Source organism: Streptomyces sp. NPDC047706 (genome assembly GCF_043204795.1).
GTDB lineage: Bacteria > Actinomycetota > Actinomycetes > Streptomycetales > Streptomycetaceae > Streptomyces.
On the sequence record NZ_JBIDCW010000010.1, the window covers coordinates 144,902 to 233,764 of the forward strand.

Here is an 88,863-nt window from a genome sequence, read left to right on the forward strand (position 1 = left end):
CCGTTCGAGACGGACGACTGGCTGAGCGCCTGGTACCTCCAGATGCGCCGCGCCGGGGCGGACGTGGAGATCTACCGCTACGCCGGGGCCGGGCACCTGTACACCGACCCCGAACTGCCGGACCACGACGCGGAGGCCGCCGAGGCCACCTGGCGGGTGGCGCTCGGCTTCCTCGGCAGTCTCTGACGCGGCTGCCGGCGGCTTACACCGGGTCGTACGTGCGCTCCACCTTCTGCGTGCCGCTGCGCGTCCGGTACGAACGGCTCCAGGAGGCCTTCGTGCCGGCCTTGGTGCGGTCGGCGAGGACGTAGTAGTCCATCTGCGCGCGCTCGGCGGTGATGTCCAGGACGCCGTAGCCGTGGCGGTCGGTGTCGACCCAGTGGACGTGCCGGTTGGCCGCCCGGATCAGCGGCGAGGCCAGGGCGGAGACGGTGCCCTCGGGGACCTTCACGAGGTCGTCGAGGTTGTCGGACGTGACCGAGGTGACGACGAACTCCGTGGCGGCGGACGCCGACAGCGGGTACGTGCCGGCGTTCACCGGCACGTCGTTGGCCCACGCCATGTGGATGTCGCCGGTGAGGAAGACCGTGTTGCGGATCGCGTTCGAGCGCAGGTGGGCGAGGACCTCGTGGCGGTCGTCGGTGTAGCCGTCCCACTGGTCGGTGTTGACGGCCAGGCCCTCCTGCGGCAGGCCCAGCAGCTTGGCCAGCGGCTTGAGCAGCTCGGCGGAGAGCGACCCGACGGCGAACGGCGAGATCATCACCGAGTTGCCGACCAGACGCCAGGTGGTGTCGGAGGACTTCAGGCCCGCCTTCAGCCAGTCGAGCTGGGCGCGCCCGGTGAGCGTGCGGTCCGGGTCGTCGACGTCGCCGTTGCCGAGGGCGACCTGCTGGGAGCGGAAGGAGCGCAGGTCGAGCAGGGAGAGATCGGCGAGCTTGCCGAAGCGCAGCCGGCGGTAGGTGGTGCCGGCGATGGCCGGGCGGACCGGCATCCACTCGAAGTACGCCTGCTTGGCGGCGGCCTGGCGGGCGGCCCAGGTGCCCTCGGCGCCCTCGGTGTGGTTCTCGGCGCCGCCGGACCAGGCGTCGTTGGCGATCTCGTGGTCGTCCCAGATGGCCACCACCGGGGCTGCCGCGTGCAGCGCCTGGAGGTCCGGGTCCGTCTTGTAACGGCCGTGGCGTATGCGGTAGTCGGCGAGGGTGGTGATCTCGTGCGCGGGGGCGTGCGAGCGCACGGAGGTGCCCCGGGTGCCGTACTCGCCCGCCGGGTACTCGTAGATGTAGTCGCCGAGGTGCAGCCAGGCGTCCAGGTCGCCGCGGACGGCGAGGTGGCGGTAGGCGGCGAAGTAGCCGGCCTCCCAGTTGGCGCAGGAGACCACGCCGAAGCGGAGGTTCGCGACCGCCGCGTCGGTGGCGGGGGCGGTGCGGGCGCGGCCGGCGGGGGAGTCGGTGCCGCCGGCCGAGAAGCGGAACCAGTAGTCGGTGGCGGGGGCGAGACCGCGGATGTCGGCCTTGACCGTGTGGTCGGAGGCGGCGGTCGCGGTGATGGCGCCCTTGGCGACGATGTTCGTGAACGCCTTGTCCGTGGCCACGGTCCAGCTGACCGGGGTGTCCGGACCGAGTCCGGAGCCGGGTGTCGCCTCGGCGGTGGGCGTCACCCGGGTCCACAGCAGGATGCCGTCCGGGAGCGGGTCGCCGGAGGCGACGCCGTGCAGGAAGGCGGGGGTCCCGGCGGCCGCGAGGGCCGGCAGGGCGCCGGCGAGCGGGGCGGCGAGAGCGGCTCCGGCGGCGGCCGCCTTGACGACCGTACGGCGGCGCGGAGCGGGGGAGTTGAGGCCCGTGGTGGGTCTGTTTCGACTGGTCACGGGTGATCAGATTACTGATCGGTAGCGCTTTCGGTAAGGCACGGGTGTACGAAGAGCGGGCGAACCCGCAAGAGTTCGCCCGCTCGTTCTTCGCTCTTCCGTACGGCGTTACCGCCTGACGGGGTGTTACGGGTGCTACTTGGTGACGCCCGCGTCCTTGAGTGCCTGCTCCCACTCGGCGACGGAGCTCGGGTTCTCGATCACCTTGTCGTTGATCTTGATGGTCGGCGTCGACTTGACGTCCTTCGTGTTGTCGAAGGAGTCGCTCATCTTCACGGCCCAGGCGTCGTAGGTGCCCTTCTCCACGGCGTCCTGGAACTTCTTGTTGTTCTTCAGCGCGTCCACCGTGTCCGCCACCTTGATCAGGTAGTCGTCCTTGGCGAACTCGTCGCTGCTCTCCTCGGGGTGGTACTCCGCCGAGTACAGCGCGGCCTTGTAGTCCAGGAACGCCTCGGGGCTGACGTTCAGCGCGGCACCGAGCGCGCTGAGGGCGTTCTTGGAGCCCTCGCCGCCGAGGTTGCCGTCGAGGAAGGTGCCGAGGGTGAGGGAGAGCTTGTAGTCGCCGTCCTCCATGCCCTTGTTGACGGTCTCGCCGACGGTCTGCTCGAAGGAGGCACAGGCCGGGCAGCGCGGGTCCTCGTAGAGGTGGACCACGTTGTCGGACGTGGAGTCGCCGACGAGGACCGTGGTGCCGTCCTTGCCGGAGGTGTTGGCCGGGGCCACGACCTTGGCGTCGGCGGCCGCCTCCCACTTGCCCGGCTGGTTGGTCTGGACGACGGCGTAGCCGATGCCGCCGGCCACGGCGAGGACGCCGACGACCGAGCAGGCGACGATGATCTGCCGCCTGACCTTGGCGCGCTTGGCCTCGCGCTCGCGCTCGGCGCGCAGCCGCTCGCGGGCCGCCGTCTTCGCCGCCTGGCTGTTCCGCTTGCTCATGGTGATCTCCGTGTGGGACGCGCACATGTCGTACGCGGGATACGTGTGAGGGGTGTGGATCGTGCTCGGGGCGCCGCCCTTGAGGCGGCGATCGGCGCCGGACCGCTCAGGCGGCCGGCGTGAGGGAGCACGGCGGGCCACGCCGTCCCAGGGAGTGGGTGAGGAGCAGGTCGCGCGCGGGGGCCGTACGGCGCGCGGGTCGGGGGAACCGGGGTGCCGGTGCCGCGGGCCGCACCGTGCGGGCGGCGGCCGCCAGCAGCAGCGGCCGGAACGTGGTCGCGGCCATCGCGCCCAGCAGCTGGGCCAGGGCCCGCTCGCCGCGACGCAGCCAGGCCGCCGCCAGCAGGCCGACGCCCACATGGGCGCCGAGCAGCAGCCAGGCCGTCTCCGGGTGCGCGTGCGCCAGGACGGAGGCGACCCGCTCGGTGCCGCTGGTGCCGGCCATCCGGGCCAGTGGCGAGCCCACCTCCCCGCCGCCGCACAGCAGGTCCAGGCCGACCGAGCGCAGCGGTCCCGCGACCGGGCCGCCCGCCCGGCCGTAACAGGCGTGCTGGCCCGCGGTGAACACCGTGTCGGCGGCCAGCTCCAGCGGGATCAGCAGCGCGGCGATCCGGCCGAAGCCGCGCTCCCGGCCGGCCAGGGCGTACGCGAGGACGAACACGGTGGCGGCGATCGCCGCCACCGTGCCCAGCGGCAGGGGGGCCCGGGACAGCAGCACGTGCGACGCGGCGCTGAGCGTCACGACGATCGCCGTGAACAGCGCCGCGCGTACGGCTCTGAGGTGTGTCCCGGATATGTCCATAGCGGGGAGAGTGTGTCACGGACTCCGGTAAGGGACTCCTAAAGGGTCCCTGTGAAGCCCTGGTGTCGTCGGTGTGCTCGGTGTGGTCGCTGTCGTCGGTGCGGTCGGTGCGGTCGGTGCGGTCGGTGCGGTCGGTGCGGTCGGTGCGGTCGGTGTGCGGTCAGAGGCCGGGGATCCGGCCGTTGCGGAAGAGGTCGACGAAGATCTGGTGGTCGGCACGCGCGCGTGCGCCGTAGGTGTGCGCGAAGTCGACCAGGAGAGGCGCGAGGCCGCCCTCGTCGCCCGCGAGGGCCGCGTCGATGGCCCGCTCCGTGGAGAACGGCACCAGGTCGGAGTGGCCGGATTCGTCGTCGGCCGCGGAGTGCATGCTGGCCGTGGCCCGGCCCAGGTCGGCGACGACCGCGGCGATCTCCTCCGGGTCGTCGATGTCGCCCCAGTCCAGGTCGACGGCGTACGGCGACACCTCGGCGACCAGCTGGCCCGCCCGGTCCAGCTCGGTCCAGCCGAGCCACGGGTCGGCGTGCGCCTGGAGGGCACGCTGGGAGATCACCGTGCGGTGGCCCTCGTGCTGGAAGTACTCGCGGATCGCCGGGTCCGTGACGTGCCGGGAGACGGCCGGGGTCTGGGCCTGCTTGACGTAGATCACCACGTCGTTCTCCAGGGCGTCGCTGTTGCCCTCCAGCAGGATGTTGTACGACGGCAGGCCGGCCGAGCCGATGCCGATGCCGCGGCGTCCGACGACGTCCTTGACCCGGTAGGAGTCCGGGCGGGCCAGTGAGGACTCCGGGAGCGTCTCCAGATAGCCGTCGAAGGCGGCCAGCACCTTGTAGCGGGTGGCCGCGTCCAGCTCGATGGAGCCGCCGCCAGGGGCGAACCGGCGTTCGAAGTCGCGGATCTCGGTCATCGAGTCCAGCAGCCCGAACCGGGTCAGCGAACGGGCGACACGCAACGCGTCCAGCAGCGGGCCCTCGGCGGTGTCCAGGGTGAACGGCGGCACCTCGTCGCTCTTGGCGCCGGTGGCCAGCGCGCGCACGCGCTCGCGGTAGGCGGACGCGTAGATCGTCACCAGCTCGGTGATCTGCTCGTCGCTGAGCGCCTTCGCGTAGCCGATGAGGGCGATGGAGGCGGCGAAGCGCTTCAGGTCCCAGGTGAAGGGCCCGACGTACGCCTCGTCGAAGTCGTTGACGTTGAAGATCAGCCGGCCGTTCGAGTCCATGTACGTGCCGAAGTTCTCCGCGTGCAGGTCGCCGTGGATCCACACGCGCGAGGTGCGCTCGTCCAGGAAGGGGCCGCCGCGCTTCTCCGTGTCCAGGTCGTGGTAGAAGAGGCACGCCGTGCCCCGGTAGAAGGCGAAGGCCGAGGCGGCCATCTTGCGGAACTTCACGCGGAACGCGGCCGGGTCGGCGGCGAGCAGCTCGCCGAAGGCGGTGTCGAAGACGGCGAGGATCTCCTCGCCGCGTTGCTCGTCGTCGAGCTGCGGGAACGACATCGCTGGGTGCCTCCTGGTGCGGGTCGTGCGTGACCTGTGGGACGGATGATGCGTGCCCGTGGCGCGGGGCGTCCGTCACCTTCCAACGTTCGAAGGTACGCGGGAGTGCCCGCCCGTCGCCCGACCACCACCCCTCATCGGGGCGCTTCGCGCCACAGTATCCATCCGGTGTCAGTCCCGGGGCATAGACTTCGACGCTGTCCCTCAGACTGTCCGCAGCCTGTCGGACCCCCTTAGTCGTACGTCTTCCTTGGAGGCCGAAACCGTGTCGAAGCCGCCGTTCACGCACCTGCACGTCCACACCCAGTACTCGCTGCTGGACGGTGCCGCGCGGCTCAAGGACATGTTCAACGCCTGCAACGAGATGGGCATGACGCACATCGCCATGTCCGACCACGGCAACCTGCACGGGGCGTACGACTTCTTCCACAGCGCGAAGAAGGCGGGCGTCACGCCCATCATCGGCATCGAGGCGTACGTCGCCCCCGAGTCCCGGCGCAACAAGCGAAAGATCCAGTGGGGCCAGCCGCACCAGAAGCGGGACGACGTCTCCGGTTCGGGTGGTTACACCCACAAGACGATGTGGGCGGTGAACAGCACCGGTCTGCACAACCTCTTCCGGCTCTCCTCGGACGCCTACGCCGAGGGCTGGCTGCAGAAGTGGCCCCGGATGGACAAGGAGACCATCTCCCAGTGGTCGGAGGGGATCGTCGCCTCCACCGGCTGCCCGTCCGGCGAGCTGCAGACCCGGCTGCGCCTGGGCCAGTTCGACGAGGCCCTGAAGGCGGCCGCCGAGTACCAGGACATCTTCGGCAAGGACCGGTACTTCCTGGAGCTGATGGACCACGGCATCGAGATCGAGCACCGGGTCCGCGACGGACTGCTGGAGATCGGCCGGAAGCTCGGCATCCCCCCGCTGGTCACCAACGACTCGCACTACACGTACGCGCACGAGGCCGGCGCCCACGACGCGCTGCTGTGCATCCAGACCGGCAAGAACCTCTCCGACCCCGACCGCTTCAAGTTCGACGGCACCGGCTACTACCTGAAGTCCACGGACGAGATGTACGCCATCGACTCCTCGGACGCCTGGCAGGAGGGCTGCGCCAACACGCTTCTGGTGGCCGAGATGGTCGACACCACGGGCATGTTCGAAAAGCGCGACCTGATGCCCAAGTTCGACATCCCCGAGGGCTACACCGAGGTCACCTGGTTCAAGGAGGAGGTGCGCCGGGGCATGGAGCGCCGCTTCCCCGGCGGCATCCCCGAGGACCGCCAGAGGCAGGCCGACTACGAGATGGACGTCATCATCTCGATGGGCTTCCCCGGCTACTTCCTGGTGGTCGCCGACTTCATCATGTGGGCCAAGAAGAACGGCATCGCGGTCGGCCCCGGCCGCGGCTCCGCGGCCGGTTCGATCGTCGCCTACGCCATGGGCATCACCGACCTCGACCCGATCCCGCACGGCCTGATCTTCGAGCGGTTCCTCAACCCGGAGCGCGTCTCGATGCCCGACGTCGACATCGACTTCGACGAGCGCAGGCGCGTCGAGGTGATCAGGTACGTGACGGAGAAGTACGGCGCCGACAAGGTCGCCATGATCGGCACGTACGGCACCATCAAGGCGAAGAACGCCATCAAGGACTCCGCGCGCGTCCTGGGCTACCCGTACGCGATGGGCGACCGGCTCACCAAGGCCATGCCGCCGGACGTCCTCGGCAAGGGCATCCCGCTCTCCGGCATCACCGACTCAGCCCACCCGCGCTACTCGGAGGCCGGCGAGATCCGGGCGATGTACGAGAACGAGCCGGACGTCAAGAAGGTCATCGACACCGCCAAGGGCGTCGAGGGCCTGGTCCGGCAGATGGGTGTGCACGCGGCCGGCGTGATCATGTCCAGCGAGACCATCACCGACCACGTCCCGGTCTGGGTGCGGCACACCGACGGCGTGACCATCACGCAGTGGGACTACCCGAGCTGCGAGTCGCTCGGCCTGCTGAAGATGGACTTCCTGGGCCTGCGCAACCTCACGATCATGGACGACGCCGTCAAGATGGTGAAGTCCAACAAGGGCATCGACATCGACCTGCTGTCGCTGCCGCTGGACGACCCCACGACGTTCGAGCTGCTGCAGCGCGGCGACACCCTCGGTGTCTTCCAGTTCGACGGCGGTCCGATGCGCTCGCTGCTGCGGCTGATGAAGCCGGACAACTTCGAAGACATCTCCGCCGTCTCGGCCCTGTACCGCCCGGGCCCGATGGGCATGAACTCCCACACCAACTACGCGCTGCGCAAGAACGGCCAGCAGGAGATCACGCCGATCCACAAGGAGCTCGAAGAGCCCCTCAAGGAGGTCCTGGACGTCACCTACGGCCTGATCGTCTATCAGGAGCAGGTGCAGAAGGCCGCCCAGATCATCGCGGGCTACTCGCTCGGCGAGGCCGACATCCTCCGCCGGGTGATGGGCAAGAAGAAGCCCGAGGAGCTGGAGAAGAACTTCGTCATCTTCCAGGGCGGCGCGCGCAAGAACGGATACAGCGACGAGGCGATCCAGGCCCTGTGGGACGTGCTGGTCCCCTTCGCCGGCTACGCCTTCAACAAGGCGCACTCGGCGGCGTACGGACTGGTCTCCTACTGGACCGCGTACCTGAAGGCCAACCACCCCGCCGAGTACATGGCCGCGCTGCTCACCTCGGTCAAGGACGACAAGGACAAGTCGGCCGTCTACCTCAACGAGTGCCGCCGTATGGGCATCCGGGTGCTCCCGCCGAACGTCAACGAGTCCGAGTCGAACTTCGCCGCCCAGGGCGACGACGTGATCCTGTTCGGCCTGTCCGCCGTGCGCAACGTCGGTACCAACGTGGTCGAGTCGATCATCAAGTGCCGCAAGACGAAGGGGAAGTACGCCTCCTTCCCCGACTACCTCGACAAGGTCGACGCGGTCGTCTGCAACAAGCGGACCACGGAGTCGCTGATCAAGGCGGGCGCGTTCGACACCATGGGCCACACCCGCAAGGGCCTGACGGCGCAGTACGAACCGATGATCGACAACGTGGTCGCGGTCAAGCGCAAGGAGGCGGAGGGGCAGTTCGACCTCTTCGGCGGCATGGGCGACGAGGCGAGCAGCGAGCCGGGCTTCGGCCTGGACGTGGAGTTCTCGCCGGAGGAGTGGGACAAGACCTATCTGCTCGCCCAGGAGCGCGAGATGCTCGGTCTGTACGTCTCCGACCACCCGCTCTTCGGCCTCGAGCACGTGCTGTCGGACAAGGCCGACGCGGGCATCGCCCAGCTCACCGGGGGTGACTTCGGCGACGGCGCGGTCGTCACCATCGGCGGCATCATCTCGGGCCTCCAGCGCAAGATGACCAAGCAGGGCAACGCCTGGGCCATCGCCACCGTCGAGGACCTCGCCGGTTCCATCGAGTGCATGTTCTTCCCGGCGACGTACCAGCTGGTGTCGACCCAACTGGTCGAGGACGCCGTGGTGTTCGTCAAGGGCCGCCTGGACAAGCGTGAGGACGTGCCGCGGCTGGTCGCGATGGAGCTGATGGTCCCCGACCTGTCCAACGCGGGCACCAACGCGCCCGTGGTGCTCACCATCCCGGCGGTGAAGGTCACCCCGCCCATGATCAGCCGGCTCGGTGAGATCCTCACCCATCACAAGGGCGACAGCGAGGTGCGGATCAAGCTCCAGGGGCCGACGAAGACGACCGTCCTGCGGCTGGACCGGCACCGGGTGAAGCCCGACCCGGCCCTGTTCGGCGATCTGAAGGTGCTGCTCGGGCCGTCCTGCCTGGCGGGCTGACGCAGACCGGCTTCCCGACGTGAGCGAGGGGCGCGTCCGCCGATGGACGCGCCCCTCGTCATGTGCCGGGTTCGACCACGACCCGCTGTGCGGATGTCAGTTGTGGCCGAAGCGCTTCTGCCGGCCCTTGCGGGCCGTGTCTATCGGCGAAGGCTGCGCGGCCTGCTGCTCCGACATCGGCTCCGCCGACGACTGCTCCTGCTGACGCGGGGCACGGCTGGTCTGCTGCTGCTTACGGTCACGGTTCTTGTTCTTGGCCATGGTGATCTGCCTCCTGAGGGGGATCTAGGGGCCAGGGCCGGGACCAGATTCACATACGCCGATAACGCTCGCATGTCGGACAATTACCCTGTGTGACAGGGCTCGTCGGCGTGAGGGAGGAGCGCGAATCCCCGAAACGCCACGCCGAAGATCGAGTTCGGGCCGTTAACCCCCGCGTGGTCGGGCAGACTCGAAGGAAGCCCGAAGCAAACCTCCCGGGAAGAGGGTGAGTCGCGTGGACCGCTGCGTCGTCCTGGTGGACGCCGGGTATCTGCTGGGGGCCGCCGCGAGCCTCCTCGCCGGGGAGCCCTCACGGTCCCGTATCACCGTCGATCACGCCGCCCTGATCCAGGGGCTGCGCGAACGCGCCGAGTCCGACACGGAACGGCCGCTGCTGCGCATCTACTGGTTCGACGGCGCCCCCGACCGCGTACCGCAACCCGAGCACCGCCGACTGCGCGTGATGCCCCGGGTCACGGTCCGCCTGGGTGCCCTCACCCGCAGTGACGGGCGGTGGAACCAGAAGGGCGTCGACGCCGCGATGCACGCCGAGCTCACCGAGCTGGCCCGCAACCGCGCCTGCTCCGACATCGTCCTGGTGACCGGCGACGGCGATCTGCTGCCCGGCATGATGGCCGCCAAGGAGCACGGGGTCGCCGTCCACCTGTGGGCGGTGCAGGCCGCCGACGGCGACTACAACCAGTCCGAGGACCTGGTGGCCGAGGCCGACGAGCGGCGGGTGCTGGACCGGGCGTGGATCACCAAGGCCGTCCGCGCCAAGGATCTGGGCGGCGTCTGCGCGCCGCCGCCCGTGCCCCGTCCGGAGATCGCCGCGATCCTGTCCGCGCCGCTGCCCGACTCCACGCTCGCCCCGGCCTCCGCGCGGCCCGCCGAGGAGCCGCCGCGCACCGCCCCGGCCGCCGCGCGCAACGGCGCCGAGGAGCGGGTCCCGGCCGCCAAGGGCGTCCCCACACCCAAGGACCTGGCCGCGCTCCGCGCGCACGGCCCGCAGCCCCCGCAACCCGCCACCGCGACGCTGCGCTGGTCCTCGGACAAGGGCTGGGTGGACCGCCCCGGCGTCGCCGCGGAGCCGCCCGAGGTCGCCTCGATGCCGACGCTGGCGCAGCTCACCACGGCCGAGCAGCGCTGGGCGGACCGGGAGGAGGACATCACGACCGTCGGCGGGGACCCGTACGAGGTCGGACAGGTGTTCGCACGCCGGTGGATGTCCCGGCTCGGTGACCCAAACCATCTCCAGAAGCTGTCCGGGATGTACCCGCGTGTCCCGCACCGGATCGACGGGGAGCTGCTGCGCTACGCCGCCCGCTTCGGGCTGCTCGCCCACAAGGACGACCAGATCGACGAGCACGACCGGTACGCGATCCGGGCCGGGTTCTGGCGGGAGATCGACGTCCGGACGGCGGCCGAACCCGCTCCTGCCGCGGAGCAGTGAGCGGCGCGCGGGGACCGGCAGCGCCCTGCGCCCCCGTGGCCGTGCGCCGTTGCGGTGGATTCATGCGCGGAGGCGGTTTTCGTGGCGTAGGCCGACCCGGGAGCGTGCCGGGGGCGCGGACCCCGTAGGCTCGTCCCTTGTGAGTACGCGCGCGGCAGGGGCCTTCCGGGACAGTGGCGGGGTCGTGTGTGCGGTGCGCGGGCTGACCAAGACCTATCCGGCGGTACGGGGCAGGCGCGGGGCACCCGGGACTCCCGAGGTCCGGGCCACCGACGACGTACGGCTGGAAGTGCGCCAGGGTGAGATCTTCGGGCTGCTCGGGCCGAACGGCGCCGGCAAGTCCACCCTCGTGCGTCAGCTGACCGGGCTGATGCGGCCCGACAAGGGCAGCGTCGAGATCCTCGGGCACGACATCGTGCGCCACCCCGAGCGGGCGTCGCGGATCCTCGCCTATCTCGGGCAGGAGTCCACCGCCCTCGACGAACTGACCGTGGCGCTCGCCGCGGAGACGACCGGGCGGCTGCGCGGACTGGACGCCCGGCAGGCGCGGGGCGAGCGGGACGCCGTACTGGACGAGCTGGGGCTCTCCGGGATCGCCGGGCGGCCGCTGAAGAAGCTGTCCGGTGGGCAGCGGCGACTGGCCTGTCTCGCCGCGGCGCTGGTCGGGGAGCGGCCGCTGCTGGTGCTGGACGAGCCGACCGCCGCCATGGACCCCGTGGCGCGGCGGGCCGTGTGGTCGGCCGTGGACCGGCGCCGGGCCGAGCGCGGCACGACCGTCGTGCTGGTCACCCACAACGTCATCGAGGCCGAGACCGTGCTCGACCGCGTGGCCGTGCTGGAGCGGGGACGCGTGATCGCCTGCGACACGCCCTCCGGGCTGAAGGAGCAGGTCGCCGGGGAGGTGCGCGTCGACCTGGTGTGGCGGGAACGGGCACCGCTGGACGTGCCCGAGGTGGCGGCGCTGCGGGACCGGGTCGTGGAGTCCGGGCGGCGCTGGACGCTTCGGCTGGCACCGGAGGAGGCCCGGGCGGTCGTCTCGACGGTCACCGGCGGGGCCGCCTTCGCCGCGCTCGACGACTTCACCCTGACCACGCCGAGCCTGGAGGACGTGTACATGGCGCTCGGCGGGGCGGCGCGGCAGGGGCTGGTCAAGGCATGAGCCCGGGTCGCCGCATGAACGTGAGTGGTCGAGCCGCCACATCCGTACGGAACGGGGGAAACGCCGGAGTGACACCGGGGAAGGGGAGCAGCGCCACGTGAGTGTCGTACCCGCAGAAGTGCTGCCGGGCAGTGTCCTGGCCGCCGACGGAGCGGCCCGGGACGCGGCCGAGCTCGCGCCGCCCGCGCGGCTGTGGCCCTCGCTCGCGGCCGTGTACCGGGCGCAGCTGTCCCGGGCGCGGGTGGCGCGGATTCCGCTGCTGTTCGTGGCGACCTTCCAGTCCGTCGGCATCATGATCATGATGCGGGGCGTGGTGGACGGCGGTGGCCAGGCGCAGTTCGTGGTCGCCGGTTCCTCGATCGTGGTCGTGGCGTTCGTCGCGCTGAACCTGCTCGCGCAGTACTTCGGCCAGCTGAGGGCCACCGGCGGGCTCGACCACTACGCCACCCTGCCGGTGCCCCCTGCCGCGGTGGTGCTGGGAGCGGCGGGGGCGTACGCGTCCTTCACCGTGCCGGGGACGCTGGTGACCGCCGTCTTCGGGTGTGTGCTGTTCGGCCTGCCGCTGGCCAACCTGTGGGTGCTGCTGGTGGTGATCCCGCTGGCCGGGGCCGCGCTGGCCGGCCTCGGGGCCGCCCTGGGGCTGCTCGCGCCGCGGCCGGAGCTGGCCACGCTGCTCGGCCAGCTCGGGATGTCGGCGGCGCTGCTGCTGGGCGTGCTGCCGCCGGACCGGATGCCGCAGATCGTGCGGTTCGCCCGGGATCTGCTGCCGTCGACCTACGGGGTGGAGGCGTACGCGCGGACCTTCGCGGCGCATCCCGACTGGGCCCGGGTGGCCGCGGACCTCGCGGTCTGCGCCGGGGTCGGGGTGATCTCGCTGGCGGTCGCCACCTGGGCGTACCGGCGGGCCGCCGTCCGGTGACGCGCGCCACGGACGGGCCTGGCACGATGTCAGGGTGACAGCACCGTTGACGCCACCTCCGCCGCCGCATGAGCAGTCCTCGCACCGTGCGTGGCCCCCGGCCGGGCACCTGGCGGGCGCGCATGATCACACCGTCGCCCACGGCAGCGCGTACGTGGGCACTCGGGGGAGCACGAACGAGGACGGGCCCGGGATGAAGACCGAGGTGCGGGAGGCCGCCGTCGTCACGGTGACCCTGACGCTGTGCGGGGTGCTGCTCGGGGTGCTGTGGAACTGGCTGGCGCCACGGGTGCCGCTGGTCGGGGACGTGGTGAGCGGGACGTGGGTCGTCTACCTCAAGGACACCGAGGGCGAGCAGTCGATCGGGGTCGAGGGAACGTTCACTCTGCTCGCGCTGGCGTTCGGTGCGGTGAGCGCCTTCGTGGTGTTCCTGGTGCGGCGGCGCGGGGGTGTGCCGCTCGTCGTCGCGCTCGGCCTCGGAGGGCTGCTCGGGTCGCTTCTCGCCTGGCGGGTGGGGGTGTGGCTCGGGCCCGCGCCCGATGTCCTGGCACACGCGAAGGAGGTCGGCAAGGGGGTGACGTTCCCGGCGCCGCTGGAGCTGGCGGCGAAGGGGGTGTTGCTGGCCTGGTCGTTCTCGGGACTGCTGGTGCACCTGGGGCTGACGGCGCTGTTCGGGCCCAGGGATCCCGAGCCGGTGGGGCAGGGGCCGCACGGAGAGGCCCGCTAGCTTTCGCCCCAGCACGGCCCTCAGACCGCCGAGAGGTCAGGCGCGGCCCACGGGGGCCAGGGTCGCCGCGGTGAGCGCGGCCAGATCCTGCGGGGACAGCTCCACCTCCAGCCCACGCCGGCCCGCCGAGACGCAGATCGTGGCGTGGTCGGCGGCCGTGGTGTCCAGGACGGTGGGCAGTCTCCTGCGCTGGCCCAGAGGGGAGATGCCGCCCCTGACGTAGCCCGTGGTGCGTTCGGCCAGGGCCGGGTCCGCCATCGCCGCCTTCTTGCCGCCCACCGCCGACGCCAGCGCCTTCAGGTCCAGCGTGCCCGCCACCGGGACCACCGCCACCGTCAGGGTGCCGTCGACGTCCGCCACGAGCGTCTTGAAGACGCGCTCCGGTGAGACGCCCATCGCCTGCGCCGCCTCCTCCCCGAAGGAGGGGTGGGCCGGGTCGTGGTCGTAGGAGTGGATCGTGAAGTCCACGCCCGCCGCCGTCAGGGCCACCGTCGCGGGTGTGCCGCCGGACTGCTGGTTCTTCTTGGGCTTCTTCGCCATCCGGACTGTTCCCCAGGTTGTTCGAGCGGTCAGTTCAGGCTTGTCGGTGCCCGCGTCAGTTCCGACGCCGGCAGTGACGGCAGCGTACGGATGATGGCCGTCTCGGAGCGAAGGAGTTTCAGTTCGTCACGCAGCCGGGACGCGGTGTCCGGCGCCTGGAGCAGCCGCTGCCTGGTGGGGGTGTCCAGCATCATCGCCGCCGCCACCAGATACGACACCACCGACGGCTCGTCCGGCAGGTCGCCGCCCGTCGACAGCGACCGCTCCCGCGCTCCCGCCAGCCGCTTCTGGTACTGCCGGAACGCGCGCAGCACCCCCTCGGCCAGCGCCCCCGCCTCGTCGCCCGGCTCCTCGGGCAGTTCCTCCAGCTCGCCCACGAGGAACGGCCCCGAGGTGTCCACCGAGAGCAGCCGCACCCGGGTGGTCCCGGTGGCCAGCACCTCGAACGTGCCGTCGGCCCGCTCCCGGACCGTCGCCGCGTCGGCCACACAGCCGACGCCGTGGAACGCCTTGGCCGGATCGGCGCCGAAGCCGGCCGCCGGACCCCGCTCGGGCACCGCCGTGGGGTCGGGCATGCCGGGCGCACTGGGGGCGACCTCGTGGCCGTCGCGGATCGCCACGACGGCGAAGCGGCGCGGTTCGTCCTCGGGAGTCTTCACAAGCGTGCGCATCATGGCGCGGTAGCGCTCCTCGAAGACGTTCAAGGGGAGCACGAGCCCCGGGAACAGCACCGTGTTCAGGGGGAAGAGCGGCAGCCGGACGGTGGTCACGTCGCAAGAGCCTAATGGTCGCCGCACCGTCCCCGTCCGCCCCGCCCACTCCCCGGGCGGCACCCGGCCCTTCCGCGGGCGCAGGTTGCGCGCCCCAGGCCCTAGTTGCGCCGCAGCACCCGGGTGGCCCCCGCCGCGACCGTCGTGGCGAGGATCCAGCCGAGCAGGACCAGCGCGGCGGCGAGCCACTGCCAGCCGCCGTCCAGGCGCCAGAACCCCATCTGGCCCAGGTCGATCACCGGCAGCAGCAGGTCGAGCGCGTAGAGCGCCGGGTTCCAGGGCGGCTCGCCCGCGCCGGACCCGGTCCGGGGCCGCCCGGCGGACGCGAAGGCCAGCGAGCCCGCCGCCCACAGCACCGCCATCCACACCGCGGCCCGCCCCGGCCGGTACCCGTAGGCCACCGTCAGGTCCTGCGCGTACCCCCAGAGCTTGCCGGTCGGCGGCAGGGTCTCGCGGCGGCGCCGCTGCTTGGCCAGCAGCACCTCGCGCGCGTCCTCGTCCTCCCCGCTCGCGCGCAGTACCGCCGCGAGCCGCTCGTAGGGCTCCGGGTGGTACTCGGCGGTCGCAGCGGCCACCCAGGCCAGCCGCTCGGCCAGCGGGAACGACCCCTGCGGCACCACGTTCTCGTAGACGAAGCCCCGCATCGCCAGGTTGCCGACGCCCGGCCAGCTGCTCGCCCGGTCGACCAGGTTGACGGTCCGCGCGCCGGACAGCACCACCTTGCCGCGGCGCGGCCGCTCCCCGAGGAAGCGCAGCTCGGGCGCCTGCACCCGGCGCAGCGACAGTTCCTGGTCGTCGGTGAAGGTGAACCGGGCCCCCTCCAGGTCGACCGCGTCCCCGAACCGGCCGTCGTCGAGGCGCACCCCTCCCTGGCACTGGAAGTGCTGGATCCGGGTCCCGCGCGCGGGAGTGCGCCCGGCGAGCTGCGGGCCGCCCACACCCGCCGGGGAGAGGTACAGGGTGCGCCCCACGGTCAGCTGCGGGGCGTTCAGCGCGTGCCGCGTGTACGGGTTGCGCAGCCGGGCCCCGCGCAGGCTCAGCGAGACCCCCACGTTCGCGCTGCGCAGGCTCAGCTCGCCGTGCGACTCCAGCATCTCGGCCTGGAGGTCCTGGCCGACGGTGATCCCGTCCGCGGACAGGGAGCGGCCGGCCCGGTCCCGGTGCACGACGGCCTGGTTCAGCAGAAGGTCGGTGCCGATGTGCGCGTCGGTCAGCCGGACGCCGCCGGGGAACCTGCAGCGCGGCAGATGAAGATCGCCCTCGGTGTGCACCCGGGCCGCCTCCAGCCGTGGCACCGAGCAGCCCACGAGCCGTACGGTCCTGAACCGGGCCTCCGGCATCAGGATCTCCCGCTCGAAGCGGCAGCCGCGCAGCTCGACGTACGGCTCCACCGCGCCGCCCGCCAGGTCGAGGCTGCCGCTGATGTGCACGCCGGTCAGCTTCAGCGCGGACACCCGGCCCGCGAGCGCCGGCGGGCCGTCCAGGAGCAGCCAGCACACGATGCGCGCCCGCACGGTACGCCCGGGCCCCCACGGATGCCCGCCGTGCGGATCGTCGACGACCGCGTCGCCGCTGCTGAGGTCGTAGACGCTGCCGTTGCGGAAGGCCTGCCACATCCCGGCCTCGGCGGCGGTCAGATCGTCCGGCAGGTCCCCGTCGCGGATGCCGGCCCCCTCGGTCACGTCGTTCCCTTCCTCCCCGGCTGCTCATCGGTTTCGTCCTGCCGTTGATGCCCGCTGGGTGACCGCCCGAACGCTTGCCGTGAAGCCGGTCCTCCGGGTCCGCTCCCGGGACGTGAGCGGGGTCTCGTATCAGCCACTGATACGTGCGGACGGCGTCCCGTCCGGGTCTGCGAGAATTGGGTGCGTGATCTCCCGAATCGATCTGCGCGGCGACGCCCTCCCGGAGGGTCCCGCCCTGCGCGACCTGCTGCCCCGAGCCGACTTCGACGTGACGGCCGCCCTGGAGAAGGTGCGTCCGATCTGCGAGGCCGTGCATCATCGGGGCGACGCGGCGCTGATCGACTTCGCCGAGAGGTTCGACGGCGTCACCCTCGACCAGGTGCGGGTCCCCCCGGCGGCCCTCACCCGCGCGCTGGAGGAGCTCGACCCGGCCGTGCGCGCGGCCCTGGAGGAGTCCGTCCGGCGTGCCCGCCTCGTCCACCGCGCGCAGCGCCGCTCCACCCACACCACCCAGGTCGTGCCCGGCGGCAGGGTCACCGAGAAGTGGGTGCCGGTCGACCGTGTCGGCCTGTACGCGCCCGGTGGCCGCTCGGTCTACCCGTCGTCCGTGGTCATGAACGTCGTGCCCGCGCAGGAGGCGGGCGTCGAGTCGATCGCCCTCGCCTCACCCGCGCAGGCCGAGTTCGGCGGCCTGCCGCACCCGACGATCCTCGCCGCGTGCGCCCTGCTCGGCGTCGACGAGGTCTACGCCGCCGGCGGCGCGACGGCCGTGGCGATGTTCGCGTACGGCACCGAGTCCTGCCCGCCCGCCAACATGGTCACCGGCCCCGGCAACATCTGGGTCGCCGCCGCCAAGCGCTACTTCACCGGCAAGATCGGCATCGACGCCGAGGCCGGCCCGACCGAGATCGCGATCCTCGCCGACTCCACCGCGGACCCGGTGCACGTCGCCTCCGACCTGATCAGCCAGGCCGAGCACGACCCGCTGGCGGCGGCGGTGCTGGTCACCGACTCCGCCGAGCTGGCCGACGCGGTGGAGCGGGAGCTGGAGCCGCAGGTGGCGGCCACCAAGCACATCGACGACCGGATCGTCCCGGCCCTCAAGGGCAGGCAGTCCGCGATCGTCCTCGTCGACGGCGTCGAGGAGGGCCTGCGGGTGGTCGACGCGTACGGCGCAGAGCACCTGGAGATCCAGACCGCCGACGCCGCCGCGGTGGCCGACCGGGTCCGCAACGCCGGCGCGGTCTTCATCGGCCCCTGGGCCCCGGTCTCGCTGGGCGACTACGCGGCCGGGTCCAACCACGTCCTGCCCACCGGCGGCTGCGCCTGCCACTCCTCGGGCCTGTCCGTGCAGTCCTTCCTGCGCGGCATCCACATCGTCGACTACACACGGGACGCGCTGGCCGAGGTCGCGCACCACGTGGTGACGCTGGCGGAGGCGGAGGACCTGCCGGCGCACGGCGCGGCGATCAAGGCACGGTTCGGCTGGAAGGTACCGGAGAGCAAGTGACTGGCATCGACGATCTCCCCGTGAGGGACGAGCTGCGCGGCAAGTCCCCCTACGGCGCGCCCCAGCTGGACGTCCCCGTACGGCTCAACACCAACGAGAACCCCTACCCCCTGCCCGAGCCGCTGGTCGAGCGGATCGCCGAGCGGGTGCGCGAGGCGGCCCGGAATCTCAACCGCTACCCGGACCGCGACGCGGTCGAGCTGCGCACCAGGCTCGCCGAGTACCTGACCAGGACCTCCGGCTACGAGGTCGGACCGGCCGGCGTCTGGGCGGCCAACGGCTCCAACGAGGTCATCCAGCAGCTGCTGCAGACCTTCGGCGGGCCGGGCCGCACCGCCATCGGCTTCGAGCCGTCGTACTCGATGCACGGGCTCATCGCGCGCGGGACGGGCACCGGCTGGATCTCCGGCCCCCGGCGGGAGGACTTCTCCATCGACCTCGCCGCCGCCGGGCAGGCGATCACCGAGCACCGGCCGGACGTCGTCTTCGTGACCACGCCCAACAACCCCACCGGCAACGCCACCTCGCGCGAGACGGTGGTGGCGCTCTACGAGACCGCGCAGGCGGCGAAGCCGTCGATGGTGGTGGTGGACGAGGCGTACGTCGAGTTCAGCCACGGCGACTCGCTGCTGCCCCTGCTGGCGGGCCGCCCGAACCTGGTGATCTCCAGGACCATGTCCAAGGCCTTCGGCGCGGCCGGCCTGCGCCTGGGCTATCTCGCCGCGGACCCGGCCGTCGTCGACGCCGTCCAGCTCGTCCGGCTGCCCTACCACCTGTCGGCGGTCACCCAGGCGACCGCCCTGGCCGCCCTGGAGCACACCGGCACGCTGCTCGGATACGTCGAGCAGCTGAAGGCCGAGCGGGACCGGCTGGTCGCCGAACTGCGCGCGATCGGCTACGACGTCACCGAGTCGGACGCCAACTTCGTGCAGTTCGGCCGGTTCGCCGACACCCACGAGGCCTGGCGGCAGATCCTCGACCTGGGCGTCCTGGTCCGGGACAACGGCGTACCGGGGTGGCTGCGGGTCACCGCCGGGACGCCGGACGAGAACGACGCGTTCCTCGACGCGGTCCGAGAGTTGAAGAAGGAGCAGAGTTCATGAGCCGCGTGGGACGCGTGCAGCGCACGACCAAGGAGACATCGGTCCTCGTCGAGATCGACCTCGACGGCACCGGCAAGGTCGACGTGTCGACCGGGGTCGGTTTCTACGACCACATGCTCGACCAGCTCGGCCGGCACGGTCTGTTCGACCTGACCGTGAAGACCGAGGGCGACCTGCACATCGACTCGCACCACACCATCGAGGACACCGCCCTCGCGCTGGGCGCCGCGTTCAAGCAGGCGCTCGGCGACAAGGTGGGGATCTACCGCTTCGGCAACTGCACGGTCCCGCTGGACGAGTCCCTCGCCCAGGTCACCGTCGACCTGTCCGGCCGCCCCTACCTCGTGCACACCGAGCCCGAGAAGATGGCGCCGATGATCGGCGAGTACGACACGACGATGACCCGGCACATCCTGGAGTCCTTCGTGGCGCAGGCGCAGATCGCGCTCCACGTGCACGTGCCGTACGGGCGTAACGCCCACCACATCGTGGAGTGCCAGTTCAAGGCGCTGGCCCGGGCCCTGCGCTACGCCTGCGAGCGCGACCCGCGCGCGGCCGGCATCCTCCCCTCGACGAAGGGCGCGCTGTGACCGGCACGTCGACCCTGCTGATCGTCGTCGGCCTGTTCCTGGTCGGCGGCATCATCTCGTTCGCCAAGCAGCAGATGCCCAAGGGCCTGATCGTGCTGCTCTCCATCGGCGCCGCGATGTGCCTGGTCGCGGGCGTCCTGCGACTGGAGGTGTGGAATTGAGCGCCCCCAAGAACGTCGTGGTCTTCGACTACGGCTTCGGCAACGTGAGGTCGGCCGAACGCGCCCTCGCGCGCGTGGGAGCCGACGTCGAGATAACCCGCGACTTCGACAAGGCCATGGACGCGGACGGCCTGCTGGTGCCCGGCGTCGGCGCGTTCGCCGCCTGCATGACCGGCCTGCGTGAGGCCCGCGGCGACTGGATCGTCGACCGGCGGCTGGCCGGCGGGCGCCCCGTGATGGGCATCTGCGTCGGCATGCAGATCCTGTTCGCCCGGGGCATCGAGCACGGCGTCGAGACCGAGGGCCTCGACGAGTGGCCCGGCGCGGTCGAGCCGCTGCAGGCCGAGATCGTGCCGCACATGGGCTGGAACACCGTCGAGGCGCCGGACGGCTCCGAGCTGTTCGCCGGCCTGGACGCGGACGCCCGCTTCTATTTCGTGCACTCCTACGCCGTCCACGACTGGACCCTGGAAACCGCGAACCCGACGATGCGCGCGCCGCTCGTCACCTGGTCCACGCACGGCAAGCCCTTCGTGGCCGCCGTGGAGAACGGCGCCCTGTGGGCCACGCAGTTCCACCCCGAGAAGTCCGGCGACGCCGGCGCGCAGCTGCTCACCAACTGGATCGGAACCCTGTAGAGACATGGCCAAGCTCGAACTCCTCCCCGCCGTCGACGTCCGTGACGGCCAGGCCGTGCGCCTCGTGCATGGCGAGTCCGGCACGGAGACCTCGTACGGCTCCCCCCTGGAGGCCGCCCTCGCCTGGCAGCGGGCGGGCGCCGAGTGGCTGCACCTGGTCGACCTGGACGCCGCCTTCGGCACCGGCGACAACCGCGCGCTGATCGCCGAGGTGACCAGGGCGATGGAGATCAAGGTGGAGCTGTCCGGCGGCATCCGCGACGACGGCACCCTCGCCGCCGCCCTCGCCACCGGCTGCACCCGCGTGAACCTCGGCACGGCCGCCCTGGAGACCCCCGAGTGGGTGGCCAGGGTCATCGCCGAGCACGGCGACAAGATCGCGGTCGGCCTCGACGTCCGCGGCACGACGCTGCGCGGTCGCGGCTGGACCCGGGACGGCGGCGACCTCTACGAGACGCTGGAGCGCCTCGACAAGGAGGGCTGCGCGCGCTACGTCGTCACCGACATCGCCAAGGACGGCGCGCTCCAGGGCCCCAACCTGGACCTGCTGAGGAACGTCTGCGCGGCGACCGACCGCCCGGTCGTGGCCTCCGGCGGCGTGTCCTCGCTGCAGGACCTGAGGGCGATCGCCGAGCTCGTGCCGCTCGGTGTCGAGGGCTCCATCGTGGGCAAGGCGCTGTACGCCAAGGCGTTCACCCTGGAAGAGGCCCTGGAGGCTGTGGCGTCATGACATCCGATGCCGTGCGGCGGGTGCAGAGCGGAAGTCCCTGGGAGGAGTCCTTCGGTTTCGCACGCGCCGTCGCGGTGGGCGACCGTGTGCTGGTGGGCGGCACGACGTCCTTCAAGGGCAGCGTGCTCTACGGCGAGGGCGACCCGTACGAGCAGGCCAAGGTGGCCTTCACCGGCGCGATCGAGGCGCTCGGCGAGTTCGGGCTCGGTGTCGGGTCCGTGGTCCGCACCCGCATGTACCTGTCGCATCAGCGGGACGTGGACGAGGTGGGCCGCGCCCACCAGGAACTCTTCGCATCGGTGCGGCCGGTGTCCACCCTCCTCGTGGTGGAGGGATTCGTGGACCCGCGCATCCTGGTCGAAGTCGAAGTAGAGGCATTCAGAGGAGCCGAGCAGTCATGACCCTGGCGGTCCGAGTCATCCCCTGCCTGGACGTGGACGGCGGCCGGGTCGTCAAGGGCGTCAACTTCCAGAACCTGCGCGACGCGGGCGACCCCGTCGAGATGGCGAAGGTGTACGACGCCGAGGGCGCCGACGAGCTGACGTTCCTGGACATCACCGCGTCCTCGGGCAACCGGGAGACCACGTACGACGTGGTGCGCCGCACCGCAGAGCAGGTCTTCATCCCGCTCACGGTCGGCGGCGGCGTGCGCACCGCCGAGGACGTCGACAGGCTGCTGCGGGCGGGCGCCGACAAGGTGGGCGTCAACACCGCGGCCATCGCGCGGCCGGACCTGATCCGCGAGATCGCCGAGCGCTTCGGCCGCCAGGTGCTGGTCCTGTCGGTCGACGCCCGCCGCACCGGGTCGGGCTCCTTCGAGGTCACCACGCACGGCGGGCGCAAGGGCACCGGCATCGACGCCGTCGAGTGGGCGCACCGAGCCGCGGAACTGGGCGCGGGCGAGATCCTGCTGAACTCGATGGACGCGGACGGCACCAAGGACGGCTACGACCTGGAGATGATCGCCGCGGTCCGCAAGCACGTGACCGTGCCGGTGATCGCCTCCGGCGGCGCGGGCAGGCTGGCCGACTTCCCGCCGGCTGTCACCGCGGGCGCGGACGCCGTCCTCGCGGCCTCCGTCTTCCACTTCGGCGACCTGCGGATCGGCGAGGTGAAGGAGACGCTGCGGACGGCGGGCCACCCCGTACGGTGAGGCCGGCCGCCGCCGGTCCAGCGGTTCAGATGCCGAGCTGTCTGCCCTCCTCCAGCTTCGCGATCGCGTCCGCGTCGCCGTCGATGTCCACCTTGGCGGCGCTCTGCCTGCCGTAGAGGAACAGCAGCAGCTCCGACGGCTCACCCGTCACCGTGACGACCGGGGTGCCGCGGTGGGCGACCGCCGTCTGGCCGTCGGGGCGGCGCAGCACCAGGCCCGTGGGGACACCGCGGCCCATCAGACGGGCGGTGCGCTCCAGACGGGACCACAGGGCGTCCTGGAAGACCGGGTCGAGCTCGCGGGAGGTCCAGTCGGGCTGGGCGCGGCGGACGTCCTCGGTGTGGACGTAGAACTCGATCGTGTTCGACATCTCGTCGATCTGCTTGAGCTGGAAGGGTGAGAAGCGCGGCGGGCCGCTGCGGATGAGCTGGATCAGCTCCGCGTACGGCTTGTCCGCGTACTCCTCCATCACCTTCTCCAGGCGAGGCGCGAGCTGCTTGATCACGATGCCGCCCGCGGCGTCCGGGCGGCGCTCGCGCACGACCACGTGCGCGGCCAGATCGCGGGTCAGCCAGCCCTCGCACAGGGTCTCGGCGTCCGGACCGGCGGTCTCCAAGAGGTCGGCGAGGAGAAGCCGTTCACGCTTGGCAAAGGTCGACATGGAGTCAGCCTACGACCGGGTATCCGTACCGCACAGTGGGACGGCGCCCGGGGCTGTCGGTGCGGCGCGGCACAATGGCACCCATGACCAGTACGCCGCCGCCCAGCAGCCTCGCCCCCGAGATCGCCGCGCGCCTCAAGCGCAGCGCCGACGGGCTCCTGCCCGCCATCGCCCAGCAGTACGACACCGGTGAGGTGCTGATGCTGGGCTGGATGGACGACGAGGCCCTGCACCGCACGCTGACGACGGGCCGCTGCACCTACTGGTCGCGCAGCCGCGGGGCGTACTGGGTGAAGGGCGACACCTCCGGTCACTTCCAGTGGGTGAAGTCCGTCGCCCTCGACTGCGACGCCGACACCGTGCTCGTCAAGGTCGACCAGGTCGGCGCCGCCTGTCACACCGGCGCACGCACCTGCTTCGACGCCGACGTCCTGCTGAAGGACGCCGATCACGGCGTACCCGCCCGGGATCAGTAAGGTCAGCCGCCATGGACCTCGAGACGTTCCGCAAGCTGGCCACCGACCGCCGCGTCATCCCCGTCACCCGCAAGCTCCTCGCCGACGGCGACACCCCGGTCGGGCTGTACCGCAAGCTCGCCGCCGAGCGCCCCGGCACCTTCCTGCTGGAGTCCGCGGAGAACGGCCGCTCCTGGTCCCGCTACTCGTTCGTGGGCGTCCGCAGCGCCGCCACCCTCACCGCGCTGGACGGCAGGGCGCACTGGCTGGGCGAGCCCCCGGTGGGCGTGCCCGTCGACGGCGACCCGCTGGCCGCCCTGCGCGCCACCGTCGAGACCCTGCACACGCCCCACCAGGAGGGCCTGCCGCCCTTCACCGGAGGCATGGTCGGCTACCTGGGCTACGACATCGTCCGCCGCCTGGAGAAGATCGGCCCCGGCGAGCGGGACGACCTGCGGCTGCCCGAGCTGACCATGCTGCTGACCAGCGACCTCGCGGTGATGGACCACTGGGAGGGCTCGGTCCTGCTGATCGCCAACGCGATCAACCACAACGACCTCGACACCGGGGTCGACGAGGCCTACGCGGACGCCGTGGCCCGCCTCGACGCCATGGAGGCGGACCTCACGCGCGCGGTCGCCCAGCCACCGGCCGTGCTGCCGCCGTCGGAGCTGCCCGAGTACAGCGCGCTGTGGGGCGGCGCCGACTTCCAGGAGGCCGTCGAGGACATCAAGGAGCGCATCCGGGCCGGCGAGGCCTTCCAGGTCGTGCCGTCGCAGCGGTTCGAGACGCCGTGCACGGCGAGCGCGCTGGACGTCTACCGGGTGCTCCGGGCGACGAACCCCTCGCCGTACATGTACCTGCTCCGCTTCGAGGGCTTCGACGTCGTCGGCTCCTCGCCCGAGGCGCTGGTCAAGGTCGAGGACGGGCAGGCGCTGCTGCACCCCATCGCCGGCACCCGGCCCCGGGGCGCCACCCCGCAGGAGGACCAGACACTGGCGGAGGAGCTGCTCGCCGACCCCAAGGAGCGCGCCGAGCACCTCATGCTGGTCGACCTCGGGCGCAACGACCTCGGCCGGGTCTGCGAGCCCGGCTCGGTGGAGGTCGTCGACTTCATGTCCGTCGAGCGGTACTCGCACGTGATGCACATCGTCTCCACCGTGACCGGCCGGGTCGCGGCGGGCCGCACCGCCTTCGACGTGCTGACGGCCTGCTTCCCCGCGGGCACCCTCTCCGGCGCGCCCAAGCCGCGCGCGATGCAGATCATCGACGAACTGGAGCCGTCCCGGCGCGGGCTGTACGGCGGCTGTGTCGGATACCTCGACTTCGCCGGCGACTCCGACACGGCCATCGCCATCCGCACGGCCCTGCTGCGCGACGGCACCGCGTACGTCCAGGCGGGCGCGGGCATCGTCGCGGACTCCGATCCCGTCGCCGAGGACACGGAGTGCCGCAACAAGGCGGCGGCCGTCCTGCGCGCGGTCCACACGGCGAACCGGCTCGCACAATAGGGCGCTTCTCACGTGAACCCCGGGTGACGGTTCACGGCCGGGGCAGGCGATAGTGGAGTACGTGACTGCTGTTCCTCACCCCCGTTCCGAAGCCCCCACAGCCGCGCGCGCCGGGCGCCGGAGTCTTGCCCTGGCCCTGCTGTGCGGTGCGCTCGGCGCGGCCGTGGCGCTGCTGGCCACCCGTCAGCAGTGGTCGCAGGGCACCGCGACGGTGGCCGGCGGCGCCTTCCCGCTGACCGCCCGGGGCAGTGACGTCACCGGCGTCCCGGCGGCCCTCGCCATAGTGGGCCTGGCCGCGCTGGTCGCCGTCTTCGCCGTCCGCAGGTCCGGCCGCCTGCTGGTGGCCGGGCTGCTCGCGCTGTGCGGGGCGGGCACCGTGGCCGCCGCCCTGTACGGCGCCTCCGACAGCTCCGCGCTCGACGAGAAGGCCGCGCAGGCCTCCGGCGACACCTCCGCCACCGTGGAGGCCCTCACCCACACCGCGTGGCCGTACGCCGCGGCCGTGGGCGGTGCCCTGATCCTGCTCGCCGGCCTCCTCGCCCTGCGCTACGGCCGTCTGTGGCCCGCGATGTCCGGCCGCTACGAGCGTGACGGTGCCCCCGGCGCGCGCCGGGGCGCCACGGCCGCCGACCCCGACCGGCCCGAGGACCTCTGGAAGGCCCTCGACCGCGGCGAGGACCCGACCGGCACCGGACCCGCGTAGCGGCCGGGTGCCCCGCCCGGTGTGGCGAATCAGACGCCGCCGGGACCGGCCCCGCCCGCACGGCACGCGCAGGCGTGCGGGACAATGAACGTCGAGCGTCAGGCTCACACACGCATACGGCAACGAGGAGCAAGCAATGGCGGACAGCAGCCACGGGCACGGTCACACCCCCGCCGCCTGGACCGGTGTCATCATCGCCTTCATCGGTTTCTGTGTCGCGGGAGCCTTCATGGTGATGGACAACCCGCTCGGCTTCTGGGGCGGCATGGTGGTCATCGTCCTGGGCGGCGTCGTCGGCGGGATCATGCGCGCGATGGGCCTGGGCGCGCCCAAGGCGCAGCCCCTGAGGATGACGTCCGGCGCGACGCAGCCCGCGCGCACCGTGACCACCCGCGAGCCGGTCGCCGCCGAGAGCTGATCCTTCCCGCACGGCCCACTTCCGCCGCGACCTCGTCGAGGGGCGGCCCGGCAGGACGCCGGGCCGCCCCTTCGCGCACCCGCGCGCCCCGGCCGGGCACAATGCGGGCATGAACGCCGGCAGCCGCAGCACCCGCACAGCACGGCTCGCCGTCCCCGTCGGCGTGCTGGCGGCCGTCGCCGCGGCCTTCGCCTACGTGGGCGCCGTGGACCCCGGCGAACCCGGCCACTACCCCGTCTGCCCGCTGCTGCGCGTCACGGGCCTGTACTGCCCCGGCTGCGGCGGTCTGCGCAGCGCGCACGCCTTCGTGCACGGCGACCTCCCGGCGGCGCTGCAGGCCAACGCCCTGGCCGTCGCCGGCTATCTGCTCTTCGCCGCGCTGTGGACCGTCTGGGTGGTCCGCGCGGTGCGCGGGCGGCCGCCGCGCCTCGATCCGCGCCCCGCCGTCATGTGGGGCGTGGGCGCGTTGCTGCTGCTCTTCACCGTTGTCCGGAACCTGCCCTTCGGTGGCTGGCTACACCCTTGATCAACTGGCATATGTCCAGGTACTGGGACCGGCGTCAACCGGATGTGAGGCCTTCGCCCGGCTCCGGATACCATCGCAGTGACCACCGGTTTTCCTCTTCGGTGCCGCTTCGACAGTCAACCGTCAGGAAGGGGGCCACTCGCGTGAGTGTGCTCGACGAGATCATCGACGGAGTCCGTGCCGACCTCGCGGAGCGGCAGGCGCGCGTGAGCCTCGACGAGCTCAAGGAGCGCGCGGCGAAGGCCCCCGCGGCCAAGGACGGACTGGCCGCCCTGCGCGGCGACGGCGTCAAGGTCATCTGCGAGGTCAAGCGCTCCAGCCCCTCCAAGGGCGCGCTGGCGGCGATCGCCGACCCGGCCGGCCTCGCGGCGGACTACGAGGCGGGCGGCGCGGCCGTCATCTCCGTCCTGACCGAACAGCGCCGCTTCGGCGGCTCCCTCGCCGACCTGGAGGCCGTCCGGGCGCGCGTGGACATCCCGGTCCTGCGCAAGGACTTCATCGTCACGTCGTACCAGCTGTGGGAGGCCCGCGCGTACGGCGCCGACCTCGCGCTGCTCATCGTCGCGGCCCTCGACCAGCCCGCGCTGGAGTCCCTGATCGAGCGGGCGGTGTCCATCGGGCTCACCCCGCTCGTCGAGGTGCACGACGAGGACGAGGTCGACCGCGCGGTCGACGCGGGCGCCAAGCTCATCGGCGTCAACGCGCGCAACCTCAAGACCCTGGAGGTCGACCGCGGCACCTTCGAGCGGGTCGCCCCGGAGATCCCGGAGGGCCTCGTCAAGATCGCCGAGTCCGGCATCCGCGGCCCGCACGACCTCATCGCCTACGCCAACGCGGGCGCCGACGCCGTCCTCGTGGGCGAGTCCCTCGTCACCGGCAAGGACCCGAGGACCGCGGTGTCCGACCTGGTCGCGGCGGGCGCCCACCCCGCGCTGCGGCACGGCCGGGGCTGACCCACCGGTAGGCTTGGCCGCGATGACGACCACTACGACGACCCAGGACCGGCACGCCCGCCTCGCGCGCGGCTGCCGCCCGCGAGGCTGCCGTGCCCCCGCCCGCCGGGTGCACGGCCGCCGGGTCCGTTACGTGATCGGTGACGAACCTGGGCAGGTCAACGGCCGCCGATGGCAGCGCCCCGTTTCCAGGGGCGCGGGGCTCTGTCCGGTGTGCGGCTGCCGCCGCGCGGGCGCGACACGTCACGGCCGGCCGTCGGCCGACTGACAAAGCCCCGCCCCCACGGCGATCAGTGTCATTCCACACACTCACCGTGAGGCTCAAGCATGCCCAGCAACTTCTTCGTCCCCGACCCGGAGGGGCGGGTACCCAGCCCCGAAGGCTACTTCGGGGCATTCGGCGGCAAGTACATCCCGGAGGCCCTCGTCGCCGCCGTGGACGAGGTCGCCGTCGAGTACGACAAGGCCAAGGCCGACCACGAGTTCGCCCGCGAACTGGACGACCTGCTCGTCCACTACACGGGCCGCCCCTCGGCGCTCACCGAGGTCCCTCGTTTCGCCGCGGAAGCGGGTGGCGCCCGGGTCTTCCTCAAGCGCGAGGATCTGAACCACACCGGTTCCCACAAGATCAACAACGTTCTCGGCCAGGCCCTGCTCACCCGGAGGATGGGCAAGACCCGCGTCATCGCCGAGACCGGCGCGGGCCAGCACGGCGTCGCCACCGCCACCGCCTGCGCCCTCTTCGGCCTCGACTGCACGATCTACATGGGCGAGATCGACACCCGGCGCCAGGCCCTCAACGTGGCGCGCATGCGGATGCTCGGCGCCGAGGTCATCGCCGTGAGGTCGGGCAGCCGCACGCTGAAGGACGCCATCAACGAGGCCTTCCGCGACTGGGTCGCCAACGTCGACCACACCCACTACCTGTTCGGCACCGTCGCCGGACCGCACCCCTTCCCGGCCATGGTCCGCGACTTCCACCGCGTGATCGGCGTCGAGACGCGCCGCCAGCTGCTGGAGCGCGCCGGCCGTCTCCCCGACGCCGCCGTCGCCTGTGTCGGGGGCGGCTCCAACGCCATCGGCCTCTTCCACGCCTTCATCCCCGACACCGGCGTCCGCCTCATCGGCTGCGAGCCCGCCGGGCACGGAGTGGAGACCGGTGAGCACGCGGCCACCCTGACCGCGGGTGAGCCCGGCATCCTGCACGGTTCCCGGTCCTACGTCCTGCAGGACGACGAGGGCCAGATCACCGAGCCGTACTCGATCTCGGCCGGCCTCGACTACCCCGGCATCGGTCCCGAGCACTCCTACCTCAAGGACACCGGGCGCGGTGAGTACCGCGCGGTCACCGACGACGCCGCGATGCAGGCCCTGCGGCTGCTCTCGCGGACCGAGGGGATCATCCCGGCCATCGAGAGCGCGCACGCGCTCGCCGGTGCCCTGGAGGTCGGCCGCGAACTCGGCGAGGACGGGCTGATCGTGGTCAACCTCTCCGGCCGCGGTGACAAGGACATGGACACCGCCGCCCGCTACTTCGGGCTGTACGACACCGACGCCGAGGTCGCAGAGGACGCCTCCGGCACCGCCGAGATCGAGGGGGACGCCAAGTGAGCGGGAACATCCAGCTGCTGAGCGACACCCTCGCCGCCGCCAGGTCCGAGGGGCGTGCCGCCCTGATCGCCTATCTCCCGGCCGGGTTCCCCACCGTGGACGGCGGCATCCAGGCCGTCAAGGCGGTCCTCGACGGCGGCGCCGACGTCGTGGAGGTCGGGCTGCCGCACAGCGACCCCGTGCTCGACGGCCCGGTGATCCAGACCGCCGACGACATCGCCCTGCGCGGCGGCGTCAGGATCGCCGACGTCATGCGCACGGTCCGTGAGGCGTACCGGGCCACCGGCAAGCCCGTCCTCGTCATGACCTACTGGAACCCCATCGACCGCTACGGCGTCGAGCGCTTCACCGCCGAGCTGGCCGAAGCGGGCGGCGCTGGGTGCATCCTGCCCGACCTGCCGGTGCAGGAGTCGGCGCTGTGGCGCGAGCACGCCGAGAAGCACGGCCTGGCGACGGTCTTCGTGGTCGCGCCGAGCAGCAGGGACGAGCGGCTCGCGTGGATCACCGCGGCCGGCAGCGGCTTCGTGTACGCCGCCTCGCTGATGGGTGTCACGGGCACCCGGGAGTCCGTGGGCGCGCAGGCCGAGGATTTGGTCCGGCGCACCCGGGCCACCGGCACCGGCCTGCCCGTCTGCGTCGGGCTCGGCGTCTCCGACGCGGCGCAGGCCGCCGAGGTGGCCGGCTTCGCCGACGGGGTGATCGTCGGCTCGGCCTTCGTCAAGCGGATGCTGGACGCGCCCGACGACGCGGCCGGCGTCGAGGCGGTCCGCGCGCTCGCGGGCGACCTGGCGAAGGGCGTGCGCGGGCAGGCCTGACGGCCCCGGAATGTCATACGGGCACATGACGGCACGTCATACGGGTCCCTCGTACGGGTGGACCTGTGACCGGGGAGGCGCGGTGCGCCTCCCCGGTTCGTTCTGCGGGGTGTGAGCGAGAAGAACCATGACGGAAAGCGCACCGCCCGGGAACGGCTGGCGGTCGAGCGTGAGAAGCAGAAGGCCGCGGACAAGCGCAGGCGGGCGCTGATCGTCGGCGCGGCGGTCGTCGGCGTCCTGGGCCTGGCCGCGGTGATCGGCGTGGTCGCCGCCAACGCCGGCAAGGACACCGGCGACAGCGCGGGCCCGGTCGTGGCCCCCTCGGGGGCGAACGGCGAGGACAACCTCGCCATCCCGGTCGGCAAGGAGGACGCGCCGTCGACGCTCACGGTCTGGGAGGACTTCCGCTGCCCGGCCTGCCAGACCTTCGAGCAGACCTACCGCTCGACGATCCACGAGCTGACGGAGACCGGCCAGCTGAGAGTGGACTACCGGCTGGCCACGATCATCGACGGCAACATGGGCGGCAGCGGCTCCCGCAACGCGGCCAACGCCGCGGCCTGCGCGCAGGACGCGGGGCACTTCACGGCGTACCACGACGTGCTCTACGACAACCAGCCGCCGGAGACCGACGACGCCTTCGCGAACGACGCGAAGCTGATCGAGCTGGCCGGGAAGGTCGAGGGCCTGGACACGCCGGCCTTCCGCGAGTGCGTCAAGGACGGCAGGCACAACAGCTGGGTCGACAAGTCCGCCGAGGCGTTCACCAAGGGCGGCTTCAGCGGCACGCCCACCGTCCTGCTCAACGGCAAGAACATCTATCAGGACCAGACGATGACGCCCGACAAGCTGAAGCAGCAGGTGCAGGAGGCCGCGCGCGGCTGAGGCCGCGGGCCTGGCCTGTTATGGAGCCGTAGCCGGGCCGCCCGACACCGGGCCCGCCCGGCACGGTAGCGTCGACCCTGCCATGGAACTTGCCTACATCCCCAGCCCGTCGCGCGGAGTGCTGTACCTCGGCCCCATCCCGCTGCGCGGTTACGCGTTCTGCATCATCCTCGGCGTCTTCGTGGCCGTGTGGTACGGCAACAAGCGCTGGATCGCCCGCGGCGGGCGCTCCGGCACTGTGGCCGACATCGCGGTCTGGGCGGTGCCGTTCGGCCTGGTCGGCGGCCGCCTCTACCACGTGATCACGGACTACCAGCTGTACTTCAGCGAGGGCCGCGACTGGGTGGACGCCTTCAAGATCTGGGAGGGCGGCCTCGGCATCTGGGGCGCGATCGCGTTCGGCGCGGTCGGCGCGTGGATCGGCTGCCGCCGGCGGGGGATCCCGCTGCCCGCCTACGCCGACGCCGTCGCCCCCGGGATCGCGCTCGCGCAGGCCATCGGGCGCTGGGGCAACTGGTTCAACCAGGAGCTGTACGGGCGGGAGACCGACCTGCCCTGGGCGCTGCACATCACCTCCACGGCGGACGGGCGGGTGCCGGGGTACTACCACCCCACGTTCCTCTACGAGTCCCTGTGGTGCATCGGTGTCGCGGTCCTGGTGATCTGGGCCGACCGCCGCTTCAGCCTGGGCCACGGCCGGGCGTTCGCCCTGTACGTCGCCTCGTACTGCGCCGGCCGCTTCTGGATCGAGTACATGCGCGTCGACGACGCCCACCACATCCTGGGTCTGCGGCTGAACAACTGGACCGCCCTGCTGGTCTTCCTGCTGGCCGTGGCCTACATCGTGGTCTCGGCGAGGAAGCGGCCGGGCCGCGAGACCGTGGTGGAGCCGGACGCCGCCGCCCTCGACGGCGATGGCAAGCCGGACGGTGGCGACGAGGCCGAAGATGGCGACGAGGCCGGCGAGGCAGCCGGTGGTGAGAAGGCCGACGGTGAGGGTGCGTCCGGGGAGGCCAGGTCCGAAGCGGTCGAGGACGAGCTCGGGTCGGCGACGAAGAAGACCTGACAGCCGGTAGCACACAGGCGAGGGCGCCCGGAGGTTTCCGGGCGCCCTCGCCTGTGTGCGGGGGAGTCAGTCGCGGCGGGCCAGGGTCAGGGTGCGCCTCGCTTCACCGACCACCGCCGCGTCGATGAACGTGCCGTCGGGGAGTGCCTGGGCGGAGCCGTTGGTGGCCGCCGCCCTGACGATGGTCTCGGCCTTCTCGATCTCCTCCGGGGTGGGGCGGTAGGCCCGTTCGATGATCGGGAGCTGGCGCGGGTGGATGGCGGCCCGGCCCACAAAGCCCAGGGCCCGGCCGTGGGCGCAGGTCGCCGCGAGGCCGTCGAGGTCACGGACGTCCGGGTGGACCGACTGGGGCGGCGGGGCGAGGGCCGCCGCCCGGGCGGCGTTGACGATGCGGGAGCGCGGCCAGTCGAGTCCGGCGTCGCACCGCACACCGAGGTCTGCCCGCAGGTCCGCCTCGCCCAGGGAGATGCCGCGCAGGGCCGGGTGCGCGCGGGCGATGGCGTAGGCGTGCTCGATGGCCAGGGCGGATTCCAGGAGCGCGTACAGGGGTGGCCCGCCGTCGCCGGTGTCCGTCCTTTCCACCGCGTCCGTGATGTCGCGGGGGGAGGCCACCTTCGGCAGGCGCAGACCCGACACGCCGGGGAGGGCGGCCAGTGTCTTCAGGTCCGTGTCTGCCCAGGGGGTGTCCAGAGCGTTGACGCGGACGTGGACCGGGGTGGGGTGGTGGGGCTCGCGGAGCAGTTCCGCGGTGGCCGAGCGGGCGTAGTCCTTGCGCTCGGGGGCGACCGCGTCCTCCAGGTCGACCACGACGACGTCGGCGCCCGCGGCCAAGGCCCTGCCGACCACGTCGGGGCGGTCGCCGGGGGCGTAGAGCCAGGTCAGCGGGGCGGTCACAGGGCGCCCTCCGCGCGCAGGGCGGTCAGTTCCTCGGGGGTGAGGCCCAGTTCGGTGAGGACCTCGTCGGTGTCCGCGCCGTGCGGGCGGCCCGCCCAGCGGATGGAACCCGGGGTGGCGGACAGGCGGAACAGGACGTTCTGCATACGCAGCGGACCCAGCTCGGGGTCGTCGACCGTGGTGACGGTGTCCAGGGCCGCGTACTGGGGATCGGTCATCACGTCGCGTACGTCCTGGACCGGGGCCACCGCCGCCTGTGCCTTCTCGAAGGCCGCGAGCACCTCGTCGCGGGGGCGCTCGGCGATCCAGCCGCCGACCGCCTCGTCGAGGACGTCCGCGTGCCGGGCGCGGTCGGCGCCGGTGGCGAACCAGGGCTCGTCGATCAGGTCGGGGCGTCCGACCAGGCGCATCACGCGCTCGGCGATGGACTGGGCCGACGTCGAGACCGCGACCCAGCTGCCGTCGGCCGTGCGGTAGGTGTTGCGCGGCGCGTTGTTCTGGGAGCGGTTGCCGGTGCGGGGCTGGACGTGGCCGAGCTGGTCGTACCACAGGGGGTGCGGGCCGAGGACCGTGAGGATCGGTTCGATGATCGCCATGTCGACGACCTGGCCCTCGCCGGTGCGCTCGCGGGCGGCGAGGGCGGCCATCACCGCGTACGCCGTGGCGAGGCCGGCGATGGAGTCGGCGAGACCGAAGGGCGGCAGTGTCGGGGGTGCGTCCGGTTCGCCGGTGATCGCGGCGAAGCCGCTCATGGCCTCGGCGAGGGTGCCGAAGCCCGGGCGGTGGGCGTAGGGGCCGAACTGGCCGAAGGCGGTGACGCGCGCGAGGACCAGGCGGGGGTTGACCGCGGACAGTTCGGGCCAGCCGAGATCCCACTTCTCCAGGGTGCCCGGGCGGAAGTTCTCGATGACGACGTCCGCCCCGGCGGCCAGGCGGCGCAGGGTGGCCTGGCCGCCGGGCTTGGAGAGGTCGAGGGTGATGGTGCGCTTGTTGCGGCCGAGGTGCTTCCACCACAGGCCGACGCCGTCCTTGGCGGGGCCGTGGCCGCGGGAGGGGTCCGGTTTCCTGGGGTGCTCGATCTTGACCACCTCCGCGCCGAAGTCGCCGAGGAGGGTGGCGGCGAGCGGCCCGGCGAAGAGGGTGGCCATGTCGAGGACGCGGAGGCCGCCCAGGGGCGGGGTGTGCGCGGTCATGTCGTGCGCTCGCTACGGGTCATGGGCGGGTCGCCTCCAGGAGGGTGAGGTGGGCCAGCGTGTCGAAGCCGGTGCCGTCGAAGTCCGCGATGGAGGTGGCGAGACGGTTCTTGAGGGGGGCCGTCCAATGATCCGGAAGGGCGGTGGGGGCGCCGGCGAGGAGGGCGGCGATGCTGCCGGCCGTGGCCCCGTTGGAATCGGTGTCCCAGCCGCCGGAGACCGTGCGGCAGATGGCGCCCGGGAAGTCGCCGTCCGCGTGGGTGAGGGCGGCGGCGATCAGCGCCGTGTTGGGGATGGCGTGCACCCAGTGGTAGGCGGCGTGCCGGTCGTGGAGTTCGTCCACGACCGTCTCGAAGTCCTCGTGGTGGCGGGCCAGTCGGATCGCGTCGCGGACGGCCTCGGCCAGCCGGGAGCCGGGCGGGACCACGGTGAGCCCGGTGCGCAGGCTGGTGTGGACGTCGGCGGTGCCGGTGGCCGCGGCGGCGATGGTGGCGGCCGTGAACATCGCCGCGTAGACGCCGTTCGCGGTGTGGCTGAGGATGGCGTCCCGGTGGGCCTGTTCGGCCGCGGCGGCGGGGTCGCCGGGGCGGGTCCAGCCGTGCAGGTCGGCGCGGATGAGGGCGCCGATCCATTCGCGGAAGGGGTTGCGGTGGCGGGCTGTGTGCGGGGGCTCGATGCCGGTGAGCAGGTTGCGGTAGGCGACGCGTTCCGCGGTGAAGGCACGGCCGGCGGGGAGCTCGTCGAGCCAGAGTCCGGCCACGTCCGCGGTGGTGAACTCCTTGGTGCGGCGCTGGAGCAGGAGAAGGTTGAGAAGGGGGTAGTTGAGGTCGTCGTCCTCGGGCATGCCGTCGATGTTCTCGGCGAGCGACGTGCCGGCCGAGCGGCGGTTCCACGGGTGGGTGTCGAGGAGGGACTGGGGGACACCCCGGGCGGTGAAGTAGGCGGCCACCGGCCAGTTGCCGGCGGCGCGGGCGAGCCGGCGGATACCGGTGAGGGGGAGCTTCTCGACCGGCTTGCCCAGCAGACAGCCGACGGCCCGGCCCAGCCAGGCCGCGTGGAGGCGGGACTCCAGATCTGCCGGGGGGGCCGGCCGGCCGCCCGGCGCCGGCCAGTCGGGGCACAAGGACTTGATCCTCGCCAGGTCCGTCGGCTCCCGGTCCCGGAGCCGGCTCGGCAGGTCCGCCAGCTCGTCCAGCAGGTCCTCCGCCAGCTGGCGCAGGTAGCGGGAGGCCGGTCGCGGGGAGGCGCCGGCCCGGGGCGGTGCGTCGGGGCCGCCGGCCGCGTTCCAGCGTCGTTCGACGGCGGTCGGCCGGCGGCCGTCCTGGTGGGCCTGGCGGAGCTCGTGGCCGATCAGGTCCTCGGGCTGGACCCACGTCAGTCGGAGCACGGAAGGCCTCCCAACGCGGTGAACCACTCCTCGTGGGTACGGCGCCGGCTCACGTCCCGCCGGAAGATCTCGGCCGTGACCTCGGTGAGCGTGCGCGCCGGTTCCCACAGGTCGAGGCGGCTGGCCTCCGCCACCGTCTTCGACCACTCGTCCGGGACCGGGGAGCCCAGGGCCCCGGCCAGCGCGCCCGCCATCGTGGCGGTCGAGTCGCAGTCGCGGCCGTAGTTCACCGAGCCCAGGACCGCCTGCCGGTAGTCGCCGCCCGCGACCAGCAACATGCCGAGCGCGACGGGGAGTTCCTCGATGGAGTGCAGACGGGAGGGGCGGCGGGCGCCGAGGGAGGGGGTGCGGTAGTCGGGGCCCACCGTGTCGTAGGGCGCCACCGCCTCGCGCAGCGGAACCAGCGCCGACTCGAAGTCCGAGTATCCGGACGCCACTTCGCACACCGCCTCGATCGCCGCCCGGGTGCCGTCCTTCGCGTGCTCCAGGCACGCCGCCACCACCGACTCCGGTGTCGCCCCGGGGACACAGGCCGCCGCCACGGCCGCCGCGAAGACGCCCGCCGCCTCGCGGCCGTACGACGACTGGTGGGCGCCCGCGACGTCCAGGGCCTCGGCGTAGGCGCCCGCGGGGTTGGCCGCGTTGACCAGGCCGACCGGTGCCATGTACATCGCGGCACCGCAGTTGACGATGTTGCCGACGCCGGCCTCCCGGGGGTCGGCATGGCCGTAGTGGAGCCGGGCCACCAGCCACTTCTCCGCCAGGAAGATCCGGTGCAGGGGGAGGGCCTGCTCCTCCAGCTCCGGGATCCAGCGCGGGGTGGTGATCAGGTCCGGGACCAGGTGGTCGGCGACGGCGTAGGCGTCGAGGTGGTCGCGGACCTCGGCGTAGACCCGCACCAGCGCGTGGGTCATCAAGGTGTCGTCGGTGACGTGGCCGTCGCCCTTGTGGTACGGCGCGATCGGGCGGGCGGTGCGCCAGGCGGCGCCGTTCCAGGGGCCGACGACGCCGTGGACGCGGCCGCCGTGGCGCTCGGCGATCTGGTCGGGGGAGTAGCCCTCGACGGGGCCGCCGAGGGCGTCGCCGACGGCCGCGCCGACGAGAGCGCCGGTGATCCGGTCGCTGAGGGAGTCTGCTCGGCTTTCTTCTCCTTTGGGGGTCATGAGCCGAATCATCCCCCCGGCGGGGCCGGTTGCGCGGCTTCCAGGAGTTCGGCGAGTTCCACGAGGTCGGTTCCGGTGAGGCGGGGGAGTGCGCAGCCGGAGAGGTGCCGGCAGGTGTCCCGCCAGGACGCGGGGAGCGCAGGGCCGCCGCCGAGCGCGCCGGTCAGGGCGCCCGCGAGGGCCGGGGCCGAATCCGCGACGCGGGAGAGGCAGGCCGCCGCGGGTACCGCCTCCGCGATCCGGCCCTTCGAGGCGACGGTGAGGGCGAGGGCGACAGGGACCGTCTCGGCGGCGGCGATGCCGTAGCTGTAGACGTGGTCCACGATCTGGTGTTCCAGGAGGGGGATCAGCGCGAAGGCGCTGACGGCGTCCGCGGCGAGCTTCAGGGCGTGGCGGGTGTTGCGCCCGATCTCCGTCTCCTCGGGCAGTTCGGCGAGCGCCGCGGTCACGCAGGCGTGCGGGGTCGCGCCGGTGAGCGCGAGGGAGACGGCGGCGGCCATGGCCCGTGCGCCGTGCACGCCGTCGCCGTCCTGGGTGTAGCGGGCGTCGAACTCGGCGAGGGACGCGGCGAGCGCGGGGTCGCCGGGGTGGGCGACGGCCAGGACGCAGGCCCGGACACAGGCCGCGTCGTCGAAGAAGTGCGGGTTGTCGTGGCCCGTGGCGGGCGGGCGCAGACCGGCCGCGAGGTTGCCGAGGCCGGCCCGGACGGAGATGCGGGCGCGCAGCGGGAGGACGGCGGACTCGACCTCGGGAGCGCGTTCGGCTGCCGCGGCGACCTCACTGGCCACGGAGTTCCAGGTCAGGTCGATGGCCGCGCGGACCCGGCGTTCCCGGCTGAGGTCGCCCAGGACAGTGTCGTCGCCGGCGCGCAGCACCGCCTCCGCGGCGAACGCCGCCCACTCGGCGTCGTCGGAAGGGCCGAGGCGGAGGGGTTCGGGGGGCTGGTTGAGGGCGATGGGGACGGGGAGCGTGGTGGTCGCGTTGTGCTCGGCGAAGGTGTCGAGTTCGCGGGTGAGGCGGCGGGTCCACTCGGGCATCCGGGCGGCTCGGTGACGGGCGGCGGGCCATCCGGCGGCGTCGCCCGCGGCCAGGCCCAGCAGCAGGCCTTCGATCCGGGAACGGGCGGTGTCGTGGGTGGCGGCCTCGGCTTCGCCTCCGGCCGGGTGCGTCCCGGCCGTACTGCCCGTACCGCCCGTACCGCCCGTGCGGCTCTCGTCGCCGGGTGCGGGTGGCCCCTGCGGGGAGTTGTCGCCGTCGGTGGGTGTGGGTGCGGGTGCGGGTGCGGGGTCGTGGCCTGGGAGGTTCTCCGCGTCCGAGGGGGTGGGGCCGGCGGTCAGGGCCTGGTCGAGGTCCGCCGACGCCGGGGCGGCGTTGAGGGTCAGGGGGTTTGTCCCGTCCCAGGGGGCGGGGGGCCTCATCGGGCGTCCTCAGGGGTCAGCAGGTCCGCCACGTCCAGTACGTGGTGACCGGCCATCGACGGCAGGCAGCTGCCCCGCGCCGGCCCGATCGCCGCCGCCCACTCCGGCGGGATCGCGGCCTCCCCCTGCGTCGCACCCGCCAGGGCGCCCGCGACCGCGGCCGTGGTGTCGGCGTCGCGGCCCATGTTGACGGCCGTGAGGACCGCCTCCTTGAAGTCGCCGTCGGCCGCCGCGTACGCGCCGAAGGCCAGGGCGACCGCCTCGGGGGCGAGGTCGGTCCACGGATAGCCGCCGATGACCACGGCGGAGCGGACCGCGCGTTCGCCGCGGTGGGCGACGACCACGGCACGGCGCAGGGAACGCGCGGTCCAGGAGTCGTCCGGTACGACGGCGAGGGCGGAGGCGACCACGGCGGTGGGCGGGGCGCCCGCCGTCGCCGCCGCGACACCGGCCGCGACCGCCTGGCCACCGTAGATGCCCTCGCCGTCGTGGCTGACGGAGCCGTCGATCGCGACCAGGCGGGCGGCCTCGGCAGGCCGGCCCGCGGCGAACACGCCGAACGGCGCGGCGCGCATGGCGAGGCCGTCGCTCCAGGCGTGCCGGTGCTGGGCGGAGATGGGTGCGGCGAGGCCGCGGCGGAGGTTCTCCAGGGTGCCGCGTTCGCTGAAGCCCGCGCCCCGGAACTGGCCCTCGCCGCGGTCGGCGATCCAGGCGTGCCAGGCCGCCTCCGCATGCGCGGGCGTGAGGGCGGAGCCGTGCCGGGCGAGCAGCAGACCCGAGAAGATCGCGTACTCGGTGTCGTCCGTACCTGCGGGGCGGTCGGCGACGAAGCCGGTGACCCGGCCCCAGCGGGCACGGATCTCGGACGGCCTCATGTTCTCGGCGGGTGCGCCCAGGGCGTCGCCGACGGCGAGGCCGAGCAGGGCGCCGCGGGCCCGGGAACGGAGGTCGGCGGCGTCCCCGGCGGCCGGGACCGAGGGAACGCGGGCGATCGATGGCATCGCGGCCTCTCCTCTCAGGGCTCTCGGCAGAAAGCGCCCGGGGCCTGTCGATCGAGGCACCTCTCAGGGCGCGGAACCCTTTGCGGAACTGTCCCCGGTGCGGTGCGTCGCGCAGCCTCACGAGCCGCAGAGTCACCCGGTCGACATTTGAGCGGCGACCAATTCGAATGAGCAAAGAAGGGTAAAACCGCAGGTTAGCCCAGCCTTTCCTTGCTGGCGGGGGCGGAATGCGCGACGTAATCTGGGCGTTGTCGAAAAGTGGAACGCGTCCAAATCAGCTTCTGGGGGACCCGGTATGGCCATCATCGAGACCGAGGCGGCGCTGCACGAGGCGCATCGCGACAACCACACCCACCGCGACGTCAACGGCGGCTGGCTGCGCCCCGCCGTCTTCGGCGCGATGGACGGGCTGGTCTCCAACCTCGCGCTGATGACCGGTGTCGCGGGCGGCTCGGTAGGTCAGCAGACCATTGTGCTGACCGGGCTCGCGGGCCTGGCCGCCGGTGCCTTCTCCATGGCCGCCGGTGAGTACACCTCGGTCGCCTCCCAGCGTGAGCTGGTCGAGGCGGAACTGGACGTCGAGCGCCGTGAGCTGCGCAAGCATCCGAAGGACGAGGAGGCCGAGCTGGCCCGGCTCTACGAGGCGCGCGGCGTCGAGGCGGGGCTGGCGCGGGAGGTGGCCCGGCAACTGTCGAAGGACCCCGAGCAGGCGCTGGAGATACACGCCCGTGAGGAGCTCGGCATCGACCCCGGCGATCTTCCTTCGCCGCTGGTCGCCGCGGTGTCGAGCTTCGGCTCCTTCGCTCTGGGCGCCCTGCTGCCCGTACTGCCGTATCTGCTCGGTGCGACCGCGCTCTGGCCGGCGGTGCTGCTCGCGCTGCTCGGGCTGTTCGGCTGTGGCGCCGTGGTGGCCAAGGTGACCGCGCGTACCTGGTGGTTCAGCGGGCTGCGGCAGCTCGCTCTCGGTGCCGCGGCGGCCGGTGTGACCTATGCCCTGGGCAGCCTGTTCGGAACGGCCCTAGGATAGGGCGGCCAGGGCCCATGCGCAGAGCCGCACGTTACCCCCGGGTTTCGAGTGCGTAATCGCCGGGCATGAGCCGTAAGCGCTGTGGGCAAAGAGGCCTTTCGGCGCACTCGCGGGGCGAGCGACGCTGCCCGCCCTCCACGGGGCCGACGGACATGGTTCTGTCCTCCCCGGCCCCCCATGAATCTGCTGGATCTCCGCCGCCGAGCCGCGGTGTCTTCGACGCACACCCCTGCGAGAAGTCCGCATGTTGGAATGGTCTATCCAGTTCCCGAGAGCCACCCCATCATGTAACCTGCACGAAATTTTGATCTCACGCGAGGGCCAGCGTCGTCCCTCGGCACTTGAACATGCCACTTGACGACGGGAGAGCCGATGCGTACACCGCGCCAGCCGTCCCAGCATTCCGCGAATGGCCAGAACTGGTCGTTCATGGATGCTCGCCCTGCTGCGCAGGGTATGTACGACCCCCGCAACGAGCACGACGCCTGTGGCGTCGGCTTCGTGGCCACCCTCACCGGTGAGGCGAGCCATGCGCTGGTCGAACAGGCGCTCACGGTGCTGCGCAACCTGGAGCACCGCGGGGCCACCGGCTCCGAGCCGGACTCCGGTGACGGCGCGGGCATTCTGGCCCAGGTACCGGACGCCTTCCTCCGTGAGGTGGCCGGATTCGAGCTGCCGCAGGCCGGCGGCTACGCCGTCGGCATCGCCTTCCTGCCGGAGGACGGCACCGCCGAAGCCGTCTCACTCATTGAGACGATCGCGGCCGACGAGGGCCTGACCGTCCTCGGCTGGCGCGAGGTCCCCGTCGCGCCCGAGCTGCTCGGTGCCACCGCCCGCTCGACGATGCCCGCCTTCCGGCAGATCTTCGTCACCGACGGCGCCTCGGAGGGCATCGCGCTCGACCGCAAGGCCTTCGTGCTGCGCAAGCGCGCCGAGCGCGAGGCCGGCGTCTACTTCCCGTCGCTGTCCGCGCGGACGATCGTCTACAAGGGCATGCTGACCACGGGCCAGCTGGAGCCGTTCTTCCCGGACCTGTCCGACCGCCGGTTCGCCTCCGCGATCGCGCTCGTGCACTCCCGGTTCTCCACCAACACCTTCCCGTCGTGGCCGCTGGCGCACCCGTACCGCTTCGTCGCGCACAACGGTGAGATCAACACCGTCAAGGGCAACCGCAACTGGATGCGGGCCCGCGAGTCCCAGCTGCGCTCCGGACTGTTCGGCTCCCCGGAGAAGCTGGAGCAGGTCTTCCCGATCTGCACGCCCGACGCCTCCGACTCGGCGTCCTTCGACGAGGTGCTCGAACTGCTGCACCTCGGCGGGCGTTCGCTGCCGCACTCGGTGCTGATGATGATCCCGGAGGCGTGGGAGAACCACGACTCCATGGACCCGGCCCGGCGGGCGTTCTACCAGTACCACTCCACGATGATGGAGCCCTGGGACGGCCCGGCCTGTGTCACCTTCACCGACGGCACCCAGGTCGGCGCCGTTCTCGACCGCAACGGCCTGCGTCCCGGCCGCTACTGGGTCACCGACGACGGCCTCGTCGTCCTGGGCTCCGAGGTCGGCGTCCTCGACATCGCCCCTTCGAAGGTCGTCCGCAAGGGCCGCCTCCAGCCCGGCCGGATGTTCCTCGTGGACACCGCCGAGCACCGCATCATCGAGGACGACGAGATCAAGGCCCAGCTCGCCGCCGAGCAGCCCTACGGGGAGTGGCTGGAGGCCGGCGAGATCGAGCTGGGCGACCTGCCCGAGCGCGAGCACATCGTGCACACGCACGCCTCCGTCACCCGCCGCCAGCAGACCTTCGGGTACACCGAGGAGGAGCTGCGCGTCATCCTCGCGCCGATGGCCAAGGCCGGCGGCGAGCCGATCGGCTCCATGGGCACCGACTCGCCGATCGCGGCGCTGTCCGACCGCCCGCGCCTGCTCTTCGACTACTTCACGCAGCTGTTCGCGCAGGTCACCAACCCTCCGCTGGACGCGATCCGCGAGGAGCTGGTCACCTCGCTGCGCAGCTCGCTGGGCCCGCAGGGCAACCTCCTGGAGCCGACGGCCGCCTCGTGCCGCAGCGTCGTGCTGCCCTTCCCGGTGATCGACAACGACGAGCTGGCCAAGCTCATCCACATCAACGCCGACGGCGACATGCCCGGCATGAAGGCCGCCACGCTCTCGGGCCTGTACCGCGTCGGCGGGGGCGGTGACTCCCTCGCGGCGCGGATCGAGGAGATCTGCGCCGAGGCCGACGCCGCGATCGAGAACGGCGCCCGGCTGATCGTGCTCTCCGACCGGCACTCGGACGCCGAGCACGCGCCGATCCCGTCGCTGCTGCTCACCGCGGCCGTCCACCACCACCTCATCCGCACCAAGCAGCGCACCCACGTGGGTCTGCTGGTCGAGGCCGGAGACGTTCGCGAGGTCCACCACGTCGCCCTGCTCATCGGCTACGGCGCCGCCGCCGTCAACCCGTACCTGGCCATGGAGTCGGTCGAGGACCTGGTCCGCGCGGGCACCTTCCTGACGGGCATCGAGGCCGAGAAGGCCATCCGCAACCTGATCCACGCGCTCGGCAAGGGCGTGCTGAAGGTCATGTCCAAGATGGGCATCTCCACCGTCGCCTCCTACCGCGGCGCCCAGGTCTTCGAGGCGGTCGGCCTGGACGAGGCCTTCGTGGAGAAGTACTTCAACGGCACCGCCACCAAGATCGGCGGCGTCGGCATCGACGTCGTCGCCAAGGAGGTCGCCGCCCGGCACGCCAAGGCGTACCCCGCCTCCGGCATCGCCCCGGCGCACCGCGCGCTGGAGATAGGCGGCGAGTACCAGTGGCGCCGCGAGGGCGAGCCGCACCTGTTCGACCCGGAGACGGTCTTCCGCCTCCAGCACTCCACGCGCACCGGCCGCTACGACATCTTCAAGAAGTACACCGAGCGCGTGAACGAGCAGTCCGAGCGCCTGATGACCCTGCGCGGCCTGTTCGGCTTCAAGTCCGGCCGGCAGCCGATCCCCGTCGACGAGGTCGAGCCCGCCAGTGAGATCGTCAAGCGGTTCTCCACCGGCGCCATGTCGTACGGCTCGATCTCGCGCGAGGCGCACGAGACGCTCGCCATCGCCATGAACCAGCTGGGCGGCAAGTCCAACACCGGCGAAGGCGGCGAGGACCCCGAGCGCCTGTACGACCCGGCCCGCCGCTCGTCGATCAAGCAGGTGGCGTCCGGCCGCTTCGGTGTGACCAGCGAGTACCTGGTCAACTCGGACGACATCCAGATCAAGATGGCCCAGGGCGCCAAGCCGGGCGAGGGCGGTCAGCTGCCCGGTCACAAGGTGTACCCCTGGGTGGCGAAGACCCGGCACTCCACGCCGGGCGTCGGGCTCATCTCCCCGCCGCCGCACCACGACATCTACTCCATCGAGGACCTCGCCCAGCTGATCCACGACCTGAAGAACGCCAACCCCCAGGCGCGTATCCACGTCAAGCTGGTCTCCGAGGTCGGCGTCGGCACGGTCGCCGCCGGTGTGTCCAAGGCGCACGCGGACGTGGTGCTCATCTCCGGTCACGACGGAGGCACCGGCGCCTCGCCGCTGACCTCGCTGAAGCACGCCGGCGGTCCCTGGGAGCTCGGCCTCGCCGAGACCCAGCAGACGCTGCTGCTCAACGGCCTGCGCGACCGGATCGTCGTCCAGACCGACGGCCAGCTCAAGACCGGCCGCGACGTCGTCATCGCCGCGCTGCTCGGCGCCGAGGAGTTCGGTTTCGCGACCGCGCCGCTCGTCGTCTCCGGCTGCGTCATGATGCGCGTCTGCCACCTGGACACCTGCCCGGTCGGCATCGCCACCCAGAACCCGACGCTGCGCGAGCGCTTCACCGGCAAGGCCGAGCACGTGGTGAACTTCTTCCGGTTCATCGCCGAGGAGGTCCGCGAACTGCTGGCCGAGCTTGGCTTCCGCTCCGTCGAGGAGGCCGTCGGCCACGCCGAGGCCCTGGACGTCACGCGGGCCGTCGACCACTGGAAGGCGCAGGGCCTGGAGCTCGAGCCGCTGTTCCACGTGCCCGACCTGCCCGAGGGCGCGGTGCGCCACCAGGTGGTCGCGCAGGACCACGGCCTGGAGAAGGCGCTCGACAACGAGCTGATCAAGCTCGCCGCCGACGCGCTCTCCGCCGCCGGCGCCACCGACGCCCAGCCGGTGCGCGCGCAGGTCGCCATCCGCAACATCAACCGCACGGTCGGCACCATGCTCGGCCACGAGGTGACGAAGAAGTTCGGCGGCGCGGGCCTGCCCGACGACACCATCGACATCACCTTCACCGGCTCGGCCGGCCAGTCCTTCGGCGCCTTCGTCCCGCGCGGTGTCACGCTGCGCCTGGAGGGCGACGCCAACGACTACGTCGGCAAGGGCCTGTCCGGCGGCCGTGTGATCGTCCGCCCGGACCGGGGCGCGGACCACCTCGCCGAGTACAGCGTCATCGCGGGCAACACCCTCGCGTACGGCGCGACCGGCGGCGAGATGTTCCTGCGAGGCAAGGTCGGCGAGCGCTTCTGCGTCCGCAACTCCGGCGCGCTGGTGGTCTCCGAGGGCGTGGGCGACCACGGCTGCGAGTACATGACCGGCGGTCACGCGGTGGTGCTCGGTGAGACGGGACGCAACTTCGCGGCCGGTATGTCCGGTGGCGTCGCGTACGTCATCGACCTCGACCGCGACAACGTCAACATCGGCAACGTGCGGGCCGTGGAGGCGCTCGACGACGCCGACAAGCAGTGGCTGCACGACGTGGTGCGCCGGCACCAGGAGGAGACCGGCTCCACGGTCGCCGAGAAGCTCCTGGCCGAGTGGGACACCGCGGCCGACCGCTTCAGCAAGATCATCCCCAGCACGTACAAGGCAGTGCTCGCCGCCAAGGACGCCGCCGAGCGAGACGGTCTGACCGAGTCCGAGATCACCGAGAAGATGATGGAGGCGGCGATCAATGGCTGACCCGAAGGGCTTTTTGAACCACGGCCGTGAGGTCGCCAGGTCCCGTCCCGTCGAGGAGCGCAAGAAGGACTGGAACGAGGTCTACGTCCCCGGCTCGCTGCTGCCGATCATCAGCAAGCAGGCCAGCCGGTGCATGGACTGCGGCATCCCCTTCTGCCACAACGGCTGTCCGCTGGGGAACCTGATCCCCGAGTGGAACGACTACGCCTACCGCGAGGACTGGGGCGCCGCCTCCGAGCGTCTGCACGCCACGAACAACTTCCCGGAGTTCACGGGCCGTCTGTGCCCGGCCCCGTGCGAGTCGGCGTGTGTGCTCGGCATCAACCAGCAGCCGGTCACCATCAAGAACGTCGAGGTCTCGATCATCGACAAGGCGTGGGAGACCGGCGAGGTCGCCCCGCAGATCCCGGAGCGCCTGTCGGGCAAGACGGTCGCGGTGATCGGTTCCGGCCCGGCGGGCCTGGCGGCGGCCCAGCAGCTGACCCGCGCCGGCCACACCGTGGCGGTGTACGAGCGGGCGGACCGCGTCGGCGGCCTCCTCCGTTACGGCATCCCCGAGTTCAAGATGGAGAAGCGGCACATCAACCGCCGTATCGAGCAGATGCGCGCGGAGGGCACCCGCTTCCGCACCGGGGTCGAGATCGGCCGCGACCTGAAGGCGACGGACCTGAGGAAGCGGTACGACGCGGTCGTCATCGCCGCCGGGGCCACGACCGCCCGTGACCTCGCGGTCCCGGGCCGCGAACTCCAGGGCATCCACCAGGCGATGGACTACCTGCCGCTGGCCAACAAGGTCCAGGAGGGCGACTACGTCACCACTCCGATCTCGGCGCAGGGCAAGCACGTCGTCGTCATCGGCGGCGGCGACACCGGCGCCGACTGCGTGGGCACCGCCCACCGCCAGGGCGCGGCCTCCGTGACGCAGCTGGAGATCATGCCCCGTCCGGGCGAGGAGCGGGACGCGGCGCGGCAGCCGTGGCCGACCTTCCCGATGCTCTACAAGGTCACCTCCGCGCACGAGGAGGGCGGCGAGCGGGTCTACGCCGTCTCGACCACCCACTTCGAGGGCGACGAGGACGGCAACGTCCAGTGGCTGCACCTGGTCGAGGTCGAGTTCGTCGACGGCAAGCTGACCCCGCAGCCGGGCACGGAGCGCAGGATCCCGGCCCAACTGGTCACGCTGGCGATGGGTTTCACCGGCACCGACCGCGACAACGGCCTGGTCGACCAGTTCGGCCTGGAGCTCGACGAGCGCGGCAACATCGCCCGCGACGCCGACTTCCAGACCAATGTGCCGGGTGTGTACGTCGCCGGTGACGCCGGCCGCGGCCAGTCCCTCATCGTGTGGGCGATCGCGGAGGGCCGCTCGGCCGCCCGCGGCGTCGACCGGTTCCTCACGGGCGCCAGCGACCTCCCGGCCCCGATCCGCCCGACGGACCGTGCGCTGACGGCCTGACGGCCCGACCACGAAGACGTCCCGTACAAAGGCGTACGGAACACCGACGGCGCCTGCCCGCCAGTCCCCGACCGGACGACTGGGCAGGCGCCGTCACTTGTGCCGTACCCTCGCCGCGTGGCAGCCATCAGTCTCACCAAGGTCGAACAGAGCGCGCCGGCGCTCGTGAACCTCTACAAGAGCGCCGCGGTCTCGCTCACCAAGCACGGCCTGGACGGGCAGCGGGCCGCCGTGTACCTCGTGGTCGACTACTCGGGGTCGATGAAGCCGTACTACAGGGACGGCAGTGTCCAGGCGCTGGCCGACCGCGTGCTGGGGCTGTCGGCGCATCTCGACGACGACGGCAGGGTGCCGGTGGTGTTCTTCTCGACGGACGTCGACGCCGTCACCGACATCGCTCTCGCCGACCACGAGGGGCGGATCGAGCGGATCGTGGCCGGCCTCGGGCACATGGGCAGGACCAGCTACCACCTGGCCATGGACGCCGTCATCGACCACTACGTCGACAGCGGCTCCCGGGAGCCCGCCCTCGTCGTCTTCCAGACCGACGGCGGTCCCGTCAACAAGCTCGCCGCCGAGAAGTTCCTGTGCAAGGCGGCGACCCTCCCCCTGTTCTGGCAGTTCGTCGGCTTCGGTGACCCGGACAGCAAGCAGTTCGACTTCCTGCGCAGGCTCGACGAGCTGCCCGTGCCGGATCGGCGGGTGGTCGACAACGCCGGGTTCTTCCACGCCGGACAGGACCCGCGGCAGGTGTCCGACGCCGAGCTGTACGACCGTCTCGTGAGCGAGTTCCCCCAGTGGCTGGCGGCCGCGCGGGAGCGGGGGATCGTACGGACCGGCTGAGCCGCCCCAGGCTGGCTGAGACCGCCTGCCGACCGCCCGCGACCCTCCGCGACCGACCCCAGAGCGCCTGAGACCGCCCGGCACAGCCTGAGACCGGATTGGACCGGCTGGGACCGGCTGGGATCTTTCGCGCACCTTTAATTCGAGGGCTTCACCGTGGCACCCTGAGGCTGATCCGGTCCGACGGGGAGGACGGCGCAGATGGACGGCGCACGATCGGTGAACACGGCCACGGGCAGGGCGAGTTCCGCGGCCAGGGGCGAGAAGCTGGCCGACTGGGCCGACGGGCGTCTCGGGCTCTACGCGCTCGCCAAGGCCAACATGCGCAAGGTCTTCCCGGACCACTGGTCGTTCATGCTGGGCGAGGTCTGTCTCTACAGCTTCCTGGTCCTCATCCTCACCGGGGTCTACCTCACGCTGTTCTTCGAGCCGAGCAGCGCCGAGGTGGTGTACGAGGGGTCCTACACGCCGCTCAACGGCATCGTGATGACCCGCGCGTTCGAGTCCACCCTGGAGATCAGCTTCGACGTGCGCGGCGGTCTGCTGATCCGGCAGATCCACCACTGGGCGGCGCTGGTCTTCGTCGCCGGAATGCTCGTCCACATGATGCGGGTGTTCTTCACCGGCGCCTACCGCAAGCCCCGCGAGATCAACTGGGTGTTCGGCTGGACCCTGCTGATGCTCGGCATCATCACCGGCCTCACCGGCTACTCCCTCCCCGACGACCTGCTCTCCGGCACCGGCCTGCGCTTCGCCCAGGGCGCCATCCTGTCCATCCCGATCGTGGGCACCTATGTGTCGTTCTTCCTGTTCGGCGGGGAGTTCCCGGGGGACGACATCATCTCGCGGCTGTTCCCGGTCCATGTGCTGCTGCTGCCGGGGATCATGCTCGGCCTGGTGGTGGCCCATCTGATCCTGGTCGTCCACCACAAGCACACCCAGTACCCCGGCCCCGGCCGGGAGGAGAAGTCCGTGATCGGCATGCCCTTCCTGCCGGTCTACATGGCCAAGGCCGGCGGCTTCTTCTTCCTGGTCTTCGGCGCCCTCGCGCTGATGGGCGGACTCGCGCAGGTCAACCCCGTCTGGGCCTTCGGCCCCTACCGCGCCGACCTCGTCACCACCGGTGCCCAGCCCGACTGGTACCTCGGCTTCTCCGAGGGCCTGATCCGGGTGATGCCGGGATGGGAGATCGACCTCGGCGGTCATACGCTCGTCCTCGGCGTCTTCATCCCCTTCGCGCTCTTCCCGCTGATCCTGGCCGCCATCGGCGTCTACCCCTTCGTCGAGGCCTGGATCACCGGCGACAGACGCGAGCACCACCTCCTGGAACGGCCGCGCAACGCCCCCGTCCGCACCGGCCTCGGCGTCGCCTGGCTCACGCTGTACGTGGTCTGCCTGATCGGCGGCGGCAACGACATCGTCGCCACCCATCTGCATCTGTCGATCAACGCCATCACCTGGTTCGTCCGGATCGCCTTCTTCGTCGCGCCGGTGCTGGCGTTCGTCGTCACCAAGCGGATCTGCCTGGGCCTGCAACGCCGCGACCGCGAGAAGGTGCTGCACGGCCGGGAGACCGGCACCATCAAGCGGCTGCCGCACGGCGAGTACATCGAGGTCCACGAACCCCTCGGCCGGGCCGACCGGTACGCCCTCACCCAGCACGAGCAGCCGCGGCCCTACGAGATCGGCCCGCGGGTCGACGCGAACGGCGTCCGGCGGCGCGTCACTGTCTCCCGGCGGGTGCGCGCGAGGCTGGCCCGGGCCATGTTCGGGCCCGGCAGCCACATCCCGAAGCCGACGCCGGAGGAGTACCGGGAGATCACGCGCGGGCACTGAGAACGACGTCCCGGCACTCGTCCGGCCCGCCCCAGGCACCCCGCAGGGCGCGCGCCTTGGTCAGCCACAGGGACAGGTCGTACTCCGCCGTGTAGCCGATGGCCCCGTGCAGCTGAAGTGCCGTACGGGCCGTGGTGTACGCCGCCTCGCAGGCCGTGACCTTGGCGGCGGCCACGTCGGCGGGACGCAGGGTCAGCGCCGCGCCGTACACCAGCGGGCGCGCGAAGTCGAGGGCGATCCGCGCGTCGGCCAGCCGGTGCTTGACCGCCTGGAAGGACCCGACGGCCACACCGAACTGGGTGCGCTGCCTGACGTGCGCGACGGTCTGGCCGAGCAGCGCGAGTCCGACGCCGAGAGCCTGGGCGGCGGTGGCGAGGCGCGCCCAGGTGAGGGCCTGTTCCACGGGTGGGGCGGGGGAGAGCAGCTCGCCGCCGGGGAGCAGGGGGGTGAGACGGCGGGCCGGGTCCAGGGAGGGACGGGCCGGGGCGGCGGGACCGGGGGAGAGGCGCAGGCCGTCGGGGGTGAGGGACAGGTGGGTGGTGGCCGTGTCGCCGTCCAGGGCGTACGGGGAGTCCACGGGGGTCAGCGTGGCCATGGTCGTGCCCGCCGCCAGGGACGAAAGGAAACGCTCGGCGAGGGCCGGCTCCGCGAGCAGCGCGGCAGCCGCGACCGTCTCCGCCAGCGGGCCCGGGACGGCGTGCCGGCCCAACTCGACGAACGCGACCGCCAGTTCCACGGGACGCAGGCCCAGTCCGTCGTACTCCTCCGGTACCGCCAGAGCGAAGACGCCCGCCTCGGCGATACGGGACCACAGCGCGCGTCCGGGCGCGGGGTCCCCGCGGCTCCAGTCCCGGATCACGGCGGGCGTGTCCGCGGAGGTGAGCCGGGCGTCGAGGGAGGCGGCGAAGGCGCGCTGGTCGGGGTCGAGCAGGAAGCGCATCAGCGGCGTCCCGGTGCGGACGGCTCGCGACCTCAGCGACGCGAGGTCGGAGCCCGCCTCCGGCTCCGACCAGGCCTGCGCCCAGACGGTGCGGCCCGAGGCCATGGGGGGCAGGACGCGGGCGCGCTGCTCCCGCGTGCCGTGGGCGAAGAGGGTGGGGGCGAGGAGGTGGATGCCGTTCTGGCCGACGCGGGCCGGAGCGCCGGCCGCGTAGTACTCCTCCTCGAAGATCAGCCATCGCACGAGCCCGCTGCCCCGGCCGCCGTACGCCGCCGGCCAGTCGACCACCGACCACCGGTCCGCGGCCAGCTCCGCCTCCCACGCGCGGTGCGCCGCGAAGCCCTCGGCGGTCTCCGGCGACGGCAGGGGCGTGCGCGGGAGATGGGCGTCGAGCCAGGCGCGGGCGGTGGCGCGGAATGCCTCGTCGGCGGCGGAATGGGTCAGGTCCACGGTCGCCGTCCCTCCCCGGGTTCACCGGTCTCCGGATCCTTCCCTATCAAGTGTTTGGTAGGTTGGCGTGGTCCCATGACAGACGTCGAGGGCCCCGCGTACCAGTCCGGGCACGGGCTGCTCCGCGGGCGCAGCGCCGTCATCACCGCGGCGGCGGGCGCCGGGATCGGAGGCGCGACCGCGCGCAGGTTCCTGGAGGAGGGCGCGCGTGTGCTGATCAGCGACGCCCACGCCCGCCGCCTGAAGGAGCACCGGGCCGCGCTGGCCGGGGAGTTCGGCGCGGCGTCGGTCTCCGCGCTGGCCTGCGACGTCACCGACGAGAGCCAGGTGCGGGCGCTGTTCGACGCCGCCGTGGCCGAGTACGGGCGGCTGGACGTCGTGGTCAACAACGCGGGACTCGGTGGCACGCCGGCGCTCGTCGACATGACCGACGAGCAGTGGTCCCGCGTCCTCGACGTGACGCTGAACGGCACGTTCCGGTGCACCCGGGCCGCCCTGCGCTCGATGCGGACGACCGGCGGCGGGGTGATCGTCAACAACGCCTCGGTCGTCGGCTGGCGCGCCCAGGCCGGGCAGGCCCACTACGCCGCCGCGAAGGCCGGCGTCATGGCACTGACCCGGTGCGCGGCCGTCGAGGCCGCGGAGTACGGAGTGCGCGTCAACGCGGTCGCGCCCAGCCTCGCCATGCATTCGCACCTGGCGAAGGTGACCACCCCCGGGCTGCTCGCGGAACTGACCGCGCGCGAGGCCTTCGGGCGGTACGCGCAGCCCTGGGAGGTGGCCAACGTGATCGTGTTCCTGGCCTCGGGATACTCCTCGTACCTGACCGGGGAGGTCGTCTCCGTCAGCAGCCAGCATCCGTAGGACCACAATGGATGCCGTGCCGACCAAGAAGAGCCCCCAGGTGAGCGTCTCCGCACCGGCGCGCCGCCACGAACTCCTGCGCACCGCCGCCGAGGTGTTCGCCGAGCAGGGGTACAACGCCACGACCGTCCGGACCATCGCCGACCACGCCGGCATGCTCGCCGGCAGCCTCTACTACCACTTCGACTCCAAGGAGTCGATGCTGGAGGAGATCCTGCGCACCTTCCTCGACGAGCTCTGGGACGGCTACGACACCGTCCTGGACGCCGGGCTCGGGGCGCGGGAGACCCTTCAGGCGCTGGTCACCGAGTCGTTCCGGGAGATCGACCGGCACCGCGCGGCCGTCGCGATCTACCAGAAGGAGTCCAGGCAACTGGCGGCGCAGGAACGGTTCGCGTTCCTCGCCGAGTCGCAGCGCAAGTTCGAGAAGGCGTGGTTGGCCACGCTGGAGCGCGGGGTCGCCGACCGGGTCTTCCGGGACGACCTCGACGTCCGCCTCACCTACCGGTTCGTGCGGGACACCGTGTGGGTCGCCGCGTCCTGGTACCGGCCGGGCGGACAGCACAGTGCGGAGGAGATCGCCCGGCAGTACCTGTCGATGGTGCTGGACGGGATCGCCGTACGCACATGAACCGGGTCGCACACCACTCGCTGGGGAGTCGTCATGGCCGAGGCCTACATCGTCGAAGCGGTCCGCACGCCCGTCGGGCGGCGCGGGGGAGGGCTCGGCGGGGTCCACCCGGCCGACCTGGGCGCGCACGTGCTCAAGGAACTGGTCGCGCGGTCCGGCGTGGATCCGGCGGCCGTCGAGGACGTCGTCCTCGGCTGCCTGGACACGGTGGGGCCGCAGGCCGGGGACATCGCGCGGACCTGCTGGCTGGCGGCCGGACTGCCCGAGGAGGTGCCGGGGGTCACCGTCGACCGGCAGTGCGGGTCCTCCCAGCAGGCCGTGCACTTCGCCGCGCAGGCCGTGCTGTCGGGGACGCAGGACCTGGTGGTCGCCGGGGGCGTGCAGAACATGTCGCAGATCCCCATCGCCTACGCCACCCGGCAGGCCGCCGAACCGCTGGGCCTCACCCGGGGGCCGTTCGCGGGCAGCGAGGGCTGGCGGGCGCGGTACGGGGACCGGCCGGTGAACCAGTTCGCCGGGGCCGAGATGATCGCCGCGAAGTGGGGGATCAGCCGGCCGGACCAGGAGGAGTTCGCCCTGCGCTCCCACCGGCGGGCGGTGCGGGCGATCGACGAGGGGCGCTTCGCCCGCGAGACCGTGCCGTACGGGGACGTGACCGTCGACGAGGGCCCGCGCCGGGACACCTCGCCGGAGAAGATGGCCGCGCTGAAACCGGTCATCGACGGCGGCACCGTGACCGCCGCCTGCTCGTCCCAGGTCTCCGACGGCGCGGCGGCGCTGCTGCTCGCCTCGGAGCGGGCGGTACGCGAACACGGGCTGACGCCGCGCGCCCGCGTCCATCACCTCTCGGTGCGCGGCGAGGACCCGATCCGCATGCTGACCGCGCCGATCCCGGCCACCGCCCACGCCCTGGAGAAGACCGGCCTCACCCTGGACGGCATCGACCTCGTCGAGATCAACGAGGCGTTCGCGCCGGTCGTCCTGGCCTGGCTGAAGGAGACGGGCGCCGACCCCGGCAAGGTCAACGTCAACGGCGGCGCGATAGCGCTCGGGCACCCGCTCGGCGCCACCGGCGCCAAGCTGATGACGACGCTGCTGCACGAACTGGAGCGCACCGGCGGTCGGTTCGGCCTCCAGACGATGTGCGAGGGCGGCGGACAGGCCAACGTGACGATCATCGAGCGGGTCTGAGCCCGTCCAGCAACCTCAGCACCGCCTCCGCCTCCCCGGCGATCCGCTCCACCAGCTCCGCGCACGACGGCAGGTCGTCGATGACCCCGGCGACCTGGCCGGAGGCCATGACCCCGAGATCCGTCCGGCCGTCCACCATGGACGCCTTCAGCAGCATGGGCGTGTTCGCCGCCAGCAGGACCTGGCCCCAGGTCAGGTCCTTGCCGTGCCTCATGGCGAGGCCTTCCCGAACCATGCGGCGCCAGGTGAGGCCGGAGAGCCGCCGGAAACCGGCCGCCCGGTGGACGGCCCGCAGGAGGCTGCCGGCCCGCCCGGATCTCTCCAGGGCGTCGACCAGATCGGTGCGCAGCACGCGGTGGGGCAGGCCGTCGGGCGCGGTCGTGACCACGACGTCCCCGGCCGAGGCCGCCAGATACCTCGCCTTCACCGCGTCCGGCACCGTCGAGTCCGACGTCAGCAGGAACCGCGTCCCCATCGCCACGCCCGCCGCCCCCGTACGCCAGCGCCGCCACCAGTCCCCGCCCGTCGAAGAAGCCGCCCGCCGCCACCACCGGGATGTCCACGGCGTCCACCACCTGCGGCAGCAGCACCGACGTCGCGACCTCGTCGGTGTGCCCGCCGCCTTCGCCGCCCTGCACGATCACCGCGTCCGCGCCCCAGGCCGCGACCTTCTCGGCATGGCGCCGCGCGCCGACGGACGGGATGACGACCACGCCCGACTCCTTCAGCGTGGCGATCAGGCGGGGAGAGGGTGCCAGGGCGAAGGACGCGACCCGGACCCCCTCCTCGATCATGATCTGTACGCGGTCGGCCGCGTCCCGCGCGTCCGCGCGCAGGTTGACCCCGAACGGCGCCGTCGTGCGCGTCCCGACCTCCCGTATCGCCTCGCGCAGCCGGTCGGGCGTCATCGTGGCGGACGCCAGGATGCCCAGCGCGCCCGCGTTCGCCGTCGCCGCGACCAGGCGGGGGCCCGCCACCCAGCCCATCCCGGTCTGCACGACCGGGTGGCGCACGCCGGCCAGCCTGGTGAGTGCCGTCTCCATCAGGACCGCACCTCCCGCTCCCGGCTGCCCGCCGGGTCGAGCACCTCGCGGATCAGGCGCAGTTCCCCGAGGTCGGGGGCGCGGGTCTGCGGTACGCCGGCCGGGATCGTGAGCGCGAATCCGGTCGCCTCCCCGACCTCCTCCACGGTCACCCCGGGGTGCAGGGAGGCGAGCCGCATGGAGTGGTCCGGCGTCGCGAAGTCGAAGACACCGAGGTTCGAGACGACCCGGGCCAGGTGGTGGAAGCGGGCCGTCGCCGGATGCCGGGCGGCACGGTCGTGGCCGACGCCGCACACCATGTCGACGCGCTCCACGAACACCCGGCGGGAGTGCCGGGGGATCCAGTAACTCGTCGGGCTGTTCAGCGTGTTGACCGGCGCTCCGCGCACGCCGAGCAGCTGCCGGGACGGCTTGGCCCACTCACCGATGCAGGAGATGTTCTGGTTGCCGTAGCGGTCGATCTGGCCGGTGCCCATCATCACGTGCCGCCGGCCGCCGGTGACGAGGGCGAGGTGCCGGCGGTACGGCAGCCAGCCCTCGGGGTTGCCGTCGGCGTCCACCAGCGTCGCCTCACCGTCGGTGAGCAGCAGGCCGGGGGCGAAGGTGTGCCGGGCGAGCCGGGCGCCCAGGGAGGGGATCAGGCCCATCGGGCTGGCGAGGATCTCGCCGGCGCCGCGCCAGGCCTCGGCGCAGGCGATGACGCAGTACTCGGCGCGGGTGGGTGCGGGTGCCGTGGGGGTCATGACCGCTCCTCGTGCTCCGGGCCCGCGCCGTACTCCTCGTGCCAGGCGCGGACGGCGGACCGGTACGCGTCCTCGTCCCCGGTGAGGAACCGCGCGGCGAACCGGGACCAGGGCGTGGTCGCGTAGTGCCTCTGGAAGGCCTCGTCCCGCCCGTAGTCCGGTGCGCACGACGTGAAGTGGGCGCCGTCGGGGGCCTCGACGACACCTGTGACCGTGTGCCGTGGGACGAGCAGTGTCTGGGGAGCGGCATCCTTCGTCAGCTCGGCCGTGTCCACGATCCGCTCGCAGGAGACGAACGCCGTGCCGGCCGCCGCGCAGAACAGGTCGTCGAAGTACGGGTCGGGGCCCAGATACTGCCCGTTTCCCCTCCGGTCGGCGCGGTTCACATGGACCAGTGCCGCGTCCAGGCGCAGGGCGGGCATGGCGACGAACGTCTCCCCGTCGTCGTAGGGCGACGTGACCGTGCGCAGACCGGGGTTGACCCGCATGACGTCGGAGCCGATCCCGGCCCGAACCGGCAGGAAGGGCAGCCGGTTCGCCGCAGCCTGCAGTCCCCACAGGAACATCGCCTCGTCGATCTCCGTCAGCTCCAAGGCCCCGCGTTCGCGTGCCGCGCGGTAGTGCGGTTCGAGCGGGACGGAGTCGAGGGTGGTGAAGGCGGCGACCAGCTTCCGGATCCGGCCGGCCGCGGCGAGCATGCCGACGTCCGGACCGCCGTACGAGACCACGGTGAGATCGGTGATTCCGGTGCGGAGCAGTGCTCTCACCAGGGCCATCGGCTTCCGCCGCGAGCCCCAGCCGCCGATGCCCAGGGTCATGCCGCTCTCCAGCCGGCCCACGGCCTCGTCGGCACTCATCGTCTTGTCGGCCGCTGTCTCGTCGGCTGCTGTGGTCCCGGGAGTTGTCGTCCCGGGCCCTCTCGTCCCTGACCCTCTCGTCCCGGGCCCTGTCGTCCCGGGCCCTGTCGTCCCGGCAGTCGTCATCTCGGCCGCCGTCGGGGCGGTGACCGCGCCGGTCGTGGTCTGCGCTGTCACTGCGGTCCCTCCTTCCCGGCCGCCGCGAAGGTGCTCCGCAGCCGGTCCGCGGCCCCGCTGAGATTGGCCTCGAAGGTGAAGCCCTGCTCGAAGCGGTAGCTGCGGCGCACATCGACGGGGTCGATGCCGTTGATCGCCGCCTTGGCCAGGCGCAGCAGCCCGCCGTCCTTGGCGGCGATCTCGCGGGCCAGCTGAAGGGCCGCACCGCGCAGTTCCTCGCGTGGCACCACCCGCCACACCGAACCGTGTGCGTGCAGCTCCGCCGCGCTCGCCGTGCGGGAGGTGTAGTACAGCGCGCGCATGAGGTGCTGCGGGACCAGGCGGGCCAGGTGCGTGGCCGCGCCGAGGGCGCCCCGGTCCAGCTCCGGCAGGCCGAAGGTGGCGTCCTCGCTCGCCACGACGGCGTCCGCGTTGCCGACCAGCCCGATGCCGCCGCCGAGGCAGAAGCCCCCCACGGCCGCCACGACGGGGACCTCGCACTCGTACACCGCCGCGAAGGCCTCCGCGCAGCCGGAGTTGGCGCCGAGCAGCGCGCCGGGGCCCCGCGCCTGTATCTCCTTGATGTCCACCCCCGCGTTGAACCCGCGTCCTTCGGCGGTCAGTACGACACAGCGGACGCCGGGGTCCCGCCCGGCCGCGCGCACCGCGTCCGCCAGGGCGTACCAGCCGTGCACCGGCAGCGCGTTCACCGGTGGGAAGTCGACCGTGACGACGCAGATGCCCTTTCCGGGGACGAGGTGGAGACACCCATGGCCGCATCAGCTACCTTTCCACCAAACATTTGTTAGGTGTTCGAGGCTTCGAAGCTAGCAGCCGCCGATCCAGCGTGGGAGCCCCTGTGGACAACGCAGCCCTTGTGGACAACTCGTGGTCGCCACGGCTGGACGGCCGGACCGTCGTCGTCACCGGCGGCACCCGAGGGGTCGGGGCCGGGATCGCCCGGGCCTTCGCCGAGGCCGGCGCCGAGGTCGTGACCTGTGCGCGACGGCCGCCCGAAGTCCCCGTCCCCGGCGCCCGGTTCGTGCCCCTCGATCTCAGGGAGCCCGCCGCGGTGGGGGACTTCTTCGGCGCACTGCCCAGGCTGGACGTCCTCGTCAACAACGCCGGAGGCACGCCGTACCGGCTGCTGACCGAGGCCGGCGCCGAGCGGCACGCCCGGGTGGTCGAGCTGAACCTGGTGGCGCCGCTGACCGCGTCGCTCGCCGCGTACGAGCGGTTGCGGCGGGCGCGGGGATGCGTGGTGATGATCGGCAGTGTCAGCGGCGGGCGGCCGTCACCCGGGTCGGCCGCGTACGGCGCCGCCAAGGCCGGCCTGGAGAGCCTCGCCCGCTCGATGGCGGTGGAGTGGGCGCCGGACGTGCGGGTGAACACCCTCGTCGTCGGCATGGTCCACACCGAGCTGTCGGCCGCGCACTACGGCGGTGAGGACGGCGTCACCGCCGTCTCCCGCACGGTCCCGCTCGGGCGGCTCGCCGAACCGGCCGACGTCGGGGCCGCCGCCGTGTTCCTCGCGTCCGGCGCGGCCTCGTACATCAGCGGCGCCAGCCTGCATGTGCACGGCGGCGGCGAGCGCCCCGCGTTCCTGGCCGCGGCCGCTGCCGCGGCTACCACCGCAGTCGCCGCCACCGACCGCACGCCCCGTCAGGAGGGATGAGATGAGCGTGAGCCGCAGTTGCGAAGGGCGCGTCGTGGTCGTCACCGGGGCCGGACGGGGGCTCGGGCGGGCGCACGCGCTCGCCTTCGCCGCCGAGGGGGCACAGCTCGTCGTCAACGACCTGGGCGTCGGGTCGGACGGACGGCCCGCTGCCGGCGACCCGGCCGCACAGGTGGCCGACGAGATCCGCGCGGCGGGCGGCGAAGCCGTCGTGCACGCCGGTGACATCGCCACCACCGAGGGCGCCGCCTCCCTGATCAGGGCCGCCCTGGACACCTATGGCCGGCTCGACACGCTGGTCAACAACGCCGGCTTCCTGCGCGACCGCATGCTGGTCAACCTCGACGAGGACGACTGGGACGCCGTCCTGCGCGTCCACCTCAAGGGCCACTTCCTGCCCCTGCGGCGGGCCGCCGCGCACTGGCGGGACGAGGCCAGGGCGGGCCGGCCGCCCGACGCCCGGATCGTCAACACCAGCAGCGGAGCCGGACTGCTGGGCTCGGTCGGGCAGGGCAACTACAGCGCCGCCAAGGCCGGGATCGTCGGGCTGACCCTGGTCGCGGCGGCCGAACTGGGCCGGTACGGCGTCCAGGTCAACGCCGTCGCCCCGGCGGCGCGTACCCGCATGACGGAGCGGACGTTCGCCGAGACCATGGCGGCGCCGGCCGGCGGTTTCGACGCCATGGCTCCGGAGAACGTGTCCCCGCTGGTCGTCTGGCTCGGGTCCGCCGCCAGCGCGGGCGTCACCGGCCGGGTGTTCGAGGCAGAGGGCGGTCGTGTCACGGTGATGGAGGGGTGGCGGGCCGGGCCCACCGCGGACAAGGGGGGCGGTGGGACGTGGCCGGCCTGGACGAGGTGGTACGAGGACTGCTGGCCGCCTCCCGGACGCCGGCGCCGGCGTCCGGCAGCCGGCGGTGAACGTCACGCGGAGCGCGTGAGGCCCTTCGCCCGGACCTCGGCCGTGCACGGCAGACCCCGTGCACAGCGCTCCAGTTCGTCCGGTGCCGCCCGGGCCACCACTTTGCCTACGTGTCGCACTCCAGCACCGTCCGGCACAGCGCACACCGCGCCCGCACCCGGCCCCGTACCGGCACCCGGATCCGCTGGTGACAGGTGGGACAGGGGAACGACACCCGCAGCGGGCCGCCGGCGCCGGGGGAGAAGGCGTACGGCGTACCCGGCGCGCCGGGACGGGCATGCTCGCCCTGGGCGCGGCGGCGGTCGCGGGCATAGCGGCGGCGGCCCGCCCAGCCCGCGGCGGTGAGAGGCGGCTGCTGCTCGTCGTGCCGGGCCAGGGTCATGCCCTTGACGTACGCCGTGTACGCCTGCGGGCTGGTGAACCACGTCGACGGGTCCTCCCCGAACACCAGGGCGCGCTTGGCGAGGACGTACCCGAACTCCTCGGGGGTCAGATAGCCGAGCTTCTGACTGGACGCCGCGTCCTCCCGGTAGGCGTCGAGCAGCAGCCAGCCGGCGCCCAGATACGTCGTCGCGGTGTCCGTGAGGATCTCGTTGTCGCGCGTGCCGGGGAACGACAGGTCCAGGCGGTGCAGACAGACGTGCATGATCTCGTGCGCGAGCGCCGCGCCGATGTCCCGGCGATGGGCGCGGAAGCGGTCGTTCAGTTCCACGAAGTACTCGGGTCCCGCGGTCAGTTCGACGTTCGCCGCGTGGTGCATCTCGCGGAAGCTGACGATCAGCCGGGCGTCCGGCAGCCGGTAGTGCCGGACGAGTTCCCGGGCCACGCGCTGGGCGCCCAGATAGAGGTCGTCGGTGTCGCAGAACGCCACGTCGGCCGGGGGCACGCTGGTCGCGAACGTCTGGATCGTGTCGTACGTCAGCCGCTTGTAGAGCGCCGTGACGGCGGCCCGCACCGTCTCCAGATGCGGGAAGCCGTGCTCGACCGGTCCGTCGTTCGCCACGCCCGTACCCCCAAGACGCCGTGAACCCGATTCCACTGTACGAGGGAGAGAGCGGAATTTCGCTCGGCGGGTTGCGCTGCGCCGGCGTGAGATCAGTCCTTGTCAGGCAAGCCGACCGATCCTCATACTGGCGAGCCGCTCAATCCGCCACGAAGGGAAGTACGTTGACCTATAACGCGACGACGAGAAACGGTCAGACCCTGGCCAGGAGAGCCGCGGCGGCCGGTGCCGTCGCCCTCGCGGTCGCCAGCCTCCAGCCCGTCGGCGCACAAGCCGCGGACACGCGCATCATCGGAGGCAAGCCCGCCGCGCAGAACGAGTTCCCGTTCGTGGTCCACCTCTCGATGGGCTGCGGCGGTGCGCTCTACAAGAAGGACGTCGTCCTGACCGCCGCCCACTGCATGCCCGGCTCCGGCAACAACACCCGCATCACGGTCACCGCGGGCGTCGCCGACCTGAACTCCTCCGCCGCGATCAAGGTCAAGTCGACCAAGGTCAAGATGGCCCCGGGCTACAACGGCGTCGGCAAGGACTGGGCGCTGATCAAGCTCGCCCGCCCCATCGACAAGCCCACGCTGAAGATCGCCACCACCAACCGCTACAACCGCGGCACCTTCACCATCGCCGGCTGGGGCGACACCCGCGAGGGCGCGAACACCGGCACCACCAAGCTCCAGAAGGCCGCGGTGCCCTTCGTCACCGACCGCGCCTGCAAGTGGCACTACGGCAACCGGCTGGTGACCAAGGAAGAGCTGTGCGCCGGCTACCAGAGCGGCGGAGTCGACACCTGCCAGGGTGACTCCGGCGGCCCCATGTTCCGCAAGGACGACGCCGGCAAGTGGATCCAGGTCGGCATCGTCAGCTGGGGCGACGGCTGCGCCCGCAGCGGAGTTCCCGGCGTGTACACCGAGGTCAGCCACTTCGCCAAGGACATAGCCCGGGCCGCGAACGCGCTGTAGGACAGCGGTTCGGCGGCGGTGGCGGCCCGATCCGGGGTGCCCGCGGGCGCCGGGAGACCGGTCGCAGGCGGGCGGGCACCCTGGCAGAATCCGGGACGTGACGACCGAACAGCACTCCGCCGGCGCGTCCCTCCAGGTCGGCGGCAAGGACGACGACCTGGAGCAGCGCCTCGACGAGGAGCTCACCGCGTACAACACGGCGGCGACCGGCACCGGCCGGCCCGAGGAGATCAGCGTCCGGGTCACCGCCCGTGACGGCGAACTCCTCGGCGGACTGACCGGGTGGATCTGGGGCGGCCTGTGCGGCGTGGAGATGCTGTGGGTCGGCGCGGACCGACGGCACGCGGGATGGGGCAGCAAGCTGATGCGGGCAGCCGAGGACGAAGCGGTACGGCGCGGCTGCACCGACATGATCGTCTCCTCGTACACCTTCCAGGCCCCGGAGTTCTACCGGAAGCTCGGCTTCCGCGAGGCGGGGCGGCTGCCCGGCGTTCCCGGCGGACACGAGGACGTGTATCTGCACAAGGCCATCGGGTCCTGAGACCCGGGCCCGAACGGATGCCCGCCGCGTAGGGTGGGCGCCCATGACCACCAGCAACACCGCCCCCGGTGACGTCGACCCGGGCGTCCGCGAGGAGCTCTCCCGGCTGCGCGACAGCATCGACAACATCGACGCGGCCGTCGTCCACATGCTCGCCGAGCGTTTCAAGTGCACCCAGCAGGTCGGCCGGCTCAAGGCCCTGCACCGGCTGCCGCCCGCCGATCCGGCCCGCGAGGCCCGGCAGATCGACCGCCTGCGGGCCCTCGCCGAGAGCGCCAAGCTGGACCCGGGATTCGCCGAGAAATTTCTCAACTTCATCATCGGCGAAGTGATCAGGCACCACGAGCGCATCGCCGAGGACACCGCGAACTCCGCGGCCCCCGTGGCCGATTGACCTCGCCGACACGGCCCGCCCGGCCGGCGCGCGGCCCGGGCGGGCCGTGCCGCACCGTGCACCGATCGTCAACCTCCGGCCACTCCCCGTCAGCACCTCGCATACTCTGGTGCCGACGCCGCAGGGAGTTCGGGCATGAGGTCGGACACCAAGATCCGCATCGTCGACGAGCACGAGGACACGCTGCACGGGCTGGAGAGCGCCCTGGCCCCGCTCGGCCCGACCCGGGCCGTGCCACCAGCGGCGTCGGCGCCCTGAAACAGGTGCTCCGCGGCCACGTCGGCCTGCTGCTCCTCGACGTCCGCGGGCCCGGCGCCGGCGGCCTGGACGTCGTCCGGTACCTGCGCCGCCTCGAACTTCGTGAACTCCGCCCCCGGACGGCGCCGCGGGCGCGCAGGGAAGCCCCGGCGGACCCGAACGGACCCGGCGCGCGCCTGCCCGCGCGGCGAGACCGGCGCGAGCAGGCACCGGCACGGGACCACACCTGGCGTCGCGGACGGCGTCCCAGGACCCCGCGCACACCGGCACGCCGAACCGCCCGCAGGCCCACGACACCGCCCACCCCTGTCCCGCTGTCACCGCCATCAGGCAGCATGTGATCCATGTCCGTACTCACGCGCGACGAAGCGCAGACCCGTGCCCGGCTCATCGACGTCCGCCACTACAGGATCGACCTCGACCTGACCACCGGCGACGACACCTTCGACTCGCATACGGTGATCGGGTTCACCACGCGCGCGGACGCGGACACCTTCGTCGAGCTGAAGCCGGCCGCACTGCGCTCGGTGACTCTGGACGGACAGCCCCTGGACCCCGAGACCCTCGACGGCAACCGGCTGCCCCTGAAGAACCTCACCGCGGGCGACCACGAACTGCGCGTCGACGCCGCGATGCGCTACTCCCGCACCGGCGAGGGCATGCACCGATTCACCGACCCCACCGACGGCGAGACGTACGTCTACACCCAGCTGTTCCTCGACGACGTGCAGCGCGTCTTCGCCGCCTTCGACCAGCCCGACCTGAAGGCCGTCTTCGAGCTGTCGGTGAAGGCCCCCGAGGGCTGGAGCGTCCTCGCCAACGGCATCACCGAACACACCGGCGACGTCTGGAAGGCCGCGCCGACCCCGCCGATCTCCACCTACCTGGTCGCCGTCGCCGCCGGCCCCTGGCACTCGGTGCGCACCGAACACCGCGGGCTGCCCTTCGCCATCCACTGCCGCCGCAGCCTTGCACCCCACCTCGACGCGGACGCCGGCGAGATCCTCGACGTCACCCGCGCGTGCTTCGACCGCTACCACGAGAAGTTCGAGGAGCCCTACCCCTTCGACTCCTACGACCAGGCGTTCGTCCCCGAGTTCAACGCCGGTGCCATGGAGAACCCGGGCCTTGTCACGTTCCGCGACGAGTTCGTCTACCGCTCCGCCGTCACCGACACCGAACGCCAGACCCGCGCCATGGTCATCGCCCACGAGATGGCCCACATGTGGTTCGGCGACCTCGTCACCCTCACCTGGTGGGACGACATCTGGCTGAACGAGTCCTTCGCCGAGTACATGGGCTACCAGACCCTCGGCGAAGCCACCCGCTTCTCCGGCGCCTGGACCGAGTTCGGCGTCGTCCGCAAGGGCTGGGGCTACGACGCCGACCAGCGCCCCTCCACCCACCCCGTCGCCCCCGACTCCGTCGCCGACACCGCCTCCGCCCTGCTCAACTTCGACGGCATCTCCTACGCCAAGGGCGCCTCCGCCCTGCGCCAGCTCGTCACCTGGCTCGGCGAGAAGGACTTCCTCGCCGGCATCAACACCCACTTCGCCCGGCACCGGTTCGGCAACGCCACCCTCGCCGACTTCATCGACTCCCTGGCCGCCGCCACCGACCGCGACGTGCACGCCTGGGCCGAGGCCTGGCTGCGCACCACCGGCGTCGACACCCTCACCCCGCGCATCACCCCCGGCGCGGGCGGCATCTGCACCCTCACCGTCGAGCACACCGGCGGCCGCCCGCACCGCATCGCCGTCGGCCTCTACGAACAGGACCCCGGCGACGAGGGTGGCCGCCTCACCCTGCGCGAACGCCTCGACCTCGACGTCCCGCAGGCCGACGGCCACCCCATCGGCAAACGCCCCGCGCTGGTACTCCTCAACGACGGCGACCTCAGCTACGCCAAGGTCCGCTTCGACCCGCAGTCCTTCCGGACGGTCCGCGAGGAACTCTCCGGCCTGCCCGGCCCTCTCACCCGCGCGGTGGTGTGGAACGCCCTCAGGGACGCCGTCCGCGACGCCGAACTCCCGCCCACCGCCTACCTGGAGACCGCCCGCGCCCACCTCCCGCACGAGACCGACCTCGCCCTCGTCCAGGGCGTCCTCGGCTTCGCCACCCGCCAGATCGCCGGCCGCTACCTCACCCCCGACGAGCGCCCCGCCGCCCTCAGCACCCTCTCCGCCCTCTGCCGCGACCTGCTGCGCCGCACCGAGGACGGCGACAACCCCGGCCTGCGCCTGCTCGCCGTGCGGCACTTCATCGACGTCGCCGCCCACCCCGACACCATCGCCGCCTGGCTCGCCGACGCGATCGTCCCCGGCGGACCCGAACTCGACCCCGAGCTGCGCTGGCGCATCCTCGGCCGGCTCGCCGTGCTCGGCGCGACGGACGAGGCCGCCATCGCCGCCGAACTCGACCGTGACCCGAGCGCCAGCGGCCAGGAGGGCGCCGCCCGCTGCCGCGCCGCCCTGCCCGACCCGCAGGCCAAGCAAAGGGCCTGGGAGGCGATGTTCGCGCACGACGAGCTGTCCAACTACCTGTTCACGGCCACCGCTCAGGGCTTCTGGCAGCCCGAACAGGCCGACCTGGTGAGCGCCTACGTGCCGCGCTACTACGAGGACGCCGTCGCCCTGGCGGCCCGCCGCGGCCCCGCCATGGCCGAGGCCGCCGGCACCTGGGCCTTCCCCGCCCACGCCGTCGGCACCGAGACCCTGCGCCTCGGCGAGGAATGCCTGCGCGACGCTCAGCCGGGTCCGGCGCTGCGCCGCAAACTGATCGACCAACTGGACGACCTGGCCCGGGCGTTGCGAGTACGGGAAGCGTCCTAGGCCCCGCCTGCCACATCCCGGCCCGGCCCGACAGCTCCGGCGCCCCTCGACGGCGTCGCCTCCCTTGTGCCGCCCGACGCGCATGCTCCGGTGCTGTCGGCGGTCCCGCGTCCGGGGTGTGGCCGGTCCGGGGGCGGGGGTTGGGGCGGCGGTCTGCGGTGTGGTGCGTATCGATGTCGGGGGCGGCTCGGGGCCGGTCTGGGGGTGGCGGCCTGCCCCGCGTGGCCGGGTGGGCATGCTCCGGTGCTGTCGGGGGTCCCGCGTCCGGGGGTGTGGTCCGTCCGGGGCGGGACTTGGGGGAGGCCGCATCCGGTGAGGTCCGTACCGATGGCGGAGAGGCGGCTCAGAGCCGTGTCGCCTGGCGCGCACGCTCCGGGGGCCTGGGCGGTGGTCCGTCCCGCGTTCGGGGACGAGAGCGCGGGCGGAGCCCGGGGTGGCCGTCACCGGTGACGGCCGCAGCCGCGCCGGGAAGCGGCCGGCGCGCGGACGGTTACCCCCTTCGGGTCGTTCTGACCGTACGTTTCGGGCGCGTCGCCCCATCCGCGTACAAGCTGGGTACATGCCCACGCCGCCGCTCGCCTCAGGCCCCGACGGCCCGGACGCCCTGCGGCCGTTGCTCGACACCGTGCTCGACGCGCTGGCCGCCGGCGGCCGGGCACGCGGCGGCCCGCTCCCCGCGGGCGGCCCGGAGGCGGTCACCGCCCGGATGCGGGACGCGCTGGGGGAGGTACTGCCGGACAAGGGCGACCCGGACGCCCTGCGCGCCCTCGTGCACGCCCTCGCCGAGGGCGCGGCCGACCCGGCCGACCCGCTGTGCGCCGGCCATCTGCACGGCCCCCCGCTCGCCCTCGCCGCCGCCGCCGACCTCGCCGCCGGCGTCCTCAACCCGTCCCTCGACTCCTGGGACCAGGCGCCGGCCGCCTCCGCCCTGGAAGCCCTGGTGACACACGCGCTCGCCGCGGAGGCGGGCGCGGCCGACTGCCTCGTCACCACCGGCGGCACCGAGTCCAACCAGCTCGCCCTGCTGCTCGCCCGCGAGGCACTCGGCGGCAGCGCCCGGCTGGTCACGGCCGCCGGCGCCCACCACTCGCTCGCCCGCGCCGCCTGGCTGCTCGGCCTGCCCGCACCCGTCACCGTCCCCGCCCCGGCCGGCACCCTCGACCCGGCCGCCCTCGACGAGGCGCTCACCCACCTCACCGGCCCGCCGGTCGTCGTCGCCGCCACCGCGGGCACCACCGACGCCGGGCTCATCGACCCGCTGCCCGAGATCGCCGCCCTGTGCCGCGCGCACGACGCCCGGCTGCACGTCGACGCCGCCTACGGGGGCGGACTGCTGTTCAGCGAGCGGCACCGGCACCGGCTCGCCGGGCTCGACGCCGCCGACACGGTCACGCTCGACCTGCACAAACTCGGCTGGCAGCCGATCGCCGCCGGACTGCTCACCGTCCGCGACGCCCGCGACCTCACCGCCCTGCACCAGCGCGCCGACTACCTGAACGCCGGCGACGACACCGAGGCCGGTCTGCCCGACCTTCTGGGCCGCTCGCTGCACACGACCCGCCGCCCCGACATCCTCAAGATCGCCGTCACGCTGAGGAGCCTCGGCAGGAGCGGGCTCGGGGCGCTCGTCGACCAGGTGTGCGAGCGTGCCGGCGAGCTGGCCGGGCTGATCGCGGCGCGCCCGGGCCTGGAGCTGTACGACCGGCCCACCATCAGCACCGTCCTCTTCCGTCCCGCAGGCGCCGGCGACGACGCCGTGGCAGCCGTACGCCGGGACCTCCTGCGCGACGGCCGCGCGGTCCTCGGCCGCGCCCGGCTGAACGGACGGCTCTGGCTCAAGGCCACCCTCCTCAATCCCCGTACCAGGCCCGACGACCTGGCCGCCCTCCTGACCCTGGTGGAAGGACACACCCCCCGATGACCCGCCCGACGAACCCGCCGACCACACCACCACAGGCCACCGCACAGGTGAGCCCGTACGCCGTCTGTCTGCCGGGACCCCACGAACCCCAGGCCCCCCGTGACCTGGTCGGCATCGGCATCGGCCCGCTCAACCTCTCCCTCGCCGCACTCGCCCACCCCCTCGCCGAACTCGACGCCGTCTTCTACGAACAGCGCCCCGCCTTCGAGTGGCACCCCGGCCTGCTCGTCGACGGCACCACCGTCCAGGTGCCCTTCCTCGCCGACCTGGTCACCCTCGCCGACCCCGCCAGCCCCTGGTCCTTCCTCAACTACCTCAGGACCCGCGAGCGGCTCTTCCCCTTCTACTTCGCCGAGCGCCTGCACATCCGGCGCAGCGAGTACGACGCCTACTGCCGCTGGGTGAGCGAGAACCTCTCCGGGCTGCACTTCCGCCACCAGGTCGACGCCGTCCGCTGGAACTGCGAACGCGACGTCTTCGAGGTCGACTTCACCCGCCTCGACACCGCCGGAGAAGCCGAGTCCCTCGGCCGTACGTACACGCGGAACATCGTCCTCGGCATCGGCACCGAGCCCTACGTCCCCGACCCGCTCGCGCCCCTCGTCGAGGCACCCGGCGTGCCCGTGATCCACGCCGCCGACTACCTCGACCACCGCGACGCGCTGCTCGCCGCCGAGCACATCACCGTCGTCGGGTCGGGACAGTCCGGCGCGGAGGTCTTCCTCGACCTGCTGCGGCACCGCCCGGCCGGCCGCGAGCGACTGCACTGGATCGGCCGCAGCGAGGCCTTCGCGCCCATGGAGTACTCCAAGCTCGGCCTGGAGCACTTCACCCCCGACTACACGCGCTACTTCCACGCCCTGTCCGAGCCGGTCCGTGAGCAACTCGTCGCCTCGCAGTGGCAGCTCCACAAGGGCATCGACACCGGCACCATCGCCGCCATCCACGACGAGCTCTACCGGCGTAACCTGGGCGGCGGCTGGCCCGACGCGATCCTCACCCCCGGCGTCCGCGTCCGCACCGCCGGCCGGATCGCCACGACCCAGGTCGAGCTGCACCTGGAACACATCCAGCAGGGCACCCGCTCCCGGCTCACCACCCATGCCGTCGTCCTCGCCACGGGCTACCGCGAACGCCCCCTCACCCGCATCCTCGCCGGCCTCGACCCCTATCTGCGCCGCGACAGCCACGACCGCCCACGGATCGACGAGGAGTTCCGCCTGGTCCTCGACCCCTCCGTGACCGGAACGGCCTACGTCCAGAACGCCTCACTGCACACCCACGGCGTCGGCACCCCCGACCTCGGCCTGGCCGCCTGGCGCAGCGCCACGATCCTCAACGCGCTGACCGGCAAGGAGCCGTACCCGCTGCCGCACCGCACCGCGTTCACCACCTTCGGCCTGGACCAGCAGCGCTCCCAGGTCCCGCCCGCCCGGCACCCGGGCGCGCTCACTCCCTTGCGGGACGGGACCTGAGACCTTCCGGCGGTCCTGGAACACCGGCGTGCCCTCCCGCGTGAGCTTCCCGTCCACCGACGCGAAGTCCTGCGGGGCCGGCACGCCCCTTGGCGGTCACCCACTCCGCGATCCGGGTGTGGATCTCCGTCGACTCCGACCACAGCTCCCGCGCCGACGCCACATGCGGGAACGCGCCCCCACCGGCTGCGCGAGAGTCGTTCACCGCCGGCACGAACTGCTGGGCGCCATCCACCACGGCACCGACGAAGGCCGGATTCCGGATCCGCGACCCGGCCGTACGGGCGATGTCGATCTGGTCAACGCGCATAGACCCTGCCCCCGGACGTGACCATGACAGACAGTCCCCGGACGTCGCGATCCGATGACCGCACGGAGCCGCACCGCACCGCGCGGTGACACAGTGGGACGTATGACCTCACCCACCGAGGACCACCCCCAGCCGTCCCCCGTCCCGTACGGCACCCCCGAGGCACCCCGCATCGCCGTCCGCGGTGAGGCACACCTCGAAGTCGACCCCGAGATCGCCCGCGTCGGCATCACCGTCACCGCCCGCGGCCGCGACCGGCGTTCCGCCCTCGACGACCTCACCCGCCGCAACACCGGCGCACTCGACCTGGTCAAGTCCTACGGCGACGCCGTCGAACGCGTGGAGACCGGTGCCTTCTCCATCACCCCGGAACTGACCAGACACGGCCGCGGCGAACGCATCCGCACCTACCACGGCATCGTCCACGTCACCGCCGAGCTCACCGACTTCACCGCCCTCGGCGAACTCACCGCCCGCCTCGCCGACCTCGACCTCACCCGCGTCGACGGCCCCTGGTGGGCGCTGCGCCCCGACTCGCCCGCCCACCGCGAGGCCCGCCGGCAGGCCGTCCGCGAGGCGGTGCAACGCGCCCGCGAATACGCCGACGCGCTCGGTACGACACTGTCGGCGCTCGTGGAACTCGCCGACATCGGCGCCGAGAGCCCGCAGCCCTATGCGGCGCCACCCGGTGGACGTATGCGTTCCATGGCCTACGCGGCGGCCGCCGAGGACACGGCCGCCGCGCCCCTCGATCTCGAACCCCAGCGGCAGCATGTCCACGCCCAGGTCAACGCCCGATTCACGATGGTGCCGCCGCGGCTGTGAGGAAATTCGGAAAATCGGCCCGACCGAATACCCGACCGGTGCAGGTCCGCGCACGTCCGGGAATGGGGCGCACGCTGCGAAATGCTCATCAGAGCGCCCCCATGCACAAATTCAACACTTGTCAACACCCCTTCACGTAAAGGTTGTTGAGTAGTCATGCCCGGCCAATTGTCTACCCGTCGGTAAGGCCTAGGCTCGAATCATGCGCCGAGCAAAGATCGTCTGCACTCTGGGCCCCGCCACCGACTCGTACGACCAGATCAAGGCACTGGTCGACGCCGGCATGGACGTCGCCCGATTCAACCTCAGCCACGGCGGATACGCCGAACACGAGGAGCGTTACCAGCGCGTACGCAAGGCCTCCGACGAAACCGGCCGCAGCGTGGGGCTACTCGCCGACCTTCAAGGCCCGAAGATCCGGCTCGGCCGCTTCACCGAGGGGCCTGTACTCCTTGAACGCGGCGACTCCTTCACCATCACCGTCGAAGAAGGCGCGCGCGGCGACCGCCAGTCGTGCGGCACGACATACCAGGGCCTCGCCGCCGACGTCACCCGCGGCGAGCGCATCCTCGTCGACGACGGCAAGGTCTGCCTGGAGGTCACCGAGGTCGACGGGCCGCGCGTGCACACCCGGGTCGTCGAGGGCGGCATTGTCTCCGACAACAAGGGGCTGAACCTCCCCGGCGTCGCGGTCTCCGTCCCCGCGCTCTCCGAGAAGGACGAGGCCGACCTGCGCTGGGCCCTGCGCACCGGCTTCGACGTCATCGCCCTCTCCTTCGTCCGCAGCGGCCGGGACATCGAAGACGTCCACCGCATCATGGACGAGGAGGGACGCCGCCTCCCGGTGATCGCCAAGGTGGAGAAGCCGCAGGCCGTGGACGCCGTCGACGACATCGTGGCGGCGTTCGACGGCATCATGGTGGCTCGCGGCGACCTCGGCGTCGAGATGCCGCTCGAACAGGTCCCGATCGTCCAGAAGCGCGCGATCAAGCTGGCCAAGCGGAACGCCAAGCCCGTGATCGTGGCGACGCAGATGCTGGACTCGATGATCGAGAACTCGCGGCCCACCCGCGCCGAGGCCAGCGACGTCGCCAACGCCGTCATCGACGGCACGGACGCGGTGATGCTCTCCGGGGAGACCAGCGTCGGCAAGTACGCGGTCGAGACGGTCCGCACGATGGCGAAGATCGTCGAGGCGGCGGAGGAGGACATCCTCGCCAAGGGGCTCTCCCCCCTGACCGAACTCAACAAGCCCCGCACACAGGGGGGCGCGGTGGCCCGGGCGGCGGCCGAGATGGGCGACTTCCTCGGCGCGCGCTTCCTGGTGGCGTTCACCCAGTCCGGCGACACCGCGCGCCGCCTCTCCCGCTACCGCTCCCCGATCCCGCTCCTCGCCTTCACCCCGGAGCCCGCGACGCGCTCGGAACTGAGCCTGACGTGGGGCGTGGAGACGTTCCTGGGTCCGCACGCGGAGTCGACGGACGCGATGATCGCCCAGGTGGACGAGCTTCTGACCAGGTACGCCCGCTGCAAGCCCGGCGACACGGTCGTCATCACGGCCGGCTCGCCCCCCGGGATGCCGGGGACCACGAACATGGTCCGGGTGCATCACATCGGTGAGACGGCGTAGGCGCGGTACGGCAGTCGGTACCTGGGGCCCACCTCGGCGCCGAGCAGGGCGCCGGAGGCTTGGTGCGGCATGGAGATGCCGAGCTGGTCGACGGCCTCGACGGCGGCAGCGCGGGCGGCGATGAGCCCGGGCCACCCAAATGCGGACTGCGGCCCTGTTCCACCGGTTCAACGGCTCGCTGACGAGTGCCGATGCCGTACAGGTGACCACTCTGCGAGACGGCCCGGTGAGATACGGCAAAAGCGGATGTTCACGAGAGCGTGGACATCCGCTTCCAAAATGCTGACCTTGTAATTGAAGGAAAAGTGCCCCGGGTGGGATTTGAACCCACGCTGTCGGTGGTTTGAGCACCGTGCCTCTGCCGCTGGGCTACCGGGGCTTCCTCTAAAATGAAGGTCGGCAGTGATCTGCCGTGCCCCCACCTTACCGCAGCTGGGTAGGCTCTTGTCAGCAGTACCCCTCCCCCTGAACGAGGAGCCCGAGTGACCGCCCCCGAGTCGCCCCAGCCCGTTGACGTGCCCGATGACGACAAGTCGCACGTGCCTCCGCTGACGACCCGTGTCGTCATCGCCGAGGACGAGGCCCTGATCCGGCTCGACCTCAAGGAGATGCTGGAGGAAGAGGGCTACACGGTGGTCGGCGAGGCCGGTGACGGTGAGCAGGCCGTGGAGCTGGCCCGTGAGCACCGCCCCGATCTGGTGATCCTCGACGTGAAGATGCCCAAGCTCGACGGCATCTCCGCCGCGGAGAAGATCACCGAGGAGTCCATCGCCCCCGTCCTCATGCTCACCGCCTTCTCGCAGCGCGACCTCGTGGAGCGCGCCCGGGACGCGGGCGCGATGGCGTACCTGGTGAAGCCGTTCAGCAAGAGCGACGTCGTCCCGGCGATCGAGATGGCCGTCTCGCGGTACACGCAGCTGAAGGAGCTGGAGAAGGAGGTCGCCGACCTCAGCCAGCGGCTGGAGACGCGCAAGCTCGTCGACCGGGCGAAGTCGGTGCTGCAGACCGAGTACGGGCTGTCCGAGCCCGCCGCGTTCCGGTGGATCCAGAAGACGTCGATGGACCGGCGGATGTCGATGCAGCAGGTCGCCGAGGCGGTCATTGAGGACGCCGCGGAGAAGAAGGCGGCAAAGACCTCCGACAAGGGCTGACCCCACCCCTGTTACAGCTGAGGCCCGCGTCCCCGGGAAGGGACGCGGGCCTCAGCCGGGTGAGCGGGTGTTCAGTCCTCGCCGAGATACGCCTTGCGTACCGACTCGTCGTGCAGGAGGTCCTGGCCCGAGCCGGACAGGACGATGCTGCCGACCTCCATCACATGGCCGTGGTCGGCCAGGGACAGCGCGGCCTGGGCGTTCTGCTCGACCAGGAGGATGGTCGTGCCCTGGGACTTCAGCTCGGCGATGGTCGCCATGATCTTCTGCATCATGATCGGCGAGAGTCCCATCGACGGCTCGTCCAGCATGAGCAGCTTGGGCTGGGACATCAGGGCGCGGCCCATCGCCAGCATCTGCTGCTCGCCGCCCGAGAGGGTGCCCGCGGCCTGCTTGCGCCGCTCCCCGAGGATCGGGAAGAGGTCGTAGGCGCGCTGGATGTCCTTCTCGATGCCGGGCTTGTCGTTGCGCAGGAACGCGCCGAGGCGCAGGTTGTCCTCGATCGTCATGCGCGGGAAGATGTGCCGGCCCTCGGGGGAGTGGGCGAGTCCGAGCGAGACGATCTGGTGGGCGGGGGTCTTCTTCAGCGACTTGCCGTTGAAGCGGATCTGCCCGCCGACGGGCTTGAGCAGGCCCGACAGGGTGCGCAGGGTGGTGGTCTTGCCGGCGCCGTTGGTGCCGATGAGGGTGACGACCTCGCCGGCGTCGACCTTGAACGAGATGCCCTTGACGGCCTCGATCTTGCCGTACGCGACCCGGAGGTCGTCGACTTCGAGCAGTGCGGTCATCGGTCGTTCTCCTTGCCGGACGACGTGCTGTCGGCCTGTGCCTCGGCGGCCTCGACCTCCGCCACCTCGGCGGTGCCGGGGTCGCCTTCGAACGGCTCGCCCAGATACGCGGCGACGACGCGTTCGTCGCCCTGGACGGTGGCGCTGTCGCCTTCGACGAGCTTCTCGCCCTGGACGAGGACGGCGACGCGGTCGCAGAGGTTGAAGATGAACCGCATGTCGTGCTCGATGACGAGTACGGCGATGCCCTTGTCACGGATGGCGAAGACGAGTTCCTCGGTGGCCCGTGTCTCCTGCGGGTTCATGCCCGCGGTGGGCTCGTCGAGCAGCAGCAGGCCCGGCTCGCTGGCCAGCGCCCGCGCGATCTCCAGCTTGCGCTGTTCGCCGTAGGGCAGGTTGCGCGCGAGGTGCTCGGCCTTGGCCGCGAGGCCGACGAACTCCAGCAGTTCCATGGCGCGTTCGCGGGAGGCGGCCTCCGCCCGGTGGAAGCCGGGGCCGCGCAGCAGCGCGGACCAGAGGCCTTCCTTGGTGCGGGTGTGGCGGCCGACGAGCACGTTCTCCAGGACCGTCATGTTGGCGAACAGACGGATGTTCTGGAAGGTGCGGGCGATGCCGGCGGCCGTCACCTTGAAGGACTTCGGCGGCAGGACGGTGCCCTTGTAGCGGACCTCGCCCTCGGTGGGGATGTAGAGGCCGGTCAGGCAGTTGAAGAAGGTGGTCTTGCCGGCGCCGTTGGGGCCGATGAGGCCGACGATCTCTCCGCTGTTGACCTGGAGGTCGACATTGCGTACGGCGGTCAGGCCGCCGAAGCGCATGGTGACGCCGCGGGCGTCGAGGACGGTCTGGCCGGTGGTGATGGTGTCGGTGGTCGTCATGGGTCAGGCCCCTGCCTTGCCGAGGACTGTGGGTGCTTCCGTCTTGTCTTCGTGGAATTCGAGCTGGCGCCGCCGGTTGGGGATGAGGCCTTCCGGGCGGAAGCGCATCAGCAGGACCAGCGCGAGGCCGAACGCGAAGAGCTGGAAGTCGCCGAGGAACTGGAGCTTGGCGGGGATCAGGTAGAGCAGTGCGGCGCCGACGAGGGGTCCGCTGATGGTGCCCATGCCGCCGAGGACGACCGCGGCCAGCAGGAACGCGGAGTTGGGCGGGACGACGTGGGCGAACTGGTACTGCTCGGGCGTGACGGTGTAGGTGACGTGCGCCTGGACGGTGCCGGCGAGGCCGGCGAGTGCGGCGCCGAGGGCGAAGGCGATGAGCTTGACCCGGAAGCCGTTGATGCCCATGGCGAGGGCGGCGGTCTCGTCCTCGCGGATGGCGATCCAGGCGCGGCCGATGCGGGAGTCGCTGCTGCGCCGGAAGACGATCACGACGATCAGCGTGATCAGCAGCATCAGCAGGAAGTAGTTGGCGAATCGCGCGATGGTGAAGCCGGCGATGGTGTGTTCCTGGCCGAAGTCGAAGCCCAGGATGTTGAGGTTGGGGATCGACGAGATGCCGTTGGAGCCGTTGGTGATGTCCGGGCCGGAGGTGCCGTCCATGTTGAGGACGGTGATCCGGAAGATCTCGCCGAAGCCGAGGGTCACGATGGCGAGGTAGTCGCCGCGCAGCCGCAGGGTGGGGGCGCCGATGATGACGCCGAAGACCATGGCGACCGCGGCGCCGACGATCGCGGAGGCCCAGAAGGGCAGTTGGACGTCGAACGGCGAGGAGGGCGAGCCGGACACCATCGCCGCGGTGTAGGCGCCGACGCCGAGGAAGGCGACGTAGCCGAGGTCGAGGAGGCCGGCGAGGCCGACGACGATGTTCAGGCCGAGGGCGACGGTGGCGAAGATCAGGATGTAGACGCCGATCGTCGCGTACCGGTCGTCGGACTGGGTGAAGGGGAAGGCGGCGGCCGCCACGAACGCGCCGATCATCGTCACGTTGCGGTGCTTGGCGGTGAGGGCCGAGACGCGGCCCACGAGGCCGGCCTTGGCGGCGGCCGCGAAGCCGAATCCGGCGGTGATGAGGAAGCCGATGAAGAGCTCGTCGTACTCGGTGCCGATGCCGTAGGTGAAGACGATCAGGCCGAGGGCGAGCGCCGCGACGATCACCAGGATCTCGGCGTAGGCGGGCAGTTTGCGGGCGGCGGCCGGGGTGCCGGTGGCGAGGGCGGCCTTGAGGACGGCGCGCATGCCCCGGATGTGGTGGAGGACTCGCTCCCAGAAGGTGTCCTCGGGGTCGGCCTGCTCGGGGGCGGGCCACTGGAACGGCAGGGCGAGGGCGCCGAGGAGGGCGGCGAGGGAGGTCAGGACGGCGAGGTAGCCGCCGGGTTCCAGGTTGACCAGTCCGCCGAGTTGGGCGGCGATCGCGATGATCGTGTACCAGACGGTGGTGAAGGTGCCGAGCGCGGCCATCTTCAGTGCGCCGTCGGCGCCTGCGGGGACCAGCCAGCCCAGGCCTTTGACGCCGTAGGAGGCGAGGCCGAGCAGCGTGGTGAGCAGGCCGCCGACGAGTACGAGGACCTGGAGGCCGCCCGGGTAGCCGTAGACGGTGAGGTCGCCGGGGAACTCGGAGGTCCAGGTCCAGGCGAGGAAGGTGGAGACGATCGTCAGTGCGCCGCCGCCGGTGGCGAGGGCGCGGCCGAGCTGCGGGGGGATTCCGATGAGGCCGGCGTGCTTGCCGGTGTCGACCTTGCGGGGGGTCTGTGGTGCGGTGGTCTGTGTCGTCATCGGTGGATCACGCCCTGTCCGCGACGCGCTCGCCGAGCAGGCCTTGTGGCCTGAACAGGAGTACGAGGATGAGGAGTACGAACGCCCATACGTTGGCCCAGGACTGGCTGCCGAACTGGTCCATGCCGGGGATGTCGGAGATGTAGGCGGTCGAGAGGGCTTCGGCGACGCCGAGGACCAGGCCGCCGAGCATGGCTCCGTAGATGTTTCCGATACCGCCGAGGACGGCGGCGGTGAAGGCCTTGAGGCCGAGGATGAAGCCCATGCGGAACTGGACCTCGCCGTACTTCAGGCCGTACGCGACGGAGCCGACGGCGGCGAACACGGCGCCGAGGGCGAACGCGACCACGATGATGCGGTCGGTGTTGATGCCCATCAGCTTGGCGGTGTCGGGGTCCTGGGCCGTGGCCTGCATGCCGCGGCCGGTGCGGGTCTTCATCACGAAGTAGGCGAGGATCGCCATGCTGATGGGGGCCGCGGTCAGCAGGAAGACGTCGCCGGTCTGGATGGTGACGCTGCCGATGTGGAAGGGGCCGCCGTCGATCTGCGGGAACGTGATGGCGGAGCGGGCGTCGGGGTACCAGGCCCAGACCGCCTGCTGCAGGGCGAGAGAGAGGCCGATGGCGGTGATGAGGGGCGCCAGCCGTGGGGCCGTGCGCAGGGGGCGGTAGGCGAACCGTTCCGCTCCCACGGCGACCAGGGTGGCGACGATGATGCCTCCGATGAGCATCAGCGGGAGCGCCACCCACAGTGACGTGCCGTCGGGCAGCACGTACAGGTAGACGGTGAGGGCGCCGAAGCCGCCCACCATGAAGATCTCGCCGTGGGCGAAGTTGATGAGCTGGACGATGCCATAGACCATCGTGTAGCCGATGGCGACCAGCCCGTACATGGATCCAAGTAGCAGGCCGTTGACCAGCTGCTGCGGCAGTTCGTTCACCGCATGTCCTCCGAGACTTCGGATGATTCGACGACAGGGGCCGGATGCGAGGCCGCGCGGGGCGCCAGTGGTGCGGCGCCCCGCGCGGCTCGATGGAGTGGTGCGGGGTGGGTCAGCCCTCGTAGGTGCCGGACTTGGCGGGCTTCCAGGCGCCGTCCTCGACGGAGTAGACGGTGAGCTGCTTGTTGGTCGCGTCACCGAACTCGTCGAAGGAGACCTTGCCGGTCACGCCGTCGAAGGAGACCCCCTGCATGGCCTCGGTGACCTTGGCGCGGGCGTCGTCGGCAAGTTCGCCGTTGTTGTCCTCGACGACCTTCTTGACGGCCTCGATGATGGCCCAGGCCGAGTCGTAGGAGTAGCCGCCGTACGCCTCGAAGGCCTCCTTGTAGCCCGCGGCCTCGTAGTTGGCGACGAACTCCTTGGCGGAGGGGAGGTCCTCCACCGGGGCGCCGACGGAGGTGGCGAGGTCGCCGGTGCCGCTTGCGCCGGCCAGCTTGATGAAGTCGGCGCTGTAGATGCCGTCACCGCCGACCAGCGGGATCTTGGCGCCGGAGGCCTTGATCTGCTTGCTGAGCGGTCCGGCCTGCGGGTACTCGCCGCCGTAGTAGACGACGTCGGCGCCGGAGCTCTTGACCTTGGTGGCGACCGCCGAGAAGTCCTTGGTCTCCGGGTCGATGTGCTCGGTGCCGACGACCTTGCCGCCGAGCTTCTCGAACTCCTCGGAGAAGGTGGCGGCGAGGCCCGCGCCGTAGGTCTTCTTGTCGTCGATGACGAAGACCTTCTTCTTCTTGGCGTCGTTGTAGACGTACTGCGCGGCGAACGGGCCCTGGATGGCGTCCGTGGTCGCGGTGCGGAAGTACGACTTGTACGGGCGCGCCTTCGAGGTCTGCCAGTCCGGACCCTGGGTCAGGGCCGGGTTGGTGTTGGCCGGCGAGACCTGCACGAGCTTGGCGTCGTCGAAGACCTTCTGCATGGACTCGGCGACGGAGGAGTTCAGCGGGCCGACCACACCGAGGACGTCCTTGTCGGCGACGAACTTGGTGGCGTTCTGCTGGCCGGCGGAGGGCTGCGCCTGGTCGTCGAGGGCCTCGACCTTGAAGGTGACGCCCTCGACGTACTTCTCCTTGTTGGCCGTCTTGGCGGCCAGGTCCACCGAGTTCTTGATGCCCAGACCCAGAGCGGACAGGTCGCCGGTCAGCGGGGCGTCGATGCCGATGACGACGGTGGTGCCGCCGCCGGAGTCCGAGCCGCCGTCCCCGTCGCGCGAACCGCAGGCGGTGAGAGTGAGCGCTCCCGCCGCCAGAGCGGCGGTGATGGCGATGAGCGAACGTTGACGCACGATCAGTCCTTTCCCCTGGCGCGGCGCTTCCCCGTGGAAGACGCCGAGTCGAGCGCTCGGGCCGAAGAGATGCCCAGTGACGTCGATTCCGACGGCGCGGTGACTGGCCGTGACTCTAAGCGTGTGCAGGGAACGTGGAGGAGAGTCTGACGAAGGCTGTGACTCTCTTGTTATGACACGACGTAATGCAGAGCGGTACTGAGCGGGTGGAAGCGCGGAATTCCGGCCGATTCGCCCAGTCCGCATTATGAGACTCGCAGGACTGACGGCCCCTTATCAGTAGCGTTTCTGGTGTTTGGTGATGGCAAGAACTTGTTGCTGCAGGCTACTTGGAGGGCGTGCGCGTGGTCGTGCGCATAGCGCTCACCGAGGATGAAACTGTGTGCTTCCATTGCGCGCGTATTACGCAGGGTTACATCCAGGAAAGGGAGTCCGGCATTCCGCGGCACTTTTCCGCAATCGGTGACCCTCGTGGCGATTTCGATCTTGTGCGGGCTTCCGGCCCGGATACGGAAAGGCGGGCGGGGAATCGCCGTCAGGGAGAGCCCCTCGTAGGGCTGGCTTATCCGGGTCACCGTGACGGGCGGGCCGGAGCGCGCGGTGACCGTCACCCTGAAGCGGAAGCCGGTGACCTCTCGGCCGCCGGGGAGCGGGCCGAGATAGGTGAAGCGGACCGTCTGGGAAGGGGGCGGCGGCTCCGCCGGGGGAGGGGCTGCGGGGCGGGTGGCGTGCAGGAGTGCGCCGGCGGCCGCGAGGACGGTCACGGAGGCGGTCGCCTGGAGGGCCCGGCGGTGCCGGGTGCGCCACCGCACCGCGCGTCCGCGTCGCCGCGCGGTGGCCGAGGAGGTGGGCGCCGGCTCCCACGGACGTGTGCCCTCGCCCGGCTCGACCGGGCCCACGCCGCTCAACTCCACGGCCCTGAGGTGGGCCCGCCGCCGCGGTACCGCTCCACGCAGCGCTCGTGAGCCTGACGGGTGATCAACTTGTCTGCCGCAGATCGCCCTTGGCGCTTCTGCGTGACTCGGGCGGCGTCGACCACGTCCCGCAGGATCTCGTACTGCCCGTTGGACAGGCCCATCGTCTGGTAATCGCCGTAGGTGCCGCCGTCGAGAGTCTCCCGGGACCAGTAGATGATGATCCGGGCGCACACCTCGGCGGGCGGAGTGGCGTGCGGGGAGGGCACATGGGAGGCCGGTTCCGCAGCCGTGGCCGTGGCTGGGCCGGCCGCGCCGGGTGCCGGGCCGGCGCATCCGGTGAGGAGGGCGCCGGCCAGCACGGCCAGCCCGAGGACTGCCGATCGGGTGGGTCCTGCCGTTGCCATGTGCCGACGCTACGGCGCGGCGCGTCGAACCGGCAACGGCAAGGGAGTCGGACCGGATCAGCCCGCCGCGCGTACCCGGTCGGCGTCCTGCGGATTCACGTCCCGCAGCAGGCACGTCAGGCGGGCGGTGCACACCCGGCGGCCCTCCTCGTCGCTGATCACGATCTCGTACGTCGCCGTGGAGCGACCGCGGTGCACGGGCGTGGCCACGCCGGTCACCAGGCCGGAGCGGACGCCCCGGTGGTGGGTGCAGTTCAGGTCGACGCCCACGGCGATCCTGGAGCTGCCGCCGTGCAGCATGGAGCCGACCGAGCCGAGGGTCTCGGCGAGCACGGCGGACGCGCCGCCGTGCAGCAGGCCGTAGGGCTGGGTGTTGCCCTCGACGGGCATCGTGCCGACGACGCGGTCGGGCGAGGCCTCCACTATCTGCACGCCCATGCGCGTGCCCAGGTGCCCGGCGGAGAACAGGGCGGGCAGGTCCACGCCGAGCGCCGCGTACTCGTCGATGACCTCTTGCGGGAACTTCACCTGGCGCTGCTCGCCCATCGGGACCGGCTCCGTTTCGTCTTCGTCGTCTTCGTCGGACGCATACTCGTCGGACGCATCCTGGTCGGACGCGTCTGGCTGAGCAAACGCTCAGTCGGTCGCCGATTGTTCCAGACGGACGACGACGGACTTGCTGGCCGGGGTGTTGCTGACGTCGGCGGTGGCGTCCAGGGGGACCAGGACGTTGGTCTCGGGGTAGTAGGCGGCGGCGCAGCCCCGCGCGGTCGGGTAGTGCACGACCCGGAAGCCGGGCGCACGCCGTTCCACGCCGTCCGTCCACTCGCCGACGAGATCGACGTACGAGCCGTCGGCGACGTCGAGTTCGCGCGCGTCCTCGGGGTTGACGAGGACGATCCGGCGGCCGCCCCGGATGCCCCGGTAGCGGTCGTCGAGGCCGTAGATCGTGGTGTTGTACTGGTCGTGCGAGCGCAGTGTCTGCAGCAGCAGCCGGCCCTCGGGCAGCTTCGGGTACTCGACGGGGGCGGCGGTGAAGTTGGCCTTGCCCGTGGCCGTCGGGAAGCGGCGCTCGTCGCGTGGGGCGTGGGGCAGGGCGAAGCCGCCGGGGTGGGCGACGCGCGCGTTGAAGTCCTGGAAGCCGGGGACCACGCGTGCGATGCGGTCACGGATCGTGGCGTAGTCCTTCTCGAACTCCTCCCACGGCGTGATACTGCGCTCGCCCAGCACCCGGCGGGCCAGACGGCAGACGATCGCCGGCTCGGACAGCAGGTGCGTGCTCGCGGGCTCCAGTCGGCCGCGGGAGGCGTGCACCATGCCCATGGAGTCCTCGACGGTCACGAACTGCTCGCCGCTGCCCTGGAGGTCGCGCTCGGTGCGGCCCAGGGTGGGCAGGATCAGGGCCCGCGCACCGGTGACGACATGACTGCGGTTGAGCTTCGTCGACACATGCACCGTGAGGCGGGCACGCCGCATCGCCGCCTCGGTGACACCGGTGTCGGGGGAGGCGGAGACGAAGTTGCCGCCCATGGCGAAGAAGACCTTCGCCTCGCCGTCGCGCAGGGCGCGGATCGCGCGGACGACGTCGTAGCCGTGCTCGCGCGGGGCAGCGAAGCCGAACTCGCGCTCGAGGGCGTCCAGGAAGGCCGGTGCCGGCCGCTCGAAGATGCCCATGGTGCGGTCGCCCTGCACGTTCGAGTGGCCGCGCACCGGGCACACGCCCGCGCCGGGGCGGCCGATGTTGCCGCGCAGGAGCAGGAAGTTGACCACCTCGCGGATGGTGGCCACGGAGTGCTTGTGCTGGGTGAGGCCCATGGCCCAGCAGACGATGGTGCGCCGCGAGGCGAGCACCATGTCCAGCGCCTCCTGGATCCGGCGCTGGTCGAGTCCGGTCGCGGTGAGCGTCTCGTCCCGGTCGGCGGCGCGGGCGGCCGCGGCGAACTCCTCGTAGCCGTGCGTGTGCTCGCGGACGAAGTCCTCGTCGACGGCGCCCTCGGTCTGGACGATCAGCTTGTTGAGAAGGCGGAACAGGGCCTGGTCGCCGCCGATGCGGATCTGCAGGAACAGGTCCGTCAGCGAGGACCCGCCGGTCAGGCCCTTCGGCGTCTGCGGGTTCTTGAACCGCTCCAGACCGGCCTCGGGCAGCGGGTTGACGCTGATGATCCGCGCGCCGGCGGCCTTGGCCTTCTCCAGGGCGGCGAGCATGCGCGGGTGGTTGGTGCCGGGGTTCTGGCCGGCCACGATGATCAGGTCGGCCTTGTACAGGTCCTCCAGCAGGACGCTGCCCTTGCCGACGCCGATGGTCTCGGAGAGCGCCGAGCCGGACGACTCGTGGCACATGTTCGAGCAGTCGGGCAGGTTGTTCGTGCCGAGCTCGCGCGCGAAGAGCTGGTACAGGAAGGCGGCCTCGTTGCTGGTGCGTCCCGAGGTGTAGAAGACGGCCTCGTCGGGGGAGCCGAGGGCGTCCACCTCCTCGGCGACGATGTCGAAGGCGCGCTCCCAGGTGACCGGCTCGTAGCGGTCTCCTCCCTCGCGGAGATACATGGGGTGGGTGAGCCGGCCCTGCTGGCCGAGCCAGTACCCGCTGCGGGTCGCGAGGTCGGCGACCGGGTGGGCGGCGAAGAACTCCGGGGTGACCCGGCGCAGGGTGGCCTCCTCGGCGACCGCCTTCGCGCCGTTCTCACAGAACTCCGCCCTGTGCCGGTGGTCCGGCTCGGGCCAGGCGCAGCCGGGGCAGTCGAAGCCGTCCTTCTGGTTGACGCTGAGGAGCGTCAGGGCGGTCCGCCTGACGCCCATCTGCTGCTGGGCGACGCGCAGGGTGTGCCCGATGGCGGGCAGCCCGGCCGCCGCGTGCTGCGGCCCGGCGACCTGCGGTGCGTCCTGGACCGGATCCGCCTCGGGCGGCTTCGTTGCCATCGCCGGCTCTCCTTCGCCTCCGCATGTGAGCTACATCTCCGATACTCCCACGCGGCGGTGACAACGGTGGCGGCCGGGCCGGGCCCGGATCCGGCACGGTCCGCCCAACCGCTGCCGGTCGCGAGGGTGCCCGGCCACGAGGGCCGAGCCCGTCGTCCGGGGCCGCGATCACCAAGGCGTCCGGTACGCCCCGGAGGCCGGGGCCGACTGTCGGTGCGGCGTGGCAGGATCGGGGACGTGGCAGAGACAGCATCGAAGAAGACCGACAGCACCTCCGGCGGCAGCCGCCCGCGCCTGATGCTCATGGACGGGCACTCGCTGGCCTACCGCGCGTTCTTCGCGCTGCCCGCGGAGAACTTCACGACCGTGACGGGCCAGCCGACGAACGCGATCTACGGTTTCGCGTCGATGCTGGCCAACACGCTGCGCGACGAGGCGCCGACACACTTCGCGGTGGCCTTCGACGTCTCCCGCAAGACCTGGCGCTCCGAGGAGTTCACGGAGTACAAGGCGAACCGCTCCAAGACCCCCGACGAGTTCAGGGGCCAGGTGGAGCTGATCGGCGAGCTGCTCGACGCGATGCACGCCCCGCGCTTCGCGATCGAGGGGTACGAGGCGGACGACGTCATCGCCACGCTGACCACGCAGGCCGAGGCCGAGGGCTTCGACGTGCTGATCGTCACCGGCGACCGCGACTCCTTCCAGCTCGTCTCGGAGCACACGACGGTGCTCTACCCGACCAAGGGCGTCTCGGAGCTGACCCGGTTCACCCCGGAGAAGGTCTTCGAAAAGTACGGGTTGACGCCCGCGCAGTACCCCGACTTCGCGGCGCTGCGCGGCGACCCGTCCGACAACCTGCCCGGCATCCCCGGCGTCGGGGAGAAGACGGCCGCCAAGTGGATCAACCAGTTCGGCTCGTTCGCGGAGCTGGTCGAGCGCGTCGACGAGGTGAAGGGCAAGGCCGGGCAGAACCTGCGCGACCACCTGGAGGCGGTGAAGCTGAACCGCCGGCTCACCGAGCTGGAGCGGCGGGTCGGGCTGGACAGGGCGGTCGCCGACCTCACGCGCGTGCCGTACGACCGCAAGGCCGTCGCGCTGGTACTGGACACCCTGGAGATCAGGAACCCCTCGCTGCGCGAGCGGCTCTTCGGCGTCGACCCGGGTGCCGAGGAGGCCGGGACGACCCCGGTCGTCACCGAGGGCGTGGAGCTGGACGGCACGGTGCTGGGCACGGGCGAGCTCGCGCCCTGGCTCGCCGGGCACGGCACCGAAGCGCTCGGTGTCGCCACCGTCGACACCTGGGCGCTGGGCACGGGCTCGGTCGCCGAGGTCGCCCTGGCCGCGCCCGGCGGAGCCGCCGCCTGGTTCGACCCGGCCGAGCTGGACGAGGCCGACGAGAAGGCGCTGGCGGCATGGCTGGCCGACGCCGGCCGGCCCAAGATCTTCCACAACGCCAAGGGCGCGATGCGGGTCTTCGCCGAGCACGGCTGGACCATCGAGGGCGTCGCGATGGACACCGCGCTCGCCGCCTATCTGGTGAAGCCCGGCCGCCGCTCCTTCGACCTGGACGCGCTGTCCCTGGAGTACCTGCACCGGGAGCTGGTCCCCGCGGCCGCGGCAGACGGCCAGCTCGCCTTCGGCGCGGACGACGGTGCCGAGGCCGAGGCGCTGATGATCCAGGCCCGCGCCGTCCTCGATCTCGGGCAGGCCTTCGAGGGCCGACTGGCGGAGGTCGGCGCCGCGGAGCTGCTGCGCGACATGGAGCTGCCGACCTCCGCCCTGCTGGCCCGGATGGAGCGCAACGGCATCGCGGCCGACCGCGCCCACCTGGAAGCGATGGAACAGATGTTCGCCGGTGCGGTGCAGCAGGCCGTGAAGGAGGCGCACGCCGCGGCCGGGCACGAGTTCAACCTGGGCTCGCCCAAGCAGCTCCAGGAGGTCCTCTTCGGCGAGCTGGCACTGCCGAAGACGAAGAAGACGAAGACCGGCTACACCACCGACGCCGACGCCCTGGCCTGGCTGGCGACGCAGACCGACAACGAACTGCCGGTGGTCATGCTCCGGCACCGCGAGCAGGCGAAGCTGCGGGTGACGGTCGAGGGCCTGATCAAGACGATCGCGACGGACGGCCGGATCCACACGACGTTCAACCAGACGGTCGCCGCGACCGGCCGGCTGTCGTCCACGGACCCGAACCTGCAGAACATCCCGGTCCGCACGGACGAGGGCCGGGCCATCCGCCGCGGCTTCGTCGTCGGCGAGGGCTACGAATCGCTGATGACGGCCGACTACAGCCAGATCGAGCTGCGCGTGATGGCCCATCTGTCCGAGGACGCCGGCCTGATCGAGGCGTTCACGTCCGGTGAGGACCTGCACACCACCGCGGCCTCGCAGGTGTTCGCGGTCGAGCCCACCGCGGTGGACGCGGAGATGCGCCGCAAGATCAAGGCCATGTCGTACGGCCTGGCGTACGGGCTGTCGGCCTTCGGCCTCTCCCAGCAGCTCAACATCGAGGCGGCGGAGGCCCGCGCCCTGATGGACGCGTACTTCGAGCGTTTCGGCGGCGTGCGGGACTACCTGCGCCGGGCCGTCGACGAGGCGCGCGCGACGGGGTACACGGCGACGCTCTTCGGGCGCCGGCGTTACCTGCCCGACCTCAACAGCGACAACCGGCAGCGGCGGGAGGCCGCCGAGCGGATGGCGCTCAACGCGCCGATCCAGGGCACGGCGGCCGACATCGTCAAGATCGCCATGCTCAAGGTGGACGGGGCGCTGCGCGAGTCCGGCCTCAAGTCCCGCCTGCTCCTGCAGGTGCACGACGAAGTCGTCCTGGAGATCGCTCCCGGCGAGCGCGAGGCGGCGGAGGAACTGGTCCGCCACGAGATGGCGCACGCCGTCGACCTCAGGGCACCCCTGGACGTCTCGGTGGGCGTGGGCCCCGACTGGGAGTCGGCGGCACACTAGCCGCCCGCGGCCCAGCCGTCCGACGCAGGAGCCCCCGGGCACGGGTCACGGGTGCCGGGCGCTCCTGGTGCGTTGCGGGGCACCGGCGTGGTGCGTCCTGCCGGGCCCGCGCGCCGCGCCATGCGGCCCAGGAGTGACGCCGTCAGGCTGGGGCTCCAGTTCTCCTGAGCCTGTGACTGGGGTGCGGTGCCGCATGGCTGGGGTCTGCGCCCTCTCGGGCGTGTGGCCGGGTGGGGTGGTGCTCGGCTGGGCCTCAGGCCTCGTGGGCCTTCGAGCCAGGTGCGGCGCCGCCTCCCCGGGCTCTGCGCGCGTCACGCCTTGCGGCTCAAGTGCGGCGCCCGCCGGCCCTGGGGCCTTCGCTCGCCGTCCCTGGGGCCTCCGCCCGTCGGCCCGCCCGTCGGCTCAGGGGCTCCGCCCTCGGCCCCCCGTCCCTGGGGCCTCTGTCCCGCCACGCCTTGCGGCCTGTCTCCGTGGCAAGCCACGTGTCCATGCGCGATCCACCGAAGCACCGCACCGTACCCCCGGTATCGGCAACCCCGTGACCAGTTACAACGCCGCTCACACGCCCCAGTGGGCCCTCATCCCGGCCCACCCCCGGCACCTCGCGGCACACCCTCCCCGGACCGGCCGCCCGCCGGCCCTCCCCCCGGAGCTCCCCCGGAGGGACCTTCACCCACGTGGCCCCCGCGAAAAAGCACCCCGGCACCCGCGCCCGTCAAGATGCCGCCATGGGTATACGCATGCTCAGCCGCCGAACGGCCCCGGCTCAGCCCCCGCCCGCGCCCCCGCCCCACGCGGTCGGCGCAAGCACCGCCCGCCTCCCCCTGGGCCCGGCGGCGTCGCTGTGTCACGCCGCCGGCAGGCTCCGCCGCCGCGTCGCCACCGACTGGGAGAGACGGAAGTCCGCGGCCTTCGGCCCCCGTGACACCGCGCCCTGGCGCCTGTGGGCCGACCTGGCCCGAAGCTATCTGACCCTCTGCCTCACCCTGCTGCCCCGGCCCCATCCGCGCCCGGCACGCACGCTCACCGTGTTCGTGGCGCCGCTCCCCGTCGCCCCCGGTGTGATCAAGCCTCCTGACGGCTCCGGTCCCGCTCCCTGCCGGCGTCTCCCGAACCGCTAGGCACGGGAGCCGGCCGCCGCAGCCGCACGGCAACGGCGTAGGACAGCACCCCGGCCAGCAGCCCCGCCCCCGCGCCGAAGCACAGGGTCGGGATCAGTTCCCAGGGCTTCGCCGAGGACCCCCAGTACGCCCACCACCGCGTCGCCCGGTGCGCCGCCGCGACCAGCGCGCAGCCGCCGATCACGACGCCGGCCAGCCACCGGTCCCGCACCGACAACGCGGGCACCCCCACCGGCTCGGCCGCGGGCGCCCGCCGTAGCGCGACAACCACGAAAGCGGCGATGACCAGTGCGGCGACCGCGGAACCGCCGTACTGGAGGTACCAGTACAGCGGCGAGCCCGCGATCTCCCGGCCCAGCACCGGAAACAACCGCATCCCCCATCGGTCGAGGTGCGTGAACGCGTCCCAGACGACGTGCGTGAGCGCGCCGAGCACGGCGGACAGGTACCACCGCGCCACCAGAGAGGGCCGTACGCGCGCGCGTGCCGCCCCGCAGCGCAGCAGCGAGGCGACCCGAGGCCGGCGTCGGCGCGGCAGCAGGGCCACCAGTGGTTCGCGTACCAGCAGCCACACCCCGACCAGCGCCCAGGCGATGAGCACGTCGACCGTGAACACACCCGCGAAGGAGTGCGTCACATCGCCGAACTCCATCGTCCCGGACAGCGCACTCGCCACGTAATAGGGTATGTCGGGCGCGAACGACCCGGCGAGGAGGACGGCCGGAACCAGCGGGCCCCGACCGGAACCGTCGGGCCGGAGGGCGGGCAGCACGGCTGCCGCATGACTGAGGGTGAACGGCAACGGTGCTCCCCAAGGCGGACGTTGACGTTCAGTATCAACGACGGCGTGCCGCCCTGGGGCGAGACCGACGCCACAACGCCGTATGGCCAGGTGGTGAAGACCAGGCGGGAACAGGTCCCGGTGCGTGCGAAGTTGCCGTAGGGTCGCGTGGGTTGACGTACCGGGGAGCGTGCAACCGCCACCAGGCGACGGTGAGCGTCAACAGAGTGTGGTAACAGGGCATATACGGGCGACTCGGACGCCTACGGGAGGGGTTCATTCCATGGCGGCGCATTTCGGTACGAGACTGCGCAAGGGTGCGGCGAACACCGCCGTGGCCGCGGCTGTCGCGGCGGCGCTGGTCGCTTCCCAGGCCCCGGGAGTCGAGACCGACGGCGCCGGAAGACAGCGCACCACCGGCACCCAGCCCTCGTCCGACACGCCCACCGAGGACAGCGCGACCGGCAACTCGCCGTACTACACGGACCTGCCGCCGCTGGAGAGCCCCAACCCCGCGCCCACCGCCGGCCCCACCACCGGCCCGGCCGTCCCGGGTGACGCCGCCGCGGGCATACCCGCGACCGTCCTCGACGCCTACAAGCAGGCGGAGACCGCGCTGGGCGAGGCCAGGCCCGGCTGCAACCTGCCCTGGCAACTCCTCGCCGCCATCGGCAAGGTCGAGTCGGGCCATGCGGGCGGCGGCAACGTGGACGCCGACGGCAACACGATCACCCCCATCCTCGGCCCGGCGCTGAACGGCAACGGCTTCGCCCACATCAGCGACACCGACAACGGCGCGTTCGACGACGACAGCACGTACGACCGGGCCGTGGGCCCGATGCAGTTCATCCCCTCCACCTGGTCCTGGGCGAGCCGCGACGGCAACGGCGACGGGGTCGAGAACCCGAACAACGTCTATGACGCCGCCCTCGCCGCCGGCCACTACCTGTGCCGCTTCGGCTGGGACCTGTCCGTCGAGGACGACCTGCGCCGCGCGATCCTCAGTTACAACAACTCGACGGACTACCTGAACACCGTCCTGTCCTGGCTGGAGTACTACCGCAAGGGCACGCACGAGATCCCCGACGGCACCGGCACCCCGCCCGGGAACCGCAGCGACGTCCCCCGCGGGTCGAACCCGCCTTCGCGGCCCCAGGCGCCGGGGACCGGCCCGGCCGGACCGTCCCCGAAGCCGCCGTCGGACGGCGGCACCACTCCCTCGAAGCCCACGCCGAAGCCCGAGCCGCCGAAGCCCGAGCCGCCGGTCACCCCGCCGACCGCCACCGACACGGTGGACCACCTGGAGGACGGCGGCACCGCTCAGCTCACGGCGATGGCGGGCGACGCGTTCGCCGAGCGGGTCAGCGCCCGCGCCGAGAGCAAGGAGGGCAAGGGCGTCGCCAAGGTGCGCGTCCGTTTCACGATCGTGGGTGACACCGACGCCACCTTCACCGGCGGCGAGAAGGTCGCCGCGGTCGTCACCGGTACCGCGGGTGTCGCCGTCGCGCCGGCGTTGACGGCGGGCGAGAAGACCGGCTCGTTCACCGTGCGGGCAACGGTCGTCGGCCGTTCCGTCCCCGGCGTCGACTACACCGCGACCGTCACCGCCCGCGCCGCGGACGCCCTCACGCGTACCGGTGACACCCCGATGACCTGCACGGTGGGCGGCGAGTTCGCCGACCAGGTCGAGGTGAAGGCGACGTACCAGGGCGCCGCGGCGGACGGGGTGGCGGTCACCGCCACCCTCATCAAGTCGGTGCTCGACCCGGCCGAGAACGACAAGGGCCCGTACTTCAAGGGCGCCGAGGGCAAGCCCGCACGCACCCTCCAAGGCCTGGAGACGGACGCGAACGGCCTGCTGAAGCTGCCCAAGCTGTACGCGGACGACAACGCCGGCTCCTACATGCTCCGCCTCACCACGGAGGGCGGCGCCACGCTCAACGTCCTGCTGGACGTGACGGCGGCCGGGACGCCGTCACCGAGCCCCTCGGCGAGCGCGAGCGAGTCGGCGAACCCCGGCGCGTAGCCCCGGCCTTCCCGCACACACAGTGGCGGGGGGCCCCCCCCCGCCCCGGCGGGGGGGGGGGGCGCGCGGGGCGGGCTAGATGGTCCCACCCCAAGCGCCGCGCCGCCGCA

General features: G+C 72.0%; 73 protein-coding genes, 1 tRNA gene and 5 pseudogenes (1 of these 79 running past the window's edge). 47 read left to right on the plus strand and 32 right to left on the minus strand.

Annotated features, from left to right (window positions below):
• On the plus strand, nt 1-186 hold the 3' end of the coding sequence (locus ACGF8A_RS14670; protein ID WP_393107926.1) for a dienelactone hydrolase family protein. 384 nt of this gene lie to the left of the window's left edge; only the last 186 of its 570 coding nucleotides appear in the window; its start codon lies beyond the left edge, outside the window; it ends in the stop codon at nt 184-186.
• 16 nt (nt 187-202) lie between these two features.
• On the opposite strand, the gene ACGF8A_RS14675 is transcribed toward ACGF8A_RS14670, so the two are convergent.
• The 4 genes from ACGF8A_RS14675 to ACGF8A_RS14690 form a co-directional block, all read right to left on the minus strand.
• Nucleotides 203-1,864, minus strand: a complete 1,662-nt coding sequence (locus ACGF8A_RS14675; protein WP_393107928.1) for an alkaline phosphatase D family protein — start codon at nt 1,862-1,864, stop codon at nt 203-205.
• A 135-nt stretch (nt 1,865-1,999) separates the two neighbouring features.
• The gene (locus tag ACGF8A_RS14680) at nt 2,000-2,800 is read right to left on the minus strand and encodes a DsbA family protein (protein WP_393107930.1); all 801 of its coding nucleotides are present in this window, start codon (nt 2,798-2,800) and stop codon (nt 2,000-2,002) included.
• Nucleotides 2,801-2,906: 106 nt separating this feature from the next.
• Complete coding sequence (locus ACGF8A_RS14685) at nt 2,907-3,602, minus strand: hypothetical protein (protein ID WP_393107932.1); 696 nt, start codon at nt 3,600-3,602, stop codon at nt 2,907-2,909.
• A gap of 160 nt (nt 3,603-3,762) precedes the next feature.
• Nucleotides 3,763-5,091, minus strand: coding sequence for a DUF2252 domain-containing protein (locus ACGF8A_RS14690; protein WP_393107934.1), 1,329 nt, complete (start codon nt 5,089-5,091; stop codon nt 3,763-3,765).
• Between the two features lie 265 nt (nt 5,092-5,356).
• On the opposite strand from ACGF8A_RS14690, the gene dnaE reads away from it, so the two are divergent.
• Complete coding sequence (dnaE, locus tag ACGF8A_RS14695; protein ID WP_393107936.1) at nt 5,357-8,896, plus strand: DNA polymerase III subunit alpha; 3,540 nt, start codon at nt 5,357-5,359, stop codon at nt 8,894-8,896.
• Nucleotides 8,897-8,992: 96 nt separating this feature from the next.
• Here dnaE and ACGF8A_RS14700 read toward each other — a convergent pair whose 3' ends face one another.
• Nucleotides 8,993-9,157 carry a hypothetical protein gene (locus ACGF8A_RS14700; RefSeq protein ID WP_393107938.1) on the minus strand — a complete coding sequence of 55 codons (165 nt, stop codon included), beginning with the start codon at nt 9,155-9,157 and terminating at the stop codon, nt 8,993-8,995.
• 235 nt (nt 9,158-9,392) lie between these two features.
• Here ACGF8A_RS14700 and ACGF8A_RS14705 point away from each other — a divergent pair, with 235 nt between their 5' ends.
• The 4 genes from ACGF8A_RS14705 to ACGF8A_RS14720 all read left to right on the plus strand — a co-directional run bounded on the left by ACGF8A_RS14705 (nt 9,393) and on the right by ACGF8A_RS14720 (nt 13,415).
• Nucleotides 9,393-10,610 (plus strand): NYN domain-containing protein, encoded by a 1,218-nt coding sequence (locus ACGF8A_RS14705; protein ID WP_393107940.1) that lies wholly within the window; start codon nt 9,393-9,395, stop codon nt 10,608-10,610.
• A gap of 184 nt (nt 10,611-10,794) precedes the next feature.
• Nucleotides 10,795-11,769: an ABC transporter ATP-binding protein gene (locus ACGF8A_RS14710; protein ID WP_393108084.1), complete on the plus strand. Its 975-nt coding sequence runs from the start codon at nt 10,795-10,797 to the stop codon at nt 11,767-11,769.
• A gap of 97 nt (nt 11,770-11,866) precedes the next feature.
• Complete coding sequence (locus tag ACGF8A_RS14715) at nt 11,867-12,688, plus strand: ABC transporter permease (protein ID WP_393107942.1); 822 nt, start codon at nt 11,867-11,869, stop codon at nt 12,686-12,688.
• A gap of 34 nt (nt 12,689-12,722) precedes the next feature.
• Nucleotides 12,723-13,415 (plus strand): AAA family ATPase, encoded by a 693-nt coding sequence (locus tag ACGF8A_RS14720; RefSeq protein ID WP_393107944.1) that lies wholly within the window; start codon nt 12,723-12,725, stop codon nt 13,413-13,415.
• Between the two features lie 36 nt (nt 13,416-13,451).
• Here ACGF8A_RS14720 and ybaK read toward each other — a convergent pair whose 3' ends face one another.
• The 3 genes from ybaK to ACGF8A_RS14735 all read right to left on the minus strand — a co-directional run bounded on the left by ybaK (nt 13,452) and on the right by ACGF8A_RS14735 (nt 16,407).
• Nucleotides 13,452-13,955, minus strand: coding sequence for a Cys-tRNA(Pro) deacylase (gene ybaK, locus ACGF8A_RS14725; protein ID WP_393107946.1), 504 nt, complete (start codon nt 13,953-13,955; stop codon nt 13,452-13,454).
• A 29-nt stretch (nt 13,956-13,984) separates the two neighbouring features.
• Nucleotides 13,985-14,725 (minus strand): LON peptidase substrate-binding domain-containing protein, encoded by a 741-nt coding sequence (locus ACGF8A_RS14730; RefSeq protein WP_393107948.1) that lies wholly within the window; start codon nt 14,723-14,725, stop codon nt 13,985-13,987.
• 101 nt (nt 14,726-14,826) lie between these two features.
• A complete protein-coding gene (locus ACGF8A_RS14735; protein WP_393107950.1) occupies nt 14,827-16,407 on the minus strand; it encodes an oxidoreductase in 1,581 nt (526 codons plus the stop codon).
• A gap of 184 nt (nt 16,408-16,591) precedes the next feature.
• Here ACGF8A_RS14735 and hisD point away from each other — a divergent pair, with 184 nt between their 5' ends.
• The 8 genes from hisD to hisF are packed head-to-tail and all read left to right on the plus strand — an operon-like array spanning nt 16,592 to nt 22,292.
• Nucleotides 16,592-17,917 (plus strand): histidinol dehydrogenase, encoded by a 1,326-nt coding sequence (gene hisD / locus ACGF8A_RS14740; RefSeq protein ID WP_393107952.1) that lies wholly within the window; start codon nt 16,592-16,594, stop codon nt 17,915-17,917.
• Nucleotides 17,914-19,020, plus strand: a complete 1,107-nt coding sequence (locus tag ACGF8A_RS14745; protein ID WP_393107954.1) for a histidinol-phosphate transaminase — start codon at nt 17,914-17,916, stop codon at nt 19,018-19,020. Before hisD ends, ACGF8A_RS14745 begins: the two co-directional genes overlap by 4 nt.
• Nucleotides 19,017-19,610, plus strand: a complete 594-nt coding sequence (gene hisB / locus ACGF8A_RS14750; RefSeq protein WP_393107956.1) for an imidazoleglycerol-phosphate dehydratase HisB — start codon at nt 19,017-19,019, stop codon at nt 19,608-19,610. Before ACGF8A_RS14745 ends, hisB begins: the two co-directional genes overlap by 4 nt.
• Entirely contained in the window at nt 19,607-19,771 is a 165-nt protein-coding gene (locus ACGF8A_RS14755) for a hypothetical protein (protein WP_393107958.1), read from the plus strand. The genes hisB and ACGF8A_RS14755 overlap by 4 nt, the downstream gene beginning before the upstream one ends.
• Nucleotides 19,762-20,409 carry an imidazole glycerol phosphate synthase subunit HisH gene (gene hisH / locus ACGF8A_RS14760; RefSeq protein ID WP_393107960.1) on the plus strand — a complete coding sequence of 216 codons (648 nt, stop codon included), beginning with the start codon at nt 19,762-19,764 and terminating at the stop codon, nt 20,407-20,409. Before ACGF8A_RS14755 ends, hisH begins: the two co-directional genes overlap by 10 nt.
• Nucleotides 20,410-20,413: 4 nt before the next feature.
• On the plus strand, nt 20,414-21,139 hold the full coding sequence (gene priA, locus ACGF8A_RS14765; protein ID WP_393107962.1) for a bifunctional 1-(5-phosphoribosyl)-5-((5-phosphoribosylamino)methylideneamino)imidazole-4-carboxamide isomerase/phosphoribosylanthranilate isomerase PriA: 726 nt from the start codon (nt 20,414-20,416) through the stop codon (nt 21,137-21,139).
• Nucleotides 21,136-21,540: a RidA family protein gene (locus tag ACGF8A_RS14770; protein WP_393107964.1), complete on the plus strand. Its 405-nt coding sequence runs from the start codon at nt 21,136-21,138 to the stop codon at nt 21,538-21,540. The genes priA and ACGF8A_RS14770 overlap by 4 nt, the downstream gene beginning before the upstream one ends.
• Nucleotides 21,537-22,292 (plus strand): imidazole glycerol phosphate synthase subunit HisF, encoded by a 756-nt coding sequence (hisF, locus tag ACGF8A_RS14775; protein WP_393107966.1) that lies wholly within the window; start codon nt 21,537-21,539, stop codon nt 22,290-22,292. The genes ACGF8A_RS14770 and hisF overlap by 4 nt, the downstream gene beginning before the upstream one ends.
• Before the next feature lie 25 nt (nt 22,293-22,317).
• On the opposite strand, the gene ACGF8A_RS14780 is transcribed toward hisF, so the two are convergent.
• The gene (locus tag ACGF8A_RS14780) at nt 22,318-22,953 is read right to left on the minus strand and encodes a TIGR03085 family metal-binding protein (protein WP_393107968.1); all 636 of its coding nucleotides are present in this window, start codon (nt 22,951-22,953) and stop codon (nt 22,318-22,320) included.
• Between the two features lie 83 nt (nt 22,954-23,036).
• On the opposite strand from ACGF8A_RS14780, the gene hisI reads away from it, so the two are divergent.
• From hisI to lgt, 11 genes are all read left to right on the plus strand, one after another.
• Nucleotides 23,037-23,429, plus strand: coding sequence for a phosphoribosyl-AMP cyclohydrolase (gene hisI, locus ACGF8A_RS14785; protein WP_393107970.1), 393 nt, complete (start codon nt 23,037-23,039; stop codon nt 23,427-23,429).
• Nucleotides 23,430-23,440: 11 nt separating this feature from the next.
• Nucleotides 23,441-24,919, plus strand: coding sequence for an anthranilate synthase component I (locus ACGF8A_RS14790; protein ID WP_393107972.1), 1,479 nt, complete (start codon nt 23,441-23,443; stop codon nt 24,917-24,919).
• Between the two features lie 52 nt (nt 24,920-24,971).
• The gene (locus tag ACGF8A_RS14795) at nt 24,972-25,622 is read left to right on the plus strand and encodes a TIGR02234 family membrane protein (RefSeq protein WP_393107974.1); all 651 of its coding nucleotides are present in this window, start codon (nt 24,972-24,974) and stop codon (nt 25,620-25,622) included.
• Between the two features lie 136 nt (nt 25,623-25,758).
• On the plus strand, nt 25,759-26,040 hold the full coding sequence (locus ACGF8A_RS14800) for an HGxxPAAW family protein (protein WP_393107976.1): 282 nt from the start codon (nt 25,759-25,761) through the stop codon (nt 26,038-26,040).
• Nucleotides 26,041-26,149: 109 nt separating this feature from the next.
• Complete coding sequence (locus tag ACGF8A_RS14805; protein ID WP_393107979.1) at nt 26,150-26,566, plus strand: DUF2752 domain-containing protein; 417 nt, start codon at nt 26,150-26,152, stop codon at nt 26,564-26,566.
• Nucleotides 26,567-26,709: 143 nt separating this feature from the next.
• On the plus strand, nt 26,710-27,519 hold the full coding sequence (trpC, locus tag ACGF8A_RS14810) for an indole-3-glycerol phosphate synthase TrpC (RefSeq protein WP_393107981.1): 810 nt from the start codon (nt 26,710-26,712) through the stop codon (nt 27,517-27,519).
• A 22-nt stretch (nt 27,520-27,541) separates the two neighbouring features.
• Nucleotides 27,542-27,787 (plus strand): tryptophan biosynthesis modulator TrpM, encoded by a 246-nt coding sequence (gene trpM / locus ACGF8A_RS14815; protein ID WP_393107983.1) that lies wholly within the window; start codon nt 27,542-27,544, stop codon nt 27,785-27,787.
• A 59-nt stretch (nt 27,788-27,846) separates the two neighbouring features.
• Nucleotides 27,847-29,130: a tryptophan synthase subunit beta gene (gene trpB / locus ACGF8A_RS14820; RefSeq protein WP_393107985.1), complete on the plus strand. Its 1,284-nt coding sequence runs from the start codon at nt 27,847-27,849 to the stop codon at nt 29,128-29,130.
• Nucleotides 29,127-29,945, plus strand: a complete 819-nt coding sequence (trpA, locus tag ACGF8A_RS14825) for a tryptophan synthase subunit alpha (protein ID WP_393107987.1) — start codon at nt 29,127-29,129, stop codon at nt 29,943-29,945. Before trpB ends, trpA begins: the two co-directional genes overlap by 4 nt.
• A gap of 111 nt (nt 29,946-30,056) precedes the next feature.
• Nucleotides 30,057-30,830 (plus strand): DsbA family protein, encoded by a 774-nt coding sequence (locus ACGF8A_RS14830; RefSeq protein ID WP_393107989.1) that lies wholly within the window; start codon nt 30,057-30,059, stop codon nt 30,828-30,830.
• An 82-nt stretch (nt 30,831-30,912) separates the two neighbouring features.
• Complete coding sequence (gene lgt / locus ACGF8A_RS14835; protein ID WP_393107993.1) at nt 30,913-31,896, plus strand: prolipoprotein diacylglyceryl transferase; 984 nt, start codon at nt 30,913-30,915, stop codon at nt 31,894-31,896.
• Between the two features lie 66 nt (nt 31,897-31,962).
• On the opposite strand, the gene ACGF8A_RS14840 is transcribed toward lgt, so the two are convergent.
• The 6 genes from ACGF8A_RS14840 to ACGF8A_RS14865 are packed head-to-tail and all read right to left on the minus strand — an operon-like array spanning nt 31,963 to nt 38,952.
• Nucleotides 31,963-32,790, minus strand: a complete 828-nt coding sequence (locus ACGF8A_RS14840) for an HpcH/HpaI aldolase/citrate lyase family protein (RefSeq protein ID WP_393107995.1) — start codon at nt 32,788-32,790, stop codon at nt 31,963-31,965.
• Complete coding sequence (locus tag ACGF8A_RS14845) at nt 32,787-33,983, minus strand: CaiB/BaiF CoA transferase family protein (protein ID WP_393107997.1); 1,197 nt, start codon at nt 33,981-33,983, stop codon at nt 32,787-32,789. Before ACGF8A_RS14845 ends, ACGF8A_RS14840 begins: the two co-directional genes overlap by 4 nt.
• Nucleotides 33,984-34,002: 19 nt before the next feature.
• The gene (locus tag ACGF8A_RS14850) at nt 34,003-35,370 is read right to left on the minus strand and encodes an ADP-ribosylglycohydrolase family protein (RefSeq protein WP_393107999.1); all 1,368 of its coding nucleotides are present in this window, start codon (nt 35,368-35,370) and stop codon (nt 34,003-34,005) included.
• Nucleotides 35,358-36,533 (minus strand): ADP-ribosylglycohydrolase family protein, encoded by a 1,176-nt coding sequence (locus ACGF8A_RS14855; protein ID WP_393108001.1) that lies wholly within the window; start codon nt 36,531-36,533, stop codon nt 35,358-35,360. Before ACGF8A_RS14855 ends, ACGF8A_RS14850 begins: the two co-directional genes overlap by 13 nt.
• An 8-nt stretch (nt 36,534-36,541) precedes the next feature.
• Complete coding sequence (locus tag ACGF8A_RS14860; protein ID WP_393108003.1) at nt 36,542-37,951, minus strand: ADP-ribosylglycohydrolase family protein; 1,410 nt, start codon at nt 37,949-37,951, stop codon at nt 36,542-36,544.
• Nucleotides 37,948-38,952, minus strand: a complete 1,005-nt coding sequence (locus ACGF8A_RS14865) for an ADP-ribosylglycohydrolase family protein (RefSeq protein ID WP_393108005.1) — start codon at nt 38,950-38,952, stop codon at nt 37,948-37,950. Before ACGF8A_RS14865 ends, ACGF8A_RS14860 begins: the two co-directional genes overlap by 4 nt.
• A gap of 295 nt (nt 38,953-39,247) precedes the next feature.
• Here ACGF8A_RS14865 and ACGF8A_RS14870 point away from each other — a divergent pair, with 295 nt between their 5' ends.
• The 5 genes from ACGF8A_RS14870 to ACGF8A_RS14890 all read left to right on the plus strand — a co-directional run bounded on the left by ACGF8A_RS14870 (nt 39,248) and on the right by ACGF8A_RS14890 (nt 49,082).
• Entirely contained in the window at nt 39,248-39,979 is a 732-nt protein-coding gene (locus ACGF8A_RS14870; protein ID WP_393108007.1) for a VIT1/CCC1 transporter family protein, read from the plus strand.
• 372 nt (nt 39,980-40,351) lie between these two features.
• Complete coding sequence (gltB, locus tag ACGF8A_RS14875) at nt 40,352-44,947, plus strand: glutamate synthase large subunit (protein WP_393108009.1); 4,596 nt, start codon at nt 40,352-40,354, stop codon at nt 44,945-44,947.
• Nucleotides 44,940-46,403, plus strand: coding sequence for a glutamate synthase subunit beta (locus ACGF8A_RS14880; RefSeq protein ID WP_393108011.1), 1,464 nt, complete (start codon nt 44,940-44,942; stop codon nt 46,401-46,403). The genes gltB and ACGF8A_RS14880 overlap by 8 nt, the downstream gene beginning before the upstream one ends.
• A gap of 117 nt (nt 46,404-46,520) precedes the next feature.
• The gene (locus ACGF8A_RS14885) at nt 46,521-47,246 is read left to right on the plus strand and encodes a vWA domain-containing protein (protein ID WP_393108013.1); all 726 of its coding nucleotides are present in this window, start codon (nt 46,521-46,523) and stop codon (nt 47,244-47,246) included.
• A 201-nt stretch (nt 47,247-47,447) separates the two neighbouring features.
• Nucleotides 47,448-49,082, plus strand: a complete 1,635-nt coding sequence (locus ACGF8A_RS14890) for a cytochrome bc complex cytochrome b subunit (RefSeq protein WP_393108015.1) — start codon at nt 47,448-47,450, stop codon at nt 49,080-49,082.
• Here the strand turns inward: ACGF8A_RS14890 and ACGF8A_RS14895 are convergent.
• Nucleotides 49,066-50,472, minus strand: a complete 1,407-nt coding sequence (locus ACGF8A_RS14895; RefSeq protein ID WP_393108016.1) for an acyl-CoA dehydrogenase family protein — start codon at nt 50,470-50,472, stop codon at nt 49,066-49,068. The two genes, ACGF8A_RS14890 and ACGF8A_RS14895, sit on opposite strands and share 17 nt — an antisense overlap.
• A 75-nt stretch (nt 50,473-50,547) precedes the next feature.
• On the opposite strand from ACGF8A_RS14895, the gene ACGF8A_RS14900 reads away from it, so the two are divergent.
• The 3 genes from ACGF8A_RS14900 to ACGF8A_RS14910 are packed head-to-tail and all read left to right on the plus strand — an operon-like array spanning nt 50,548 to nt 53,158.
• On the plus strand, nt 50,548-51,336 hold the full coding sequence (locus tag ACGF8A_RS14900) for an SDR family oxidoreductase (protein ID WP_393108018.1): 789 nt from the start codon (nt 50,548-50,550) through the stop codon (nt 51,334-51,336).
• A 16-nt stretch (nt 51,337-51,352) separates the two neighbouring features.
• Entirely contained in the window at nt 51,353-51,967 is a 615-nt protein-coding gene (locus tag ACGF8A_RS14905) for a TetR/AcrR family transcriptional regulator (protein WP_393108020.1), read from the plus strand.
• Between the two features lie 33 nt (nt 51,968-52,000).
• Nucleotides 52,001-53,158 (plus strand): acetyl-CoA C-acetyltransferase, encoded by a 1,158-nt coding sequence (locus ACGF8A_RS14910; protein ID WP_393108022.1) that lies wholly within the window; start codon nt 52,001-52,003, stop codon nt 53,156-53,158.
• Here the strand turns inward: ACGF8A_RS14910 and ACGF8A_RS14915 are convergent.
• The 4 genes and pseudogenes from ACGF8A_RS14915 to ACGF8A_RS14930 form a co-directional block, all read right to left on the minus strand.
• Nucleotides 53,142-54,201 (minus strand): annotated as a pseudogene (locus ACGF8A_RS14915) (NAD(P)H-dependent flavin oxidoreductase). The gene ACGF8A_RS14910 and the pseudogene ACGF8A_RS14915 overlap by 17 nt on opposite strands.
• Nucleotides 54,201-54,944, minus strand: coding sequence for a CoA-transferase subunit beta (locus tag ACGF8A_RS14920; RefSeq protein ID WP_393108024.1), 744 nt, complete (start codon nt 54,942-54,944; stop codon nt 54,201-54,203). The pseudogene ACGF8A_RS14915 and the gene ACGF8A_RS14920 overlap by 1 nt, the downstream one beginning before the upstream one ends.
• Nucleotides 54,941-55,801: a CoA transferase subunit A gene (locus ACGF8A_RS14925; RefSeq protein ID WP_393108026.1), complete on the minus strand. Its 861-nt coding sequence runs from the start codon at nt 55,799-55,801 to the stop codon at nt 54,941-54,943. Before ACGF8A_RS14925 ends, ACGF8A_RS14920 begins: the two co-directional genes overlap by 4 nt.
• 173 nt (nt 55,802-55,974) lie before the next feature.
• A pseudogene (locus ACGF8A_RS14930) lies at nt 55,975-56,729 on the minus strand (enoyl-CoA hydratase family protein).
• A gap of 87 nt (nt 56,730-56,816) precedes the next feature.
• Here ACGF8A_RS14930 and ACGF8A_RS14935 point away from each other — a divergent pair.
• Together ACGF8A_RS14935 and ACGF8A_RS14940 are read left to right on the plus strand one after the other, a co-directional pair.
• The gene (locus tag ACGF8A_RS14935) at nt 56,817-57,632 is read left to right on the plus strand and encodes an SDR family oxidoreductase (RefSeq protein ID WP_393108028.1); all 816 of its coding nucleotides are present in this window, start codon (nt 56,817-56,819) and stop codon (nt 57,630-57,632) included.
• Nucleotide 57,633: 1 nt separating this feature from the next.
• Nucleotides 57,634-58,550: pseudogene (locus tag ACGF8A_RS14940) on the plus strand (SDR family oxidoreductase).
• 107 nt (nt 58,551-58,657) lie between these two features.
• Here ACGF8A_RS14940 and ACGF8A_RS14945 read toward each other — a convergent pair.
• Nucleotides 58,658-59,554 (minus strand): hypothetical protein, encoded by an 897-nt coding sequence (locus ACGF8A_RS14945; RefSeq protein ID WP_393108030.1) that lies wholly within the window; start codon nt 59,552-59,554, stop codon nt 58,658-58,660.
• Between the two features lie 200 nt (nt 59,555-59,754).
• Between ACGF8A_RS14945 and ACGF8A_RS14950 the strand changes: the two genes are divergently transcribed.
• The 7 genes and pseudogenes from ACGF8A_RS14950 (at nt 59,755) to ACGF8A_RS14980 (ending at nt 67,933) form a co-directional block, all read left to right on the plus strand.
• On the plus strand, nt 59,755-60,513 hold the full coding sequence (locus ACGF8A_RS14950; protein WP_393108086.1) for a S1 family peptidase: 759 nt from the start codon (nt 59,755-59,757) through the stop codon (nt 60,511-60,513).
• 97 nt (nt 60,514-60,610) lie between these two features.
• Nucleotides 60,611-61,054, plus strand: a complete 444-nt coding sequence (locus ACGF8A_RS14955; RefSeq protein WP_393108033.1) for a GNAT family N-acetyltransferase — start codon at nt 60,611-60,613, stop codon at nt 61,052-61,054.
• Nucleotides 61,055-61,097: 43 nt separating this feature from the next.
• Nucleotides 61,098-61,448 carry a chorismate mutase gene (locus ACGF8A_RS14960; RefSeq protein ID WP_393108035.1) on the plus strand — a complete coding sequence of 117 codons (351 nt, stop codon included), beginning with the start codon at nt 61,098-61,100 and terminating at the stop codon, nt 61,446-61,448.
• A 135-nt stretch (nt 61,449-61,583) separates the two neighbouring features.
• Nucleotides 61,584-62,047: pseudogene (locus tag ACGF8A_RS14965) on the plus strand (response regulator).
• A 3-nt stretch (nt 62,048-62,050) separates the two neighbouring features.
• Nucleotides 62,051-64,537 carry an aminopeptidase N gene (gene pepN / locus ACGF8A_RS14970; protein ID WP_393108037.1) on the plus strand — a complete coding sequence of 829 codons (2,487 nt, stop codon included), beginning with the start codon at nt 62,051-62,053 and terminating at the stop codon, nt 64,535-64,537.
• A 559-nt stretch (nt 64,538-65,096) separates the two neighbouring features.
• Nucleotides 65,097-66,458, plus strand: coding sequence for a pyridoxal phosphate-dependent decarboxylase family protein (locus tag ACGF8A_RS14975; RefSeq protein WP_393108039.1), 1,362 nt, complete (start codon nt 65,097-65,099; stop codon nt 66,456-66,458).
• Nucleotides 66,455-67,933, plus strand: coding sequence for a lysine N(6)-hydroxylase/L-ornithine N(5)-oxygenase family protein (locus ACGF8A_RS14980; RefSeq protein WP_393108041.1), 1,479 nt, complete (start codon nt 66,455-66,457; stop codon nt 67,931-67,933). The genes ACGF8A_RS14975 and ACGF8A_RS14980 overlap by 4 nt, the downstream gene beginning before the upstream one ends.
• 18 nt (nt 67,934-67,951) lie before the next feature.
• Here the strand turns inward: ACGF8A_RS14980 and ACGF8A_RS14985 are convergent.
• Nucleotides 67,952-68,228: pseudogene (locus ACGF8A_RS14985) on the minus strand (bifunctional metallophosphatase/5'-nucleotidase); the annotation flags it as partial.
• 117 nt (nt 68,229-68,345) lie between these two features.
• Here ACGF8A_RS14985 and ACGF8A_RS14990 point away from each other — a divergent pair.
• Together ACGF8A_RS14990 and pyk are read left to right on the plus strand one after the other, a co-directional pair.
• Nucleotides 68,346-69,068 (plus strand): SIMPL domain-containing protein, encoded by a 723-nt coding sequence (locus ACGF8A_RS14990; protein ID WP_393108043.1) that lies wholly within the window; start codon nt 68,346-68,348, stop codon nt 69,066-69,068.
• A 202-nt stretch (nt 69,069-69,270) separates the two neighbouring features.
• Nucleotides 69,271-70,698 carry a pyruvate kinase gene (pyk, locus tag ACGF8A_RS14995; protein WP_393108045.1) on the plus strand — a complete coding sequence of 476 codons (1,428 nt, stop codon included), beginning with the start codon at nt 69,271-69,273 and terminating at the stop codon, nt 70,696-70,698.
• 306 nt (nt 70,699-71,004) lie between these two features.
• Here pyk and ACGF8A_RS15000 read toward each other — a convergent pair.
• Nucleotides 71,005-71,077: transfer RNA gene (locus ACGF8A_RS15000), tRNA-Leu, on the minus strand.
• Nucleotides 71,078-71,180: 103 nt separating this feature from the next.
• Here ACGF8A_RS15000 and ACGF8A_RS15005 point away from each other — a divergent pair.
• Nucleotides 71,181-71,849 (plus strand): ANTAR domain-containing response regulator, encoded by a 669-nt coding sequence (locus ACGF8A_RS15005; protein WP_393108047.1) that lies wholly within the window; start codon nt 71,181-71,183, stop codon nt 71,847-71,849.
• Between the two features lie 71 nt (nt 71,850-71,920).
• Here ACGF8A_RS15005 and ACGF8A_RS15010 read toward each other — a convergent pair whose 3' ends face one another.
• From ACGF8A_RS15010 to ACGF8A_RS15045, 8 genes are all read right to left on the minus strand, one after another.
• On the minus strand, nt 71,921-72,637 hold the full coding sequence (locus ACGF8A_RS15010; RefSeq protein WP_393108049.1) for an ABC transporter ATP-binding protein: 717 nt from the start codon (nt 72,635-72,637) through the stop codon (nt 71,921-71,923).
• Nucleotides 72,634-73,512 carry an ABC transporter ATP-binding protein gene (locus tag ACGF8A_RS15015; RefSeq protein ID WP_393108051.1) on the minus strand — a complete coding sequence of 293 codons (879 nt, stop codon included), beginning with the start codon at nt 73,510-73,512 and terminating at the stop codon, nt 72,634-72,636. The genes ACGF8A_RS15010 and ACGF8A_RS15015 overlap by 4 nt, the downstream gene beginning before the upstream one ends.
• A gap of 3 nt (nt 73,513-73,515) precedes the next feature.
• On the minus strand, nt 73,516-75,345 hold the full coding sequence (locus ACGF8A_RS15020; protein WP_393108053.1) for a branched-chain amino acid ABC transporter permease: 1,830 nt from the start codon (nt 75,343-75,345) through the stop codon (nt 73,516-73,518).
• A gap of 7 nt (nt 75,346-75,352) precedes the next feature.
• Nucleotides 75,353-76,285, minus strand: a complete 933-nt coding sequence (locus ACGF8A_RS15025; RefSeq protein ID WP_393108055.1) for a branched-chain amino acid ABC transporter permease — start codon at nt 76,283-76,285, stop codon at nt 75,353-75,355.
• A 112-nt stretch (nt 76,286-76,397) separates the two neighbouring features.
• A complete protein-coding gene (locus tag ACGF8A_RS15030) occupies nt 76,398-77,624 on the minus strand; it encodes a branched-chain amino acid ABC transporter substrate-binding protein (RefSeq protein ID WP_393108057.1) in 1,227 nt (408 codons plus the stop codon).
• 904 nt (nt 77,625-78,528) lie between these two features.
• Nucleotides 78,529-78,945 (minus strand): hypothetical protein, encoded by a 417-nt coding sequence (locus tag ACGF8A_RS15035; RefSeq protein ID WP_393108059.1) that lies wholly within the window; start codon nt 78,943-78,945, stop codon nt 78,529-78,531.
• Between the two features lie 57 nt (nt 78,946-79,002).
• Nucleotides 79,003-79,491, minus strand: a complete 489-nt coding sequence (locus ACGF8A_RS15040) for a PaaI family thioesterase (RefSeq protein ID WP_393108061.1) — start codon at nt 79,489-79,491, stop codon at nt 79,003-79,005.
• Between the two features lie 90 nt (nt 79,492-79,581).
• Nucleotides 79,582-81,861: an FdhF/YdeP family oxidoreductase gene (locus ACGF8A_RS15045; protein ID WP_393108063.1), complete on the minus strand. Its 2,280-nt coding sequence runs from the start codon at nt 81,859-81,861 to the stop codon at nt 79,582-79,584.
• 237 nt (nt 81,862-82,098) lie between these two features.
• On the opposite strand from ACGF8A_RS15045, the gene polA reads away from it, so the two are divergent.
• Nucleotides 82,099-84,825, plus strand: coding sequence for a DNA polymerase I (polA, locus tag ACGF8A_RS15050; protein WP_393108065.1), 2,727 nt, complete (start codon nt 82,099-82,101; stop codon nt 84,823-84,825).
• A gap of 1,065 nt (nt 84,826-85,890) precedes the next feature.
• On the opposite strand, the gene ACGF8A_RS15055 is transcribed toward polA, so the two are convergent.
• On the minus strand, nt 85,891-86,748 hold the full coding sequence (locus ACGF8A_RS15055) for a DUF4184 family protein (RefSeq protein WP_393108067.1): 858 nt from the start codon (nt 86,746-86,748) through the stop codon (nt 85,891-85,893).
• A gap of 262 nt (nt 86,749-87,010) precedes the next feature.
• On the opposite strand from ACGF8A_RS15055, the gene ACGF8A_RS15060 reads away from it, so the two are divergent.
• Nucleotides 87,011-88,753 (plus strand): lytic transglycosylase domain-containing protein, encoded by a 1,743-nt coding sequence (locus ACGF8A_RS15060; RefSeq protein WP_393108070.1) that lies wholly within the window; start codon nt 87,011-87,013, stop codon nt 88,751-88,753.
• Nucleotides 88,754-88,863 lie beyond the last annotated feature (110 nt).

Excerpts from the sequence above, each read along its gene's own strand:
- ACGF8A_RS14680 (WP_393107930.1), bottom strand. The coding sequence starts at position 2,800 with ATGAGCAAGCGGAACAGCCAGGCGGCGAAGACGGCGGCCCGCGAGCGG.
- ACGF8A_RS14685 (WP_393107932.1), bottom strand. The coding sequence starts at position 3,602 with ATGGACATATCCGGGACACACCTCAGAGCCGTACGCGCGGCGCTGTTC.
- ACGF8A_RS14690 (WP_393107934.1), bottom strand. The coding sequence starts at position 5,091 with ATGTCGTTCCCGCAGCTCGACGACGAGCAACGCGGCGAGGAGATCCTC.
- ACGF8A_RS14700 (WP_393107938.1), bottom strand. The coding sequence starts at position 9,157 with ATGGCCAAGAACAAGAACCGTGACCGTAAGCAGCAGCAGACCAGCCGT.
- ybaK (WP_393107946.1), bottom strand. The coding sequence starts at position 13,955 with ATGGCGAAGAAGCCCAAGAAGAACCAGCAGTCCGGCGGCACACCCGCG.
- hisB (WP_393107956.1), top strand. The coding sequence starts at position 19,017 with ATGAGCCGCGTGGGACGCGTGCAGCGCACGACCAAGGAGACATCGGTC.
- priA (WP_393107962.1), top strand. The coding sequence starts at position 20,414 with ATGGCCAAGCTCGAACTCCTCCCCGCCGTCGACGTCCGTGACGGCCAG.
- ACGF8A_RS14770 (WP_393107964.1), top strand. The coding sequence starts at position 21,136 with ATGACATCCGATGCCGTGCGGCGGGTGCAGAGCGGAAGTCCCTGGGAG.
- hisF (WP_393107966.1), top strand. The coding sequence starts at position 21,537 with ATGACCCTGGCGGTCCGAGTCATCCCCTGCCTGGACGTGGACGGCGGC.
- ACGF8A_RS14780 (WP_393107968.1), bottom strand. The coding sequence starts at position 22,953 with ATGTCGACCTTTGCCAAGCGTGAACGGCTTCTCCTCGCCGACCTCTTG.
- hisI (WP_393107970.1), top strand. The coding sequence starts at position 23,037 with ATGACCAGTACGCCGCCGCCCAGCAGCCTCGCCCCCGAGATCGCCGCG.
- ACGF8A_RS14790 (WP_393107972.1), top strand. The coding sequence starts at position 23,441 with ATGGACCTCGAGACGTTCCGCAAGCTGGCCACCGACCGCCGCGTCATC.
- ACGF8A_RS14800 (WP_393107976.1), top strand. The coding sequence starts at position 25,759 with ATGGCGGACAGCAGCCACGGGCACGGTCACACCCCCGCCGCCTGGACC.
- ACGF8A_RS14805 (WP_393107979.1), top strand. The coding sequence starts at position 26,150 with ATGAACGCCGGCAGCCGCAGCACCCGCACAGCACGGCTCGCCGTCCCC.
- trpM (WP_393107983.1), top strand. The coding sequence starts at position 27,542 with ATGACGACCACTACGACGACCCAGGACCGGCACGCCCGCCTCGCGCGC.
- trpB (WP_393107985.1), top strand. The coding sequence starts at position 27,847 with ATGCCCAGCAACTTCTTCGTCCCCGACCCGGAGGGGCGGGTACCCAGC.
- lgt (WP_393107993.1), top strand. The coding sequence starts at position 30,913 with ATGGAACTTGCCTACATCCCCAGCCCGTCGCGCGGAGTGCTGTACCTC.
- ACGF8A_RS14845 (WP_393107997.1), bottom strand. The coding sequence starts at position 33,983 with ATGACCGCGCACACCCCGCCCCTGGGCGGCCTCCGCGTCCTCGACATG.
- ACGF8A_RS14855 (WP_393108001.1), bottom strand. The coding sequence starts at position 36,533 with ATGACCCCCAAAGGAGAAGAAAGCCGAGCAGACTCCCTCAGCGACCGG.
- ACGF8A_RS14860 (WP_393108003.1), bottom strand. The coding sequence starts at position 37,951 with ATGAGGCCCCCCGCCCCCTGGGACGGGACAAACCCCCTGACCCTCAAC.
- ACGF8A_RS14865 (WP_393108005.1), bottom strand. The coding sequence starts at position 38,952 with ATGCCATCGATCGCCCGCGTTCCCTCGGTCCCGGCCGCCGGGGACGCC.
- ACGF8A_RS14870 (WP_393108007.1), top strand. The coding sequence starts at position 39,248 with ATGGCCATCATCGAGACCGAGGCGGCGCTGCACGAGGCGCATCGCGAC.
- gltB (WP_393108009.1), top strand. The coding sequence starts at position 40,352 with ATGCGTACACCGCGCCAGCCGTCCCAGCATTCCGCGAATGGCCAGAAC.
- ACGF8A_RS14880 (WP_393108011.1), top strand. The coding sequence starts at position 44,940 with ATGGCTGACCCGAAGGGCTTTTTGAACCACGGCCGTGAGGTCGCCAGG.
- ACGF8A_RS14890 (WP_393108015.1), top strand. The coding sequence starts at position 47,448 with ATGGACGGCGCACGATCGGTGAACACGGCCACGGGCAGGGCGAGTTCC.
- ACGF8A_RS14900 (WP_393108018.1), top strand. The coding sequence starts at position 50,548 with ATGACAGACGTCGAGGGCCCCGCGTACCAGTCCGGGCACGGGCTGCTC.
- ACGF8A_RS14910 (WP_393108022.1), top strand. The coding sequence starts at position 52,001 with ATGGCCGAGGCCTACATCGTCGAAGCGGTCCGCACGCCCGTCGGGCGG.
- ACGF8A_RS14920 (WP_393108024.1), bottom strand. The coding sequence starts at position 54,944 with ATGACCCCCACGGCACCCGCACCCACCCGCGCCGAGTACTGCGTCATC.
- ACGF8A_RS14925 (WP_393108026.1), bottom strand. The coding sequence starts at position 55,801 with ATGAGTGCCGACGAGGCCGTGGGCCGGCTGGAGAGCGGCATGACCCTG.
- ACGF8A_RS14960 (WP_393108035.1), top strand. The coding sequence starts at position 61,098 with ATGACCACCAGCAACACCGCCCCCGGTGACGTCGACCCGGGCGTCCGC.
- pepN (WP_393108037.1), top strand. The coding sequence starts at position 62,051 with ATGTCCGTACTCACGCGCGACGAAGCGCAGACCCGTGCCCGGCTCATC.
- ACGF8A_RS14975 (WP_393108039.1), top strand. The coding sequence starts at position 65,097 with ATGCCCACGCCGCCGCTCGCCTCAGGCCCCGACGGCCCGGACGCCCTG.
- ACGF8A_RS14980 (WP_393108041.1), top strand. The coding sequence starts at position 66,455 with ATGACCCGCCCGACGAACCCGCCGACCACACCACCACAGGCCACCGCA.
- ACGF8A_RS14990 (WP_393108043.1), top strand. The coding sequence starts at position 68,346 with ATGACCTCACCCACCGAGGACCACCCCCAGCCGTCCCCCGTCCCGTAC.
- pyk (WP_393108045.1), top strand. The coding sequence starts at position 69,271 with ATGCGCCGAGCAAAGATCGTCTGCACTCTGGGCCCCGCCACCGACTCG.
- ACGF8A_RS15010 (WP_393108049.1), bottom strand. The coding sequence starts at position 72,637 with ATGACCGCACTGCTCGAAGTCGACGACCTCCGGGTCGCGTACGGCAAG.
- ACGF8A_RS15015 (WP_393108051.1), bottom strand. The coding sequence starts at position 73,512 with ATGACGACCACCGACACCATCACCACCGGCCAGACCGTCCTCGACGCC.
- ACGF8A_RS15020 (WP_393108053.1), bottom strand. The coding sequence starts at position 75,345 with ATGACGACACAGACCACCGCACCACAGACCCCCCGCAAGGTCGACACC.
- ACGF8A_RS15035 (WP_393108059.1), bottom strand. The coding sequence starts at position 78,945 with ATGGCAACGGCAGGACCCACCCGATCGGCAGTCCTCGGGCTGGCCGTG.
- ACGF8A_RS15040 (WP_393108061.1), bottom strand. The coding sequence starts at position 79,491 with ATGGGCGAGCAGCGCCAGGTGAAGTTCCCGCAAGAGGTCATCGACGAG.
- ACGF8A_RS15045 (WP_393108063.1), bottom strand. The coding sequence starts at position 81,861 with ATGGCAACGAAGCCGCCCGAGGCGGATCCGGTCCAGGACGCACCGCAG.
- ACGF8A_RS15060 (WP_393108070.1), top strand. The coding sequence starts at position 87,011 with ATGGCGGCGCATTTCGGTACGAGACTGCGCAAGGGTGCGGCGAACACC.